This window comes from Streptomyces sp. NPDC051211 (genome assembly GCF_040689505.1).
In the GTDB taxonomy this organism is placed as follows: Bacteria; Actinomycetota; Actinomycetes; order Streptomycetales; family Streptomycetaceae; genus Streptomyces.
Genome location: NZ_JBFBAV010000021.1, coordinates 1 through 114,364, shown reverse-complemented (window position 1 = coordinate 114,364; position 114,364 = coordinate 1). Strand labels below are relative to the sequence as shown.

92 protein-coding genes, 1 tRNA gene and 1 riboswitch are annotated in these 114,364 nt (G+C 72.4%); of the genes, 36 read left to right on the top strand and 57 right to left on the bottom strand.

Annotated elements, in window-relative coordinates; genetic code table 11:
* Positions 1-556 precede the first annotated feature (556 nt).
* Positions 557-1,921 (bottom strand): phosphomannomutase/phosphoglucomutase, encoded by a 1,365-nt coding sequence (locus tag AB0447_RS21500; RefSeq protein ID WP_366478296.1) that lies wholly within the window; start codon positions 1,919-1,921, stop codon positions 557-559.
* A 77-nt stretch (positions 1,922-1,998) separates the two neighbouring features.
* Positions 1,999-2,373, bottom strand: coding sequence for a DUF3499 domain-containing protein (locus AB0447_RS21495; protein WP_366478295.1), 375 nt, complete (start codon positions 2,371-2,373; stop codon positions 1,999-2,001).
* Between the two features lie 232 nt (positions 2,374-2,605).
* Here AB0447_RS21495 and AB0447_RS21490 point away from each other — a divergent pair, with 232 nt between their 5' ends.
* On the top strand, positions 2,606-3,124 hold the full coding sequence (locus AB0447_RS21490) for a metallopeptidase family protein (protein ID WP_366478303.1): 519 nt from the start codon (positions 2,606-2,608) through the stop codon (positions 3,122-3,124).
* Here AB0447_RS21490 and AB0447_RS21485 read toward each other — a convergent pair.
* The 3 genes from AB0447_RS21485 to AB0447_RS21475 form a co-directional block, all read right to left on the bottom strand.
* Entirely contained in the window at positions 3,121-4,596 is a 1,476-nt protein-coding gene (locus AB0447_RS21485; protein ID WP_366478294.1) for a DUF5719 family protein, read from the bottom strand. The two genes, AB0447_RS21490 and AB0447_RS21485, sit on opposite strands and share 4 nt — an antisense overlap.
* Positions 4,593-8,207 carry a glycosyltransferase family 2 protein gene (locus AB0447_RS21480; RefSeq protein ID WP_366478293.1) on the bottom strand — a complete coding sequence of 1,205 codons (3,615 nt, stop codon included), beginning with the start codon at positions 8,205-8,207 and terminating at the stop codon, positions 4,593-4,595. The genes AB0447_RS21485 and AB0447_RS21480 overlap by 4 nt, the downstream gene beginning before the upstream one ends.
* A gap of 161 nt (positions 8,208-8,368) precedes the next feature.
* On the bottom strand, positions 8,369-8,632 hold the full coding sequence (locus tag AB0447_RS21475; protein ID WP_119102212.1) for a WhiB family transcriptional regulator: 264 nt from the start codon (positions 8,630-8,632) through the stop codon (positions 8,369-8,371).
* Positions 8,633-9,236: 604 nt separating this feature from the next.
* Between AB0447_RS21475 and AB0447_RS21470 the strand changes: the two genes are divergently transcribed.
* Genes AB0447_RS21470 through AB0447_RS21460 form a run of 3 tightly spaced genes read left to right on the top strand, consistent with a single transcriptional unit; the run spans position 9,237 to position 12,067 of the window.
* On the top strand, positions 9,237-9,731 hold the full coding sequence (locus tag AB0447_RS21470) for a cysteine dioxygenase family protein (RefSeq protein ID WP_366478292.1): 495 nt from the start codon (positions 9,237-9,239) through the stop codon (positions 9,729-9,731).
* Positions 9,732-9,764: 33 nt separating this feature from the next.
* Positions 9,765-10,718 carry a 2-phospho-L-lactate transferase gene (gene cofD / locus AB0447_RS21465; RefSeq protein ID WP_366478291.1) on the top strand — a complete coding sequence of 318 codons (954 nt, stop codon included), beginning with the start codon at positions 9,765-9,767 and terminating at the stop codon, positions 10,716-10,718.
* Entirely contained in the window at positions 10,715-12,067 is a 1,353-nt protein-coding gene (locus tag AB0447_RS21460; RefSeq protein WP_366478290.1) for a coenzyme F420-0:L-glutamate ligase, read from the top strand. The genes cofD and AB0447_RS21460 overlap by 4 nt, the downstream gene beginning before the upstream one ends.
* A gap of 33 nt (positions 12,068-12,100) precedes the next feature.
* On the opposite strand, the gene AB0447_RS21455 is transcribed toward AB0447_RS21460, so the two are convergent.
* Both AB0447_RS21455 and AB0447_RS21450 read right to left on the bottom strand, forming a co-directional pair.
* Positions 12,101-13,120 carry a DNA-3-methyladenine glycosylase 2 family protein gene (locus AB0447_RS21455; protein ID WP_366478289.1) on the bottom strand — a complete coding sequence of 340 codons (1,020 nt, stop codon included), beginning with the start codon at positions 13,118-13,120 and terminating at the stop codon, positions 12,101-12,103.
* Positions 13,121-13,308: 188 nt separating this feature from the next.
* Entirely contained in the window at positions 13,309-14,718 is a 1,410-nt protein-coding gene (locus tag AB0447_RS21450) for a peptidoglycan recognition protein (RefSeq protein ID WP_366478288.1), read from the bottom strand.
* A gap of 140 nt (positions 14,719-14,858) precedes the next feature.
* Here AB0447_RS21450 and AB0447_RS21445 point away from each other — a divergent pair, with 140 nt between their 5' ends.
* From AB0447_RS21445 to AB0447_RS21430, 4 genes are all read left to right on the top strand, one after another.
* Entirely contained in the window at positions 14,859-15,608 is a 750-nt protein-coding gene (locus AB0447_RS21445; protein WP_366478287.1) for a TIGR03089 family protein, read from the top strand.
* 220 nt (positions 15,609-15,828) lie between these two features.
* Positions 15,829-17,016: an LCP family protein gene (locus AB0447_RS21440; RefSeq protein WP_366478286.1), complete on the top strand. Its 1,188-nt coding sequence runs from the start codon at positions 15,829-15,831 to the stop codon at positions 17,014-17,016.
* A gap of 161 nt (positions 17,017-17,177) precedes the next feature.
* Positions 17,178-18,899 carry an LCP family protein gene (locus AB0447_RS21435; protein WP_366478285.1) on the top strand — a complete coding sequence of 574 codons (1,722 nt, stop codon included), beginning with the start codon at positions 17,178-17,180 and terminating at the stop codon, positions 18,897-18,899.
* Between the two features lie 63 nt (positions 18,900-18,962).
* Positions 18,963-20,627, top strand: coding sequence for an LCP family protein (locus tag AB0447_RS21430; protein ID WP_366478284.1), 1,665 nt, complete (start codon positions 18,963-18,965; stop codon positions 20,625-20,627).
* Positions 20,628-20,720: 93 nt separating this feature from the next.
* Here the strand turns inward: AB0447_RS21430 and AB0447_RS21425 are convergent, their stop codons facing one another.
* A complete protein-coding gene (locus AB0447_RS21425; protein WP_366478283.1) occupies positions 20,721-21,767 on the bottom strand; it encodes a glycosyltransferase family 2 protein in 1,047 nt (348 codons plus the stop codon).
* Positions 21,768-21,916: 149 nt separating this feature from the next.
* Between AB0447_RS21425 and AB0447_RS21420 the strand changes: the two genes are divergently transcribed.
* Positions 21,917-23,392, top strand: a complete 1,476-nt coding sequence (locus AB0447_RS21420) for an LCP family protein (protein ID WP_366478282.1) — start codon at positions 21,917-21,919, stop codon at positions 23,390-23,392.
* Positions 23,393-23,437: 45 nt separating this feature from the next.
* Here the strand turns inward: AB0447_RS21420 and AB0447_RS21415 are convergent, their stop codons facing one another.
* The gene (locus tag AB0447_RS21415) at positions 23,438-23,974 is read right to left on the bottom strand and encodes an acyl-CoA thioesterase (protein WP_366478281.1); all 537 of its coding nucleotides are present in this window, start codon (positions 23,972-23,974) and stop codon (positions 23,438-23,440) included.
* A gap of 105 nt (positions 23,975-24,079) precedes the next feature.
* Here AB0447_RS21415 and AB0447_RS21410 point away from each other — a divergent pair, with 105 nt between their 5' ends.
* Positions 24,080-25,399: an LCP family protein gene (locus AB0447_RS21410; protein ID WP_366478280.1), complete on the top strand. Its 1,320-nt coding sequence runs from the start codon at positions 24,080-24,082 to the stop codon at positions 25,397-25,399.
* A gap of 202 nt (positions 25,400-25,601) precedes the next feature.
* Positions 25,602-26,777 (top strand): acyltransferase, encoded by a 1,176-nt coding sequence (locus AB0447_RS21405; RefSeq protein WP_366478279.1) that lies wholly within the window; start codon positions 25,602-25,604, stop codon positions 26,775-26,777.
* An 82-nt stretch (positions 26,778-26,859) separates the two neighbouring features.
* On the opposite strand, the gene AB0447_RS21400 is transcribed toward AB0447_RS21405, so the two are convergent.
* From AB0447_RS21400 to AB0447_RS21385, 4 genes are all read right to left on the bottom strand, one after another.
* Positions 26,860-28,449: a hypothetical protein gene (locus AB0447_RS21400; RefSeq protein ID WP_366478278.1), complete on the bottom strand. Its 1,590-nt coding sequence runs from the start codon at positions 28,447-28,449 to the stop codon at positions 26,860-26,862.
* Positions 28,450-28,621: 172 nt separating this feature from the next.
* Complete coding sequence (locus tag AB0447_RS21395) at positions 28,622-29,344, bottom strand: polyprenol monophosphomannose synthase (protein ID WP_366478302.1); 723 nt, start codon at positions 29,342-29,344, stop codon at positions 28,622-28,624.
* Between the two features lie 111 nt (positions 29,345-29,455).
* The gene (locus AB0447_RS21390) at positions 29,456-30,538 is read right to left on the bottom strand and encodes an NDP-sugar synthase (protein WP_366478277.1); all 1,083 of its coding nucleotides are present in this window, start codon (positions 30,536-30,538) and stop codon (positions 29,456-29,458) included.
* Positions 30,539-30,781: 243 nt separating this feature from the next.
* Positions 30,782-31,939: an acyl-CoA dehydrogenase family protein gene (locus tag AB0447_RS21385; protein ID WP_366478276.1), complete on the bottom strand. Its 1,158-nt coding sequence runs from the start codon at positions 31,937-31,939 to the stop codon at positions 30,782-30,784.
* 151 nt (positions 31,940-32,090) lie between these two features.
* Here AB0447_RS21385 and AB0447_RS21380 point away from each other — a divergent pair, with 151 nt between their 5' ends.
* Both AB0447_RS21380 and AB0447_RS21375 read left to right on the top strand, forming a co-directional pair.
* Positions 32,091-33,431, top strand: a complete 1,341-nt coding sequence (locus tag AB0447_RS21380; RefSeq protein WP_366478275.1) for a UDP-glucose/GDP-mannose dehydrogenase family protein — start codon at positions 32,091-32,093, stop codon at positions 33,429-33,431.
* Positions 33,432-33,545: 114 nt separating this feature from the next.
* Positions 33,546-33,920, top strand: a complete 375-nt coding sequence (locus AB0447_RS21375) for a hypothetical protein (protein WP_366478274.1) — start codon at positions 33,546-33,548, stop codon at positions 33,918-33,920.
* Between the two features lie 10 nt (positions 33,921-33,930).
* On the opposite strand, the gene AB0447_RS21370 is transcribed toward AB0447_RS21375, so the two are convergent.
* The gene (locus AB0447_RS21370; RefSeq protein ID WP_366478273.1) at positions 33,931-34,422 is read right to left on the bottom strand and encodes a CGNR zinc finger domain-containing protein; all 492 of its coding nucleotides are present in this window, start codon (positions 34,420-34,422) and stop codon (positions 33,931-33,933) included.
* 101 nt (positions 34,423-34,523) lie between these two features.
* On the opposite strand from AB0447_RS21370, the gene AB0447_RS21365 reads away from it, so the two are divergent.
* On the top strand, positions 34,524-34,889 hold the full coding sequence (locus AB0447_RS21365) for a VOC family protein (RefSeq protein ID WP_366478272.1): 366 nt from the start codon (positions 34,524-34,526) through the stop codon (positions 34,887-34,889).
* Between the two features lie 92 nt (positions 34,890-34,981).
* On the opposite strand, the gene AB0447_RS21360 is transcribed toward AB0447_RS21365, so the two are convergent.
* The 4 genes from AB0447_RS21360 to AB0447_RS21345 form a co-directional block, all read right to left on the bottom strand.
* Positions 34,982-36,061 (bottom strand): dipeptidase, encoded by a 1,080-nt coding sequence (locus AB0447_RS21360; protein ID WP_366478271.1) that lies wholly within the window; start codon positions 36,059-36,061, stop codon positions 34,982-34,984.
* A gap of 168 nt (positions 36,062-36,229) precedes the next feature.
* Entirely contained in the window at positions 36,230-37,402 is a 1,173-nt protein-coding gene (locus tag AB0447_RS21355; RefSeq protein WP_366478270.1) for a dipeptidase, read from the bottom strand.
* The gene (gene purE / locus AB0447_RS21350; protein ID WP_366478269.1) at positions 37,399-37,914 is read right to left on the bottom strand and encodes a 5-(carboxyamino)imidazole ribonucleotide mutase; all 516 of its coding nucleotides are present in this window, start codon (positions 37,912-37,914) and stop codon (positions 37,399-37,401) included. Before purE ends, AB0447_RS21355 begins: the two co-directional genes overlap by 4 nt.
* The gene (locus AB0447_RS21345) at positions 37,911-39,029 is read right to left on the bottom strand and encodes a 5-(carboxyamino)imidazole ribonucleotide synthase (RefSeq protein ID WP_366478301.1); all 1,119 of its coding nucleotides are present in this window, start codon (positions 39,027-39,029) and stop codon (positions 37,911-37,913) included. The genes purE and AB0447_RS21345 overlap by 4 nt, the downstream gene beginning before the upstream one ends.
* Before the next feature lie 202 nt (positions 39,030-39,231).
* Between AB0447_RS21345 and AB0447_RS21340 the strand changes: the two genes are divergently transcribed.
* Positions 39,232-39,762, top strand: a complete 531-nt coding sequence (locus AB0447_RS21340) for a GtrA family protein (protein ID WP_366478268.1) — start codon at positions 39,232-39,234, stop codon at positions 39,760-39,762.
* Between the two features lie 24 nt (positions 39,763-39,786).
* On the opposite strand, the gene AB0447_RS21335 is transcribed toward AB0447_RS21340, so the two are convergent.
* On the bottom strand, positions 39,787-41,052 hold the full coding sequence (locus AB0447_RS21335; protein ID WP_366478267.1) for an ATP-binding protein: 1,266 nt from the start codon (positions 41,050-41,052) through the stop codon (positions 39,787-39,789).
* Positions 41,053-41,065: 13 nt separating this feature from the next.
* Positions 41,066-41,743 (bottom strand): response regulator transcription factor, encoded by a 678-nt coding sequence (locus tag AB0447_RS21330; protein WP_366478266.1) that lies wholly within the window; start codon positions 41,741-41,743, stop codon positions 41,066-41,068.
* A 396-nt stretch (positions 41,744-42,139) separates the two neighbouring features.
* Here AB0447_RS21330 and AB0447_RS21325 point away from each other — a divergent pair, with 396 nt between their 5' ends.
* Complete coding sequence (locus tag AB0447_RS21325) at positions 42,140-43,633, top strand: oligopeptide:H+ symporter (protein WP_366478265.1); 1,494 nt, start codon at positions 42,140-42,142, stop codon at positions 43,631-43,633.
* 83 nt (positions 43,634-43,716) lie between these two features.
* Here AB0447_RS21325 and AB0447_RS21320 read toward each other — a convergent pair whose 3' ends face one another.
* The 8 genes from AB0447_RS21320 to hutU all read right to left on the bottom strand — a co-directional run bounded on the left by AB0447_RS21320 (position 43,717) and on the right by hutU (position 53,616).
* On the bottom strand, positions 43,717-45,021 hold the full coding sequence (locus tag AB0447_RS21320; protein WP_366478264.1) for a hypothetical protein: 1,305 nt from the start codon (positions 45,019-45,021) through the stop codon (positions 43,717-43,719).
* Positions 45,022-45,035: 14 nt separating this feature from the next.
* The gene (locus AB0447_RS21315; RefSeq protein WP_366478263.1) at positions 45,036-46,247 is read right to left on the bottom strand and encodes a hypothetical protein; all 1,212 of its coding nucleotides are present in this window, start codon (positions 46,245-46,247) and stop codon (positions 45,036-45,038) included.
* Entirely contained in the window at positions 46,244-47,224 is a 981-nt protein-coding gene (locus tag AB0447_RS21310) for a hypothetical protein (RefSeq protein WP_366478262.1), read from the bottom strand. Before AB0447_RS21310 ends, AB0447_RS21315 begins: the two co-directional genes overlap by 4 nt.
* A gap of 14 nt (positions 47,225-47,238) precedes the next feature.
* Entirely contained in the window at positions 47,239-47,928 is a 690-nt protein-coding gene (locus tag AB0447_RS21305) for an LPXTG cell wall anchor domain-containing protein (RefSeq protein ID WP_366478261.1), read from the bottom strand.
* A gap of 113 nt (positions 47,929-48,041) precedes the next feature.
* Positions 48,042-49,220, bottom strand: coding sequence for an imidazolonepropionase (hutI, locus tag AB0447_RS21300; RefSeq protein ID WP_366478260.1), 1,179 nt, complete (start codon positions 49,218-49,220; stop codon positions 48,042-48,044).
* 177 nt (positions 49,221-49,397) lie between these two features.
* Positions 49,398-50,738 carry a formimidoylglutamate deiminase gene (locus tag AB0447_RS21295; RefSeq protein WP_366478259.1) on the bottom strand — a complete coding sequence of 447 codons (1,341 nt, stop codon included), beginning with the start codon at positions 50,736-50,738 and terminating at the stop codon, positions 49,398-49,400.
* The gene (locus AB0447_RS21290; RefSeq protein ID WP_366478300.1) at positions 50,729-51,919 is read right to left on the bottom strand and encodes an allantoate amidohydrolase; all 1,191 of its coding nucleotides are present in this window, start codon (positions 51,917-51,919) and stop codon (positions 50,729-50,731) included. Before AB0447_RS21290 ends, AB0447_RS21295 begins: the two co-directional genes overlap by 10 nt.
* 32 nt (positions 51,920-51,951) lie before the next feature.
* A complete protein-coding gene (gene hutU / locus AB0447_RS21285) occupies positions 51,952-53,616 on the bottom strand; it encodes a urocanate hydratase (RefSeq protein ID WP_366478258.1) in 1,665 nt (554 codons plus the stop codon).
* Positions 53,617-53,721: 105 nt separating this feature from the next.
* Between hutU and AB0447_RS21280 the strand changes: the two genes are divergently transcribed.
* Positions 53,722-55,074, top strand: a complete 1,353-nt coding sequence (locus tag AB0447_RS21280) for a diaminopimelate decarboxylase (protein ID WP_366478257.1) — start codon at positions 53,722-53,724, stop codon at positions 55,072-55,074.
* Between the two features lie 15 nt (positions 55,075-55,089).
* Here the strand turns inward: AB0447_RS21280 and AB0447_RS21275 are convergent, their stop codons facing one another.
* Positions 55,090-55,779, bottom strand: a complete 690-nt coding sequence (locus tag AB0447_RS21275) for a TetR family transcriptional regulator (protein WP_366478256.1) — start codon at positions 55,777-55,779, stop codon at positions 55,090-55,092.
* 106 nt (positions 55,780-55,885) lie between these two features.
* On the opposite strand from AB0447_RS21275, the gene AB0447_RS21270 reads away from it, so the two are divergent.
* A complete protein-coding gene (locus AB0447_RS21270) occupies positions 55,886-57,067 on the top strand; it encodes an FAD-dependent monooxygenase (RefSeq protein ID WP_366478255.1) in 1,182 nt (393 codons plus the stop codon).
* Positions 57,068-57,098: 31 nt separating this feature from the next.
* Here the strand turns inward: AB0447_RS21270 and AB0447_RS21265 are convergent, their stop codons facing one another.
* Complete coding sequence (locus AB0447_RS21265; protein ID WP_366478254.1) at positions 57,099-57,941, bottom strand: MurR/RpiR family transcriptional regulator; 843 nt, start codon at positions 57,939-57,941, stop codon at positions 57,099-57,101.
* Between the two features lie 140 nt (positions 57,942-58,081).
* Between AB0447_RS21265 and AB0447_RS21260 the strand changes: the two genes are divergently transcribed.
* Entirely contained in the window at positions 58,082-58,465 is a 384-nt protein-coding gene (locus AB0447_RS21260) for a hypothetical protein (RefSeq protein ID WP_366478253.1), read from the top strand.
* A gap of 421 nt (positions 58,466-58,886) precedes the next feature.
* Here AB0447_RS21260 and AB0447_RS21255 read toward each other — a convergent pair whose 3' ends face one another.
* Positions 58,887-60,269, bottom strand: a complete 1,383-nt coding sequence (locus tag AB0447_RS21255) for a cystathionine beta-synthase (protein WP_366478299.1) — start codon at positions 60,267-60,269, stop codon at positions 58,887-58,889.
* 147 nt (positions 60,270-60,416) lie between these two features.
* Here AB0447_RS21255 and AB0447_RS21250 point away from each other — a divergent pair, with 147 nt between their 5' ends.
* The 3 genes from AB0447_RS21250 (at position 60,417) to AB0447_RS21240 (ending at position 64,046) form a co-directional block, all read left to right on the top strand.
* Entirely contained in the window at positions 60,417-61,436 is a 1,020-nt protein-coding gene (locus tag AB0447_RS21250) for an SGNH/GDSL hydrolase family protein (protein WP_366478252.1), read from the top strand.
* Between the two features lie 254 nt (positions 61,437-61,690).
* Positions 61,691-62,911: an acetyl-CoA C-acetyltransferase gene (locus AB0447_RS21245; protein ID WP_366478251.1), complete on the top strand. Its 1,221-nt coding sequence runs from the start codon at positions 61,691-61,693 to the stop codon at positions 62,909-62,911.
* Positions 62,912-63,227: 316 nt separating this feature from the next.
* Positions 63,228-64,046 (top strand): hypothetical protein, encoded by an 819-nt coding sequence (locus AB0447_RS21240; RefSeq protein WP_366478298.1) that lies wholly within the window; start codon positions 63,228-63,230, stop codon positions 64,044-64,046.
* Here AB0447_RS21240 and AB0447_RS21235 read toward each other — a convergent pair.
* The gene (locus AB0447_RS21235) at positions 64,030-64,365 is read right to left on the bottom strand and encodes a hypothetical protein (protein WP_366478250.1); all 336 of its coding nucleotides are present in this window, start codon (positions 64,363-64,365) and stop codon (positions 64,030-64,032) included. The two genes, AB0447_RS21240 and AB0447_RS21235, sit on opposite strands and share 17 nt — an antisense overlap.
* A gap of 104 nt (positions 64,366-64,469) precedes the next feature.
* Here AB0447_RS21235 and AB0447_RS21230 point away from each other — a divergent pair, with 104 nt between their 5' ends.
* Positions 64,470-64,700 (top strand): DUF4287 domain-containing protein, encoded by a 231-nt coding sequence (locus AB0447_RS21230; protein WP_366478249.1) that lies wholly within the window; start codon positions 64,470-64,472, stop codon positions 64,698-64,700.
* A gap of 88 nt (positions 64,701-64,788) precedes the next feature.
* Here the strand turns inward: AB0447_RS21230 and AB0447_RS21225 are convergent, their stop codons facing one another.
* On the bottom strand, positions 64,789-65,646 hold the full coding sequence (locus tag AB0447_RS21225; RefSeq protein WP_366478248.1) for a Bax inhibitor-1/YccA family protein: 858 nt from the start codon (positions 65,644-65,646) through the stop codon (positions 64,789-64,791).
* 146 nt (positions 65,647-65,792) lie between these two features.
* Positions 65,793-65,874, bottom strand: a tRNA-Leu gene (locus AB0447_RS21220).
* A 408-nt stretch (positions 65,875-66,282) separates the two neighbouring features.
* Between AB0447_RS21220 and AB0447_RS21215 the strand changes: the two genes are divergently transcribed.
* Positions 66,283-67,056: an ABC transporter ATP-binding protein gene (locus AB0447_RS21215; RefSeq protein WP_366478247.1), complete on the top strand. Its 774-nt coding sequence runs from the start codon at positions 66,283-66,285 to the stop codon at positions 67,054-67,056.
* 156 nt (positions 67,057-67,212) lie between these two features.
* The gene (locus AB0447_RS21210) at positions 67,213-69,759 is read left to right on the top strand and encodes an FtsX-like permease family protein (RefSeq protein WP_366478246.1); all 2,547 of its coding nucleotides are present in this window, start codon (positions 67,213-67,215) and stop codon (positions 69,757-69,759) included.
* Positions 69,760-69,878: 119 nt separating this feature from the next.
* Here the strand turns inward: AB0447_RS21210 and AB0447_RS21205 are convergent, their stop codons facing one another.
* From AB0447_RS21205 to AB0447_RS21160, 10 genes are all read right to left on the bottom strand, one after another.
* Positions 69,879-71,252: a cyclopropane-fatty-acyl-phospholipid synthase family protein gene (locus AB0447_RS21205; protein WP_366478245.1), complete on the bottom strand. Its 1,374-nt coding sequence runs from the start codon at positions 71,250-71,252 to the stop codon at positions 69,879-69,881.
* Positions 71,253-71,391: 139 nt separating this feature from the next.
* Positions 71,392-72,774 (bottom strand): NAD(P)/FAD-dependent oxidoreductase, encoded by a 1,383-nt coding sequence (locus AB0447_RS21200; protein WP_366478244.1) that lies wholly within the window; start codon positions 72,772-72,774, stop codon positions 71,392-71,394.
* A 416-nt stretch (positions 72,775-73,190) separates the two neighbouring features.
* A complete protein-coding gene (locus tag AB0447_RS21195; RefSeq protein ID WP_366478243.1) occupies positions 73,191-73,589 on the bottom strand; it encodes a VOC family protein in 399 nt (132 codons plus the stop codon).
* An 88-nt stretch (positions 73,590-73,677) separates the two neighbouring features.
* Entirely contained in the window at positions 73,678-74,631 is a 954-nt protein-coding gene (locus AB0447_RS21190) for a Ppx/GppA phosphatase family protein (protein ID WP_366478242.1), read from the bottom strand.
* Positions 74,628-75,173 (bottom strand): DUF501 domain-containing protein, encoded by a 546-nt coding sequence (locus AB0447_RS21185; protein WP_366478241.1) that lies wholly within the window; start codon positions 75,171-75,173, stop codon positions 74,628-74,630. Before AB0447_RS21185 ends, AB0447_RS21190 begins: the two co-directional genes overlap by 4 nt.
* 31 nt (positions 75,174-75,204) lie before the next feature.
* Complete coding sequence (locus tag AB0447_RS21180) at positions 75,205-75,687, bottom strand: septum formation initiator family protein (RefSeq protein ID WP_366478240.1); 483 nt, start codon at positions 75,685-75,687, stop codon at positions 75,205-75,207.
* Positions 75,688-75,785: 98 nt separating this feature from the next.
* Complete coding sequence (eno, locus tag AB0447_RS21175; RefSeq protein ID WP_366478239.1) at positions 75,786-77,072, bottom strand: phosphopyruvate hydratase; 1,287 nt, start codon at positions 77,070-77,072, stop codon at positions 75,786-75,788.
* Positions 77,073-77,381: 309 nt separating this feature from the next.
* Positions 77,382-78,110 (bottom strand): transglycosylase family protein, encoded by a 729-nt coding sequence (locus AB0447_RS21170; RefSeq protein ID WP_366478238.1) that lies wholly within the window; start codon positions 78,108-78,110, stop codon positions 77,382-77,384.
* Positions 78,111-78,113: 3 nt separating this feature from the next.
* A riboswitch (cyclic di-AMP (ydaO/yuaA leader) is annotated at positions 78,114-78,285 on the bottom strand.
* Between the two features lie 276 nt (positions 78,286-78,561).
* Positions 78,562-79,737, bottom strand: coding sequence for a transglycosylase family protein (locus tag AB0447_RS21165; protein ID WP_366478237.1), 1,176 nt, complete (start codon positions 79,735-79,737; stop codon positions 78,562-78,564).
* A 145-nt stretch (positions 79,738-79,882) separates the two neighbouring features.
* Positions 79,883-81,139 carry a cytochrome P450 gene (locus tag AB0447_RS21160; RefSeq protein ID WP_366478236.1) on the bottom strand — a complete coding sequence of 419 codons (1,257 nt, stop codon included), beginning with the start codon at positions 81,137-81,139 and terminating at the stop codon, positions 79,883-79,885.
* A 148-nt stretch (positions 81,140-81,287) separates the two neighbouring features.
* Here AB0447_RS21160 and AB0447_RS21155 point away from each other — a divergent pair, with 148 nt between their 5' ends.
* On the top strand, positions 81,288-82,463 hold the full coding sequence (locus AB0447_RS21155) for a globin domain-containing protein (protein ID WP_366478235.1): 1,176 nt from the start codon (positions 81,288-81,290) through the stop codon (positions 82,461-82,463).
* A 29-nt stretch (positions 82,464-82,492) separates the two neighbouring features.
* On the opposite strand, the gene AB0447_RS21150 is transcribed toward AB0447_RS21155, so the two are convergent.
* Positions 82,493-83,434 (bottom strand): nucleoside triphosphate pyrophosphohydrolase, encoded by a 942-nt coding sequence (locus tag AB0447_RS21150; protein WP_366478297.1) that lies wholly within the window; start codon positions 83,432-83,434, stop codon positions 82,493-82,495.
* Between the two features lie 111 nt (positions 83,435-83,545).
* Entirely contained in the window at positions 83,546-84,169 is a 624-nt protein-coding gene (locus tag AB0447_RS21145; protein ID WP_366478234.1) for a SurA N-terminal domain-containing protein, read from the bottom strand.
* Positions 84,170-84,399: 230 nt separating this feature from the next.
* Here AB0447_RS21145 and AB0447_RS21140 point away from each other — a divergent pair, with 230 nt between their 5' ends.
* Positions 84,400-86,772 (top strand): YfhO family protein, encoded by a 2,373-nt coding sequence (locus AB0447_RS21140; RefSeq protein ID WP_366478233.1) that lies wholly within the window; start codon positions 84,400-84,402, stop codon positions 86,770-86,772.
* A gap of 1 nt (position 86,773) precedes the next feature.
* On the opposite strand, the gene AB0447_RS21135 is transcribed toward AB0447_RS21140, so the two are convergent.
* From AB0447_RS21135 to AB0447_RS21125, 3 genes are all read right to left on the bottom strand, one after another.
* Positions 86,774-88,303, bottom strand: coding sequence for a serine/threonine-protein kinase (locus AB0447_RS21135; RefSeq protein WP_366478232.1), 1,530 nt, complete (start codon positions 88,301-88,303; stop codon positions 86,774-86,776).
* Positions 88,300-88,896 carry a hypothetical protein gene (locus tag AB0447_RS21130; protein ID WP_366478231.1) on the bottom strand — a complete coding sequence of 199 codons (597 nt, stop codon included), beginning with the start codon at positions 88,894-88,896 and terminating at the stop codon, positions 88,300-88,302. Before AB0447_RS21130 ends, AB0447_RS21135 begins: the two co-directional genes overlap by 4 nt.
* A gap of 145 nt (positions 88,897-89,041) precedes the next feature.
* A complete protein-coding gene (locus tag AB0447_RS21125; protein WP_366478230.1) occupies positions 89,042-91,141 on the bottom strand; it encodes an N-6 DNA methylase in 2,100 nt (699 codons plus the stop codon).
* A gap of 152 nt (positions 91,142-91,293) precedes the next feature.
* On the opposite strand from AB0447_RS21125, the gene AB0447_RS21120 reads away from it, so the two are divergent.
* Both AB0447_RS21120 and AB0447_RS21115 read left to right on the top strand, forming a co-directional pair.
* Positions 91,294-91,992 (top strand): hypothetical protein, encoded by a 699-nt coding sequence (locus AB0447_RS21120; protein ID WP_366478229.1) that lies wholly within the window; start codon positions 91,294-91,296, stop codon positions 91,990-91,992.
* 157 nt (positions 91,993-92,149) lie between these two features.
* Positions 92,150-92,959: a hypothetical protein gene (locus AB0447_RS21115; protein WP_366478228.1), complete on the top strand. Its 810-nt coding sequence runs from the start codon at positions 92,150-92,152 to the stop codon at positions 92,957-92,959.
* 136 nt (positions 92,960-93,095) lie between these two features.
* On the opposite strand, the gene AB0447_RS21110 is transcribed toward AB0447_RS21115, so the two are convergent.
* Complete coding sequence (locus tag AB0447_RS21110; protein WP_366478227.1) at positions 93,096-93,833, bottom strand: HNH endonuclease family protein; 738 nt, start codon at positions 93,831-93,833, stop codon at positions 93,096-93,098.
* Between the two features lie 88 nt (positions 93,834-93,921).
* On the opposite strand from AB0447_RS21110, the gene AB0447_RS21105 reads away from it, so the two are divergent.
* Complete coding sequence (locus AB0447_RS21105; RefSeq protein WP_366478226.1) at positions 93,922-94,101, top strand: antitoxin; 180 nt, start codon at positions 93,922-93,924, stop codon at positions 94,099-94,101.
* A 119-nt stretch (positions 94,102-94,220) separates the two neighbouring features.
* Here the strand turns inward: AB0447_RS21105 and mfd are convergent, their stop codons facing one another.
* From mfd to AB0447_RS21090, 3 genes are all read right to left on the bottom strand, one after another.
* On the bottom strand, positions 94,221-97,760 hold the full coding sequence (gene mfd / locus AB0447_RS21100; protein ID WP_366478225.1) for a transcription-repair coupling factor: 3,540 nt from the start codon (positions 97,758-97,760) through the stop codon (positions 94,221-94,223).
* 291 nt (positions 97,761-98,051) lie between these two features.
* Positions 98,052-100,625, bottom strand: coding sequence for an FtsX-like permease family protein (locus tag AB0447_RS21095; RefSeq protein WP_366478224.1), 2,574 nt, complete (start codon positions 100,623-100,625; stop codon positions 98,052-98,054).
* The gene (locus AB0447_RS21090; RefSeq protein ID WP_366478223.1) at positions 100,622-101,410 is read right to left on the bottom strand and encodes an ABC transporter ATP-binding protein; all 789 of its coding nucleotides are present in this window, start codon (positions 101,408-101,410) and stop codon (positions 100,622-100,624) included. Before AB0447_RS21090 ends, AB0447_RS21095 begins: the two co-directional genes overlap by 4 nt.
* Before the next feature lie 357 nt (positions 101,411-101,767).
* On the opposite strand from AB0447_RS21090, the gene AB0447_RS21085 reads away from it, so the two are divergent.
* Both AB0447_RS21085 and AB0447_RS21080 read left to right on the top strand, forming a co-directional pair.
* A complete protein-coding gene (locus AB0447_RS21085) occupies positions 101,768-103,474 on the top strand; it encodes an MFS transporter (protein ID WP_366478222.1) in 1,707 nt (568 codons plus the stop codon).
* 129 nt (positions 103,475-103,603) lie between these two features.
* Positions 103,604-104,614: a hypothetical protein gene (locus AB0447_RS21080; protein WP_366478221.1), complete on the top strand. Its 1,011-nt coding sequence runs from the start codon at positions 103,604-103,606 to the stop codon at positions 104,612-104,614.
* Here the strand turns inward: AB0447_RS21080 and AB0447_RS21075 are convergent.
* The gene (locus AB0447_RS21075; protein ID WP_366478220.1) at positions 104,611-105,195 is read right to left on the bottom strand and encodes a CGNR zinc finger domain-containing protein; all 585 of its coding nucleotides are present in this window, start codon (positions 105,193-105,195) and stop codon (positions 104,611-104,613) included. The two genes, AB0447_RS21080 and AB0447_RS21075, sit on opposite strands and share 4 nt — an antisense overlap.
* An 81-nt stretch (positions 105,196-105,276) precedes the next feature.
* Between AB0447_RS21075 and AB0447_RS21070 the strand changes: the two genes are divergently transcribed.
* The gene (locus AB0447_RS21070; RefSeq protein ID WP_366478219.1) at positions 105,277-106,137 is read left to right on the top strand and encodes an alpha/beta hydrolase; all 861 of its coding nucleotides are present in this window, start codon (positions 105,277-105,279) and stop codon (positions 106,135-106,137) included.
* 186 nt (positions 106,138-106,323) lie between these two features.
* Positions 106,324-107,997 (top strand): VCBS repeat-containing protein, encoded by a 1,674-nt coding sequence (locus AB0447_RS21065; protein ID WP_366478218.1) that lies wholly within the window; start codon positions 106,324-106,326, stop codon positions 107,995-107,997.
* 117 nt (positions 107,998-108,114) lie between these two features.
* Here AB0447_RS21065 and AB0447_RS21060 read toward each other — a convergent pair whose 3' ends face one another.
* The 3 genes from AB0447_RS21060 to AB0447_RS21050 all read right to left on the bottom strand — a co-directional run bounded on the left by AB0447_RS21060 (position 108,115) and on the right by AB0447_RS21050 (position 112,819).
* Positions 108,115-109,002 carry a cellulose-binding protein gene (locus AB0447_RS21060; protein WP_366478217.1) on the bottom strand — a complete coding sequence of 296 codons (888 nt, stop codon included), beginning with the start codon at positions 109,000-109,002 and terminating at the stop codon, positions 108,115-108,117.
* 144 nt (positions 109,003-109,146) lie between these two features.
* Positions 109,147-111,819, bottom strand: coding sequence for an SUKH-4 family immunity protein (locus tag AB0447_RS21055; RefSeq protein WP_366478216.1), 2,673 nt, complete (start codon positions 111,817-111,819; stop codon positions 109,147-109,149).
* Positions 111,820-111,826: 7 nt separating this feature from the next.
* Positions 111,827-112,819 (bottom strand): SMI1/KNR4 family protein, encoded by a 993-nt coding sequence (locus AB0447_RS21050; RefSeq protein ID WP_366478215.1) that lies wholly within the window; start codon positions 112,817-112,819, stop codon positions 111,827-111,829.
* Between the two features lie 226 nt (positions 112,820-113,045).
* Between AB0447_RS21050 and AB0447_RS21045 the strand changes: the two genes are divergently transcribed.
* A complete protein-coding gene (locus AB0447_RS21045; RefSeq protein ID WP_366478214.1) occupies positions 113,046-113,576 on the top strand; it encodes a YwqJ-related putative deaminase in 531 nt (176 codons plus the stop codon).
* On the top strand, positions 113,573-114,091 hold the full coding sequence (locus tag AB0447_RS21040) for an SUKH-3 domain-containing protein (RefSeq protein ID WP_366478213.1): 519 nt from the start codon (positions 113,573-113,575) through the stop codon (positions 114,089-114,091). The genes AB0447_RS21045 and AB0447_RS21040 overlap by 4 nt, the downstream gene beginning before the upstream one ends.
* The last annotated feature ends 273 nt before the right edge of the window (positions 114,092-114,364 follow it).

The window sequence follows — 114,364 nt, the reverse complement described above, 5'->3', positions numbered from 1 at the left end:
GGGGCTGGAGGGGGGCTCCAGCCCCGCCGGCGTTTGAGGCGCGGGGGTCCGGGGGCCGGCCCCCGGCAACGGCGCCGCACCCGACCGGGCACCTCCAGCCCCGCCGGGCACCTCCCCCGCCGTGCCCTTACGGCTGGGTTGCCGCAGGCAACTCCAGCCCCGCCGGCGATTGAGGCGCGGGGGCCCGGGGGCTGGCCCCCGGCAACGACGCCGCACCAGGACCCGCTGCGAAGCCGAGGCGGGGGTGGGGGGCCGCTGCGCGGAGCCTTTCCCCTACCCGCCCCTTCCCGAACTGGGGCTCCGCCCCAGACCCCGCTCCTCAAACGCCGGAGGGGCTGGAAATGCCAAACCCCGGCGGGGCTGGGGTGGGCGCCCGGCGGAGCCCGGACCCCGTGCCTCAAACGCGGCGGGGCTGGAAATGCCAAGCCTCGGCGAGGCTGGGGTGGGCAGGGGCTGGGGTGGTACCGCCCGGCGGGAGTGGGTGGGTGCACGTCCCGCGGAGCTGGAAGGAGCCGGCGGGGCTGGGAATGCTGCGTGGCATCCCAGCCCGGCCGGGTTATGCGCGGATCAGGGTGAGGATTTCGTCGCGGATGGTGGCGAGGGTGGCGGGGTCGCGGGCCTCGACGTTCAGGCGGAGGAGGGGTTCCGTGTTGGAGGCGCGGACGTTGAACCACCAGTCCTCGGCGGTCACCGTCAGGCCGTCCAGCTCGTCCAGGGTGACGTCCGCACGCGCTCCGTACGTCTCCTTGACCGCGGCCAGGCGGCCGGCCTGGTCGGCGACCGTGGAGTTGATCTCGCCGGAGCCGGTGTAGCGCTCGTAGGAGGAGACCAGGGAGGAGAGGGGGCCGGGCTGGGAGCCGAGGGCCGCCAGGACGTGGAGCGCGGCCAGCATGCCGGTGTCCGCGTTCCAGAAGTCCTTGAAGTAGTAGTGCGCCGAGTGCTCGCCGCCGAAGATCGCCCCGGTCTTCGCCATCTCCTCCTTGATGAAGGAGTGGCCGACCCGGGTGCGGACCGGGGTCCCGCCGTGTTCGCGGACCACCTCGGGGACGGACCAGGAGGTGATCAGGTTGTGGATGACGGTGCCGGTGCCGCCGTGGCGGGCCAGTTCTCGGGCCGCGACCAGGGCGGTGATCGCGGACGGGGAGACGCCCTCGCCGCGCTCGTCGACGATGAAGCAGCGGTCGGCGTCGCCGTCGAAGGCGATGCCCAGGTCGGCTCCCTCGGCCCGGACCCGGGCCTGGAGGTCCACGATGTTCTTCGGGTCGAGGGGGTTCGCCTCGTGGTTCGGGAAGGTGCCGTCCAGCTCGAAGTACATGGGGGTGAGGGAGAGCGGGAGGCCGTCGAAGACCGTGGGGACGGTGTGGCCGCCCATGCCGTTGCCCGCGTCCACGACCACCTTCAGCGGGCGGATGCCGGTCAGGTCGACCAGGCCGCGCAGGTGGGCCGCGTAGTCGGCGAGGGTGTCCCGCTCGGTGACGGTGCCGGGGGTGGCGGCCGCGGCGGGGCCGCCGGTCTCCGACCACTTCTCCACCAGGGTGCGGATCTCGGAGAGGCCGGTGTCCTGGCCGACCGGGGCCGCGCCGGCCCGGCACAGCTTGATGCCGTTGTACTGGGCCGGGTTGTGCGAGGCGGTGAACATCGCGCCCGGCAGGTTCAGCGAGCCGGAGGCGAAGTACAGCTGGTCCGTGGAGCAGAGCCCGATGAGGGTGACGTCCGCCCCGCGGGCCGCGGCGCCGCGCGCGAAGGCGGCGGACAGGCCGGGCGAGGAGGGGCGCATGTCATGGCCGATGACGATCGCGGTGGCGTCGGTGACCTCGACGAAGGCCGCGCCGAACAGCTCCGCCAAGGTCTCGTCCCATTGGTCCGGGACGACTCCGCGTACGTCGTAGGCCTTGACGATGTTCGAAAGATCAGCAGCCACTGCCTGCCCTCCTTAGGTCCTGTGCGGTCGGAACAACCTACCTTGCGCGGGCGGAAGGGTTCAGCGGCGCGAAAGCGTCAGGAATCAGGCGAGCGCAGTACGCGCAAGTGGCCGCGGCGTGTCTCGTTGCCTCCGCCGCCGGTTCCCTTGCCGCCGCCCGCCCGGGCCGCGCGGTCCTGCGGCCGGGCGGCCTCGCGCACGGCGTTGGCCAGGGCTTCGAGGTCGTCCCCGCTGGGACGGGACGGCGCGGAACCGTCGGACAGGCGTACGACTTCCCAGCCGCGCGGGGCGGTCAGGCGCTCCGAGTGCTCGGCGCACAGGTCGTAGCAGTGGGGTTCGGCGTAGGTGGCGAGCGGGCCGAGAACTGCGGTCGAGTCGGCGTAGACGTACGTCAGTGTTGCGACGGCAGGGCGGCCGCACGCGGTGCGCGAACAGCGACGTACAAGGCTCACGACGTTGGACGGTACCTCACTCTTGACCGGGCCGCGACGACTCTCCGGCAGCTCACTCCCCCGTGTCGTGGCGTGATCTCGACCATAGTCGGCAAGGATCCCGCCAATCGGCGTGACGGAGCCGGTCGATTCCCTGGCCCGAACGTTCAGGCAGCGTTCAGGCTGTGACATCCCGCCGGGTCGGGACGGGCACCGGGCCGGGGGGTCCGGTGAGGGCTACCCTGCCTGGGTGATGGACAGTTCTGTGCCGCCGCCCAGCCCTCCCGGTCCGCCCGGTCCGCCCAGCCCTCCCGGTCCGCCCGCTCCGCCGAGCGCCTCCGGCCCGCAGGAGCCCCGGACCCGCCGCCGCGACCGGCACGGCCGGGGGATGCGGGGGCCGGTGGCCCCGCCGCAGGTCCCGCTGTCGGCCAGCCGCGCGGAGCTCTTCGGGGACCTCGTGCAGGACTCGGTCGAGCGGCTGGAGCGGCGCTGGCCGCAGCTGACCGAGGTGGAGTTCGTGGTCGCGGAGGTGCCGGGGGCGCCGGGCGGCGCCGACACCGGGTGGAACGACGAGGCCGTGCCGCTGGGCGGGTACGTGGAGCCCCGCGAGGGCCGGCCGGCCCGGATCCTGGTGTACCGGCGGCCGGTGGAGATCCGTACGAAGAACCGCGACGAGCGGGCCCTGCTGGTGCACGAGATCGTGGTGGAGCAGGTGGCGGAGCTGCTCGGGCTGTCCCCCGAGACGGTGGATCCCCGGTACGGGCAGGACTAGTCCGAGAGGACGCGCAGGTCCTGGACCGCCTTCGGGACCGGGACCGTGCCGTGGTCGTCGGTGAGGGGCTGGACCGTGAAGAACGGCAGGCCCTCGTGCGGCAGCGACAGGGTGCGGGCCGCGTGCACCGGTCCGCCGGACAGGGTTTCCACGGTCAGCGCGTACGAGCCCTTGCCGCCCGCGCCGGGCACCGGCGGCGGGGCCACCGCCAGGGTGGTGCCCGCCTTCACCGTGTACTCCTGGCTTGCGGGTTCGCCGCCCTGGGTGCCGGGCGAGGCGGTGACCTTGACCTTGGCGTCCGCGCCGACGGCGGTGAGGGAGAGGGTGGTGGCGCCCTGGTCGGTGCGGTTGTCCGCGTTGGTCGCCCGCGCGCCCACCGGGCCGGCCGCCGGGATGAAGCCCAGTTCCTGCTTGGCGCCACTGCCGCGGACCACCCGCAGCGCGGCCACCACCGGTACGGCCTTCTTGGGTTCGGCGGGGGTCAGCACCAGGGAGCCGGGTTCGCCCCGGGTCAGGTCCTTCAGGTCGAGGGAGGCGGTCATCCCCGCCTTCACGTGCAGCTGTTCGTTGCCGGCCGGGGTGATGGAGCCGCCGGGTCCGGCGAGCTGGAGGCGGAGGTCGGCGTCCTCCTCGCCGGGGGCGTGCGCGACCAGCCGGACGGAGGTGGCGTCGGCGGGGATGCCGGGCAGCACGAGGGAGCCGGCGGGGATGGTGGAGGCGGGCAGCCAGTCGGATCCGACCCCGTCCTCCAGGACCTGCACGGAGGCCCCGATCCGGCCCGAACGGGTCGTCACATGGGCGGTGGTGTCGGCCAGCTGCTCCGAGCTCAGCGTGTTCAGCAGGACCGGTACCGAGGACTTGGGGCCGATCTTGATGTTCTCGCCGGTGCCCGGGTCCGACTTGGCCCGGCCTTCCGGTCCGAACAGCTCGATGTCCACCACGGCCGGGGTGTCGTCGGCGTTGGTGAGGTGGACGTAGTCCTGCCGGCCCTTGGCGGTGCTGGTGCCCGGGAACCAGAACTCGGTGCCGGGCGCGGTGCAGGCGAGGCCGAGCAGGCCGCGTGCCTGGCCCACCGACACCTTGGTGGTCTGCTGGGCGGTCCAGCCGGGGGCGAGTGCCCCGTCGGCCGTGCCGGTCAGCGCCGGGCCCGCGCCGGAGGCGGTGGCCCCGGCCGGTTTGCCCGGCTCCTTCAGCTCCAGGACCTGCTTCTGGTCCTTGCCGGCGCCGGCAAGGCGGGCGGTGCCCTGGCCGGAGGTGCCGCCGGCCGGGGTGAGGGAGGTGTAGGCGGTCTCGGCGATGTCCGAGGAGGACGGTGCCGGGCACACTAGGACGGACCGTTCCACGGGCTGCCGGGCCGCGGCCGTCTGCGGGCCCACGGCGGCCGGGGCGTCGGGCGCGGTGACGGTGGCGACGCCGGTGAGGGCGGCGAGCGCGGCGACCGCGGCCGCGAGGGTCAGGGGTGCGCGCTTCACTGCTGGGGGCTCCCGTCCGGACGCGGCTGCGGGTGGCCGACCGGCTGTCCGTAGGCGTCGTACTGCTGCTCGTACTGCTGGGTGTACTGCTGGTCGTACTGCTGCGGGTACGGGTACGGCTGCTGCGGGTAGGCCTCGTAGGGCTGCTGCGCGGGCTGCTGCGGGTACTGCTCGTACGGGTATCCCTGCTCGTCGTAGGCGGGCTGCTCCCGGTACCCGTACGCGAGGTCGTCCGCCGGGTAGGGCACCTGGGCCGGGATCTCCGCGTACGGATCGGCCTGGACCGGGGCGGTGTGCTCGGACTCCTTCTCCGGCTCGGTCTCCGCCGCGGCCCGCAGGCGGCGGGCGCGGCGGCCCTCGCCGGCCTCGGCGGCGCCTGCCTGGGCGGGTACGGCGGCCTCCTCGTCGGGGAGGTCGTCGTCGAGCCGACGGCGGCGGCCCGGGAGGGCCATCACCAGCAGCAGCACGGCGATCAGGGCCTGGGCCCACAGCCAGCCGGTGCGGGCGGCGGAGTCGGCGTGCACGAGGTCGAGGCGGCCGCCCGCGGCGGGGAGTTCGAAGCCCTGGGCCCAGCCGTCGAGGGTCTTGGCCTTGAGCGGCTTGCCGTCCAGGGTGGCCTGCCAGCCGGGGGCGGCCCGGTCGGCGATGCGCAGGGTCCGGCCGGGCTCGCCCGCCGGGATCTTCGTATGGACTTCGACGGGCCCGGAGGCGACCGGGACGGGGGCCTCGCCGGGCTTGCCGGAGAGGATCACGGCGCGGGCCACCTGCCGGTCGAGCCGCCAGAGGGCGCTGCCGTCGAGCTGGCTGAGCCGGCTCAGGCCGGGGGTGGCGTCGAGGACCTGCCGCATCTGCTGGGGGGCGCCGTCGCGGACCAGGACGTAGCGGATGGCGAAGGCGCCGAGCTGGTCGGTCTGGTCGGCGCCGGAGCCGGCGACCAGGCTGGAGACCACCTTGTCGAGGCGGCTGTCGCTGCCGGCCGAGGCGGCGAGTTCGGCGTCGCCGAGGCGGCCGCCGGAGCCGCGGACCAGGGTGTAGGAGACGGTGGCGGGCGAGCTGCCGCCGAGGACCAGGGTGCGGGCCTGGTCGCGGGTGCCGCTCTCCTCGGCGACGAAGGCGGGGACCTGGACGGGGTCGCGGCGTTCCAGCGGGCCGTCGGCGCCGGCGAGCATCCAGCCGGCCGCGCCGAGCAGCGGGCCCGCGGCGGCGGCGAGGGCGATGAGCGCGGCGAGCGGCTGGCGCCAGCCGAAGCCGTGGGAGGCGAGCCGGTCCTTGGCGCCGTCCGCGCCGACCGCGGCGGCGGCGAGGAGCGCGAGGCCGTAGACGAGGGTGGCGGGGCCGGCCCAGCCGGTGCGGTTGGTGAGGACCGCGAGGACGAGTCCGGCCAGGGCGGTGGCCCAGGCGGCGCGGACGGCGAAGGTGCGTTCGGACCGCAGCAGCGCGGCGAGGGCGGCGAGGACGATGCCGAGGAGGAGCAGCCCGCCGGCGGTCCTGGGGCCGCCGGGGCTGATGCCGAGCAGGTCGAGACCGGTGGCGGCGCCGCTGCCGTACGGGAGTCCGGCTTCGCGGAGGAAGCGGCCGGGGTGCGTGAGCAGGGTCAGCGACCAGGGCGCGAGGGCCACCAGGGGGGTGGCGAGGGTGGCGGCGTACCGGAGGGCGTACGTCTTCCAAGCCGCCCGGCGCAGGACCAGCGCGGCCGCGCCGAGGCCGGCGGCGAGCGGCCAGACGGCCGGGGTGAAGGCGGTGGCCAGGGTGAGGAGGAGGGTGTAGGTCCAGACGGCCCGCCAGCTGCCGCGGTCCCCGTCGGTGTCGCGGCCGGCGCCGAGGCCGTACGCGGCGACGCCGGCCCGGGCGAGGAGGGGCAGCAGGACCGCGAGGACGGCGGTGCCGAGCCGGCCGCCGGCCAGGGCGCCGGTGACGGCGGGCAGGAAGGCGTAGGCGACGGCGGCCCAGGCGCGCAGCAGCCGGGACTCGACCAGGGGCCGGGAGGCGAAGTAGGCGGTGAGTCCGGCGAGCGGGACGGAGCAGACCAGCAGCAGGGTGAGGGCGGCCTGGGTGGAGCCGAACAGGAGGGCGGAGAGGGCTCCGAGGACGGCGAGGTAGGGGGGTGCGCCGGTGGTGGATCCGGTGCCGACGGGATGCCAGCCGTCGGCATAGGTGTGCCAGAGGGCGCCGGCTCCGTCGGGGGCGGGGAGCAGGGCGCCGCCCATCAGGGTGCCGCCGGCGAGGAGGGCGCGGCAGGCGGCCAGGGAGACGAGGAGGAGCAGGGCGAACAGGACCGGGGCGGGGTTGCGGGCGATCCGCTTGAGCCGGGAGAACTGCTCGATGTGGAGGTAGTCGGCGTCGTCGCCGCCGGGGCCGGACTCGAGGCCGCCGCCGTGCCGGCCGGCGTTGCCGGTGTCGGTGTCGCGGTCGGCGCCGATGTATCCGGCGAGTTGTTCGAGGTTGGCGCGGAGGGTGGCGCCGGGCGGCGGGAAGAGTGCCCTGAGTTCTTTGGCGGCCACGGGTGTTCCGGTACCGCGGCCTCGACGTCTGCGGCCGGTGAGGATCCGGCCGGGGCGGAGCAGGGTGCGCAGCAGTCCGGTGAACTCGTCGACGGCCTGGCCGGGGGCCTTGCCGACGAGGTAGCCGAGGGTGCGGAGCAGGGTGCCGAGGACCAGCCGGATCAGCACCCAGGGGAGGACGGCTGCCGGGGTGTTGACGAGGATGGTGTAGGCGGCGCCGGCCTTGTCGACGCGGTGCGGGCTGGCCGTCGTACGGCCGGCGCAGTCGACGGTGCGGCGTTCGCGGGCGGCGGCCTCGGCGTGCCGGAGGACGGCGTCGGGGGCGACGAGGACGGGGTGGCCGGCCCGGTGGGCGCGCCAGCACAGGTCGACGTCGTCGCGCATGAGGGGCAGCCGGCGGTCGAAGCCGCCGAGGCTCTCGTAGACGTCGCGGCGGATGAGCATGCCGGCGGTGGAGACGGAGAGGACGGGGCGGACCTGGTCGTGCTGGCCCTGGTCCTGTTCGCGGCGGTCCAGGCCGGTCCAGCGGCGGCCGCTGTGGGCGATGGTGACGCCCGCTTCGAGGAGCTGCTTGCGGTCGTACCAGCCGCGGAGTTTGGGGCCGATGACTCCGGCCTCGGGGTTCTCCTCGGCCACCCTCAGGAGTTCGCCCAGGGCGTCGGGCTCGGGCGCGCAGTCGTCGTGCAGCAGCCAGAGCCACTGGACGGGCTCTCCGTACGGCAGCTCGGGGAGGTCGTAGGTGTCGTCGCGCCAGGTGCGGCTGACGGGGTCCCAGCCGCTGGGGCGCTTGAGGTAGGGGAGGTCCTCGGGGGTGAGGGTGCCGGCGGTGCGGTTGGCCTCGTCGACGGCGGCGCCGAAGGAGGTGCGGCGGGCCAGGTGGAGGACGCGGTCGTCGCCGAGGGCCTCGGTGAGGAGGCGGGCGGAGTCGTCGGCGCTGCCGGTGTCGGCGGCGACCCAGTTCTGCACGGGGCGTTCCTGGCCGAGGAGTCCGGAGAGGGCCTGCGGGAGCCAGCGGGCGCCGTCGTGGGCGACCAGGACCGCGGTGACGACGTGCCGGGGAAACGCCGGGGCGGCTGTGGGGGCGGCTGCCTGGTGGCTGTGCAAGGACATCGCGGTACGGGCCCTCCGGCGGGGGTCCGGGGGTGGTGTGCCCTCGGAGGCGGCTGGACAGCGCCCCACACTAGCCCTTGTAACGCACCGGTCCGCCTCCAGCGGGGAAGGTGCAGGAGGCGGACCGTTTGCTCTGTTCGCTATGTGGTTGTGGGTGCCGTTCAGACCGCGGCCTTTTTCAGACGGCGGCGCTCGCGCTCGGAGAGGCCGCCCCAGATGCCGAAGCGCTCGTCGTTGGCGAGGGCGTATTCGAGGCACTCGGAGCGGACTTCACAGGCGAGGCAGACCTTCTTGGCCTCGCGGGTGGAGCCGCCCTTCTCGGGAAAGAACGACTCGGGGTCGGTCTGGGCGCACAGAGCGCGCTCCTGCCATCCGAGCTCCTCGTCCGCCTCGTCGACCAGCAGTTCCTGAAACAGCTCGGTCATGTGCGCCCCTCGCTCTGTCTGTGCGTCCCCGTCGTTGCCGTTGCCGGATTTGACCGGAACGACACGAGTGAAATTACAAGTGCGTGGATCCGGGGCAGTCAAGCCGAGATCTGCTATTGGGCCCCTTATTCACTCTGCGGAACCAAGCCTATGCAGAAAGTGTTCATATCGCCAAAAATCGTGACACTAGCCACACGCATGGCCTGATTGCCCACCTACCCCTGGCGACGCGTCACTCTCCGGCGTGGTTGTGATTCGGCCACAGAAGCGGCCTAGATCACATTCCGGTCACGAGGCGACACGGACGTTTACGGGCTCGGCTGGTGCGCCACATCCCCGGGCCGGCGCTGCACAAACCTTTCTCCGCGCACGGTAACCGGATGAGGTGAATCTTTTCTCGCATAGCGGACATTGAGTTGACAGTCCGGCTGCCCAGCCGGTCTCCTTGTCCCCATGTCAGTGACCGCAGCCGCCACCCGGACCCCCATTCGTGGGTTCCTGCGTGCTGCCCAGGTTCGCTGTTGCTGTTGCAGCTGTTGAAGCCTCCGCACCTGCCCAGCACCCCCCGCGCACCCCGCGCACTGACATCGTCGAGGACCTCCCGATGAACAACGACAGCGACCTGCAGATCGCCGGCGACATCCTTGAAGTCACCCACCTCCTGCAGCCCGCCCGTGAACACCCCGCCACCGTCGCCGACTTCGCCGGCCTCGCCCGCGAGATCGCCGCGAACCGCGCCGAATGGCAACACCTCGTCGAGTACGACGCCACCAGCCGCTGGTACCACCGGCTGCGCACCGGCCCCGGCTACGAGGTCTGGCTGCTCAGCTGGGTCCCCGGCCAGGGCAGCGGCCGGCACGACCACGGCCCGTCCTCCGGCGTCCTGACCGTCCTCGACGGCGAACTCACCGAACACGGCACCCGCGGCACCCTCGCCCTCGGCACCGGCAGCCAGCGGGTCTTCGCCCCCGGCTACGCGCACGAGGTCGTCAACGACTCCCTCGACGGAGCCGTCAGCCTGCACATCTACTTCCCCGGCCTGACCGAGATGCCCATGCACCGGTGCACCCCCGCCCAGCCGGAATCCGTACCCGTCTGACCCGCCCCGCGCCCGCCTGACAGACTTCGGTGCATGCGCATTGTTGTTCTGGCCGGCGGTATCGGCGGCGCCCGCTTCCTCCGCGGGCTGAAGTCGGCGGTCCCCGACGCGGAGATCACGGTCATCGGCAACACCGGTGACGACATCCACCTGTTCGGGCTGAAGGTCTGCCCCGACCTGGACACCGTGATGTACACCCTCGGCGGTGGCATCAACGAGGAGCAGGGCTGGGGCCGCACCGACGAATCCTTCACGGTCAAGGAAGAGCTCGCGGCGTACGGGGTCGGACCGGGCTGGTTCGGCCTCGGCGACCGCGACTTCGCCACCCACATCGTCCGCACCCAGATGCTCGCCGCCGGCTTCCCGCTCAGCGCCGTCACCGAGGCGCTCTGCGACCGCTGGCAGCCCGGCGTACGACTGCTGCCGATGTCCGACGACCGGGTGGAAACCCATGTCGCCGTCACCCTCGACGGGGAGAGGCGGGTCATCCACTTCCAGGAGTACTGGGTACGGCTGCGCGCCTCGGTGGACGCGGAGGCCGTCGTACCCGTGGGCGCGGAGCAGTCGAAGCCGGCGCCCGGCGTCCTGGAAGCCATCGCGGCCGCCGACGTCATCGTGCTGCCGCCGTCCAACCCGGTGGTCTCGGTCGGCACCATCCTGGCCGTCCCCGGCATCCGGGAGGCCGTCGCCTCCGCTGCCGCGCCCGTGGTCGGCCTCTCCCCCATCGTCGGCGGCGCGCCCGTGCGCGGCATGGCCGACAAGGTGCTCGCCGCGGTGGGCGTCGAGTCCACCGCCGGGGCCGTGGCCCTGCACTACGGAGCCGACCTGCTGGACGGCTGGCTGGTCGACACCGCCGACGCGGCCGCCGTCCCCGAGGTCGCCGCGGCCGGCATCCGCTGCCGGGCGGTACCGCTGATGATGACCGACCCGGCCGCCACCGAAGCGATGGCCCTGGCCGCGCTGGACCTCGCGGAGACCTGCCGGTGACCACGACCTCCCCCGCGCCGGCCCCCGCGGCCTCGCCCACGGCCTCGCCCGCGTCCGCGTCCGCTCCCTCGTACGAAGTGACGGCCGTCCCCGGCATCGGGGAGGTCCGCCCCGGCGACGACCTGGCCGGGCTGATCGCGGCCGCCGCGCCCGGCCTGCGCGACGGGGACGTCCTGCTGGTCACCTCGAAGATCGTCTCCAAGGCGGAGGGCCGGATCGTGGCGGCCGATTCGCGGGAGGCCGCGATAGACGCCGAGACGGTACGGGTGGTGGCCCGGCGGGGCACCCTGCGGATCGTCCAGAACCGGCAGGGACTGGTCATGGCGGCAGCCGGGGTGGACGCCTCCAACACGGCCGCCGGCACCGTCCTGCTGCTGCCGCAGGACCCCGACGCCTCGGCGGCCGCGATCCGCACCGGACTGCGCACCCTCCTTTCGGTGGACGTCGGCGTGGTCGTGACCGACACCTTCGGGCGACCCTGGCGCAGCGGGCTGACCGACGTCGCCATCGGCGCGGCCGGCGTACGGGTCCTGGACGACCTGCGCGGCGGCACCGACGCGCACGGCAACCCGCTCAGCGCGACCGTGGTCGCGACCGCGGACGAACTGGCCGCCGCCGGCGACCTGGTGAAGGGCAAGGCCGACGGCTACCCGGTGGCCGTCGTCCGCGGCCTGCCGCACCTGCTCGGCGAGGGCTCCGGCCGCGATCTGGTCCGGGCCCCGGCCGACGACATGTTCCGGCTGGGCACCTCCGAAGCCGTACGGGAGGCCGTGACCCAGCGCCGCACGGTCCGGGCGTTCACGGACGAGCCGGTGGACCCGGGCGCGGTCCGCCGCGCGGTGGCCGCCGCGGTCACCGCCCCGGCCCCGCACCACACCACGCCGTGGCGGTTCGTCCTGCTGGAGTCGGCGGAGTCCCGGACCCGGCTGCTGGACGCGATGCGGGACGCCTGGATCGCGGACCTGCGGCGGGACGGCAAGTCCGAGGAGTCCATCGCGAAGCGGGTCCGCCGCGGCGATGTGCTGCGCAACGCCCCCTACCTGGTGGTGCCGTGCCTGGTGATGGACGGCTCCCACCACTACGGGGACGAGCGGCGGGACACGGCCGAACGCGAGATGTTCGTGGTCGCCGCCGGCGCCGGCGTGCAGAACTTCCTGGTGGCCCTGGCCGGCGAACGGCTGGGCTCGGCCTGGGTGTCCTCCACCATGTTCTGCCGCGACGTGGTCCGCGAGGTGCTGGACCTGCCGGCGGACTGGGACCCGATGGGCGCGGTGGCCGTCGGGCACGCGGCGGAACCGCCGCGGGAGCGGCCGGCCCGGGAGGCCGGGGCCTTCATCGAAGTGCGCTGAGCGGTCCTGCGCCGGGCCCGGGCCCGGGCCCGGTCACAGCTTGCCGATGTCGCCCCGCGGCATGCGGGGGGTGCGGCGGGGTGGGGTGCGGCCCGTCAGCAGGATCAGGCGGGCCGCGCGGTGCCGCTGGCCGGCGTACGGGGCGAGGAGCTCCAGCATCTCGGCGTCGTCGGCGTCCGGGTTGCCGGCCAGGGCGAAGCCGATGATGCCCGGCAGGTGCAGGTCGCCGGTGGTGACTGCGTCGGGGGCGCCGTTGCTGCGCTGGAGGGTTTCCGCGGAGGTCCACGGGCCGATGCCGGGTACGAGTTCCAGGCGGCGGGCGGCATCGGCGGGGGGCATCGCGGCGGCCTCTTCGAGGCGGGGGGCGACGCGGACGGCCCGCAGGATCGTTCCGGAGCGCTTCTGGTCCACGCCGGCGGTGTGCCAGTCCCAGGACGGGATGCGGCGCCAGGTCTCGGGCGCGGGCATCACGTACAGGCCCTCCGGCACGGCGGCGGCCGGGCCGGGCGCGGGCTCCCCGTACTGGCGGACCAGACGGCGCCAGGCGCGGTAGGCCTCCTCGACGGTGACCTTCTGCTCCAGGATCACCGGGATCAGCGACTCCATCACCAGCCCGGTGCGGGTCAGCCGCAGGCCGGGGCGGCGGCGGTGGCTGGCGTGCACCAGGCGGTGGCGGGGGGTGAAGGCGGCGGGGTCGTCGTCGGCGCCGAGCAGTGCGGGCAGGGTGTCCAGCACCCAGTCCGCGCCCGGTCCCCACGCCTCGGCGTCGACCCGGCCGTCGCGGGCGGACACCCGGAGGGTGGCGGGGCCGGTGGGGGTGAGGGTGGCGCGCCAGACGGAGCCGTCGGGGGTGGTGCGGAAGGTGGGGTCGGTGGGGCCGCGGCGGAGGGGGCCGAGGGTGAGGCCCAGGTCTACCGGGCCGTCTGGCTGCCAGGCCCTTGCCTTGGCGGCCGGGGCGGCCGGGGCCGCAGCCGCCGGGCGGCCTGGCGCGGGTACGGCGATGCGGCCACCTCGGGAGGTGGTGCGGGTCAGGGGATCGAAGCGGCCGGCCACTCCTTGAGCGTAGCCGCCGGCCGTGTGGGGGCGGGCCCGTAGCGGGGGTGGGGGCCGCTGCGCGGGGCCTTTTCCCCTACCCGCCCCTTCCCGAACTGGGGGCGAGCCCCCAGACCCCCGTACGTGCGCTTCGCGCCCGTACGCTCAAACGCCGCGCGGGCTGGATTGCGCAGCAATCCCAGGCCCGGCTAGGGGACCGGGCGGCCCTGGAGGCGGGCTGAGGTGGTGCGGGTGGTGGGGAGTTTGCCGTAGAGCTGTCTGCCCGGGCATTCCGTTGCGAAGCCGTCCCGGTGGCCCGAGATCACGTTCATCGAGACGTTCCTGCCCTTGGGGTACTTGTTGCCGCCACCCGATTTGAGGGTGGTCTTCCCCCGCGGGTCCGCGTTGAACAGCCCCAGCTTCCACGCCGTCAGCTTGGCGACCGCGTTCACCGCCGCCGCCGGCGCGGCCGTCTTCGAGTACGAGCCGAGTACCACCACGCCCATGCTGTTGCTGTTGAAGCCCATCGTGTGCGCGCCCAGCACCGGCCTGGAGACGCCCCCGGCCCGCCCCTCGTACACGTTGCCGCACTTGTCGACGGCGAAGTTGTAGCCGAAGTCCCGCCAGCCGCTGCTCACCACGTGGTAGCGGTACAGGCTGCGGAGCACCGCGGGGGCGTCCTTGCAGGCGTAGTTGTTGCCGGAGGCGCTGTGGTGGACGAACGCCGCCTTCACCGTGCTGGTGTAGACGAAGCCGGGCTCGCGCAGGGATTCGTTGGCGCCCCACCCCTTCCGGGTGATGATCTTCGGGCGGGGGCCGATGAACGGGGCGGCCGCCGCGTCCAGTGCGCCGTCGCTCGCGAACACCGCGTCGGCGGTGGCGTCCGCCTTGTTGAGCTCCTTGATCTCGTTGGCGCCGAGCGGGGCCAACGGGACGTTCGCCATGGAGGATTCCGCCATCTCCATGGTCATGCCGGGCACGGCTCCTACTTCTCCCTTGTCGTCCCCGTCGCCGTCTCCCTCGCCCGACCCGTTCTTGTCGTCCGCCTGGCCGCTGCTCCGGCCCCCCGGGTCGATGAGTTCGATCCGCATGCCCGAGGGGAGGCTGGACAGGGTGTGGGTGACCGGGTCGGCACCCGGTTCCGCCTGGACCCGGACCTCCACCCCGTCGGATTCCCCCACCCACAGCGGGGCGGTGCTCCCGCGGACCCGGCCCGAGCTGCGCTCGGCGGCGTCGGGGTCGGCGGCGTGTTCGCGGTTGTGGGTCTCGACGTCCTGCCAGTCGGACCAGCGGGCGGTGGCGACCGAGCGGGTACGGACCTGGACCCGGCCGAACAGTTCCGTGCCCGCGTCGTCCCAGACGACGCCGACCAGCGAGAACGTCTTGACGTCACGGGCCGTCAGGCCCTGCGTGGCAGGGAGGCGGGGTGAGGTGCTCATGCCGGGAACGCCGGTGGCCCGGCCCTGCTCCGGCCCCAGCGGGACCAGGGGCAGCGACTGGGTCGACCCGGCTGGGGTCACGGGGGTGGACTCGGCCAGGGCTGGGGTGGGCAGCGCGAGCGGGAGGGCCAGTGCGGCCGCGGTCGCGACACCGATCGAGGAAGCAAGGAATCCACGCATGTGAGAGATCGTGAGCGCAGTCGGCAGCGGCTGCCAGCGGGAGCTGACGGCCCGTCGGCGCGCCGCGCTGTGCCCCTCCCCCGGACGGGGGACGCGTGTACCCGCCGTCCGGCCGAAGGCCCCCGCGTACCCTGTGCCGGGTGAATGCCACTGACCGCACCCCTGCCGACCTGCTGCGATCCGCGCTCGCCGCGGACCCGGGCCGCCCGCTCGTCACCTTCTACGACGACGCCACCGGCGAGCGCGTCGAATTGTCCGTCGCCACCTTCGCCAATTGGGTGGCCAAGACCGCGAATCTGCTCCAGGGCGATCTGAGTGCCGGGCCCGGTGACCGGCTGGCGCTGCTGCTGCCCGCGCACTGGCAGACGGCCGTGTGGGTGTTCGCCGCCGCCTCGGTCGGCGTGGTGGTGGAGGTCGGCGGGGATCCGGCCGGTGCGGACCTGGTGGTGAGCGGCCCGGACACGCTGGACGCGGCGGCCGGCTGCTCGGGTGAGCGGGTGGCGCTGGCGCTGCGGCCCCTGGGCGGGCGGTTCCCGCAGCCGCCGGCCGGGTTCCTGGACTACGCGGTGGAGGTGCCGGGGCAGGGCGACCGGTTCGCGCCGTTCGTGCCGGTGGACGCGGAGGGCGCCGGGCTGTCCGTGGCGGGCGCCGAGCTGTCGTACGTCCAGCTGGTCGAGCGGGCTCGGCAGGACGCGGCGGAGCTCGGGCTCGGCGAGGGCTCGCGGGTGCTGTCCGGGCTTCCGTACGACAGCTGGGAGGGACTGTCGGCGGGGCTGTTCGCGCCGCTCGCGGCGGGCGGCTCGGTGGTGCTGTGCCGGAACCTGGACCGGCTGTCCGCCGAGGGCCTGGCCCAGCGGGTGGAAGCGGAGCGCGTCACCCACACTGTGTAGCAGGGGTCGCCCGGGCCGCGGGAGGCCGTCACCCACTTGCCTGACCTGCGGCCCCAGCCGATTTGTCACCCACATGGCGCAGTACGGCGCCTGCCCCCGGGCCGCTCCGGCGCCCCGGGGTCATGATCGGCTGAGGGCACGGCTCCGGCTTGGTCCGGAGCCACCCCTGGCCGTACTCACCCGTACGGCCGTCGCCGACGCGGTGAGGGGACGGACGCGAGTGACCGGTGCGGGCATACCCGGCGGGACCGAAGCGGCCGGAGGCGGTTCGAAGCCTCCGCGGAGCCGTCGGCGCCGGCTGCTGCGCTGGGTCGGCCTCGGGATGGCCCTGCTGGTCCTGGCGGGGGCGGCGACCGGTTGGTGGATGTACAACAAGCTCGACGGGAACATCACCGAGGACACCTCCGCGGCCTCCGAGCTGGAGCGGTACGAGCAGGAGCGGCCGGCGCACTTCGGGGGCGGCGCCCGGAACATCCTGCTGATCGGCTCGGACTCGCGCTCGGGCCGGGACAACGCCCGGTACGGGCAGGACGAGGGCGGCCAGCGCTCGGACACCACGATCCTGCTGCACGTGGCGGCGGACCGGAAGAGCGCCACGGCGGTGTCGATCCCCCGGGACCTGATGGCCGAGATACCGAGCTGCCTGCGGGCCGACGGGAGCCGCACCGGCGACCGGTTCGCGCAGTTCAACTGGGCCTTCGAGTGGGGCGGGGCGGCCTGCACGATCCGGACCGTGGAGAAGCTGACCGGGATCCGGCTCGACCACCACATGGTGGTGGACTTCCGTGGCTTCAAGAAGATGGTGGACGCCGTCGGCGGGGTGGAGATCTGCCTGAAGGAGCCGGTGAACGACGACGAGGCCAGGCTGAAGCTGCCGGCCGGGCGGCAGACCCTGCACGGGGAGCAGGCCCTGGGGTTCGTCCGGGCCCGCTACAGCCTGGGGAACGGCAGCGACACCGAACGGATGGAGCGGCAGCAGCAGTTCCTGGGCGCGCTGGTGCGGAAGGTGCAGAGCAACGGGGTGCTGCTGAATCCCGGGCGGCTGTATCCGCTGCTGGACGCGGCGACTTCGTCGATCACCACCGACCCGGGTCTGGCCTCGCTGCGCGGCCTGTACGAACTCGTACGCGGCATGCGAGACATCCCGACTGGAAAGGTGCAGTTCCTTACGGTTCCCCGGAAGCCGTATGCAGTCGACCCCAATCGGGACGAGCTGGTGAAACCGGACGCGGCACGGCTGTTCCAGCAGTTGCGGATGGACCGGCCGCTGACCATCGCGCCGGCGAAGCCCGACGCCGGGACCGGGCAGCACCGGCAGCGGAGCGCGGCGACGCCGGGAACCGCTGCTACCCCGTCGCCCGTCCCCACTTTCACGGGCACCACGGCGGACACCGTCCCTTGCAGGTGACCCGCCGGTAAAGCAATCCCAAAAGCCGTCGCCGGAACCGAGCGGGTTGGCCGGATTGCCCAGTTATAAGGGGAGTGGAATTTGTCACCAGCATGGTTTGCAGCTGAACTGGCCGGATAGGGTGAGCGATCCGGTGCCACCGACGGAGGATTCGAGCGACCGTGGATGCACAAGGCCGTGGGCGGGCGGACGAAATCGATCCCGCAGACCAGTGGGTCCTCAACCCCCGCACCGGCAACTACGAATTGCGACTGGACCGTTCCGCACCGCAGCAGCGGGCGTCCGTCACCCCCCCGCGCAGAGCCCCCGCGGCTCCCGGCGGCGCCCCGACCGCACCCTCCCCCGGCGTCCCGGGCCCCCGGCGCGGTGACGTCCCGCCCGGCGGCGGGCGGCGCGGAGGCCGCAAACGCGGCAAGGGCGGCAAACCGGGCGGCAATGGCAAGAAGAAGGCCCTCGCCATCACCGGCGGCACCCTGGCCCTCCTGCTGGTCGGCGGCTCCGTGGCGGGCTACCTGTACTACCGGCACCTGAACGGCAACCTCGATGTCATCGACACCGCAGGCGCCGGCACCGGCGGTTTCAAGAAGGACCAGCCGATCAACATCCTGGTGATCGGCACCGACAAGCGCACGGGTGCCGGCAACGAGGGCTACGGCGACAAGAACAGCAAGGGCCACGCCGACACCACGATCCTCTTCCACGTCTCCAAGGACCGGACGAACGCGACCGCGGTGTCCATCCCGCGCGACCTGATCACCGACATCCCGGACTGCCCCACCAAGCAGGCGGACGGTTCGACGCAGACGATCCCCGGCGAGAAGGGGGTCCGCTTCAACACCAGCCTGGGGCAGGCGGGCCGCGACCCGGGCTGCACGATGCGTACGGTCAAGGAGCTCACCGGCATCGAGGTCGACCACTTCATGATGGCCGACTTCAACGCGGTCAAGACGCTGAGCACGGCGGTCGGCGGCGTCCCGGTCTGCCTGGGCAAGGCGATCGACGACGACAAGTCGAAGCTGAAGCTGTCGGAGGGCGAGCACCGGCTGTCGGGCGAGCAGGCGCTGGCCTTCGTACGCACCCGGCACGCCTTCGGCAATGAGAGCGACCTGGACCGGATCAAGACCCAGCAGCAGTTCCTGGGTTCGATGATGCGCGAGATGAAGTCCAAGGACACTCTGTCCAGTCCGAAGAAGTTCTTCTCCCTCGCGGAGGCGGCGACCAAGGCGCTGAGCGTGGACTCGGGCATAGGGTCGATCGCCAAACTCACCAACCTCGCCGGTGAGCTGAAGGGCGTGAACCCGAAGAACGTCACCTTCACCACCCTGCCGGTGGACGACAACCCGGCCGAGAAGGTCAAGGCGACGGTCGTGGTCAGCAAGGCCAGGGCCGAGGCGCTGCTCCAGATGATCCGCGAGGACGTCTCGCTCACCGAGGTCGAGCAGCAGGAGAAGGCGGCCAAGGACGCGGCCAAGGCCCAGCAGGACGCGCTGCTCCAGGGCAACCGCGCGCAGCCGGCGGACGTACGCGTGCAGGTGTTCAACGGCGGCGGCCCGCAGGGTTCGGCGTCGACCACGCTGGTCTGGCTCCAGAACAGCAAGGGCGTGCAGCGGGCCAGCAACGAGGGCAACGCGCCGGCGAAGCTGGAGAAGACGACGCTGGAGTACGCGCCCAACCAGGCCGACCAGGCCCGGGCGCTGGCGGACATGATGGGCCTGCCGGCCACCGCGCTGAAGATCGGCACGGCGGACGCTGCCCCGAAGAGCCCCATGAAGCTCACGCTGGGCGCGGACTTCAAGGGTGCGGGCGTCTCGATGACGGCACCGGAGACGCTTCCCAAGGACGTACAGCGCACCGAGGCGGACAAGGCCGTCTGCGTCAAGTAATGGTTCATCATGTGATGAACCGGCAGAATCCCTGACGCGTCAGGGCCTTTAGGGGGGTATTGCGTGAGGCACAGCAAGGTGCGGGGGGAGGGTGCGCCCTCCCGGACCGCCGAGGGCATAGCCGGCGGCGGTTCCGGCGCGGAGGGTTCGATACCCGCCCAGCGCCGCAGCCGCCGTTCGGGCCGCGGCGGCCCGGCCCAGCGGGGCGGGCGGGGCCGGCGCGTGCTGCGCTGGGGCGCTTCCGGGCTCGCCTTCCTCATACTCGGCACGGCAGGCGCCGGCTACCTCTACTACCGCCACCTCAACGGCAGCATCCAGACGGACGCGCTGAACCTCGGCGACACCAAGCTGGGCGGGTCCAAGCCCAACGCCTTCGGGCAGACCCCGCTCAACATCCTCCTCATCGGTTCCGACGCCCGTGACGGCGACGAGAACAAGGCCCTCGGCGGGGGCCGGGACACCTTCGACGGACCGCCGCTCGCGGACGTGCAGATGCTGCTGCACCTGTCCGCCGACCGCAGCAACATGTCGGTCGTCTCCATGCCGCGCGACACCCTCCTCAAGATGCCCAAGTGCACCGAGAAGGACGGCACGGTGCACCCGGCCAGCAAGGGTCTCGTGCAGACCAACGCGTCGCTCAGCCGGGGCGGTCCGGGCTGCACGGTCGCCGCCTGGCAGGAACTCACCAAGATCCCCATCGATCACTTCATGATGATCGACTTCAAGGGTGTGGTGTCGATGGCGGACGCCATCGGCGGCGTCCCGGTCTGTGTCGAGCAGAACGTGCACTCGCGCAACAGGGAAGGCAAGGGCTCCGGCCTGAAGCTGCCGAAGGGCGACAACATCATCCAGGGCGAGGTGGCCCTGCAATGGCTGCGCACCCGCTACGGGTTCGAGGACGGCACCGACATCGGCCGCACCCGCGCCCAGCACATGTACATGAACGCGCTGGCCCGTGAGTTCCGCAAGAACGCCAAGCTCAGCAACCCGGTGAAGCTCAACAGCCTGGCCCAGGCGGCCATCAAGGCGATGATCGTGGACCCGGGCCTGAACAAGATCGACAAGCTGTACGACCTGAGCATGGAGCTCAAGAAGGTCCCCACCGGCCGGATCACCATGACCACCATGCCGTGGATCCAGAGCCCACAGGACAGAAACCGGGTGGAGCCCAAGGCCGGCGAGGCCGAGGCCCTGTTCCGGATGGTCCGCGAGGACATCCCGCTCGACGGCCAGGGCACCCAGCCGGGCGCCCCCGCCGCCTCGCCGGCCCCGTCCGCGCCGGCGACGCCGCCGGTCACCGACCCGGCCGCGGCGCCCGACCGGATCCCGGTCATGGTCCGCAACGCCACCGGCGGCAAGACCGACCCCGAGGCCAAGGTCAAGGGACGGGCGAGCGATGTGGTCGTGCTGCTGGCCAAGAAGGGCTTCACCAGGGCGATGGCGGACAGGCAGACGGCCGCCGAGGACTCCACCGTGGTCCGGTACGCCGGACTGGACCAGGCCGGGGACGCACTGGCCGTGGCCACCGCGCTCGGGCTGCCGCCGGGTGCGGTGCAGCGGTCCACGGACGTCTCCGGAGTGACCCTGTTCGTGGGCAAGGACTGGCGCAGCGGCGGCGCGGTCACCCCGCCGCCGCCGGCCCCCACCAAGGCTCCGGACTCGGCCCGCCCGCTGAACGGCGACGACGAGAAGGCCTGCATGCGGATCCAGGAGGGCTTCACCTGGTAGCCGTACGCGGCGGCCGGCACGGGCACGGCGAAGGGGCCCGGCGGAGTGATCTCCGCCGGGCCCCTTCGCGTACGGACGGGGTGCCGGGTGGGGCTACCGGGCCGCGGTCCGGTCCTCCGCCTGCACGGACGGGCGGCGGGAGGCGATGACCTTGCGCGCGAGCGAACGCGGGCTGGTCAGGAAGCCCCAGCCCCAGGACATGTGCATGGTCGCCAGCGCCACCGGGATCTGCAGCCGGGCCTTGAGCGGGAGTCCCTTGCCGGCCGGCACGGAGCCCGCGGTGATCGCGGCGAGGTAGCCGCCCGGGACCACGAAGGCCCACGGGGTGAGCAGGGCACCCGCGACCAGGCCGGCCGCGATCGCGCACACGGCGACCGGCGGGGCGAGGTAGCGCAGGTTGATCGAGCCGGAGTGGTAGCGGGCCACCACGTGCCGCCAGCGGCCGTAGTCCTTGTACTGCTTGGCGAGCGCCCGGACGGACGGCCGCGGCCGGTACTGGACCTTCAGCTCGGGCGAGAACCAGATCAGGCCGCCGGCCTCACGGATCCGGAAGTTCAGCTCCCAGTCCTGGGCGCGGATGAACTCCACGTTGTAGCCGCCCTGCTGCTCCAGCGCCTCGCGCCGGAACACGCCCAGGTAGACGGTCTCGGCGGGACCGGCCTGGCCACCCGTGTGGAAGGCCGCGTTGCCCACGCCGATCTTCGAGGTCATCGCGGCGGCGACGGCGTCCTCCCAGGCGTTCTCGCCCTCGGCGTGCATGATGCCGCCGACGTTCTGCGCGCCGGTCTCGGCGAGCAGCCGGACGGCGGTGGCGATGTAGTTCGGGGAGAGCATGCCGTGCCCGTCGACACGTACCACGATCGGGTGGCGCGACGCCTTGATGGCCGCGTTGAGCGCGGCCGGTGTACGGCCGGTCGGGTTGGGGACGGTGCGGACGCGCGCTCGTTCGCTGGATGCGGTCTCGCTTACGAGCTCGGCGGCGATTTCGTCGGTACGGTCCGAGGACGGGCCGAGCGCGATCACCACCTCCATCTCGCCGTCGTACTCCTGACCCAGGATGTGCCGGACGGAGTCGCGGAGGTAACGCTCCTCGTTGAGCACCGGCATGATCACCGAGACTGCGGGCTGCTGGGTGGGCATGTGGTCCTTCAAAGGGGGTCGGGTTCGGTGTCACGTTACCGCGTACGGGGGAAACCGGTGCGCGCCGGACCGGCCATGACGGCTGCTGCTGATCGTATGGACCTACTGTTCAGGCGAATTTCCCTGCTCCCCCCGCGGAGGTGTCCCTCGTGCCCCAGCCGCCGCACCGTCCCCGCCGCCCTGCCCCGCTGCCCGCCGCCCGTGCACGGAGCGGCCGGCGCGGGCACCGGCCCCGCTGGGGGCTGCGGCTGGCCGGAGCGCTGTCCGTCGCGGTGCTGGGCTCGGGGGCCATCGGGCACGCGGTGATGACCGGGCTGGACACCGGGATCGAGCGGGTGGACCCCTTCAAGGACATGAAGAACCGCCCGCAGGCCGGGCACGGGATGAACGTACTGCTGGTGGGCACCGACGGCCGGGAGAAGATCAGCCGCGACGAGCGGCAGGAGTACCGGCTGGGCGGAGCACCCTGCCACTGCACCGACACGATCATGCTGGTGCACATCTCGGCCGACCGGGAGCGGGCGAGCGTGGTCAGCCTGCCCCGGGACAGTTACGCGGAGGTGCCCGCGCACCGGGACCTGGTCACCGGGAAGGCGCACAAGGCGCATCCGGTGAAACTCAACGCGGCGTACGCGGAGGGCGGGCCGCAGCTGACCGTGCGGACCGTGGAGAACATGACCCGGGTGAAGATCGACCACTACCTGGAGGTCGACTTCACCAGTTTCATGAAGACGGTGGACGCGATGGGCGGGGTGGACATCTGCACCGCCAAGACCATGCGGGACCCCAACACCGGGCTGGACCTGCCGCCCGGCACGCACCGCCTGAGCGGCGGGCAGGCGCTGCAGTACGTACGGTCCCGCCATGTCGACGGGGCCTCGGACCTGGGGCGGATGCAGCGGCAGCAGCGGTTCGTCGCCGCCCTGATCAAACAGGCGACCAGCGGCGGGATGCTGCTCAATCCGGTGAAGTTCAAACAGGTCAGCTCGACGCTGCTGGGCTCGGTGCGGGCCGACCGGGGCTTCGGCTCGCAGCAGATGCTGGCCCTGGGGCAGGCGATGCGGGACTTCACCCCCTCCTCGTCGGAGTTCGCCTCGGTGCCGGTCGGGAACCCCTCGTACAAGGTGAAGGGGATCGGCTCCACGGTGAAGTGGGACGAGTCGAAGGCCGCCAAGCTGTTCCAGGCGCTGCGGGACGACCGGCCGCTGGCCCCGGCCCGGCCGGGCGGCGACCGCGGCCGCCGGCCGGCCGCGGTCCCGGTGGACGTGGCCCCGCAGCAGGTCCGGGTCCAGGTGGAGAACGGGACCCGGATCGACGGCCTGGGCGGCCGGGTGGACCAGGCCCTGCGGGCCACCGGCTTCGACACCACCCGGGCCCCGGGGAACGCGGCCAGCCGTGACGTCAAGCGGACGGTGGTGGCGTACGACCCGCGCTGGGACCGCTCGGCCCGCAGCCTGGCGGCGGCGCTGCCGGGCTGTGAGCTGCGGGCGGTCCGCGGGCAGGGCCGGACCCTGCTGGTCACGGCCGGATCCGACTACCGCAAGGTGGTCCCGGTCCGGGCCGAGGACCCGTACCAGGGCGCGTTCGGGGTGGTCACCGGGGACCAGGTGGTGTGCGGGGACTAGGTACGGGACCCGGTACCGGAACCCGGTGCGTGGGAACGGGCCGAACTAGTCGTCGAGGCCCTCGGCGGTGCGGCGCTCGCGCAGTTCCCTGATCGCCTGCCGACGGGCGAGGCGGTGCGTACGGCGGATCTGCGCCTCCTGGTAGCGGCGCTTGTCCTGCTCGGTCTCCGGCAGCACCGGCGGCACCGTGCGGGGCTTGCCCTCCGCGTCGACGGCGGCGAAGACGAGGTAGGCGGTGCCGACCTGGGTGGGAGGGGTGGACTCGTTCCAGCGCTCGGCGAGGACGCGTACGCCGATCTCCATGGAGCTGCGGCCGGTCCAGTTGCACTGCGCGCGGACGTGGACGAGGTCGCCCACCCGGACCGGGGCGAGGAAGACCATCTCGTCCATGGAGGCGGTCACGGCGGGCCCGCCGGAGTGCCGGCCCGCCACGGCTCCGGCGGCGTCGTCGACCAGCTTCATGATCACACCGCCGTGCACGGTGCCGAGCAGGTTGGTGTCGTTCGCCGTCATGATGTGGCTCAGCGTCGTGCGCGAGGCGGAGGTCGCCTTGCCCGTCGGCTCACCAGGTATTTCTGTCATACGGCCACCATAAGTTGGTCGAGATGCATCAGCTGTGCAACAGCACCGGTACGAAGGGCCCCCCGCCCTGTCGGGCGACACGCCCTGCCAGGCATTCTTGTCCGCATGAATGACTGGCCCAGCGGGAACGACGGTCGCGGCGGCGGCCGCGACGACCGGTACGGATACGGCAGCGCCCAGGCACAGCCCGAAGGCGTCCGCCGGATGCCGCACGTGCAGCGGCAGCCGGGGCAGCAGCCCCCGCGTCCCGCCGCCCCGCCGGCCGCCCCCGCCTACGGGGTCCCGCCGCAGCAGGCCCAGACGCACGACACCTTCGCCGGCTACGACAGCGGCTACAACACCGGACAGGTGTACGGCACCCCCGCGGGCGGCGGCCCCGGCGGGCCCTCCGGCCCGGGCGGCCCCGGCGGCCCGGCCGCACCGCGGCGCCGGCCCGGCGCCCCCGCCCCGGACTGGCGCAAGCGCATCAAGATCGGCTCGATCGTGCTGGTCTCGGCGCTGGTCGTCACCACCGTCGGCACCTACTTCTGGGCGGACTCCAAGGTGCGCCGCGACGTGGACCTCTCCAAGGTCATCGAGCGGCCCAAGGACGACGACTGCACCACCTACCTGATCGTCGGCTCCGACAGCCGCGAGGGCATGTCCTCCGAGGACAAGAAGCGCCTCCACACGGGCTCGGCCGACGGCAAGCGGACCGACTCGATGATGATCCTGGCGGCGTGCTCCGGCGGGAACTCGATGATCTCGCTGCCGCGCGACTCGGACGTGGAGATCCCCTCCTTCGTGGGCTCGGAGTCCGGCAAGAAGTTCCCCGCCCAGGGCCGCCGGGTCAAGCTGAACGCGGCGTACGCGGAGGACGGCCCGGAGCTGCTGGTGCGCACCGTGGAGCACAACACCGGGCTGCGCATCGACCACTACGCGGAGATCGGCTTCGCCGGCTTCGCGAACATCGTGGACGCGCTCGGCGGTGTCGAGATGGACATCGAGAAGGGCTTCAAGGACGAGAAGTCGGGCGCCGACTTCCAGGCCGGCAAGCAGACCCTCAACGGCGAGCAGGCCCTGGCCTTCGTCCGTACCCGGTACGCCTTCGCCGAGTCCGACCTGGCCCGCACGAAGAACCAGCAGAAGTTCCTGTCGGCGCTGGCGAGCCAGGCGGCGACGCCGGGCACGATCATCAACCCGTTCCGGCTCTACCCGACGCTGGGCGCGGGCCTGGACACGCTGATCGTGGACAAGGACATGTCCCTGTTCGACCTGGGCGAGATGTTCTTCGCGATGAAGGGCGTCAGCGGCGGCGGGGGCACCTCGATGAACATGCCGATCTCGGGCAGCCGCGGCGGCAACCTCGTCTGGGACAAGCCGAAGGTGCAGCAGCTGGTGAAGCAGATACAGAACGACGAGAAGGTCACCCCACCCGCCTCGTAGCCGTTCCCGACCCAAACGTGAGATACCGCACTTCGCGCAGCAACGGTTGGACAGTCCGGGGCCCCCTCACAAAAACTGGGGCTTCTGTAAAAGAGGGGGTTCCCCAGTCATGACCGACCGCAGTCGCGGTACAGGGCTGCGGTGGTCGTCGCACGGCACCGTCGCTGAGCTCTTCACCGGCCGTCACAACAGCCTGGGATTCATGAGGTTGTTCCTGGCCTGCGGCGTGGTGCTCTCCCACGCCGCCAGTCTCGGGTTCAACACCACCGAGTTCGGCCACGGTTTCAGCCGCGGCCAGACCGACATCGGAAAGCTGTCGGTCTACGCGTTCTTCATCCTGTCCGGCATCCTCGTCACCCGCAGCGGTGTCCGGCTCGGACTCGGCCGGTTCCTGTGGCACCGCGCGCTGCGCCTGCTGCCCGGTCTGTGGGTGTGCATCCTGGTCTGCGCGTTCGTCCTGGCTCCGTTCCTGTACTGGCACCTGCACGGCAACCTGAACGGGTTCACCGACCACGCGCAGGGCCCGTTCCAGTACGTCTGGCACAACGCGCACATCATCATCGTGCAGAAGGACGTCTCGGGGGTGATGTCCTTCGGCAAGTCCCTGGGCCTGGGCACCTCGGACACCTTCAACGGGCCCGTGTGGACCCTGCACTACGAGGTGATGTGCTACCTCGCGGTGGGCGTGCTCGCGGTCACCGGGGCGCTGAAGAAGTCCCGCCGGCTGATCCTGCTGATCACCGTCTTCCTGGGCTGGCGGGTGATCCGCGAGGCCATCGAGCACCGCTACTACACCGGCGCCGGCCAGGCCTCCTTCTTCCGCGACTTCACCGTGCCGATCCTCGGGTACACCAGCACGAACTGGTACCTGTACCTGGGCTTCGCCTTCGCCCTCGGCACCGTCATCGAGCTCTACAAGGACCGCATCCCGGTCAACGACGTGCTCGGCATCGGCTCCATCGTGGTGCTGCTGCTCAGCCTGCGGTTCGGCTACCTGTTCGTGGTCGGCATCCCGGCGATGGCGTACGGACTGACGTACCTGGCGATCCGGCTGCCGAAGCCGTTCCAGAAGATCGGAGCCCGCAACGACTACTCGTACGGGATCTACATCTACGGCTGGGCCATGCAGATGACGCTGATCCTGCTCGGCCTGACCCGCTGGGGCTTCTGGCCGTTCCTGTTGCTCTCGTACGTGGCCGCCGGGCTGATGGCGTACCTGTCGTGGCACCTGGTGGAGAAGCGGGCCATGCGCTTCAAGGACGTGGGCAAGGACTGGACCCTGGGCCGCCGCCGCCAGGACGGGACCGGGGCCGAAGCCGCGCCGCCGGCTCCCGCCGCCGCGGAACCGGTGCCCGAACGGGCCGGCGCCACTTCCTGACCCGGATCTGACACCGGATACGACAGGACCCCGACTGCGTGGAGCGGTCGGGGTCCTGTCGTATCGGGGTCCGGGGCCGGGGTCAGCCGACCACCTTGTACAGCACCATCCCGTTCGGGCCCGTCTTCACCTTGCGCAGCGCCGGATCGCCGGGCGGCAGCCCCTGGTCCGGCCAGCCCAGCACCCACTGCGCCCCGAAGCGGTGCAGCGCGTCGAGCTTCTCCTGGCGGGGGGTGGACCGGTCGAAGTACCGCCGGGTGGCCTCGATGCGCTCGGGTTCGTCCGGCAGGAAGAAGTCCGGGTAGCCCGGTGCCACGGTGTAGAAGCCGTAGCCGGGTATCTGCTGGCCGGTGTTCTGGTCGACCATCACCACGTCGCCGTACCGGGCGTACTTGGTCATCCACTGGTAGCCGGGGATCGGCAGCCAGGCCTTCTCGGTCAGCGTCTCCGGCATGGCCTCGTTGCGTACGACGAAGCTGAGCGACGGCGCCTGCGCCCAGGAGCCGGCCAGCAGACCGGCCGCCAGCACCACCGCGAAGCAGCGGCGGAGGAACCGGCCGCCGCCCTCGACCACGGCCAGCGCCGCCGCCAGCTGGGCCGGGATGATGGCACCGGGCAGCGCCCGGCCCCAGGAGTAGTGCCCGGTCAGCCCGCCGGCCGTGATCATCAGCGTGGCCAGCAGGAACCACCACACGAGCGGGTCGCGGCGGTCGCGGGCGAACCGGAAGGCGAGCGCGGCCACGCCGATCGGCACGTAGCCGAAGCGCATCCACCACTCCTCGTAGAGCCCCCTGTGGATGTCTTCGAGGCCGCCGATGGTGAGCAGCGAGAAGAACGAGTAGTACGGCCAGACGGCGAGCAGGGCCACCGCCACGGCGAGCGCTGTGCCCAGCCGCAGCCAGGTCTGCCGCGCCGGCCACGGCCGGGCGGAGACCAGGACGCCCAGGGCGCCGAAGGTCATGACCACGCCGGTGAACTGGTGGCTGAGCATGATCAGCGCCCACAGTGCGCCGAGGGCGGTCCAGGCCGGCCAGGAGGTGGCCGTACCGCGGCGCAGCGACTTGGCCAGCAGGGCCAGGAAGTGGAAGCCGAGGCCGGTGGCGAAGGTGCTCGGGTACGAGACGTTCAGCGAGATGGAGGTGAAGCCGAGGAAGCCGCTCCAGATGAAGAAGGTCGGGCCCCAGAGCAGGATCAGGGTGAGCACGGCGAGCGGCGGCGCGGCCCGGTGCCGGCTCAGGGTCCGGGTGAGGTGCCAGATGCCGGTCAGCAGCAGGGTGAGGCCGACGAGCGCGGCGAACCGCAGCACGGTGAACCCGGTCAGGCCGCTCGCCTTGGCGAGGAGTCCGAGGAGCACCATCCACGGCGAGTTGTACGGGCTGGGGGTGTCCGCGTCGACCTGGGTGTTGCCGGGGTCGAGCAGATCGTGCCGCAGCCGTTCGATGGTGGCGAGGTGCACGCCCATGTCGCCGATCCAGGGCAGCCGGAGCACCATCAGCAGCAGGACCGCGGTGAGCAGCAGTACGGCGCCGTTGAGCGCGGGGACCAGGCGGTCGGCGGGGCGCGGGGGCCGCGTCGCCGGGTTCGGGGCGGCGGGTTCCGGGGCCGGGGCCGGGCTCCGGCCGGCCGGGGCCCGGTCCACCGGGCGGGCGGAGGGGTCGAGGGCGCTGGTCATTTTTGGAATACCCAAGTCCGGTATACGAGGAAGCGGAAGGCGAGGCGGGTCCGCCGGGCGGGCGCGGTCGCGGCCGGGGCGGCGGTCTCCGGGGCAAGGGTGTCCGGGGCGCGGCCGGTTTCGGGCAGCGTGGTCATGGCGGTGCAGACGTCCCGTCTCGGTCGGGAAGGCGTCAGCGGCGGCCGCGGGAGCGGCTGCGCAGCTTCCACGGCATGACGACGGACTCCAGCTGCACGGCGAGGTTCATCTTGGACTCGCCCAGGGTGCGGTCCTCGAAGTGGATCGGGACCTCCAGCACGCTGAAGTCCCGGCGCAGCGCCGCGTACTTCATCTCCACCTGGAAGCTGTAGCCGGCGCTGCCGACGGAGCCGAGGTCGATGGCGCGCAGGGCGTCGGCGCTCCAGAGGTTGAAGCCGCCGGTGATGTCGCGGATGCGGGTGCCGAGGATGGTGCTCGCGTAGGCGTTCGCCCAGCGGGAGAGGAGCTTGCGGTGGGCGCCCCAGGCGTCGGAGAGGGTGCCGCCGGGGACGTAGCGGCTGCCGACGACGAGGCCGGCGCGGGCGGCGAGGGCCACCCCCAGCATCTCGGTGATCTTGTCGGCGGGGTGGCTGCCGTCGGCGTCCATCTGCAGGACGTACTCGGCGCCCTGCTCGACGGCCAGGCTCATGCCGGCCGCGTAGGCGCGGCCGAGGCCGTTCTTCTCGGTGCGGTGCAGCACCCGGATGCGGGGGTCCGCCCCGTCCTCGTTGTAGCGCTCGGCGAGTTTCTCGGCGAGCTCCCCCGTGCCGTCCGGGCTGGAGTCGTCCACCACGAGGAGCGTCAGGCCCGGCAGGTCGAGATCCATCAGGGTCTCGGCCATGCCGGGCAGATTGGCCGCCTCGTTGTACGTCGGCATCACGACGCAGAGCCGGGTGGCCGCCCAGCAGTCGGGCAGCCGGGCCGGTATGCCAGTCACAGGTATTCCTCTTGCAGAAGTCGTTCGGTTGCCGGGGCTCCCGGACCGTGGTCAGCGGTCCGAGGAGAAGCGGATGGACGCGTCGGGCAGCACTGCCCCGCACCAGACCCGCACCCCGTCGCGAAGTTCGTTGTGGGCGCCCACCTGCGCGCCGTCGCCGATGACGGCGGCGTCCACCACCGTGTGCCGGCCCACCTGGGCGCCGGCTCCGATGAGACTGGCGGTGATGCGGGCGTCCGCGCCGACGGTCGCGCCGTCGAGAACCGTCGATCCGTGGACGACTGCGCCCGCTTCGATGCGGGCTCCGGCGCCCACCACGGTACCGCCCGAAACTGTGGCCCCGTCAGCTACCTGGGCCCCGGGGAGCAGCAGGGCTTCACCGCGGGGGCCGGGCACGGCGGCGGAGTCGACGACTCCGCGGACCAGGTCGGCCGATGCCCGGACGAAGGCCTCGGGCTTGCCGAGGTCGAGCCAGTAGGTGTCCTCGACCTGGCCGTGCAGGCGCGCGCCGTCGGCCAGCAGGCCCGGGAAGGTCTCCCGTTCGACGGAGACGGGCCGGCCGGCCGGGATGGTGTCGATGACGGAGCGGCGGAACACGTAGCAGCCCGCGTTGATCTGGTCGGTGACGATCTCCTCGGGCGTCTGCGGCTTCTCGGTGAAGGCCAGCACCCGCCCGTCGGGGCCCGTCGGCACCAGGCCGAAGGCCCGCGGGTCGGCCACCCGTACCAGGTGGAGCGAGACGTCGGCCCCGGCCTGCCCGTGGGCGTCCACCAGCCCGTTGATGTCGAGGCCGCTGAGGATGTCGCCGTTGAGGACGAGGACGGGCTCGTCGGGGCCGCAGGTGAGCCGCTCGGCCGCGTTGCGGATGGCTCCGCCCGTTCCCAGGGGCTCGTCCTCGACCACGTATTCGAGGTGGACGCCGAAGGCGGAGCCGTCGCCGAAGTAGGGCTCGAACACCTCGGCCAGGTAACAGGTGGCCAGCACGATGTGTTTGACGCCGGCCGCGGCGAGGCGGGCCATCTGGTGGGCCAGGAAGGGCACGCCCGCGGCGGGCACCATCGGCTTCGGCGTGTTCACCGTCACCGGGCGCAGCCGTGTCCCCTGCCCGCCGACGAGCAGGATCGCTTCCTTCATCTCTCTCCCCAACATGGCCGTCCTGATGCGCGGAGTCATCTTATGGTTCGAAAAAGTCGGCTCCTTGCCGCCCTGCGGCACCGCCATGCGCGGAGGAAGAGGGTGAAAGCGCTCGAAAGGTTCCGTGCGCCCCCCGACTTCCTTTGCGCCCGGGTGAACCGAGGGTGACCGGACGCACCAGTGGGCACCCCCGTCGTGACCGGGGGTGCCCACTGGGTCTTCCGCCGTTGCCGACCTGCCGGGTTACGCGGGCAGGTTGCGGGCCATGACGATGCGCTGGACCTGGTTCGTGCCTTCGTAGATCTGGGTGATCTTCGCGTCGCGCATCATGCGCTCGACCGGGTAGTCGCGGGTGTAGCCGTAGCCGCCCAGCAGCTGGACCGCGTCCGTGGTGACCTCCATGGCCACGTCGGAGGCGAAGCACTTGGCGGCGGCGCCGAAGAAGGTGAGGTCGCCGTCGACGCGCTCCGACTTGGCGGCGGCCGCGTAGGTGAGCTGGCGGGCGGCCTCGAGCTTCATGGCCATGTCGGCGAGCATGAACTGGACGCCCTGGAAGTCGGCGATCGGCTTGCCGAACTGCTTGCGCTCCTGGACGTAGCCCTTGGCGTAGTCGAGGGCGCCCTGGGCGATGCCGAGCGCCTGGGCCGCGATAGTGATGCGGGTGTGGTCCAGGGTCTTCATGGCGGTGGCGAAGCCGGTGCCCTCGGCGCCGATCATGCGGTCGGCGGGGATCCGCACGTTGTCGAGGTAGACCTCGCGGGTCGGGGAGCCCTTGATGCCGAGCTTCTTCTCCGGGGCGCCGAAGGAGACGCCCTCGTCGCCCTTCTCCACGACGAAGGCGGAGATGCCCTTCGAGCGCTTCTCGGGGTCGGTGACGGCCATGACCGTGTAGTACTCGGAGACGCCGGCGTTGGTGATCCAGCGCTTGACGCCGTTGAGGACCCAGAAGTCGCCGTCGCGGACCGCGCGGGTCTTCATGCCGGCCGCGTCGGAGCCCGCGTCGGGCTCGGAGAGGCAGTACGAGAACATCGCGTCGCCCTTGGCGAGCGGGCCCAGGTACTTCTTCTTCAGGTCCTCGGAGCCGGAGAGGATGACCGGGAGCGAGCCGAGCTTGTTCACGGCCGGGATCAGGGAGGAGGAGGCGCAAACGCGGGCCACCTCCTCGATCACGATCACGGTGGCGAGGGCGTCGGCGCCGGCGCCGCCGTAGGACTCGGGTACGTGGACGGCGTGCAGGTCGTTGGCGACCAGGGCGTCCAGGGCCTCCTGCGGGAACCGCGCCTCTTCGTCGACTGCGGCCGCGAACGGGGCGATCTTCGCCTCGCACAGCGCGCGAACCGAGTCGCGGAGCATGTCGTGCTCCTCGGCAGGGCGGTAGAGGTCGAAGTCGGAACCTGCCAAAGCACTCACTCCCCATGCTAACTACCGTTAAGTAACCCAAGCCTAGGGCCGACTCACGAGTAGGGGTACGGGCCGCGCGCGTGAGCTTGGTGACAACGGGCGCGACTATGCTCGGTGGCCGCACACCGCACGCCACCCCTATGGAGTACCCATGGCCCCCAAGATCACTGTGATCGGCACTGGATACCTCGGCGCGACCCACGCCGCGGCCATGGCCGAGCTGGGCTTCGAGGTGCTGGGCCTGGACGTCGTACCGGAGAAGATCGAGATGCTGGCCGCCGGCCGGGTCCCGATGTACGAGCCGGGGCTGGAGGAGCTGCTGGCCCGGCACGTGGCCGGGCTGCCGGGGTCGACCGGGCGGCTGCGCTTCACCCTGGACTGGGCGGAGGCCGGAGCCTTCGGCGATGTGCACTTCGTCTGCGTGAACACTCCGCAGAAGCACGGCGAGTACGCCTGCGACATGAGTTACGTCGACTCGGCCGTCGAATCGCTGGCCCCGCACCTGACCCGGCCGGCCCTGGTGGTCGGCAAGTCCACCGTTCCGGTGGGCTCGGCGGAGCGGCTGGCGCGGCGGCTGGCCGAGCTGGCCCCGGCCGGCGCGGACGTGGAGCTGGCCTGGAACCCCGAGTTCCTGCGGGAGGGCTTCGCGGTCCAGGACACCCTGCACCCCGACCGGATCGTGATCGGGGTGGCCGGCGACCGCGCGGAGAAGGTGCTGCGCGAGGTGTACGCGACGCCGATGGGGGAGGGCTCGCCGCTGGTGGTGACCGACTTCCCGACGGCGGAACTGGTCAAGACGGCCGCGAACTCCTTCCTCGCCACGAAGATCTCCTTCATCAACGCGATGGCCGAGGTCTGCGAGGCGGCGGGCGGCGACGTGGTGAAGCTGGCGGAGGCGATCGGGTACGACGAGCGGATCGGCTCGAAGTTCCTGCGGGCCGGCATCGGCTTCGGCGGCGGCTGCCTGCCCAAGGACATCCGGGCCTTCATGGCCCGGGCCGGCGAGCTGGGCGCGGACCAGGCGCTGACCTTCCTGCGCGAGGTCGACTCGATCAACATGCGGCGCCGCGGGCACATGGTGGAGCTGGCGCGGGAGGCGGTCGGCGGCTCGTTCCTGGGCAAGCGGGTGGCGGTGCTGGGCGCGACCTTCAAGCCGGATTCGGACGACGTACGGGACTCCCCGGCGCTGAACGTGGCCGGGCAGATCCACCTCCAGGGCGGACAGGTCACGGTCTACGACCCCAAGGGCATGGACAACGCGCGGCGGCTCTTCCCGACCCTGGCGTACGCGCCGACCGCCGAGGCGGCGGTGCAGGGCGCGGAGGTGGTCCTGCACCTCACGGAGTGGCGCGAGTTCCGCGAGCTGGACCCGGCGGCGCTGGGCAAGGCGGTCACCGACCGGCTGATCCTGGACGGCCGCAACGCCCTCGACCCGGAGCACTGGCGGGCGGCGGGCTGGACGTACCGTGCGATGGGCCGCCCGCGCGCCTGACGGGGCCGACCGCGACGGCAGGAGGCGTAACGCAGCGCGACTCCGGTCACCCTCTGTTTCGCTGCCTGTGATCGGGAATCCAACCGGGCAGGTACGAAGGACGCCCGGGCCGGGGTGGCCGATGATGCGGTGATCGGCCAGTTCGCCGTCCTGTTCATCGTGGACGCCGCGGGCATCACGGCCGGACCGGGATGCGATCAGGTCGACGCCACGACCGTGCGCTGCGGCGCGCCCGGGCAGGTGACGAACGTCGTCGCCAACCTCGGGGACGGCACGGACAGGCTCGAGGTCCTCAACTCCCTTCACGCCGTGGTCGACGGTGGGAGCGGCAGCGACACCATCACCACCGCCGGCGGCAACGACCGGATCACCGTCCGGGACGGTGCGCCCGGCGACGTCGTCCAGTCGTGCGGTGCCGGTTTCGATGTCGTCCGCGCCGATGCGGGCGACACCGTCGCCTCGAACTGCGAGCTCCGCTCGCCGTTCTAGCCGCCGGCCGCTAGCCGCGGGCGCGGTACGTGCGCATCTTGGCGCGGCTGCCGCAGACCGACATCGTGCACCAGCGGCCGCGGGCGGCGGGGCTGCGGTCGTAGTACGCCCACTGGCAGTCCTCGGCCGCGCAGGCCTTGAGGCGGGTCCAGGTGCCGGCGGTGACGGCCTCGGCGATGGCCGCGGCGATCCGGGTGACCAGGGCGTCCCCGGGGGGCGGGTCCAGGGCGGCCGAGCCCGCCGGGTCGACGCGGACGGTCAGCGGGGCCGTCGCCAGGAACCGGTTCAGGGTGGCCAGGGAGCCGGCCGGGGCGGAATGGCCGGCGTGGGCCAGCAGGGCCGCGCGCAGGGCTTCGCGGAGCTCGGCGGCCTCGGCGAGGGCGGGGCCGGACAGGCCGAACTGCACCGCCAGCCGGTCCTCGCCGGTGTCCACGCTCAGCGTGTTGACGAGATCCTCCACCAGCGCGAGGCCCCCGGGGGCCGGTGCGCGTCCGCCACTCATGTCTGCGACGTTACCTCTTGGATCCGTGAAGCGGTAACGCGTAGGGTGGTGGTTACCGGCAAGGCCCGCTTACCGGTAACCATTCAAGGGAGTAGTGCGTCATGGCCGTCGCCAAGCTCGGCACCGTCGTCCTCGACTGTCCCGACCCGCTCGCCCTCGCCACCTTCTACGCCGGCCTGCTCGGCGGCACGCCGTCCCTGGACGAGGACGGCACCTGGGCGGACCTCCAGGGCCACGAGGGAACCCCGCTCGCCTTCCAGAAGGCCCCTGGCCACGTCCCGCCGGAGTGGCCCTCCGCCGAGGCCTCGCAGCAGTTCCACCTGGACCTGGTGGTCGGGGACCTGGACGCCGCGGAGGAACGGATCCTCGCGCTGGGCGCGAAGCCCCTGGACGCCGCGGACCCGTCCCGCTCCTGGCGGGTCTACGCCGACCCGGCGGGACACCCGGTCTGCCTCTGCGCCAGCTAGCGCGCCCGTCGACGGCGGGTGCAGCCGAGGACGGGCCCCATGCGTGGGGCCCGTCCGAGGACGGGCCCCACGAGGTATGGGTACGGGTGCGGTCAGTGGCCGGCGCGGTAGTGGGCCGCGCGGCCCGTGAATTCCGCGTCGCGGAGGACCCGCTGGGCGTTGCCCCAGGTCAGGAGGGCCACGTCCGCTTCGGGCCAGCCGCGGTCGAGGAGTTCCGCGATCAGCCGGGGGTAGCCGGAGGGGTCCGTCAGGCCGGCCGGGCGCGGGGTGCCGCCTTCGGAGCCGAAGGCGGCGCCGAGGCCCACGCACTCCGGGCCCGCGACCGCCCGTACGTGGTCGAGGTGGTCGGCCACCGCGTGCAGCGAATCGCCGGTGCGGTCGGCGGAGAAGGTGACCATGCACAGGCCGTTGGCCGCGCGCAGGGCGGTGAGGACCTCGTCCGGGACGTTGTCCGGGTGCCGGGTCAGTGCCGCCGCCGCGGTGTGCGAGACGATCACCGGCGCCTTGGAGGCGCCCGCGAGCTGGCAGGCGACGGCCGGCGCGCAGCCGGTCAGGTCCACCAGCATCGCCAGACGGTTCATCTCCTGGACGACCTCGTGGCCGAAGGCCGTCAGGCCGTGATCGGCCCATGGCGCGCCCGCCGGGGCCAGGCTGCGGACCCCCAGTTGGTGGAAGGCGCGCAGGGTGCCCAGGGAATCGGTGACGGTGGCGCCCGGTACGGGGCCGAGGAAGGACGCGATCCGGCCCCGGTTCCGCGCGTCGACGAGGTCGTCGGCGCTCAGGGCGAGGCTCAGCTTGTCCGGGTAGCGGCTGATCAGGGTGTGCGCGATGTCGATCTGTTCGAGCGTGTCCCTCACGGTGCATTCGCCGGGGGTGAGCAGCGACCAGAACTGGGCGCCCACTCCCCCGCCGCGCAGCCGCGGGATGTCGGTGTCCACGCCGGTGTCGGGTGTGGCTATGTCGTGGTACGGGCTCTGGCGCAGCGTCCAGAGGAACGTGTTGTGCCCGTCCGCCACGGGATGTACGGCCAGCAGCGCGGCGGCCCGGTCGAGGGAGCCCGGCGTGTGGGTGCCCGGGGTCTGCTCGGCTCCGAGGGCGGCGGGTCCGGCCGGTGGGCCGGTGACGGTGTCGGCTGTGCGGCCCGTCTCGGGTTCGTCCTGCAGGTCGGCCATGGGATTCGCTCCGGTCTCGGCGGCAGCTGGGACAGCAGGTTGATGCCACCGTGACATGTGGGGCTGATGGGGTCTCGGCGGGTGTGGCGTTCGGGTGGCATCCGCTCGATGCCGGGCCCGAAAGCCACACCCCGAAAGCCACACCCCGCGAGAACTCCGGCGGCAGCCTCAGATCACCGCGTTCGACGGGCCGCGCTCCGCCGACAGGCCGCGCGCGACCTCTTCCGCGTCCCGCAGCACGCGGACCGCGTTCGACCAGGTCAGCTTCGCCAGGTCGGACCGCGACCAGCCGCGGCCGATGAGCTCCGCGACCAGGTTCGGGTAGCCGGCGACATCGTCCAGGCCGGTGGGGGTGAAGGCGGTGCCGTCGTAGTCCCCGCCGATGCCGATGTGGTCGATGCCGGCGGTCTCCCGCATGTGGTCGAGGTGGTCGGCGACGGTGGCGGCGGTGGCCACCGGGCGCGGGTTGGCCGCCTCGAAGTCCCGGTGCAGGGCCATCGCCTCGGGGGTGGTGTCGAGGTGGTGGAGGCCGTGCGCCCGCAGGTTCTCGTCGGCGGCCAGGGTCCACTCGACGGCCGCCGGGAGGATGAACTTCGGCACGAAGGTGGCCATGGCCACGCCGCCGTTGGCGGGCAGCCGCTCCAGCACGTCGTCGGGGATGTTGCGCGGGTGGTCGCAGACCGCCCGGGCCGAGGAGTGCGAGAAGATCACCGGCGCGGCCGAGGTGTCGAGCGCGTCCCGCATGGTGCTGGCGGCCACGTGCGAGAGGTCGACGAGCATGCCGATGCGGTTCATCTCGCGGACGACCTCGCGGCCGAAGGAGGTGAGGCCGCCGTGGCGCGGCTCGTCGGTCGCCGAGTCCGCCCAGTCCACGTTGTCGTTGTGGGTGAGGGTCAGATAGCGGACGCCCAGCCGGTGCAGGGCGCGCAGGGTGGCCAGCGAGTTGTTGATGGAGTGGCCGCCCTCGGCACCCATCAGCGAGGCGATCCGCCCGCTCGCCCGGGCCGCTTCCATGTCGTCGGCCGTCAGGGCCCGCACCAGGTCGGCCGGGTAACGGTCGATCAGCTGGGCGACCGCGTCGATCTGCTCCAGGGTCGCGCTGACCGCCTCGTCACCGGCGAAGGAGGAGCGGACGTACACGGACCAGAACTGGGCGCCGACCCCGCCGGCCCGCAGCCGCGGGATGTCGGTGTGCAGGCGGCCGGTCTGGTCGGCGGCGATGTCGCGCCGGTCGAGGTCGTAGCGGACCTGTTCGCGCAGCGCCCAGGGCAGGTCGTTGTGCCCGTCGACCACCGGGTGCTCGGCGAGCAGCTCCCGGGCGGCCGCGAGGTGCTCGCTCATCCGTTGGCCACCTTGGTGCGCAGCCGCTTGCCCTTCTCGGTGGCCTGGTCGTTGAGCTCCTGCTGGAATTCGCGCATCCGGGCCATCAGCTCCGGGTCCTGGGTGGCCAGGATCCGGGCCGCGAGCAGGCCGGCGTTGCGGGCGCCGCCGACCGAGACGGTGGCGACGGGGACGCCGGCGGGCATCTGGACGATCGACAGCAGGGAGTCCATGCCGTCGAGGTACTTCAGCGGGACCGGTACGCCGATCACCGGCAGCGGGGTGACGGAGGCGAGCATGCCGGGCAGGTGGGCGGCTCCGCCCGCGCCCGCGATGACCGCCTTCAGGCCGCGGTCGGCGGCCTGCTCGCCGTACGCGATCATCTCGCGCGGCATCCGGTGGGCGGAGACGACGTCGACCTCGTAGGGGATCTCGAACTCGTCCAGGGCCTGGGCGGCGGCCTCCATGACCGGCCAGTCCGAGTCCGATCCCATGACAATGCCGATGACGGGGGCGATGACGGGGGCGCTCATTCGGTGATCGTTCCTCGCAGGTAGCCGGCAGCGTGACGTGCGCGCTCCAGCACATCGTCCAGATCGTCGCCGTAGGTGTTGACGTGGCCGACCTTGCGACCGTGTTTCACGTCCTTGCCGTACATGTGGATCTTCAGCTGCGGGTCGTGGGCCATGCAGTGCAGGTACGCCGCGTACATGTCGGGGTAGTCCCCGCCCAGCACATTGGCCATGACCGTCCAGCGCGCGCGGGGCCTCGGGTCGCCGAGCGGGAGGTCGAGGACCGCCCGTACGTGGTTGGCGAACTGGGAGGTGATGGCGCCGTCCTGGGTCCAGTGGCCCGAGTTGTGCGGGCGCATGGCGAGCTCGTTGACCAGGATGCGGCCGTCGGCCGTCTCGAAGAGCTCGACGGCCAGGTGGCCGGTCACGCCGAGTTCGGCGGCGATCCGCAGGGCCAGGGCCTGGGCCTCGCCGGCCAGCTCCTCGGAGAGGTTCGGGGCCGGGGCGATCACCGTGTCGCAGACCCCGTCGACCTGGATGGACTCCACGACGGGGTAGGCCACGGCCTGGCCGTGCGGGGAGCGGACGATGTTCGCCGCGAGCTCGCGGACGTACTCGACCTTCTCCTCCGCCAGGACCGGGACGCCCGCTTTGAAGGGGGCCTCCGCGTCCTCCACGGACCGCACGAACCACACGCCCTTGCCGTCGTAGCCGCCGCGCACGGTCTTGAGGATCACGGGGAAGCCCGTGCCCTCCTCCGCGAAGGCGGCCACGTCCGCCGGATCGGACACGATCCGGTGGCGGGGGCTGGGCGCGCCGATCTCGTCGAGCCGGGCGCGCATCACCCCCTTGTCCTGGGCGTGCACCAACGCGTCGGGCCCCGGGCGGACGGGAACTCCGTCTGCTTCCAGGGCCCGCAGGTGCTCCGTGGGGACATGCTCGTGGTCGAAGGTGATCACGTCGCAGCCGCGCGCGAAGGCGCGCAGGGTGTCCAGGTCGCGATAGTCGCCGATGACGACGTCGCTCACCACCTGGGCCGCCGAGTCCTGCGGACTGTCACTGAGGATCTTGAATCTGATGCCGAGGGGGATACCCGCCTCGTGGGTCATGCGGGCGAGCTGACCGCCGCCGACCATGCCGACTACCGGGAACGTCACTCCTCCAGGGTATCCGCCGGTATTCCGCCATCCGGACGGGGGCCGTGGCCGGAAGACTTCCTGCCACGGGCCGGGAGACGACCTCGTCACATCTGCTCCGGAAGGCGCAGACGTACCAACCGGACGACACTTAACATGGCTGGATTGACCAGAAGGACGACCGACAGGGGCGAATGACCGTATGAGCGCGACGAAGCAGGCGGCCCTGGTGGACCGGGCGCGCGGCCTCGCACGGGAGGTCGTGAAGTTCGGCGCCGTCGGCGGTCTGGGCGTTCTCGTCAACCTCGGCGTCTTCAACCTGCTGCGGAACACCACCGACCTGCAGGTCGGCCGGGCCAATGTCATAGCCATCACGGTCGCCATCGTCTGCAACTACATAGGGTTCCGGTACTTCACCTACCGCGACCGCGACAAGTCCGGCCGCAAGCGCGAGATGACGCTGTTCCTGGCGTTCAGCGTGATCGGCATGGTCATCGAGACCGGGATCCTCTACGCCGCCACCTACGGCGGCGGCTGGGACAGCCCGCTCCAGAACAACGTCTTCAAGCTGATCGGCATCGGCGTGGCCACCCTCTTCCGCTTCTGGTCCTACCGGACCTGGGTGTTCCGTACGCTGCCCGCGCCTGCTCCGACGGCGGTCGCCGCGCCCCGGACCGTGGCCGCTCCCGAGGCGTCCGCCCCGGCCCGCCCGGTGGTCTCCGCCGACCGCTGACGCCCGCCCCCTCGTGTCGGCCCGCTAGCGGACCGTCTTCTGGGGTTCCGCGCGTTCCGGCGCGGTCCGGCTCAGGAACAGCGCGAACACCGGCGGATGTGCCTGGAGCAGCTCCAGCCGCCCGCCGTCGGCCTCCGCCAGGTCACGGGCCACCGCCAGTCCGATGCCGGTGGAATTGCGCCCGCTGATGGCCCGCTCGAAGATCCGGTTGCCCAGGTCTGCCGGGACTCCCGGCCCCTCGTCGGTGACCTCGATGACCGCCTGGTTGCCGGTCACGCGGGTGCGCAGGGCGACGGTGCCGCCTCCGTGCATGAGCGAGTTCTCGATCAGGGCGGCCAGGACCTGGGCCACCGCGCCGGGCGTGCCCACGGCCCGCAGGCCCTGCTTCCCGGAGCGCACCATCGCCCGCCCGGCACTGCGGTAGGCGGGCCGCCACTCCTCGACCTGCTGTTTGACGACCTCGTCGAGGTCGAAGGGGACGGCGGAGCCGGTCCGCGGGTCCCGGGAGTTCGTCAGCAGCCGCTCGACCACGTCGGTGAGCCGCTCCACCTGGGCGAGGGCGATGGAGGCCTCTTCCCGGACGGTCTCCAGGTCCTCGGTGACCGTGATCTCCTCCAGCCGCATGGACAGGGCCGTCAGCGGGGTGCGGAGCTGGTGCGAGGCGTCCGCGGCGAGCCTCCGCTCGGCGGTCAGCATGCGTCCGATCCGCTCGTTGCTGGCGTCGAGCACGTCGGCGACCCGGTCCAGCTCGGGCACCCCGTACCGGCGGTGCCGGGGGCGCGGGTCGCCGGAGCCGAGCCGCTCGGCCGTCTCCGCGAGGTCGGTCAGCGGGGACCCCAGCCGGTTGGCCTGGCGTACGGCGAGCAGGACGGCCGCCACCACGGCGAGCAGGGCGACCGCGCCCACCACGGCGAGGGTCCGGCCGACCTCGCGGGTGACGGCGGACCGGGGCTCCTCCACGGTCACGGTCTCGCCGCGGTCGCCGGAGGCGCTGCCCCGGATGACGCCGCCGTCGATCGGGCGTCCGAGTGCGACGTCGGGCCGCCCGGGGACCTGGATGAGGGCGTAACGGCCGGGCTCGATCCGGTCGGCGAGCGCGTCCGCGTCGACCGGCTCCTGCTCCAGGACGCTGGCTTCGACGCTCCCGAGCAGGCTGAGCGCCTCGGTCTCGACGCTCTCCTGCGCGCTGTTGGTGATCGTCCGGGTTTCCACGATGACCAGGGAGACCCCGAACACGGCGATCACGACGAGCACCACGGCGAGCGTGGAGTTGATCAGGCGGCGGCGCATGGTGGGGCGGTGCTCAGCTCTTCTCGAAGCGGAAGCCGACTCCGCGGACGGTGGCGATGTAGCGCGGGTTGGCGGCGTCGTCGCCCAGCTTCTTGCGGAGCCAGGAGATGTGCATGTCGAGGGTCTTGGTGGAGGACCACCAGGTGGTGTCCCAGACCTCGCGCATCAGCTGGTCGCGGGTGACGACCCGGCCGGCGTCCCGGACCAGGACCCGGAGGAGGTCGAACTCCTTGGCGGTGAGCTGGAGCTCCTCCTCCCCCATCCAGGCGCGGTGCGACTCCACGTCGATGCGCACGCCGTGGGTGGCGGGGGGCTGGGTGGGCTCGGCCGCGCCGCGCCGGAGCAGGGCCCGGACCCGGGCCAGCAGTTCGGCGAGGCGGAACGGCTTGGTGACGTAGTCGTCGGCGCCGGCGTCCAGGCCGACCACCGTGTCGACCTCGTCGGCCCGGGCGGTGAGCACCAGGATCGGGAAGCCGTGCCCTTCGGCGCGCAGCCGCCGGGCCACTTCCAGGCCGTCCATGCCGGGCAGCCCCAGGTCGAGTACGACCAGATCGACGCCGCCCTGCAGTCCCGCGTCCAGCGCGGTGGGTCCGTCCTCGCGGACCTCGACCTCGTAGCCCTCCCGGCGCAGGGCGCGGGCCAGGGGTTCCGAGATGGATGCGTCGTCCTCGGCGAGCAGTACACGCGTCATGTGGGTGATGGTAATGCGCGGCGGCTGTCGGCCGGGGCCTGCCGGAGCACCCCCATCGACTGGCCTTATTACCTACTACCAGCCTTCGAATATGACGAATCGGTTCCCCGATTACCTGTGATCCATATCTCAAGACCTTTCATATGCGGCACTGTCGTGTCGTATGGTGGCGAGACGCCTGATGCACTACCTCAGGGACCTTTGTGTCGAAAAACGGCCGAAGGTCTCTATTTCTGTCTCAGATGGGCTGCCAGTCTTGACGGACTGTCCGCCCCTCCCCGGCAGTGAACGAATCTGTGGGCCGGGCCTGCGCGCGAAGGTGCGTGGCGGGCCGCCCCCTCCCCGGGCGCTGATCCGCTCACGAAGCGCAGCGTCCCGAGCAAGCAAGGATCGACCATGGCTTCCAGCCTGACGAAGGATTCGGCCGGTACCGGCGAGAAGACCTTCCTCGGCCACCCCAGCGGCCTCGCCTTCCTCTTCATGACCGAGATGTGGGAGCGCTACAGCTTCTACGGCATGCGCGCGCTGCTCGTGCTCTACCTGGCCACCAACGTGGCCGACGGTGGTCTCGGGATGAACGACGCGACCGCGGTCGCGATCTACTCCGTCTACAACGCGATGGTCTACCTGCTCGCCCTGCCGGGCGGCTGGCTCGGTGACCGCGTGTGGGGTGCCCGCAAGGCCGTGGCCGTCGCGGGTGTCGTCATCATGACGGGCCACTTCCTGCTGGCGGTGCCCTCGTCCGTCTCGTTCTTCATCGGTCTGGCGCTGATCGCGGCCGGTTCCGGTGTGCTGAAGGCCAACATCTCCACGATGGTCGGCCACCTGTACCGGGACAAGAACGACCCGCGCCGTGACGGCGGCTTCACGATCTTCTACATGGGCATCAACCTCGGTGCCTTCGCCGCCCCGCTGACCATCGGCTGGGTCGGCCAGGAGGTCAACTGGCACCTCGGCTTCGCCATGGCCGGTGTCGGCATGGCGCTGGGTCTCGGCTTCTACTTCTTCGGCTTCCGCCACCTGAACCCGGTCTCGAACTCGGTTCCGAGCCCGCTGACCGCCGAGGAGAAGTCCTCCGTCGTCAGGAAGGGCCTGATCTGGCTCGGTGTCGCCGCCGCCGCGTACGCGATCATCGGCCTGGCCGGCATCTTCACGATCAACTACGCCCTGTGGCCGCTGACCATCGCCGGCCTGGTCCTCCCCGCCTGGGCGATCCTGCGCATCAAGCGCGACAAGGACCTCTCGGCGGTCGAGCGCTCGCGCATGTCGGCGTACGTGTGGTTCTTCGCCGCCGCCGCGATCTTCTGGGCGATCTACGACCAGACCGGCTCCACGCTGGCCCTGTTCGCGAAGGACAGCACGGACAGCACGCTGTTCGGCTTCAACTTCCCGGAGAGCTGGTTCCAGTCGCTGAACCCGCTGTTCGTGATGGCGCTCGCCCCGCTCTTCGCCATGCTGTGGGTGGCCCTCGCCCGCCGCTCCAAGGAGCCGACCACCCTCGCGAAGTTCTCCTTCGCGCTGGTCATGATCGGTGCCTCCTTCGGCGTCATGATGGTCGCCCAGGGCCTGGCCGGCGGCGACACGAAGGTCAGCCCGATGTGGCTGGTCGGTGTCTACTTCATCCAGACCGTCGGCGAGCTCACCCTCTCCCCGGTCGGCCTGTCGCTGACCACCAAGCTGGCGCCGCAGAAGTACGCCTCCCAGATGATGGGCGTCTTCTTCCTCGCGGTCACCGCCGGTGACTCGACCATCGCGCTGCTCCAGCTGCTGGGCGCCCCGACGGACACCCAGGGCTGGTTCGCCAGCCAGGGCGCGCTCGCCGTGCTCGCGGGCATCGCGATCTACATGTACCGCAAGAAGGTCCAGCCGCTCATGGGCGGCGTGCACTGACGCACGTCACGCTCTGACGCGGGGAACGGCCCGGCACACCTGGTGGTGTGCCGGGCCGTTCCGTTTCCGGGTACGGGTACGGGTTACCGGGCGCCGCCGCGCAGGCGCCGCCAGGGGGTGAAGGTGAACACCGCGCCGCCGAGCAGGATCACCGTGCCGGCGATCAGGGCGAGCGCCTTGATGCCGCCCTCGTCCTCCGCGCCGGTCTCGGCCAGGTTGCCGCCCGAGGCGGTGGTGTTGCCGGCACTGGGGCTGCCGGAGGTCGGGCTGCCGGAGCCGCCCTGCTGGGCGGTCGCGTCCAGCTCCAGCGAGACGCCGGTGCTCAGCGCCTTGCAGGGCACGGTGAGCGGCTGGCCGCCCGCGACCATGGTGACGTCGATCGACATGTCGGCCGGGCTCAGCGTGACCTTGCCGGTCTTGCCGGGCTTGTAGGTGCCGGTCATATCGCTCAGGCTGACCCCGCCCTGGGCCGGGATGGCCTCGGCGTTGGCCGGTCCGGTGACCTTGACGGTGCCGCTGTCGGCACCGCCCAGCTTGATGTTCATCGACGGCTTCAGGGCGCCCTTGGGCAGCGGCACCGGGGCCTTCATGGCGTCCTTGGCGGTCTTGACCGTCAGGTCGAAGCTGCCGCCGTTCTTCTTCGCGTTGACCGTGACGGGGGTGGTGATGCCGCCGGGGACGGTGTCGCCGCAGTCGAACTTCACGTCGACGGCCTTGCCCGGGAAGTCGGTCTGCCCGCCGCCGCCACCGGTGGCGCCGCCGTTGGTCGTGCCGCCGTTGGTGGTCCCGCCGTTGGTCGTGCCTCCGTTGGTCGTGCCTCCGTTCGTGGTCCCGCCGTTGGTGGTGCCGCCGTTGCCCGAACCGCCGCCGACCTTGATGGTCGCGCCCGCCTTCACGGTCTCCTTGGGCGCGCACTTGGTCTCGGTCTTCATGATCTGGTGGACCGTGATCACGTACTTGTCGGGCGTGAGCGTGATGTCGCCGGGCTTCTCGATCTTGAGCTTGCCGGTCATGGTGGACAGCTTCATCTCGCCGCCCTTGGGGATGGGCGGGTTCTCCCGCGGCCCCTGCATCTTGACCACGCCGGACTGCGCGCCGCCCACCTTGAGGTCACCGCTGGGCTCGACCATGTTCTTGTCCAGGTCGATCACGTCCGGGTTCTTCGACGCCGCCTTGACCGTCTTCCAGGTGACGTCGACGGTGTCCCCCACCTTGGCCGTCGCCGGTGCCGTGATCTCCACGGTGGTCTCGCCCTGGATCGGCGGCAGCCCGGAGATCGGCGGCGGAATGCACTCCGTCTTGAACGTGACCGAGGCGGCCTGGGCGGGACTCGCCGCCAGCAGGATCCCCGCCCCGCCGAGCATCAACGCGACCCCGGCCGCGCTCATCCTCCGTTGGGTTCTCACGGATGTCCCTTCGTTGTCGGATGGTCTTCTGACGGTGCGGATTGCCGTGCGGATGGCTGTGCTGTTCCCGGTGCGCTGTCCGGGGTGAACCACGGCAGGACCGCCGTGGTCGTCTGCGGGGGCGCCGCGGGCCCGGGCCGGCGTACGGCCGGGATGCGCGGCAGCCGGGCGGTGACGGCCGCGGCCGCCTCGGGCAGCCGGGCCGCGGCCACGCGGTGCCGACCGCCGGCGGCGCTGCCGTCCGTACGGGGGCGGACCCGGTCGACGACCGCCATGCCGATGCGGAAGACCGCGGCCGGGATCACGACGCACAGCAGGACCCAGAAGAGGAGCACGCCGTACGGGCGGTCGACGCCCCAGGGCTGTGCGGCGAGCACCTTGTCGCCGTACTTGAGGGAGACGGTGTAGTCGCCGTACGCGCCGGCCGTCAGGGTCGCGGTCAGCTCGATGCGGGCCTTCTGGCCGGGCGGGATGGTGCCCTTCCACTGCTGTTCCTCCCACAGCGGGGCGAACACGCCGTGGGCGGTGCCGACCTGGAAGACCGGATCCTTGACCGGGGCGGAGCCGAGGTTGCCGACGGTCACCGTGATCTTCCGGCTGGGCGGGGCCCCGAACCAGGTCAGCACCCCGTCCTCGCCCTTCAGCTGCACCCCGGTGAGCACGGCGAGCCGGGCCCGGCCCGACTCCGCGGGCAGCTCGGCCACCGGATGGTCGGTGATCTTGATGGGCAGGGTGAGGGTGGACCGGTCCCCGTTGACGGAGGTCACGTTGACCACGCAGGGGCACGGCTTGGGCGGCGCCACCACGGCCAGGCCCTTGCGGAAGCTCCCGTCGGCGCCGACCGAGGCGGCCTGGCCGGCGTCGTTGGCGCAGCTGTTGGTCCCGCCGATCATGTTCTGCCCGCAGAGCAGCAGCATCACGATGGTCCCGCCGGGCCAGCCCCGCCCGGTCACGGTGACCTCGGTCCCCTTGGCGGCCTCTTTGAGAGACAGCTCGGCGGCCGGTTTACCGTCGGCGGCGGGGGCGGCGGGCACCGCCGGGGCAGCGGGCACGGCCGGGGCAGCGGGCGCGGCTGCCGGCGCGGCCCAGGCCGGGGCGCCGGTCAGGGCCGCGGCCAGCACCAGCGCGACCGCCCAGTGCCGGGCCGCCACCCGTCGGTGGGCACGCGGGTGCGGGGTCCCCCGCCGGGGGCTGGGCTTGCCGCTCACTTCGACGCTCCCGTCAGCTCGGGTTCCCGTACGGATGGCTCGGCCGCCCCGGCCCCGGCTTCGCCCGGCGTGCCGCGGCGGCCGCGGCGGCCGCGGACCAGCAGCCAGGCGGTGGCGGCAGCGGCCGACAGGGCCAGCAGCCCGGCCCCGGTCCGGCCCGCCACCGACCAGGGCACGAAGCGCGCCGAAGCCCGCGCGGTGGCGCGGGCCCCGCCGGGCGCGGTGACGGTGAGGGTGAGGTCCACCGCGTCCAGTACCGGCGCCCCCGGCCAGGGCTCGGTCAGCTCCACCCGCTGGCCGGGCAGCAGTTCCACCGGCAGCCGGTGCCCGGGGCGGCCGGTCACCTCGCCGAACAGGCCGTCCGCGCGCAGCGCGAGTTCCGGGACCAGCGCCACGTTGCCGCGGTTGACCAGGGTGTAGCGGACCTCGGCCGCAGCTCCCCGGCCGGCCACCGACACGTCCTCGACGGTGAGCGCGGCCAGTGTGGGGCCGCTGACCCGCAGGTGGACCCGTACGCCCGCCTCGTGGCCGCTCTCGGCGGCGACCAGCGCGACCGGGTGGTCGCCGGGCACCGCGTCGGCCGGCAGGGTGACGGTGAAGGGGACCACCGCCCGGTTGCGCGGCGGGATCTTCACGGTGGTGTGGCCGCCGAAGCTGATCCAGGCCCCGGCCCGGGCGGGTTGGCCGGCCGGGCGGACCGCGAAGGCTCCGTCCGCGGTGTTGTAGGCGTCCGCGCCGCGCAGGGTGACGGTGCGTTCCCGGTCGGTGGGGTTGGCGAGGGCCAGCCGGTCCTCCAGCACGGTGCCGGGGATTCCTTCCAGGTAGAAGAACGGGCGGGCGGCGGCCGCCCCGGGCGGGGACGCGGGTGCGGCCGTCCACCCGGGCTCGGCCGCCCGCGCAGCGCCGGGCGCGGCGAGGTGGAACCCGAGGACCAACAGGGCGGTCAGGGGGACCCGGGCGAGGCGGCGCACACGCATGGGGCCGGGACCCCTCAGGACCGGGCCCGCTGGCCGCGCCGGGTCAGCCAGAGCACGCCTGCGGCGCCGGAGAGCAGGACGGTGCCGCCGAGGGTGCCGAGGGCGAGGGCCGAGTCGGCGGGTCCGGTCTGCGGCAGGGAGCCGGAGGCGGTGCCGGTGTTCTCCTTGCCGGTGTTCTCCTTGCCGGCGGATGCGGCCGCGGTAACTTCCAGCTCCAGGGAGGGCTTCGGCGCGTTGCCCGGCGTACAGGTGGTGACCGTCCCCATGGCCTTGATGGTCAGCACGCCGGGCGTGAAGGTCACCTTGCCGCTCTTCTTCGGGGTGTAGGTGCCCGAGAGGTCGGTGATCTTGATGGGCGTGTTGGCGGGCGCGGCCTCGGGGTTGGGCGGGCCGGAGACCGGCACCCCGGCCTCCTCCGCACCCTTGACCATGATGAGCGCGCTGGGGCTCATGGCGCCCTTGCCGAGCTCGATGGGGCTGGAGGAGACGCCCTTCTGGAAGGACATGGTCAGCTTGACGGCCTCGCCGTCCTTGACCGCCTTGATGTCGATGGGCGAGACGGCCGACTTGTCGCCGATGGGCGTCTTGCAGTCGTACTGGACGTCGACGACTTCGGCGTGGGCGGCGGGGGCGGCCAGCAGCAGGGCCGGCCCGGCCAACGCGGAGGCGATCAGGAGCGTGGTGGAGCGTTTCCGGTTGGACACCTTCGTCTTCCCCTCGAACCACAAGTTACTGACGGCACATCAGATCAGTGGCTCAAGGTACGCCCGGGACCCTACGGAGGGAAGACAAAGGACGGGCCCGGATTGACCGTGCGTCAGTGCACCTGCTCGCCCCGCTGCCACACCGCCGAGACCAGCGGAACCCCGGGCCGGTAGGCCAGGTGGACATGGCTCGGGGCGTCCAGCAGCGCCAGGTCCGCGCGGGCCCCCGGGGTGAGGGTGCCGATGTCGGTACGGCGCAGGGCGCGGGCCCCGCCGGCCGTCGCGGACCACACCGCCTCGTCCGGGGTCATGCCCATGTCCCGGACCGCGAGGGCGATGCAGAACGGCATGGAACTCGTGTAGGAGGAGCCGGGGTTGCAGTCGGTGGACAGCGCGACGGTGGCCCCGGCGGCCAGCAGCCGGCGCGCATCCGGCCACTGGGCGCGGGTGGAGAACTCGGCGCCGGGCAGGAGGGTGGCGACGGTGGTCCCGGCCGCCTGGCCGAGGGCGTCGACGTCCGCGTCGGTGAGGTGGGTGCAGTGGTCGGCGGAGGCCGCCTCCAGCTCGACGGCGAGCTGGACGCCGGGGCCGTGGGTGAGCTGGTTGGCGTGGATGCGGGGGATCAGGCCGGCGGCGGCGCCCGCGGTGAGGATCGCGCGGGCCTGGTCGCCGTCGAAGGCGCCCTTCTCGCAGAACACGTCCACCCAGCGGGCGTACGGCGCACAGGCCGCGAGCATCTCGCCGGTGACGAGGTCGACGTAGGCGGCGGGGTCGTCGGCGTAGTCGGGGCTGACGATGTGGGCGCCGAGGTAGGTGACCTCGTCGGTGTGCGCGGCGGCGATCCGCAGGGCGCGGGCCTCGTCGGCGACGGTCAGGCCGTAGCCGGACTTGGTCTCGAAGGTGGTGGTGCCCTGGCGGCGGGCCTCGTGGAGGTGGCGCAGCAGGTTGGCTTCGAGCTCGGCGTCGGTGGCGGCGCGGGTGGCGGCGACGGTGGTGCGGATGCCGCCGGCGGAGTAGCTGCGGCCGGACATGCGGGCGTTGAACTCGGCGGTGCGGTCGCCGGCGAAGACGAGGTGGGAGTGGGAGTCGACGAAGCCGGGGATGGCGGCGCGGCCCTGCGCGTCGTACGTCCCGTCCGCCGCCGGGGCCGCTTCGTTCGGGCCGACCCAGGCGATGCGGTCGCCGTCGATGACCACGGCCGCGTTCTCGATCAGGCCGAGGGGGGTGCCGTCGCCGAGGGCGGGGTCGTTGGTGACGAGGCTGCCGATGTTGGTGATTGCGGTGGTGGTCATGGTTCCTCGTGGTGGTCGATTGGTTGTTCCCCCTCCCCGCCCCTTCCCGAACCATTCCAGCCCCGCCGGCGTTTGAGGCGCGGGGTCTGGGGCGGAGCCCCCCACGCGGCGGAGCCGCATATCCGGCACGGCGGGAAGGGGCGGGGTGGGGAAACGGCCCGCCGCAGGCGTTCCCGGTCAGGAGCGGAGGGCGGCGATGGCTGAGGTCAGGTCGGAGGGGACGTCCGCGACCAAGGTGTGGTGGCCGTCGCGGACGATGTGGCGGCCGCCTACCACCGTGTGGCGGACGTCGGCCGACGAGGCCGCGAAGACTGCGGTCTCGGCGGCGAGCCGGGGGAGCGGACCCGCCGTGCGGACGGAGTCCAGGGCGATCGTGGTGAAGTCGGCGAGGGCGCCCGCCTCCAGGCGGCCCGCGTCCGGCCGGCCCAGGGCGGCGTGACCGTCGGCGGTGGCCGCGCGCAGCAGGGCCGCCGCGGTCCAGTGGCCGCGCGTACGGCTGGCGAGCCGTTCGTTCAGCTCCATCGCCCGGGCCTCTTCGAGCAGGTCGATCACGGCGTGGCTGTCACTGCCCAGGGAGAGCGGGCTGCCCGCACGCTGGAGCCGGCTCGCCGGGCCGATCCCGTCGGCGAGGTCCCGTTCGGTGGTGGGGCACATGCAGGTGCCGGTGGTGCTGCCGCCGAGCAGGGCGATGTCCGCGTCGGTGAGGTGGGTGTTGTGGACGCCGGTGGTGCGCGGGCCCAGCACGCCGTGGTCGGCCAGGAGTCGGGTGGGGGTGCACCCGTGGGCGGCCTGGCAGGCGTCGTTCTCGGCGGTCTGCTCCGAGAGGTGGACGTGGAGAGGAGCCTGCCGGTCGGCCGCCCAGCCGGCGACCGTGGAGAGCTGGGCCGCCGGGACGGCGCGGACCGAGTGGATCGCGGCGCCGATGACGGCGTGGTCGCGCGGCTTGAGGGCGGAGACCCGCTCGGCCCAGGCGTCCGCCGTGCCGTCGGAGAAGCGCAGTTGGTGCGGGTTGGGGGCCTCGCCGAAGCCCGCCGAGAGGTAGGCCGTGTCGAGGAGGGTGATCCGGATGCCGGCCTCCGCGGCGGCCTCGATCAGGGCCTCGCCCATCGCGTTGGGGTCGGCGTACGGGGTGCCGCCCGGCGCGTGGTGGACGTAGTGGAACTCGCCGACGTTCGTGATGCCGGCCAGCGCCATCTCCGCGTACACGGCGCGGGCCAGCGCGAAGTACGTGTCCGGGGTGAGGTTCTGGGCGACCTGGTACATGATCTCGCGCCAGGTCCAGAAGGTGCCGGAGCCGACCTGGACGGTGCCGCGCAGCGCCCGGTGGAAGGCGTGGCTGTGCGCATTGGCCAGGCCGGGGACGGTCAGGCCGCGCAGGATCTCCGCGCCGGGCGGCGGGGCCTCCACCCCGGTGCGGACGGCTGCGATCCGGCCGTCCGCGCCGGCCTCGAGGGCGACGCCCGGCTCGACATGGGTGCCGAGCCAGGCGTGCTCCAGCCAAAACGTCTTCACCTGCACGCGAGACCTTCCAGTACGTCGGCAAGGGCGAGGACTCCGGCGACGCAGTCGTCCTCGGCGGCGAACTCCGCCGGCGAGTGGGAGACGCCGGTGGGGTTGCGCACGAACAGCATCGCGGTCGGGACGGCCGCGGAGAGGATTCCGGCGTCGTGTCCCGCACCCGTGCCCAGGACGGGCACGGTTCCGCCGAGGAGCCGGTTGAGCTCGTCGCGCAGGGCGTGCTCGAACTCGACGACGGGGGTGAAGGACTCCCGGACGATCCGCAGGTCGATGCCGTCCTGTTCGGCGCGCTCCCGGGCGGCCTTCTCGATGGCCGTGACGACCGTGTCGAGGGTGGCCTGGTCGGCGGCCCGGGAGTCGAGCCAGCCGCGCACCAGCGAAGGGATGGCGTTCACCCCGTTGGGTTCGACCGCGATCTTCCCGAAGGTGGCGACGGCCCCGGCGAGCCGGGCCTCCTCGCGGGCCGCGAGGACGGTCTGCGCGTACGTGAGCATCGGGTCGCGGCGGTCCACCAGGCGGGTGGTGCCCGCGTGGTTGGCCTCGCCGTGGAAGTCGAACCGCCAACGGCCGTGCGGCCAGATCGCGGAGGCGATGCCGACCCGGTCCCCGGACAGGTCGAGGGCGCGGCCCTGTTCGACGTGGAGTTCGACGAACGCGCCGATCCGGGCCAGGCGTTCGGGGTCGGCGCCGATGGCCTCGGGGTCGTACCCGGCGGCCTCCATCGCCCGGGGCAGGCTGATGCCCTCCCCGTCCCGGAGCTCGTACGCCTTCTCCTTGGTCAGCTGTCCGGCGGCGAGCCGGGAGCCGACGCAGGCCAGCCCGAAGCGGGCGCCCTCCTCGTCACCGAAGTTGGTGATGGCCAGGGGCCTGGCGAACTCCGCCCCCCTCTGGCGGAGTTCGTCCAGGGCCGCGAAGGCGGACACCACCCCGAGCGGGCCGTCGAAGGCGCCGCCGTCGGGGACGGAGTCCAGGTGCGAGCCGGTGACCACGGCGTCCCCGGCGAGGGGGTCGCCGAGCCAGGCCCACTGGTTGCCGTTCCGGTCGGTCTCGTACGTCAGCCCGCGCGCTTCCGCCTGGGTGCGGAACCATGCACGGCACTCCTGGTCCGCGCCGGTCCAGGCGTAGCGGCGGTAGCCGCCGCTGTCGGCGTTGCGGCCGATGGGGCGCAGCTCGTTCCACATCCCGTGGAACGAGCTGCCGGAGGAACTCTCGCTCACGCGGAGTCACCCTCACGCATGGGGACGCGGACACCGCGCTCGGCCGCCACCGACTCGGCGATGTCGTACCCGGCGTCCACGTGCCGGATGACGCCCATGCCGGGGTCGTTGGTGAGCACGCGGCGGATCTTCTCGCCCGCGAGCGGGGTGCCGTCCGCGACGGTGACCTGGCCGGCGTGGATGGAGCGGCCCATGCCGACGCCGCCGCCGTGGTGCAGGGACACCCAGGACGCGCCGGAGGCGACGTTGACCATGGCGTTGAGCAGCGGCCAGTCGGCGATGGCGTCGGAGCCGTCGAGCATGGCCTCGGTCTCGCGGTACGGGGAGGCCACCGAGCCGCAGTCCAGGTGGTCGCGGCCGATGGCGAGCGGGGCGGCCAGCTCACCGGAGGCGACCATGTCGTTGAAGCGCTCGCCGGCCTTGTCGCGCTCGCCGTAGCCGAGCCAGCAGATCCGGGCGGGCAGGCCCTGGAAGTGGACGCGCTCGCCGGCCATCTTGATCCAGCGGTGCAGGGACTCGTTCTCCGGGAAGAGTTCGAGGATCGCCTTGTCGGTCTTGTGGATGTCGGACGCCTCGCCGGACAGGGCGGCCCAGCGGAAGGGGCCCTTGCCCTCGCAGAAGAGGGGGCGGATGTAGGCGGGGACGAAGCCGGGGAAGGCGAAGGCGCGGTCGTAGCCGGCCAGCTGGGCCTCGCCGCGGATGGAGTTGCCGTAGTCGAAGACCTCGGCGCCGGCGTCCATGAAGCCGACCATGGCCTCGACGTGCCTGGCCATCGACTCGCGGGCGCGGGTGGTGAATCCGGCCGGGTCCTTCGCGGCGTACGAGGCCATGTCGTCGAAGTCGACGCCGGTCGGGAGGTAGGCGAGCGGGTCGTGGGCCGAGGTCTGGTCCGTCACGATGTCGATCGGGGCGCCCTCGGCGAGCATCTGCGGGAGCAGGTCGGCGGCGTTGCCGAGCAGGCCGATGGAGAGCGGCTTGCGGGCGTCGCGGGCCTCGGTGGCCAGCTGGAGCGCGTGCTGGAGGCTGTCGGCCTTCACGTCCAGGTAGCGGTGCTCGATGCGGCGCTCGATGGCGCGCGGGTCGCAGTCGATGCAGATCGCGACGCCGTCGTTCATGGTCACGGCGAGCGGCTGGGCGCCGCCCATGCCGCCGAGGCCGGCGGTGAGGGTGATGGTGCCGGCGAGGGTCCCGTTGAACTTCTTCGCGGCGACGGCCGCGAAGGTCTCGTAGGTGCCCTGCAGGATGCCCTGGGTGCCGATGTAGATCCACGAACCGGCGGTCATCTGGCCGTACATGGTCAGGCCCAGCTGCTCCAGGCGGCGGAACTCCTCCCAGTTGGCCCAGTCGCCGACCAGGTTGGAGTTGGCGATCAGGACGCGCGGGGCCCACTCGTGGGTCTGCATCACGCCGACCGGGCGGCCGGACTGGACGAGCATCGTCTCGTCCTGCTTGAGGGTCTGCAGGGTGCGGACCATCGCGTCGAAGGAGCGCCAGTCGCGGGCGGCCTTGCCGGTGCCGCCGTAGACGACCAGCTTGTCGGGGTGTTCGGCGACCTCGGGGTCGAGGTTGTTCTGGAGCATCCGCAGGGCGGCTTCCTGCTGCCATCCCAGGGCACTGAGCTCGGTACCGCGCGGGGCACGTACGGGGCGGGGTCCTGACATGGCTGAGCCTCCTGGAGATGTTGGTCAATCCATTCACATACTTGCGCTCTGAATAGATTCAGTCAACAGCTGCGGGCGGACCCGCCGGGTGATTGGCTGGCGGACATGGCTGCTGACATGGGTACGACCGGCGCCGCCGCGCGACGCGACCTGGCCGTACGGGCCGCGGTGGAGCAGGGTCTGGTGGGGGGCGGGGATGGCGGGGACCCTCTGGTCTGCCTGCTCGACGTCGCCGGGATCCGCGCCTCGGCCGCTGCGCTGACGGCCGCGTTCGCGGCCGCGCTCCCGCCCGGCACGCCCGTCCTGCACGCCTTCGCGGTCAAGGCCGCCCCGCTGGTCCCGGTGCTGCGGCTGCTCGCGGACGCGGGCCTGGGCTGCGAGGTGGCCAGCCCCGGCGAGCTGGCGCTGGCCCGGGCGGCCGGGGTGCCGCCGGAGCGGACGGTGCTGGACTCCCCCGCCAAGACCCCGGCGGAGCTGCGCGAGGCCCTCTCGCGGGGGATCGCCGTCAACGCGGACAACCGGCAGGAGCTGGAGCGCCTCGACGCCCTGGTCGCGTCGGCCCCGACCGGGTCCCCGCTGGGGATGCGGGTCAACACGCAGCTCGGCGCGGGCACCATCCGGTCGACGTCCACGGCGATGTCCACGTCCAAGTTCGGGGTCGCGCTGCGCGACGAGGGGGCGCGGGAGTGGCTCGTACGGGCCTACGTGCAACGCCCGTGGCTGACCCGGCTGCACACCCACTCGGGCTCGCAGGGCGTCGCGCTGGAGCTGATCGCGGACGGGGTGCGGGAGCTGTACGGGCTGGCGGAGGAGATCAACGAGGCGGTGGGGCGGCGGCAGGTCGACACGCTCGACATCGGGGGCGGGCTGCCGGTGGACTTCGCGTCGGACGCGGACGCCCCGACGTACGCGGAGTACGTCGCCGCCCTGCAGGCTGCGGCCCCCGGGCTGTTCTCCGGGCGGTACGGGCTGGTGACGGAGTTCGGGCGGTCGCTGCTAGCCAAGCACGGCGTGGTGGTGGCGCGGGTGGAGTACACCAAGACCTCCGGCGGGCGGCCGATCGTGCTGACGCACGCGGGGGTGCAGATCGCCACGCGGACGGTGTACGCGCCGGCGTTCTGGCCGCTCCGGGTGCTCGCGTACGACGCGAAGGGGTCCCCCAAGGCGGGGGTGCCGGTGGCCCAGGACATCGCGGGACCGGCCTGCTTCTCCGGCGACCTCCTCGCCGAGAACCGCCCCCTGCCGGAGCTGGTGCCGGGCGACCTGATCGTCCTGCCGGACACGGGGGCGTACTTCTTCACCGCCCACTACGGCTACAACAGCCTGCCCCGCCCGGCGATCCACGGCTTCACGGTCTCCCCCGCCGCCGAGGTCCGCTTCGCCCTGGCCCGGCCGGCCCAGTCGCCCGCATCCCTGGTGGAGGAGGCGGGCGGCCCCTTCCGCGACGCCCTCCTGTGACCGGCCGACCGGCCCTCACAGCTCGGCGTTGAGGACGGCGGCCAGGGCGGGGGCGTAGGCGGCGGTCAGGGCGGCGCGGTCGAGGGTGGTGACCGCGGGGAGGCGCAGCAGGTAGCGGGTCAGGGCCAGGCCCAGGAGCTGGGAGGCGACCAGGCCCGCGCAGCGGGCCGCGCGCTCGGGGCCGAGGGCCGCGGCCAGCGCCGGGGCGACCTGGGCGGCGAAGGTCTCGCGCATGCGGGCGGCCGCCTGCTCGTTGGTCACCGCCGAGCGGAGCAGGACCAGCAGGGCGTCGTCCGCCGGGTCCCCCTCCCAGCGGTCCAGGAAGTGCCCGACCAGGGCGGCGGCCAGCTCCCCGGCCGATACGCCGGCCAGATCCGGCAGCAGCAGGTCCACGGCCGGCGCGGCGTTGGCCGCCCCGGCCGCCGCGGGCCGCCCGGCCCCCCGGAGGCCCCCGGCCGCCGCGGGCTGCCCGGACGGCCCCGCCTCGCCGGTGGCGAGCACCGCGTCGAAGAGGCGCTGCTTGCTGCCGAAGTAGCGCATGACCATCGACGGGTCGATGGCGGCGTCCGCCGCGACCGCCCGGATCGTCGTGCGCTCGTACCCCTGCGCGGCGAAGCGCTCCCGCGCCGCCCGCAGGATCGAGGCCTTGGTCCGGTCCGAGGACCGCCTCGCGGATTCACTGGCCGCGGCCTTCTCTCCCGACATGCCAACGAGTGTAGGCCAACAAGTGTTGACAACGCAGCCGTACAGGCGCACCGTAATGTCAACGCCCGTTGGCCAACACTCGTTGGCACAGCTGAGGAGGCCCGCCGTGACCAGCACCGCCCCCGCCGCCCTGCCGGCCCGCACCGACGTCGCCATCGTCGGCGCCGGCCCCACCGGACTCGCCCTCGCCGTCACCCTGGCCGGCGCCGGCATCGACTTCGTCCTGCTCGACCGGCAGGCCGAGGGCGCCAACACCTCCCGCGCCGCCGTCGTCCACGCCCGGACCCTGGAGGTGCTCGACGAGCTCGACCCCACGGGCGCACTCTCCGCCGAGCTGGCCGGCCGCGGCCTGCCCGTCACCCGCTTCGCGCTCCGCGACGGCGCCCGGCCCGCCCGGCCGCTCGCCACCCTCTCCTTCGACGCCCTGCCCACCGCCCACCCGTACGCGCTGATGGTTCCGCAGTACGAGACCGAGGCCGTCCTCCTCGGCCGGCTCCGCGCGCTCGGCGGCGACGTGCACCGCCCGTACGAGGTCCGGAGCGTCACCCAGGACCCCGACGGCGTCACCCTCACCATGGCCTCCGGCGAGACCCTGCGCGCCGCCCACGCGGTCGGCGCCGACGGCATGCACAGCACCGTCCGCGAGGCCGCCGGCATCGGCTTCACCGGCAGCGCCTACGAGGAGTCCTTCGTCCTCGCCGACGTGGTCATGGACTGGGCCCCCGGCAACACCGAGGTCTCGCTCACCTTCGCCGCCGCCGGACTCACGGTGGTCGCCCCGCTGCCCGGCGAGGGCGGCCGGCGCTACCGGGTCGTGGCCACCGTCCCCGAGGCCCCGGCCGAGCCCGGCCTCGACTTCGTCCGGGCACTGCTGGAGGCCCGCGCGCCCGGCCAGGCCACGGTCCACGCACTCGTCTGGTCCTCCCGCTTCCGGGTGCACCACCGGGTCGCCGGGCACTACCGGGCCGGCCGGCTGCTGCTCGCGGGCGACGCCGCCCACGTCCACAGCCCGGCCGGCGGCCAGGGCATGAACACCGGCATCCAGGACGGCTACGCTCTCGGCCGGGCGCTGGCGGAGGGCCGCCCCGACAGCCTCGACGCCTACGAGGCCAGGCGCCGCCCGGTCGCCCTGCGCGTCGTCGCCCTCACCGACCGGATGACCCGCATCGCGACCGCCCGCGCCCCGCTGGCCCGCGGCGTACGCAACACCCTGCTGCGGCTGCTCGGCCGCATCCCGGCCCTGCGCACCCGCCTGGCGACCGAACTGGCCGAGCTCACCTACCGCTGACCGGCACCGTCGATCACGCGGGCCCCGCGGGCTACTCCACGAACAGGCCGCGGGCCGCGGCCTTGGTGTCGAAGGACTCCAGCCTTGCCTGCGCATCCGGCAGCGCATCCGCCATCGCCTCCAGCAGCACCCGCCCCAGCAGCATCGGCGCGCACGCCGTGTCGAAGGCCAGCCCCGTCCCCACCGGGGCCGGGATCAGCAGGTCCGAGTGCCGGGCCACGGGTGCGAACGCCGAGTCGGCGACCGTGACCACGGTCAGGCCGACGGACCGCGCGTACTCCAGCGCCTCCAGCACCTCCCTCGGATGCCGCGGCAGCGCGAAGCACAACAGCGCCGAGGCCCCGGCCTCCGCAGCCGCGTCGATGCGGTCGGCCAGCATCGAGCCGCCCTCGTCGAGCAGCCGTACGTCCGGATGCACCTTGCCCGCGAAGTACGCGAAGCCCCGCGCCTGCGAGGACGCGGCGCGCAGCCCCAGCACCGGCAGCGGCACCGACCCGGCCAGCAGCCGGCCCGCCTCCTCGGCCGGTCCGGGGTCGGCGAGCATCGCCGCGAGATGCCGCAGGTTGTCGATCTCCGCGTGGACGGCCTGCTGGTACGCGTTGTACTCCGCCCCCTCCCCCGCCTCCGGCCGCTCCGCCGGTGCCACCTCGCGCAGGTACTTGCGCAGCGCCGGATACCCGTCGAACCCGAGCGCCACCGCGAAGCGGGTCACCGACGGCTGGCTGACCCCCGCCAGCTCGGCGAGCTCCACGCTCGACAGGAACGGCACCTCGGCGGCCCCCCGCACCATGCAGTGCGCGATCCGGCGCTGCGTCGGCGTCAGCCGGTGCCCCTCGAACAGCTTTTGCAGCCGCGCAGCCGGGCTGTCGCTCATCCCGTCCCACCCTCCGTCCAGCTTTTATTCACTCACGCAGCACTCTGCATGCAGCTATGCAGGACGGCAAGCCGCGACCGGCCCGCGAGACGGGGGCTAGCACCAGTGCGGGCCCCGCCCGGCGTTCCTACGGTGGGGCCATGGAAGCCCATGCCCAAGAGTTGAAGAAGGAACTCGACGCCACGCTCAAGGCCCGGCGGGAACTGGGACCCGAGTACGAGGCGGCGCTGGTCGACTCGTTCGTCGAGAAGGTCGACACCCAGGTGCGGCGGCGGCTGGCGGAACAGCGCCTCTCCGCCGAACGCGGCGGCCGCGCACCCGCCCCGGCCGAAGGCAACTTCGGCGAGCGCTTCGGCTTCGCCATCATCACCCTGATCCTGGCGATCCCGCTCTCCGCGATCGGCCAGGCGCAGGCGGGGCTGGAAGGCCTGCTGGTGGCCTGGGGCGGCATCCTCGGCGTGAGCTTCATCCACGCGTCCAAGTCCTGGCTCCCCCGGCGGCGCCGAACCGCCGACTCCGACTGAGCCGCCCCCGGCCGGAAAGCGCCGGGAAAACGGCACGAGCCCGACACGTGGCGGCAGCACCGGCTTAACACGACCCCGGCACAGTGGTGTTGTCGGCAGGACCCGGACACCCAGGGCCCCCGCCGACACCACCGAACGGCGTTCGCGCACCTCCGGAGCGGCTCCCGGAACGCGTGGACGCCACGGACGCGGACGACCGGCCCTGACCCGGCCCGTGTCCTCAGCGGGAACCGCCGTCGTCCCGCCCCCCGGGCCCTCCCGGGGGTGCGGCGGTTCCCGCTGACACCCTTTTCCGCAGGGCCGGCCGTGCAGGGCCGGCCGTGCAGTGCCGACCGTGCAGGGCCGGCCGTCCTGTGCCGGCCGTGCAGGGCCTACCGCGCCGGGCCGGCGGAGCCGGAAGGGGTCCCGCCGGCTCCTGCGGCTACTTGGCGTCGCGGGCCAGGAACGACAGCAGGTCCTGGCGGCTCACCACACCGGTCGGCTTGCCTTCCACCAGGACGATCGCCGCATCCGCGTTCCCCAGCACCTTCATCAGGTCGCCCACCGGCTCCCCGGAGCCGACCTGCGGGAGCGGCGCGCTCATGTGCTTCTCCAGCGGGTCGGAGAGCGACGCCCGCTGCGTGAACAGCGCGTCCAGCAGCTCGCGCTCCACCACCGAGCCGATGACCTCGGCGGCCATCACGTCCGGGTGCCCCGCCCCCGGCTTGACGATCGGCATCTGCGAGACGCCGTACTCGCGCAGCACCTCGATCGCCTGACCGACCGTCTCCTCCGGGTGCATGTGCACCAGCGACGGCAGCGTGCCCTGCTTGTCGGCGAGGACCTCCCCGATGCGCGCCGACGGGCCCGCCTCCTCCAGGAAGCCGTGGCCGGCCATCCACTCGTCGCTGAAGATCTTGCTCAGGTAGCCGCGGCCGCTGTCCGGCAGCAGGACGACGACGACGTCGTCCGGGCCGAGGCCCTCCGCGGCGCGCAGCGCGGCGACGACCGCCATGCCGCAGGAGCCGCCGACCAGCAGGCCCTCCTCCTTGGCGAGGCGGCGGGTCATCTGGAAGGAGTCCTTGTCGGACACCGCGATGATCTCGTCGGTGACGTCGGGGTCGTAGGCGGTCGGCCAGAAGTCCTCGCCGACGCCCTCGACGAGGTACGGGCGGCCCGAGCCGCCGGAGTACACCGAGCCCTCGGGGTCGGCGCCGATGACCTTGACCTTCCCGCCGCTGACCTCCTTGAGGTAGTTGCCGGTGCCGGAGATCGTGCCGCCGGTGCCGACACCCGCGACGAAGTGGGTGATCTTCCCGTCCGTCTGCTCCCACAGCTCGGGGCCGGTGGTCTCGTAGTGCGAACGGGGGTTGTTCGGGTTGCTGTACTGGTCGGGCTTCCAGGCGCCGGGCTCGCGCGCGAGGCGGTCGGACACGTTGTAGTACGAGTCCGGGTGCTCGGGGTCGACGGCGGTCGGGCAGACCACGACCTCGGCGCCGTACGCGCGCATGACGTTGATCTTGTCCATCGACACCTTGTCAGGGCAGACGAAGATGCACTTGTAACCCTTCTGCTGGGCCACGATGGCGAGTCCTACACCCGTGTTGCCGCTGGTGGGCTCCACGATGGTGCCACCGGGCTTGAGGGCTCCGCTCTGTTCGGCGGCCTCGATCATCCGTACGGCGATCCGGTCCTTCACGGATCCGCCGGGATTGAAGTACTCGACCTTGGCCAGGACGGTGGCCTGGAGGCCTTCGGTCACACGGTTGAGCTTCACCAGCGGGGTGTTGCCGACGAGGCTGATCATCGAGTCGTGGAATTGCACCATGTTCTCCAAGGACGGGACTCCACGGGTTCTCCGGGAGACACCGCCAGAGTATGCGGAAAGGGATTGGCCGAGCGTCGTTAACGGGCAGGAACGGGTCAGGCAGTCCGGCACCCGTCCGGCAGCGACGAGGAGGTGGCTCAAAGGGTGTCCAGAGCGAGGACGGCTCGCCGCATCGCGGCGGGGGCGGCGTACGGCGGGGGCGGGCTCGGCCTGCTCGGTGCGGCAGCGGTGGGAGTGTTCCTGGCGGAGGTCCAGCTGGCGAAGCGGACGGTGGGCACGGGCCTGCCCGATCCGCCCCGTGCGGACGGGCAGTACGGGACGGAGTTCGGCGGCCCCGAGCTCAGCCCGGGCCCGCTGCGGCTGGCCATGCTGGGCGATTCCACGGCGGCCGGGCTGGGCGTGCGGCGGGCCCGCCAGACGCCCGCGGCGCTGCTGGCGTCCGGACTGGCGGCGGTCTCGGAGCGGCCGGTGGAGCTGCGGAACGTGGCACTGTCCGGGGCGATGTCCGACGACCTGGAACGTCAGGTCTCGCTGCTGCTGGACGGCGACGGGCCGCCCCCCGACGTCTCCGTGATCATGATCGGGGCGAACGACGTGACCCGCCGGATGCCGCCCACCCAGTCGGTGCGGCTGCTCACCGAGGCGGTCCGGCGGCTGCGGCTGGCCGGCTCCGAGGTCGTCGTCGGCACCTGCCCGGACCTGGGCACCATCGAGCCGGTGTACCAGCCGCTGCGGTGGCTGGCCCGGCGGGTGTCCCGGCAGCTGGCCGCCGCGCAGACCATCGGGGTGGTCGCCCAGGGCGGCCGGACGGTGTCGATGGGGGACCTGCTGGGGCCGGAGTTCGCGGCGAACCCGCGCGAGATGTTCGGCCCGGACTCGTACCATCCCTCGGCGGAGGGCTACGCGACCGCGGCGATGGCCGTGCTGCCGACGCTGTGCGCGGCACTGGGGGTCTGGCCGGAGTCCGACCGGCTCGACGTGTCGCGGGACGAGGACATGCTGCCGGTCGCCAAGGCGGCGTCCGCGGCGGCGGGGCAGGCGGGCACGGAGGTCACGGGGACGCCGACCCCGACGACGCGCGCGCCGTGGGCCATCCTCAAGCACCGGCGCCGCCGCCGGCTCCCGGCCACGGAACCGGTCACCGAAGCCCCCGTCGCCCAGTAGGTCCGGCCCCGGGCCCCCGGCGGCCCGCCGCGGCCCCGCGGGGCTGCACGGAGCTGCGCGGAGCCGGCCATCGGCCGCGCAGCGGCGTCGCAGCCCGGCCGGGGTTTGCGCCGCGGGGTGCGGGGCAGAGCCCCGGCGACGGCGGCGCGCCCGAAAAAGGGGCCCGCATCACACCGCCGAGGCGGTGACCTCGACCGTACGGGCCGGTAACTTCGCATGCGGTCCGCACACCGCCGCAACCCCTTGGAGCCCCGATGCCCGAAGCCGTCATCGTTTCCACCGCCCGCTCGCCCATCGGGCGCGCCTTCAAGGGGTCCCTGAAGGACGTCCGGCCGGACGACCTGACCGCCACGATCATCCAGGCCGCGCTGGCGAAGGTCCCGGAGCTGGACCCGCGCGAGATCGACGACCTGATGCTCGGCTGCGGCCTGCCGGGCGGCGAGCAGGGCCACAACCTCGCCCGCATCGTCGCGGTGCAGATGGGCATGGACTACCTGCCCGGCGCCACGATCACCCGTTACTGCTCCTCCTCGCTCCAGACGTCCCGCATGGCCCTGCACGCCATCAAGGCGGGCGAGGGCGACGTCTTCATCTCCGCGGGCGTGGAGATGGTGTCGCGGTCCGTGAAGGGCAGCAGCGACGGCCTGCCGGACACCCACAACCCGCTCTTCGCCGACGCCGAGGCCCGCACGGCCGCCGTCGCGCAGAGCGAGGGCGCCTCCTGGCACGACCCGCGCGAGGACGGCCTGATCCCGGACGCGTACATCGCGATGGGGCAGACCGCCGAGAACCTGGCCCGCCTCAAGGGTGTGACCCGCCGGGACATGGACGAGTTCGGCGTCCGCTCGCAGAACCTCGCCGAGGCCGCGATCAAGAACGGTTTCTGGGAGCGCGAGATCACCCCGGTCACCACCCCGGACGGCACGGTCGTCTCCACCGACGACGGCCCGCGCGCCGGGGTCACCCTGGAGGGCGTGGAGGGCCTCAAGCCGGTCTTCCGTCCCGACGGCCTGGTCACGGCCGGCAACTGCTGCCCGCTCAACGACGGCGCCGCCGCGCTCGTCATCATGAGCGACACCAAGGCGCGCGAGCTGGGCCTGACCCCGCTGGCCCGGATCGTCTCCACCGGCGTCACCGGCCTGTCCCCCGAGATCATGGGCCTGGGCCCGGTCGAGGCCAGCAAGCAGGCCCTGAAGCGGGCCGGGCTGACGGTGGGCGACATCGACCTGTTCGAGATCAACGAGGCGTTCGCGGCGCAGGTGATCCCGTCCTACCGGGACCTGGAGATCCCGCTGGACAAGCTGAACGTCAACGGCGGGGCCATCGCCGTCGGTCACCCGTTCGGGATGACCGGCGCGCGGATCACCGGCACGCTGATCAACAGCCTCCAGTTCCACGACAAGCAGTTCGGCCTGGAGACGATGTGCGTCGGCGGCGGTCAGGGCATGGCCATGGTGATCGAGCGCCTCAGCTGAGCCCGGTCCGCGTCTGAGGCGACCGCTCCGTGGACACGGCCCAGGCCCCCCAAGGGGCCTGGGAGATCATTCCGTCCCTGCTGACGCCGATTCCAATCCCGTCGCGGCCGACCTGTGACCGAATCTCCCCCAGGATGTGACCTTTGTCCTGGGGGATCGGTATTTACCCAGGTCAACCTGGGTGCGGGGGTGGCTGGTGTGACGAAAGGCCTGTCCAGTTCGTGACGTAATGCACTGCATGCCATTCCCAGGTCAGGTCAAGCTGATGTAGGAAGTCGGGGGATCGAATCACTTCAGGAGTTAGTCAGTGAGCGCCATGTCTCTTGCCCTGCTGCTGACCACGGCCGCTGCCACGGCCGTGGGCGCTGCTGCGCTGCACGCCGTCCACGGCCTCCGTAAGCAGGTCACGGCCCTGCGCGGTGAGCTCGCGTCGTCGGTCCACCCCCGCGGTGCGACCGTCCCGCACGCCCGCAGCGCCGTCGAAACCCCTGCCGCCGAGATACGAGCCGCCGTGGCCGAGGCCCTGGCCGAGGAGCGCGAGCGCGAGCTGGCCGAGGCGCGGGCCTTCTGGGCCGCGCAGGAGGCCCGTGACGCCGCCGACGCGCCGTCCCTGCTCGGCGGCCTGCCCGGCCTGGGCGAGGACAACCCGGTCTTCCTGCCCCGGCAGGCGGACATGGTGGGCCTGGACCCGCGTCCGGGCGACGACTCCGCCTTCGAGGACGAGTACCCGGAGCACGCCGCGGACTCCGCCGAGCTGGCGGCCGCCCGCCGCCGGCACCCCTCGCACCCGGACTTCGTGCCGGTGCAGTCGAACCCGGGTGCCGACCACGAGCGCACGGTCAGCCGCCTGGAGGAGCTCGCAGAGGCCCGTACGGCCCTCGCCGACGTCCGTCCCGGCCCGCTCGGCACCCTGGACGTGTACGTGTTCACCGACGGCACCACGCTCTGCATGACCCCGGGGCACCGGGAGACCGCCGAGCGGCTCGCCGAGGCGCTCCGCTCGGGTACCGCGCCGGTCCTGCTGGGCGGTTCCGGGATCTCCGGCGCCTACGCGCTGACCTTCTCCTGCGGGGACTCCGAGAACCCCGACAACAACGTCTACATCCTCGCGGACCGCGTCATCGCATCGCTCTGAGTTCCGCCTGCTCCACCAGCCGCACGGCCTCGTCCAGTCCCCCGGACGGGGCCGTCGTGGCATCCGCGGGCAGGGCGCGCAGGGCCTCGGCCAGGTCCCGACCGGCGACCGCCACCTGGTCCCCCACCGCGAAGATCCCGGCGTCCGGCATCTCGCGCGGCCGGGCAGCCCCCTCCAGCCGCTGCGCCCGCGCGGAGAGCTCCCGCGCCAGCGCCAGCCCCTCGGCCGCCGCACCCCGCTGCAGCCGGCTCTGCGGCGCGGCCCTCAACCGGTCGGCGAAACGTTCCACAACGGCGTCCAGGGGTGAAGTATCAAGCACCCGGCCGACCTTACGCGCCGTCCCGGCACCATTGCCAACGGGCGAACACTGCGGCACGGTGGCGTGAAGAGAACAGCACGACGGCGATACCCCCGGAGGCGCCCATGTCCGTAGAGTTCTCCGAGCAGACCCACCGCAACATGATCGACCGAATCCCCCAGACCACCGGTCGTGATCTGTCCGACTGGCTCCGCGCCGTCGACGAGGGCCCCTCCCTCGTCCGGTTCGAAGAGAAGATCAGCTGGCTGCGCGGGGCGTACGAGCTCTCGTACGGCCAGGCCAAAGCCATCCTCCACGAGTACGACCTGCGCCGGGCCGCCAGAAAGTTCGGCTGATCCCCCCTCCGTCCCAGACGAGGGAAGGCCCCGCGAGCGGTGCTCGCGGGGCCTTCCCCATGCCGGAGGCAGACGTCTGCCGGTCCGGCTAGTCGTCGCCGGACAGGATCGAGAACAGGCGCAGCAGCTCCAGGTAGATCCACACCAGGGTCAGGGTGAGGCCGAAGGCCGCCAGCCAGGACTCCTCGCGCGGGGCGCCGTAGGTCACGCCGTCCTCGACCTGCTTGAAGTCCAGGGCGAGGAAGCAGGCGCCGAGGATGACGCCGATGACGCCGAACAGGATGCCCAGGCCGCCGGAACGGAAGCCGAGGCCGTCGCCGCCGCCGAACACCGAGAACAGCAGGTTCGCGACCATGAGCAGCATGAAGCCCATGGTGGCGGCCATCACGAAGCCGTAGAAGCGGCGGGTGACGCGGATCCAGCGCATCTTGTACGCGAACAGCACGCCGGCGAACACGCACATCGTGCCGAGCACGGCCTGGACGACCACACCGGGGCTGATGTACGTGCTGGTCGCAGAGCTGATGACGCCGAGGAAGACACCCTCGAAGGCGGCGTAGCCCAGGATCAGCGCGGGCACCGGCTTGCGCTTGAAGGCCTGGACGAGCGCCAGGACCATGGCGATGAGCGCCGCGCCGATGGCGATGCCGTAGGACTTGCCGACGTTGGCGGGGTCGACCGGAAGGGCGATCCAGGAGATGACGGCCGTCAGCACGACCGTGCCCAGCGTCATGGCCGTACGGCTCACGACGTCGTCGATGGTCATCGCGTTGGCGGTGACCGGGGCCTGCGGCATCCCCGTGGTCGGGTCGGTCGCGTAGGGGTTGGTCGCGTACGGGTTGGCCGCGGTACCGGCCTGCATCTGCGGCTGCGCGTCAAAGCCCGCGTAGCCCCCGTTGTCGCGGCTGAACCCCCGTCGCGAGAAGACCGGGTTGCTGCTCCTCATCTCACTCCTCCATGGCCACCGTGCGCGGCCTTGCAACAAGAGTAATGCGCTCGCAAAAAAAGCACCCTACTGCTGGAGGAGGATCTTAGGAGAAGGCAGGGCGAAGCGCAGGAGATAAAGAGGGCGGCACCGGGAGGAGGCGGAAGTGCCCGGAGCCGGACTTGAACCGGCACGGCCCGAAGGCCAGCGAGGTTTAAGCTCGCCGTGTCTGCATTCCACCATCCGGGCAAGGCCGTGCCGCTCGTACATAAAGCCTTGAACGCAATGGTGAGCCTATCCGGAACTCCGCTCACTCCACGTGACGGTCATTCCGATGTTGTCTGATTTTATTGGCGCTTGAGGGGTCGTCAGGGAGCAGAACCCGGGGTCGGCCCCCTGTCGGTGTCGATCACGCCCAGTCCGGGAATGACGGGATTTCGATGCCCGCCGCCACCCTGTACGCCACCCCGGGCCACCCCGGCGGTCAGGGGGCGGTCCGGGCGGCCGTCATACCAGAGGAGGACCCCCGGCCCCCGGCGGTCAGACTCCGGTCGCCCTGCGAACGGGCACGGCGGCTGATCCGGGGCGGGGGTGGCCGCGGCGAGGATGGAAAGGTCCCGCAGACCGCGTCCCGGCCCCCCGACAGGAGCACCCGAAGTGACCACGATGAACTACGCCCAGCGCACCACCCAGGCCGTGGCCGCCCGCGCCACCGGCCTCTCCAAGGTGTACGGCCAGGGCGAGACCCAGGTGGTCGCCCTCGACAACGTCTCCGTCGACTTCGGGCAGGGCCAGTTCACCGCGATCATGGGCCCCTCGGGCTCCGGCAAGTCCACCCTGATGCACTGCGTGGCCGGGCTGGACACCTTCTCCTCCGGCTCCGTCCGGATCGGCGAGACCGAGCTGGGCTCCCTGAAGGACAAGCAGCTCACGCAGCTGCGCCGGGACAAGATCGGCTTCATCTTCCAGGCGTTCAACCTGCTGCCCACCCTGACCGCCCTGGAGAACATCACCCTTCCCATGGACATCGCCGGCCGCAAGGCCGACAAGCAGTGGCTGGAGACCGTGATCCGGATGGTCGGCCTCTCCGACCGCCTCGGCCACCGCCCCACCCAGCTCTCCGGCGGCCAGCAGCAGCGCGTGGCCGTGGCCCGTGCCCTGGCCTCCCGCCCCGAGATCATCTTCGGTGACGAGCCCACCGGAAACCTCGACTCCCGCTCCGGCGCCGAAGTCCTCGGCTTCCTGCGCAACTCCGTCCGCGAACTCGGCCAGACCGTCGTGATGGTCACCCACGACCCGGTCGCCGCCTCCTACGCCGACCGCGTCATCTTCCTCGCCGACGGCCGCATCGTCGACGAGGTGCACAGCCCCACCGCCGACGGCGTGCTCGACCGGATGAAGGCCTTCGACGCCAAGGGCCGCACCAGCTGAGGCCCCCGCCCCTGCCCGCGCGGCCCGCGTTCGGGTCGCGCTGAACCTCGCCACCGCTGCGGGCAGGTGCCGCCCTCGTGCCTCGGGCGACCCCTACCCTCCGCTCCGGCTCGGCCCAGCCGCTCGCCGACCCACTGACCTCTGGACTCCTCCACCATGTTCCGTACCGCCCTGCGCAACGTCCTCGCGCACAAGGCCCGGCTGCTGATGACGGTGCTCGCCGTCACCCTCGGCGTCGCCTTCGTCTCCGGCACCCTCGTCTTCACCGACACCCTCAGCAAGGCCCTCTCCAGCCAGTCCGCCAAGAGCTACGACGGCGTCGCCGTCTCCGTCACCTCCCACGGCCCCGGCCTCAACGACCAGGGCGTCCGGGAGGGCGACCCGGGCATCAGCCAGAAGACCCTCGACAAGGTCAAGGCGCTGCCCGGCGTCGACTCCGTCTCCGGCCGGGTCTTCGGCTTCGCCGGCGTCGGTGACGAGAACGGCAAGCTGATCGGCACCGGCTGGGCCAACCAGGGCTCCAACTACGCCCCCGTCAAGGACGGCAAGGACCCGCGCTACGCCTTCACCCACGGCACCGGCCCGGCCGCGGCCGACCAGATCGCCCTGGACAAGGAGACCGCGAACAAGGGCAAGTACACGGTCGGCGACCGGGTCCGGGTCGCCACCAACGGCCCGGTGAAGGAGTACACCCTCGCCGGCGTCTTCACCACCGACGACGGCCAGGTCAACGCGGGCGGCAGCCTGGTGCTCTTCGACACCCCCGTGGCCCAGCAGCTGTACCTGAAGCCCGGCTTCTACGGGGAGCTGTCGGTCGGCGCCAAGGCCGGCACCTCCGCCACCACCCTGCTCGCCGAGATCAAGCCGCTGCTGGGCGAGAACAGCACCGCCAAGACCGGCGCCGAGCTCGCCGACGAGCAGGCCAAGGCCATCGAGCGCGAGATGGCCGGCATGAGCACCGGACTCCTGATCTTCGCGGGCATCTCCCTCTTCGTCGGCATCTTCCTCATCTACAACACCTTCACCATGCTGGTCGCCCAGCGCACCAAGGAGCTCGCCCTGCTCCGCGCGGTCGGCGCCAAGCGCGGCCAGGTCATGCGCTCCGTCCTCGCCGAAGCCGGCGTGGTCGGCATCGTCTCCGCCACCATCGGCCTGGTCAGCGGTGTCGGCCTGGCGATCGGCATCCGCTCCCTGATGGACTCGCTCGGCGCCAAGATCCCGGCCGGCGACCTGATCATCGCCCCGGCCACGATCGTCATCGCCCTGGTCATCGGCGTGGTCATCACCACCCTGGCGGCCCTCGTGCCGGCCTGGCGCACCGGCCGGATCCCCCCGGTCGCCGCCATGGGCAGCGCCCACCTTCCGGCCACCGCCAAGTCGCTGGTGCTGCGCAACGTCATCGGCTGCCTGCTCGGTCTGCTCGGCGTCGGCGTCGTCTTCCTCGGCGTCTCCATGGGCAAGGACGGCAAGGAGACCGTCGCGGCCGGCGGCTTCTTCCTGATGCTCGGCCTGATCGTGCTGCTGCCGCTGCTGTCCCGGCCGGTCATCGGGGCCGTCCGCCCGCTGCTGGAGCGCGTGTTCGGCGTGCCCGGCAAGCTGGCCGCGCAGAACGCGGTGCGCAACCCGCGCCGCACCGCCGTCACCGCCGCCTCCCTCGCCATCGGCCTCACCCTGGTCACCTCCATGTCGGTGATGGGCATCACCATGGGCAAGGCCGTGGACCGGATGAGCACCGACAAGCTCAAGGCCGACTACAAGGTCTCCATGTCCGGCGGCATGGGCAGCCTCGACACGTCCGTCGCCGAGACCCTGGCGAAGGCCCCCGGCATCAAGGCGGTCTCCCAGCAGGCCGAGTACTACCTGAAGATCAACGGCGAGCACCGCTCCACCTCCGGGGTCAACGCGGCCGCCATCGGCGAGCTGCTCAACGTCGAGGTGGTCAGCGGACAGCTGAGCAGCCTCGCCCAGGGCCAGGTCGCGGTCGCCGAGAAGACCGCCGAGTCGAACAAGCTGTCCGTCGGCTCCCCGCTCCAGGTCCAGTACGAGGACGGCACCAAGGCCCAGCTGAAGGTCGGCGCCGTCTACAAGGACATGGAAGGGCTGCTCTCCCCGTACGTCGTCGACGACAAGGCGGTGGGCGCGCACAGCGAGGACCCGTACATCCGCGAGGTGTACGTGAACACCTCCGCCGGCGAGTCGAAGGCCGGCGAGAAGGCCGTCATCGACGCCCTCGGCAACAACCCGGCGATCACCGTCGCCACCCAGCAGGACATGCGCAACGAGATGGGCGGCATGGTCAACCTGGCGCTGAACATCATGTACGGCCTGCTCGGCATGGCGCTGATCATCTCGGTGCTCGGCGTGGTCAACACCCTGGCGATGTCCGTCTTCGAGCGGACCCAGGAGATCGGCATGCTGCGGGCGATCGGCCTGGACCGCGGCCGGGTCAAGAACATGATCCGCCTGGAGTCCGTGGTGATCTCGCTGTTCGGTGCGGCCCTGGGCGTCGTGGTCGGCATCTTCCTCGCCTGGGCCGGCGGCACCACCTTCTCGGCCTCCGTACCCGGCTACCAGCTGGTCCTCCCGTGGGACCGGATCGGCCTGTTCCTGCTGCTCGCGGCGCTGGTGGGCGTGATGGCCGCGATGTGGCCGGCGCGCAGCGCGGCGCGGCTGAACATGCTGACCGCCATCAAGACCGAGTAACCGGCCCGGCAGGACACCCCCTTGGGACAGGGACACGGAGGGGCCCCGCGACCACACGGTCGCGGGGCCCCTCCGCTTTCGGCCTTCCGCGCCCGGGCGGCCGCGCTCGGCCGACCGGGTCAGACCGCCGGCCAGCTACGGGTCCGCAGCGGCAGGCCCGAGGTGCCCGGCGGGGAAGTACGGACCGCCAGCACCTGGTTGACGCCCAGCCGGGCGTGCTCGAAGCCCAGCGCGGACGCGGCCATGTACAGCTGCCAGACCCGGGCCCGGCCCGGGGAGGTGAGGCGGACCGCCTCGTCCCAGGCGGCCTCCAGGCGGGTCACCCAGGCCCGTAGGGTCAGCGCATAGTGCTCCCGGAGGGATTCCACGTCCCGGACCTCGAAACCGGCCCGCTCCAGCTCGCCGACCGTGCTGCCGACCGGAGAGAGCTCCCCGTCCGGGAAGACGTACGCGTCGATGAACTCGTCGATCCGGTACGCCGCTTCGTCCGGATCGGGGCGCCGGGCGATCTGGTGGTTCAGCAGCCGGCCGCCCGGCCGCAGCAGCGCGTGCAGGGCGCCGGCGTACTCGCGGTACCGGACCGAGCCGACGTGCTCGGCCATCCCGATGGAGGAAATCGCGTCGTACGGCCCGTCCCTGACGTCCCGGTAGTCCTGGATCCGGATCTCGATCCGGTCCGCCAGACCCTCCTCCGCGACCCGTTTGCGGGCGTACGCGGCCTGTTCACGGGAGAGCGTGACCCCGGTGACCCGGGCCCCGTACGCGCGGGCCGCGTGCAGCGCCATGGAGCCCCAGCCGCAGCCGACGTCCAGCAGCCGGTCCCCCTCCGTGAGGCCCAGCTTGCGGCAGACCAGGTCGAGCTTGTCGTGCTGGGCCTCCTCCAGGGTGCCGCCGGGCCGCCAGTAGGCGCAGGAGTACACCATGGACGGACCGAGCACGAGGGCGTAGAACTCGTTGCCCACGTCGTAGTGGTGACGGACCGCCTGACGGTCCCGCCCCCGGCTGTGCGCCGTGCCGGACCGCCGGACCGCCTCCTCGGGGGGCGGTGCGGGCGCCGGGAGCGGCCGGGCGAGCCCGATCAGCCCGCGTACGGCGGCCCGCGCGGCCGGGTCACGGGCCAGCGCCAGGGCCCCGGCTCCGCGGGACCGGGCCGTCTTCGCGGCCGGCCGGGCGCCCGTGGCGGGCTCGGCGGCCGGGTCCACCAGGTCGGCCGGGTCGGCCCGCGGCCGCTCCCAGAGCAGGCCGGACAGCAGGGTGAGGGCCTCGTACAGGTCGCCCTCGACGGTCAGTTCGCCCGCCACCCAGGCCCGGGCCAGGCCCAGCTCGCCCGGTTTCCACATCAATCGGCGCAGGGCCCGGCGGTGACGGATGACCAGCACGGGCGCGCCGGGCGGGCCGGCCTCGCTGCCGTCCCAGGCACGGACGCGTAGGGGCAGCGGTGCACCCAGCAGGGTCTCGGCAAGAGCGGCCAGCCGCGGCGCGGCGTCGGTCATGGCGAACACCTCCACAAAGGCTCGACATTTCCGACTACCCAGCGCGGGCCCCGGGTACGCCGAAGGGGCCGCCCGCACCACGGATGGCAGGCAGCCCCTTCGGGGATGGAACAGGACCGGGCCGGTCGGCCCGGCGGCGTCAGGACGCCTTGGCCTTCTCGGCCGGAGCCGACGCGGGAGCGGCCGGGGCCGGCTTCGCGGCCTCGTAGAACTCCTCGCGGGGGCTCTCCAGCGCGCCGAGGGAGACGACCTCGCGCTTGAGGAACATGCCGAGGGTCCAGTCGGCGAAGACGCGGATCTTGCGGTTCCAGGTCGGCATGGCCATGCCGTGGTAGCCACGGTGCATGTACCAGGCCAGCCGGCCCTTCAGCTTGATCTTCATCTTGCCCATGACGATCATCGCGACGCCCTTGTGGACGCCGAGACCCGCCACCGCACCCTTGTTGGAGTGCGCGTACTCCTTCTGCGGGAAGCCCCGCATGCCGGAGATGACGTTGTCGCCGAGGACCTTGGCCTGCCGCAGCGCGTGCTGCGCGTTCGGCGGGCACCAGGCGTTCTCCACGCCGGCCTTGCGGGCGGCGAGGTCCGGAACCTGGGCGTTGTCGCCCGCGGTCCAGATGTAGTCGGTGCCGGTGACCTGGAGGGTCGGGGCGGCGTCGACGTGGCCGCGCGGGCCCAGCGGCAGGCCGTAGCGGGCCAGCACCGGGTTCGGCTTGACGCCGGCGGTCCAGACGATGGTGCTGGAGTCGACCTCGAGGCCGTTCTTCAGCACCACGTGGCCGTCCACACAGGAGTCCATCGAGGTGTTGAGGTAGATCTCGATGCCGCGGGACTCGAGGTGCTCCTTGCCCCAGGTGCCCAGCTTGGGGCCGACCTCGGGAAGGATCTTGTCGGCCGCGTCCACCAGGATGAAGCGCATGTCCTCGCGCTTGATCGTGGTGTAGTACTTCGCGGCGTCGCGGGCCATGTCCTCGACCTCGCCGATGGTCTCCGCGCCGGCGAAGCCGCCGCCGACGAAGACGAAGGTGAGGGCCTTGCGGCGGACGTTCTCGTCCGTCGTGGACTCGGCCTTGTCGAGCTGCTCGAGGACGTGGTTGCGCAGGCCGATGCCCTCCTCGACGCCCTTCATGCCGATGCCCTGCTCTGCGAGGCCGGGGATCGGGAAGGTGCGGGAGACGGCGCCGAGCGCGATCACCAGGTAGTCGAAGGGCAGCTCGTACGCCTCGCCGACCAGCGGCGTGACGACGGCGACCTTGCGGTCCTGGTCGATGCTGGTGACCCGGCCGGTGAGAACCTCAGCCTTGGGCAGCACGCGTCGCAGCGGGACGACGACGTGCCGAGGCGAGATGCTGCCTGCGGCCACTTCGGGGAGGAAGGGCTGGTAGGTCATGTACGACCGCGGGTCGACGACCGTGACGGTCGCCTCGCCGTAGCGCATCTTCTTCATGATGCGCTTGGCTGCGTACAGGCCTACGTACCCACCTCCTACTACGAGGATCCTGGGACGCTCCGTGGTGCTCATGGAACGAGTATCCAGCACCCGGTAGAGGGACGCTCGTGAGCCCCTTCACAAGGTGCTGTGAACCCTCTGCTACACTGCGCCGCCCACGTGACCCAGGTCATGGCGCGCAACGGGAACCAGGGTGTAACGGAAGTCGTTGAAGACCAGGCCTGAACTGGGCTGCAGGCCCTCAAGAGGACTGGACCACCAGCTTCGTCCTTACCTCTGATACGAAACCCGCAGCACCTGCGATTCGCACAAACACACCCATGAAAGAGGCCTGCGGGCCCCCGGAGGGGCCCGGAAGGGCCTTCCACCGCCCCAGCAGGCCAGTTTTCCTTGTGAAGAACTTCACGAACTTTCTGTCGATCACGGGACCAAGGTCCCGATCAGGCCCCGCCGAACCCCCACTTGGACGCCGGAAACGTCAGTCCGGGTCAGTCCTGCGCGGCCGGGCAGAAGAACTCGAGGGCGATGTTGTCCGGGTCCTTGAAGCTGAGATGGAACCCGTACGCGTCCTCGACGATGCCGGAGTGCCCCACTCCCTGCTCGTCCAGCCGGGACGCCCACGCGTCCAGCTGAGCCCGGTCGGCGACATGGAAGGCGCAGTGGTCGAGCCCCACCCTCGCCGGGTCGAAGAGCTGCGATTCCTCCGTCGACGCGTGCCGGCGGAAACCGAGGACGAACGACGGGGAGGCACTGACCGCGAACGGGCCGAACTCGTCCTCCACGTCGAGAACCGTCTGCGTGTCGAGCAGCCGGTTGTAGAACTCCGCGCTGCGCTTCACGTCGCTCACGGTCAGGGCGACGTGCCCGATTCCGAGGGCCTCGGGCATGGACGACACCTCCTTGCGGTGATGCGCTGCCTCTCGTTCGATGCTACGCCGCCCGGAGGCCACGCCTCCGGGCGGCGCCGCACCGGCGTCACTCGGCGTCGGCTGCCGCACTCCAGGCGATGCCGTCCAGGATGTCGTGTTCCGAGACCACGACCTCGGCGGCCCCGATCCGCTCCATGATGGCCAGCAGGACGAGCGCACCGGCGCCGATCACGTCCACCCGGCCCGGGTGCATCACGCCGATCGCCGCACGCTCCGCGTGGGTTGCCGTCAGCATCCGCTCGCTGATCTCGCGGACCTTCTCGTACGGGATCCGGGCGTGGTGGATCGCCACCGAGTCGTACTCCGCGAGGCCGAGCGCGATCCCGGCGACCGTGGTCACCGAGCCGGCCAGGCCGACCAGGGTGCGGGCCTCGTCCAGCGGGACGCTCTGGGCCGCCAGGTCCAGGGCCGCCTCGATGTCCGCCCGCATGGCGGCGATCTGGGCCTCGGCCGGCGGGTCGGTGACGACGCCGTCCACGACCAGGTGCCGCTCGGTCATCCGTACGCAGCCCACGTCGACCGAGCGGGCGGCCCGGACGTGCTCCTCGCCGACCACGAACTCGGTGGAGCCGCCGCCGATGTCCACCACCAGGAACGGCCGCTCCAGGTGGTCGTGCGCGACGAGCTCCTTGGTGGCGCCGGTGAAGGAGAACTCCGCCTCCTCCTCGCCGGAGATCACCTCGGGCTCCACGCCCAGGATGTCCAGCACGCCCCGGACGAACTCGTCCCGGTTCTCCGCGTCCCGGGAGGCCGAGGTGGCCACGAAGCGGATCCGCTCGGCCCCCAGCTCCTTGATGACGGCCGCGTACTCACGGCAGGCCGCGAAGGTCCGCTCCAGCGCCTCCGGGGCGAGCCGGCCGGTCTTGTCGACCCCCTGGCCCAGCCGGACGATGACCATCCGGCGGTCCAGCTCGACCAGTTCACCCGTGGCGGGGTCGCAGTCCGCCACCAGCAGGCGGATGGAGTTCGTACCGCAGTCGACGGCGGCAACCCGGGTCACGCGTCCTCCTCGGTCGTCTTCTGCTCCCCGCACGGGGTGACGCAGGCGCCCTTGGCCCACCATTCCGGCAGCATCGCCAGGGCCTCGTCGCCGAACGGGTTCACACCGGGACCGGCGGCCAGCGAGTGGCCGACGAGCACGTGCAGGCACTTCACCCGGTCGGGCATGCCGCCCGCGCTCGGGAAGCCCTGGAGCACCTCGATGGCGTCCCGGCGCCGGATGTAGTCCTCGTGCGCGGCCCGGTAGGCGGCGGCCAGCTCGGGGTCCTCGGCGAGCCGGGCCTGCATCTCCTTCATCACGCCGTTGGCCTCCAGCGTGCCGATCGCGGAGGCGGCGCGCGGGCAGGTCAGGTAGTAGAGCGTGGGGAACGGGGTGCCGTCGGGGAGGCGGGGGGCCGTCTCGACCACGTCCGGCTGCCCGCAAGGGCAGCGGTGCGCGATGGCGCGCAGCCCGCGCGGCGGGCGGCCGAGCTGCTGCTGGAACGCCTCGATGTCGGCGTCGGTCGGCTCGGTCCGTTCGGTCTGGGGCGGGGGCGTCTGCATGCCTGGAGGAGTCTCTTCGTTCGCGGTTGATTCAGTTGGGGTCGGGGCGGTCGGCCTTGTCGACGCCGTCCCAGACGTTCGAGTACCAGGGGCGGTCGGCCGCTCCGTGTTCGGTGCGGTTCCGCTCCTCGGCCTCGGCAGTCGGATCGATCATGGTGTAGCCGATCTCCCCGGGCTGTACGAAGTGCAGGTGCTTGCGCGCCTGCTGCTTCACATAGGCCGGGTCCTGCCAGCGGGCCTTCTCGTCGCGCAGTTCCTCGAGGCGCTGGCGCGCCTCGTCCGCGGTCCGCTGCTGCTCCCCGATCTCCGAGCGCTGGGAGACGTACTGGCGCATCGGATACGCGAGGGCGACGATCAGCGTACAGAGGACGAGCACCAGCAGCGCGGCCCGGCCGGTGAGCCGGCTGCGGCGCACCTGGCGGCGCGACTGCGAGCGGTAGACGTGGGCGGCGGTCCGCTCGCCGAGCTGCTTGAGCCTGGTCGCGGTGGAGAACCGGTCCCGGTTCCCGGCCATGTCGCGCCTCCCCTTTACTACGCGCCTGTACGACGCAGAACGTCCCCGCCCACGGTACGGGACCGTGGGCGGGGACGTAGGGAGGCTCTAGAGCTATCTCAGCCCTTGAAGCGCGGGAACGCGCTGCGGCCGGCGTACACCGCGGCGTCGTCGAGGATCTCCTCGATGCGCAGCAGCTGGTTGTACTTGGCGACGCGCTCGGAGCGGGCCGGGGCGCCGGTCTTGATCTGGCCGCAGTTGGTGGCGACGGCGAGGTCGGCGATGGTGACGTCCTCGGTCTCGCCGGAGCGGTGCGACATCATGCACTTGAAGCCGTTGCGCTGGGCCATCTCGACGGCGTCGAGGGTCTCGGTCAGCGAACCGATCTGGTTCACCTTCACGAGCAGGGCGTTCGCGGTGCCCTCCTCGATACCGCGGGCCAGGCGCTCCGGGTTGGTGACGAACAGGTCGTCGCCGACGAGCTGGACGCGGGCGCCGAGCTTCTCGGTGATGACCTTCCAGCCGGCCCAGTCGTCCTCGAACAGCGGGTCCTCGATGGAGACGAGCGGGTACGCGTCGACGAGGCCCTCGTAGTACTCGGTCATCTCGGCGGCCGAGCGGGACTGGCCCTCGAACTCGTACTTGCCGTCCTTGTAGAACTCGGACGCGGCGACGTCGAGCGCGAGCGCGATGTCCTTGCCGGGGGTGTAGCCGGCCTGCTTGATGGCCTCGACGATGAGGTCGAGGGCCTCGCGGTTGGAGCCGAGATTCGGCGCGAAGCCGCCCTCGTCGCCCAGACCGGTGGACAGGCCCTTGCCCTTCAGCACGGACTTGAGGGTGTGGTAGACCTCGGTGCCCCAGCGCAGCGCCTCGGAGAAGGACTCCGCGCCGATCGGGGCGATCATGAACTCCTGGATGTCCACGTTGGAGTCGGCGTGCGACCCACCGTTGAGGATGTTCATCATCGGAACGGGCAGCAGGTGCGCGTTCGGGCCGCCGAGGTAGCGGAACAGCGGCAGGTCCGAGGCCTCGGACGCGGCGTGGGCGACGGCCAGGGAGACGCCGAGGATCGCGTTGGCGCCGAGCGAGCCCTTGTTGTCGGTGGCGTCCAGGTCGAACATGGCCTGGTCGATCAGGCGCTGCTCGGTGGCGTCGTAGCCGACCAGCTCGGGGCCGATCTGCTCGATGACGGCGAGGACGGCCTTCTCGACGCCCTTGCCCATGTAACGGTTGGGGTCACCGTCACGGAGCTCAATGGCCTCGAAGGCGCCGGTGGAGGCGCCGGAGGGAACTGCAGCACGGCCGGTGCTGCCGTCGTCGAGGCCAACCTCGACCTCGACCGTGGGGTTGCCTCGGGAGTCCAGGATTTCCCGGGCTACGACGACGTCGATGGACGGCACGAGCATCTCCTTCTGGGATGTGACGCTGGGTGTGCGGTGGCGCGTGGGCCGTGGGACGGCCCTGCCGGTCTAGAGCCTAACCGGCTCCGGGCGGTCGGCCGGCCGACCGCCCGGCTCCTGGGACGAAAAAGGGCCCGAATACCCGCCTTCCGGGACATAGAGCCCCGGATTTGGCGCCGCATCGAGGCCGTACCGACGCCGCACCGGGGCCGTACCGACGCCGGCGGCGGCGCCGCATCGACACCGGAAGCAGCGCCGCCCGGCGCGTCGGTGACGCGCCGGGCGGATGTGCCGTGCCAGGAGTTCGACCGGGGGTCAGGAAAGCTTCAGCTTCTGGCCCGGGAAGATCAGATCGGCGTCCTGGACGATGTCCTTGTTCAGCTCGTGCAGCTGCTGCCAGCCGCCGTTGACGTCGTGGGCGTCGGCGATCGCACCGAGGGTGTCACCGGACTTGACCTCGTACGAGCCGTTGCCGGTCAGCGGGGCGGCCGGGGCGGCGGGCTTCGCGGCCGGCTTGGAGGCGGGCTTCGACGGGGCCGGGGCCTGCGAGCGCTCGGACCGGGTGGTGGTCTCGGTGCGCTTCGTCTCCTTCTTCGGCTCGGTCTTCTTCGTCTCGCTCTTGGCCTTGGAGCCGGAGCCGTTCGAGGTGCCGGTGGAGCCGCCGCCGTACGCGGCGTTGGTCAGGCCCTTGCCGCAGTGCGGCCAGGCACCCTTGCCCTGGCCCTTGAGGACCTTCTCGGCGATGGCTATCTGCTGGGCCTTGGAGGCCTTGTTGGCGGTGGAGGCGTACGCCTTGCCGCCGTACGCGGCCCAGGTGGAGGCGGAGAACTGCAGGCCGCCGTAGTAGCCGTTGCCGGTGTTGATCGACCAGTTGCCGCCGGACTCGCACTGAGCGACGGCGTCCCACTGCGAGGCGGTGGCGGCGTTCGCGGTGCCCGCGGCCATCAGCGGAGCGGCCGCAGCGGCGCCGACGACACCGGCGAGCGCGACGACACGGGTGGCCTTGGAGGCGCGGCGGTGCTTGCCCTTGCCGGAAAGCAGCATGGAACTTCTCCTCACCGACGCCTACGAGGTGAGCTGTCGGGTTCGGGCGAGTGAGTTGCCCGGCCTCGCGACCTAGCGCGTGGCTTAACCCCCAGCCGTTCCGTGACCATCTCTCAATGGCCGGGCCCGGCACTTACCTTGGTTCCCCCGCTCCTGCCTTCGGCGCTTGACGCGACGACTGTTCCCTCCGTCCGCCGGCAGGATTCGGCGATGCGGTCGAAGGAGCCCGCGGTGGCGAGCGATTCAGAAGGTAGACAGGTCTGCCCCGGATCTTCAACGAGCGTTTCGGACGCGAAACCGCCCCTACTTGCGCTCCCCGAACGGGTGTTTGCGCAGGTGAGGGGCGGATTTGCGGAAGGTCACGGGTGGGACACGCCAGTTGACCGGAAGAGACACATGTCTCACTTGCACGAAAGGGACATTGAGCGCTTTCCGGCCGCCCGAACTAGCCCTATTTCGGGCTTACATCCAGATTCTGTCCCGGCTTGATGAGGTCGGCGTCATCCCCGATGACCTGCTCGTTGGCGGCGTAGAGGGCGTTCCAGCCGCCCTCGACCCCCTTGGCATCCGCGATGGCCGTCAGGCTGTCGCCGGGTTGGACGGTGTACGTCGGCCCGGACGCGGCGTCGGATGTGACGGGCGCCTCGACGGCGGGCGCTCCGCGGTGCCGTCCGGTCCCGGACTCCGTGCCCGCCGTGGGAGTGGCGCCCGACTCGGCGGTGGGGGCGGTCGGGTCGGCGGCGGGGGCGGTCGGGTCGGCGGTCACGCCGGGGCCGGCCGGGGTGGAGGGCGCCGTGGGGAAGCTCGGAACAACCGGGGTCGTCGGGTCGGCCGTCGGACCGCCCGGAGTGTCCGGAGTGCTGGGAGTGCCCGGAGTGCCCGGAGTTGTGGGGTCGGCCGGCGGGGTGGTCGGGTCCGCCGGGGTGCCCGGAGTCCCGGGCGTGGTGGGGGTGCCGGGAGTGCCCGGGGTGCCCGGAGTGGCGGGAGCGGTCGGGTCGCCCGGCACCGGCAGCGGGCTGACCGGAGCGGTCGGCAGGCCCGGCGCGGTGGGCGCGGTCGGCTGCGCGGGCGCGGTCGGCTCGGTGGGCGGCAGCGGCGCGGGCATCACCGGCACACCGGGGGTGAACACCCCGCCCGGGGCGGCCTGGTCGTAGTCCGCGGCGGCGTCCGGGGTTTCCTCCGGGCGGACCGGGGCGAGGGCCTCCGGCTCGGGAGCCCCCGGCTGGCCGGGGTCCACGGCGGCGGCCGGGCCGTCCTGGGTCAGCCCGGCCGACTCGGCGCACATCGCCCACGCCTGGGGTCCCTGCGCGGCCAGCACCCGCTCGGCGACGGCGATCTGCTGCGAGCGGCTGGCCAGGTCGGCGCGCGGGGCGTAGTCGAGTCCGCCCGCGTTCTTCCACTGCTCCTGGGTGAACTGGAGCCCGCCGTACGCTCCGCTGCCGTAGTCGGCGCTCCAGGTGCCGCCGCTCTCGCACTCGGCGACCTTGTCCCAGGTTGCGGTGTCCGCGGCGGTCGCGCTGGTGGCGGCGAGCAGCGGCAACGCCAGGGCGGAGCCGGTCACTCCGGCCGTGACGACGATCGCGGGGACCTGACGGGGCCGACGATGGCGGCCGTTCCCGGAACGCATGAGGGTGGACCTTTCGCGTGACAGCGGGGAGGTCACGGAACCTAGCGCTCCTCGAACGCTTGTCACAAGTCGATGCAGCGCAGATCACGTAAAGGTCACATTGGGCGTCCCGGCGGATCCGCAGCGCTGACCTGCGGTCAGTTAATTAGCGGGGTGTGAAGACAACCGGAAGGGTGCGCAGCCCACGCATGATGAGCCCGCCGCGCCAGCGCAAGGCCTCCGGCTCCACCGCGAGCTGTAGATCCGGAATCCGCGTCAGCAAAGTCGCCAGCGCCGTCTGGCCTTCCAGGCGGGCGAGCGGAGCGCCCAGGCAGTAGTGGATTCCGTGGCCGTATCCGAGGTGCTGGTTGTCGGTGCGGGAGAGGTCCAGGGTGTCCGGGGAGGCGAAGCGTTCGGGGTCGCGGTCGGCGGCGGCGAGGACGACGAGGACCGGGTCGCCGGCGGCGATGTCCTGTCCGCCGAGCGTCAGCGGGCGGGTGGCGAACCGCCAGGTGGCCAGCTCGACCGGGCCGTCGTAGCGGAGCAGTTCCTCCACTCCGGTGGCGAGCAGTCCCCTCTCGCCGGCCGCGAGGGAGGTCTGGAGGCGGGCGCGCTGGTCCGGGTTCATGAAGAGGGAGTGGACGCCGTTGCCGATCAGGTTCACCGTGGTCTCGAATCCGGCGAACAGCAGGATGAAGGCCATCGCGGCGGCCTCGTTCTCCGTCAGGTGCTCACCGTGGTCGCTCGCCCGGATCAGACCGGAAATCAAGTCTTCGCCCAGATCATCCCTTTTACGGTGAATCAGCTCGACGAGGTAGTTCCGCATCTGCTTCACCGAGCGGGCCACCCCGCCCCGCGGCCCGCCGCCGTGCCGGATCATCATCCCGGCCCAGTCGCGGAAGTCGTCCTGGTCCTCCCGCGGTACGCCGAGCAGCTCGCAGATGGCGTAGATGGGGAGCGGGAACGCGAACTCGTGGATGAGGTCCGCCTCCCCCTTCCCCGCGAACTTGTCGATCAGGTGGTCGGTGAGCTCCTGCACCCGCGGGGTGAACTCGGCGACCCGGCGCGGCGTGAACGCCTTCGACACCAGCCGCCGCAGCCGCGTGTGGTCCGGCGGGTCGATGTTGAGCAGATGGGTCATCAGCTCCGCCTTGCGCTCCCCCGGGATGCCGGTCTTGCCCTTGGCGTGCGCGGGCTCCGCGTGGTGCGCCGGGTTCTTGCTGAGCCGCTGGTCGGCGAGGGCCTGGCGGGCATCGGCGTACCGGGTCACCAGCCAGGCCTCGACCCCGCTGGGCAGCTTGGTGCGGTGCACCGGGGAGTGCTCGCGCAGCCAGGCGTAGGCCGGGTACGGGTCGGTCGCGAATTCCCAGTCGAAGAGCGTGGGCGCGGCGGGGATCTCGGAGGCGGCGGGGTCATCGTGCACCACCCGACCGTATCCCGGCGCCCACCCCGCACCCCTTATGGGTGGTTCGCCGCGGCTGTCCGTAGATCGGAGGGAGCTTGACCTGACCTTCCCCCGCATTCCTACTTTCGGTTTTGTGGATGTGAGGATCTTGAAAAGCAGTTTTGCGGTGGTGGAGAGACGGGCCGAACACGCGGTCAAGTTCTTCTACTCCCACCTGTTCTGGCACAACCCGCACCTGCGCGATCTGTTCCCGTCCTCCCTCGAGGACATGGAACGCCAGCGGGACCGGCTGTTCGCCGCGCTCACCCACGTGATCGCCCACCTCGACGACGAGAGCGTCGTCCCCTATCTACGGGACCTCGGCCGCGACCACCGCAAGTTCCGGGCGGGCCCCGAGCACTACGCGGCCGTCGGCACCAGCCTGCTCGCCGCGCTCGCCGAGGCCTCCGGCGAGGCCTGGACCCCGGCCGTGGAGAAGGCCTGGTCCGAGGCCTACCAGGTGATCGCCGACGCGATGACGGCCGGAGCGGCCCAGAGCACGGACCCGCCGTGGTGGGACGCGGAGATCGTGCGCCACCTCCAGTACGGGGAGGACATCGGGGTGCTGACGCTCCGGCCCCACCAGCCGCTGCCCTACCGGCCCGGCCAGTACGTCAGCGTGAGCAGCGAACGGGTGCCGACCACCTGGCGCACCTATTCCATAGGCAATGCGCCCCGCGCCGACCACACCATCGACCTGCACGTCAGCCGGATCGAGCGCGGCCGGCTCAGCACCGCGCTGGTCCGCGAGGTCCAGCCCGGCGAGCGGCTGCGGCTGGGCGCGGCCGGCGGGCACATGACGCTGCGCCGGGACGGCCGGCCGATCAGCCTGATCGCGGCCGGCACCGGCTGGGCTCCGGTGCTGGCCATGCTGGAGGAGCTGGTGGCCGACCCTCCCGATCAGGACGTGCGGCTGTTCGTGTGCGCCCGCGACCAGACGTACCTGTACGACCGGCCGCTCATCGACGCGTACGCGGCGGAGTGCGGCTGGCTGAGCGTCAGCTACCTCACCCCGGCTCCCGGGCAGCACCGCAACCAGGCCACCGACCGGCTGGCCACCGCGCTCGGCAACCGCGGCCTGTGGCCCGACCAGGACGTCTACCTCAGCGGCCCGGCGGAGTTCATCGACGAGACCGCGTACCTGCTGGAGGACCTGGGCGCCCGCCCCGCCCGGATCTTCCACGACTCGGTGCCCGCCGCCGGGCCGGGCCGGGGCCGGCCGCTGGGCTTCGGCGAGTGGTTCCTGAACCGCCCGTCCCCGCACTGGCACAACCCTTCGGGCCGGGCCCCGCGCGAGCGCTGAGATCAGGGGCGCATGCCCGCTGCCGGGGGCTACTCGCCGACACCCTCGGCGGCACGGATCGCGTCCCGGTAGGTGCGGGCCGCCGCGCGCAGCGCGGTCTCCGGGTCCACCCCCGCCGCCTCGGCGCGCGCCGCGAGCGCCAGCAGTTCGTAACCGATCCCCTCGCCCTCCGGCAGTGCCACGGGCACGCCGCCCGCCCGCGCGCGGCCGGCCAGTTTCGCCGCGAGCGCCAGACCGGGCTGTCCCATCGGAATGCCGTCGGTCACCGATTCGCGCTGCTTCTCCACGGCCTTGGTGCGCTGCCAGTGCTCCTGGACGTCCTCGGGGGTCTCGGCCTTCGCGTCGCCGAACACGTGCGGGTGCCGGTGGATGAGCTTCTCCACGAGGGCGCCGGCCACGTCGTCGATGGAGAACGGCTCCGTCTCGTCCTCCTCGGCGATCCGCGCGTGGAAGACCACCTGGAGCAGGACGTCGCCCAGCTCCTCCCGGAGCTCCTCGCGGTCCCCGTCCTCGATGGCCTCGACCAGCTCGTACGCCTCCTCGATGGCGTACTTCGCGAGGCCCCGGTGGGTCTTGCGGGAGGTCCAGGGGCAGTCCCGGCGGACCCGGTCCATGACCTGGACGAGGTCGAGGAGCCGGGCGCCGGGCAGGTCGTAGGAGCCGGGCAGCAGCTCCAGGTCGGGCATGCTGTGCCGGCCGGAGCCGGCCAGCCGGGCCAGGCCGTCGGTGAGCCGCCGGTCGCCCTCCCCGCTGGGCATGACCACGACGGTCCGGCCGCCGGCACACTCCTCGACCAGCTCGTGCGCGTCCGGGCTCTCCCGCACGACCTCGATGCCCGCCTCCCGCAGATAGGGCAGCTGCGGGTGGTCCGGGTCGGCGCACAGCACCCGGTCCGCCGCGTGCAGGGTCTGCCACGCGGACCAGGACAGCAGGCCGGGCGCGACCCGGTGGCTGGTGGTCAGCAGGACGATGCGGCCGGTGGGCCCGGCGGAGGCGTCGGTGCGGTCGGGGTGGTCGGTGTCGCCGGCGTGGTTGGTCACCCTTCGAACCTACCCCGGGCGGGGCCCGGCCCCGCCCGGGGGTCACGCTCCGGCGGGGGCCTCGTCGGGCCGGGTCTTCTGGGTGATCCACGGGGTCTGGTACTCGCCGACGGCGATCTGCTTGGTGTCCCAGGAGCCGTAGCGCGGGTTGACCTCGATGTGCAGCTGCCGGGCTGCCTTGGCGAGCGGCTCCAGGACCTTCTGCTCGCCGTAGCGGTCGGTGAGCTTGGCGAAGAGCAGCTGGAAGCGGATCTCGTCCTCGACCTGGCCGGGCGCGAGCGGCACCCGCTGGGCCAGCATGATCTCTTCCATCTTCTCGGCGCCGCCGGTCTGCTGGAGCTGGCTCTTGAGGACCTCTTCGATCTCCTTGGTGGAGACGGTGATCCCGTCGGCCGCGGCGGCCTTCTCCAGCACCCGCAGCTGGATCATCTTGCTGAGCTTGATCCGCTCCAGCTTCGACGAGTTCGCCACCAGCTGGGCGGCGTTGTCCGAGCGGCTCTGTGCGTCCCGGACGTCCTTCACCTGGGCCTGGAGCGCTGAGGTCGTGATCCGTTCACCGCCGACGACGGCCGCGGTGCCGGGGCGTGCCTCGCCCGAGCAGGCCGAGAGGAGCGGGGCCGCGACGAGCAGGGCGGCGGAGACGGAGAGCGCAGTGCGACGGTGCAAAGGAGCCTCCAGGCATGGCCTGCGGCGCGGAGCGCCACGATGAGGGGTGGTGGTCGGGCGACGGGCGGGATGAGATTGTGCGTCAGTGCACAAGGGCCTTGCGGTGATCGATGGTATGAGCTCAGGTTGATCCGAGCCACCGGTTCGACCAACGATTCCCGCTGTGTTGGGGTACGTGTTCACCCGGTGGCCATCCTTCTGTCGTCCGCTGCTGCCAAGGTCACCCCACCATGTCGACACCGCACCGCTCCGCACGCCGCCCCAGCCTCTACGGATCGGCGCTCGCGGCGCTGATCGCCACGGCGGCGGTGTGTGCCGGGGACGCGGTCGCGCGGGTGTTCCCGTACGGCCCCCGGCACCGCAGCATCAACGACCTCGGCAACCAGTTCGTCCCGTTCCACGCGCATCTGTGGGACCTGCTGCACGGGCGGGCGGCCGGCGGCATACTCCTCAACTGGCAGTCCGGGTACGGGACGAGCTTCCTGCCGGACCTGGGCACCTACCTGACCAGCCCGTTCGCGCTGCTCGTCGCCTTCTTCCCGCGCGAGGACATCGACCTCGCCGTGTACGTGGTCACGGTCCTGAAGATCGGGGCGGCCGGGGCGGCGATGGCCTGGCTGCTGCGGACGATGCGGCCGGGACCCTGGTGGGGCGCGGCCCTGCTCGGCGCCTCGTACGCGCTGTGCGGCTGGTCGGTGATCGAGGCCTCCTACAACCCGATGTGGCTGGACGGCCTGATCGCCTTCCCGATGCTGTGCCTGACCGGCGAGTGGGCGCTGCGGGGCCGCCGGCCGGTGCTGGCCCCGCTGGTCGTCGCGGTGTGCTGGACGGCGAACTTCTACACCGCCTACATGGCCACTCTGGGCGCGGTGCTGGTGCTGCTGGTGCGGGCGGTGCTGGTCCGGGAGGACGTACGGGACCGGGTGCGGGTGGTGCTGCGGGCGGCGGGCAGCACCCTGCTGGGCATCGCGCTGGCCACGCCGGTGCTGGTCCCGGTGTTCCTGGGGTCGCGGCACGCCTATCCGGGCCTGGTCCGCGAGTTCACCCCGGTGGACTGGACGGACCTGTTCGCGCGGCTGCTGCCGGCCACCTACAGCTTCTCCTCCCCCGCGGTGTTCGTCGGCACCGGCACGCTGCTGCTGGCCGCCGCCCTGCCCTTCCACCGGGCGGTTCCGCTGCGGCCCCGGCTGTGGTGGACGGGCCTGGTCCTGGCCGTCCTGCTGTCCTTCCAGTGGAAGCCCACCCATCTGGCCTGGCACGTGTTCGCGACCCCGAACGGCAGCGCGTACCGGCAGACGTTCGTGCTGGCCGGGGTGATCGTGATCGCCGCCTGGACCGGGCTGGCGGCGGGCCGGCCGGGGATCCGGCCGCTCGCCGGGGGCGCGGCCGTGCTGGCGGCGGCGGTGCTGTGGGCGACCCGCAGCGCCCTGCCCACCGCCTGGGCGTACTCCTTGTTCCTGGGCGGGCTGCTGGTGGCGGGGCTCGCCTGGTGGCTGCTGCACCACCGGCGGTTCGCCGTCCCGGCGGCGGGACTGCTCGCCCTGGTGCTGGCCGGGCAGGCCGCGGCGACCACGGCCTGGGGCCACCAGGGCAAGCTGGGCGGGCTGGACGACTACCCGTCGTGGGGCGCGGAGCACTCGGCGCGGGCCGGGGCGGTGGCCGCCGCCGAGGGCTGGCCGGCGTACCGGACGGACCCGAGCCGGCCGGCGCTCACCGGCAACGACCCGATGCTGCTGGGCGGGGAGGGCGGCGCGTACTACAGCAGCCACACCCCGGACGTGTTCACCCGCACCATGGTGGCGCTGGGCGCGGGCTGGACCTCGCGCGGCCGCAACGTACAAAGCATCGACAACCCGGTGACGGACGCGCTGTTCTCGGTGGGCGCGCGGCTGCAGCCCGACGGCTCGGTGGTGCGCCGGGACACCCTGCCGCTGGTCACCGTCCGCCCGCCGGCCGCGGCCCGGCCCCGCTACGGCGATTCGCCGTTCCGCAACCAGGAACTCCTGCTGGGCGCACGGGTGTACGAGGACCCGGTCGCGCCGAAGGTGTGCGCGGCCGGCACGGACGCGTACCTGTGGGCGCCGGAGTACAACGCCAAGGCGAGGCTGGCGGACGGCCGGTCCTTCCTGCTGCACGGCAACGCGCCCCGCAACCGGGCCGCCCTGCAGCCGCTGGGCCGCTCCCACGGGGCCGCCTCGGCGCTGGTCTTCGAGAAGAAGCAGCCGCGGCGCTGGACCCTGGCCTGTCTGAACCCGTCCCGGCTGGACGCGGCCGTCGCCCGGCTGCGTGCGACGGCGGCCACCTCGGTGCGGGTCGGCTCCCGGGGCATCCGGGCCGAGCTGCCGGCCGGCGCGACGGGCACGGCGGTCCTGGCGGCCCCCCGGATCGCGGGCTGGTCCTGCAACGGCCGCCCGGCGGATTCCCATCTGGGCCTGGTCGCCGTCCCCCTGGACGGCCGGACCACGGCCGTCTCCTGCTCGTTCCGGCCGCCGGGCCTGCTGGGCGGCCTCCTTGTGGGAGGGGCCGCCCTGCTCGCCCTGGCGGCGGTGGCCGCCGTTCCGCGACTGCGTCGCAGGCGGCCGGGCACCCGCTGGTCCAGCTAGGTCAGCGGACCTGGCCCAGCCACTGGAGGGTGCGGCGGACCTCGGCCGGGAACGGGTGGGCCGGGCCGTGGAGGCGTTCCGCGTCGAAGAGGAGGCGGGCCAGGGTGTCGTGGGCCGCCTGGCGGTCGCCGAGGGAGAGCAGCAGGTGCGCTATCCGGCGGCGGACCTCCAGGGGGAGCTCCGGGTCCGGGTTGGCGTAGTGGTTCTCGAACAGCGGGAGCAGGGACCGGTATTCGGCGAGGGCCGCGGCCGGTTCGCCGAGCTGGTCCAGGCACTGGGCGGCCTCGTAGCGGAAGCGGAGGGCCTGGGGGTCGCCGGGCGGGAGTTCGTCGGCGAGGCGGCGGAGTTCGGGCAGGGCGCGGCGGTACTGGCCGTCGTCCATGAGGGTGGCCGCGTACTGCTTGCGCAGGGAGCGGACCACCGGGGACTTCTCGCCGTGCTGGGCGGCGGCGGCCGGCAGCAGTGAGCCGAGGATGTCCACGGCCTGGGTGAGGCGGCCCTGGTCGAGGAGACGTTTGACCTCGTCCACCGAGGAGGCGATGTCCGGGCGCGGCGGGGCCGCCGGGCGGGGCGGGACGGCCGGCGCGGCCGCCCGGTCCGGCCAGGGGGCCTGCGGGCGCAGGAAGGGCCGGGTGGGGTCCATCGGGCCGGCCGGGGTGCCGTGCGAGGGCAGCAGCGGGGCGAGGGACTCGTACACCTCCTGCGCGGAGGAGGGCCGGTCCTGCGGGTCCTTCGCGAGGAGGTGCAGGAGGACGGCTTCCAGCTGGTGCGGGATCTCCGGGCGCAGCTGGCGGACCGGGAGCGGCGGCTCGTACAGGTGCCGGTGGAGCACGCCGAGGGCGGTGGAGCCGGCGAACGGGACGCTGCCGCTGAGGAGTTCGTACATGAGCACGCCGAGGGCGTACAGGTCGGTGCGCGGGCCGACGGCGCCGCCCATGGCCTGTTCGGGGGCCATGTAGGCGGGGCTGCCGATCGGCGAGCCGGTGTGGGTGAGCCGGGTGGTGTCGGTGTCCATGACGGAGGCGACGCCGAGGTCGAGGACGAGGATGGAGCCGTCGGGGCGGACCATCACGTTCCGCGGCTTGAGGTCGCGGTGGACGATGGGCACCGCGTGGACGGCGGAGAGCACCGAGCACAGCTGGGCGGCGACCGAGACGGCCCACGGCCACGGGTAGGGCTCGTGCTCGGCGAGGTGGTCGGCGAGGTCGGCGCCCTCGACGTACTGCATGACCAGGTAGAGGTCGTCGCCGTCGCTGCCCGCGTCGTGGACGGTGACCAGGCCGGGGTGGTCGACCTGCGCGGTGACCCGGCATTCGCGGACGAACCGGCGGCGCAGCTCCTCGGCCACGGTGCCGGGCCCGGCGACCTTGTCCGGGCGCAGCAGTTTGACCGCGACGCGGCGGTCGAGCCGCCGGTCGTACGCCGTCCAGACCTGGCCCATGCCGCCCTGTCCGAGGATGGTGGCGAGCTGGTACCGGTCCGCGATGACGCGCTCGGTGGTGGCGGCGGCAGCGGGGGCGGGCGCGCTCACTGGTCTCGTTCCCGGCCTTCCTGCTTGCGCAGCAGTTCGCTCAGCTCGTCGAGTTCGGCGCGGACCTGGCCGATGCGGGGAGCCGGCGTCGGGGTGTGGCCGGGCACGGGCGGCGGGGTCTGGGCGGGGACCTGCGGGTGGGTCTGGGCGGGAGCCTGCGGCGGGGTCGGGTCCACGGGCGGGTAGCCGTACTGCGGCACGACCGGGGGCGTCGGCGGGTACCAGCCGGCGGGCGGCGCGACGGGGCGGTTCTCGTAGTGCTTGATGTCGGAGTACAGGAAGTAGCCGACGACGGCGACGGCCATGCTCAGCATGGTGATCATGCCGGTGTTGCCCATCCAGGTGCTGGCGTCCTCCGTGGGGTCCTCGCCGACCAGGGCGAGGCAGACCACGGTCAGCACGAAGTTGGCCCCGCACAGGGCCCAGTCGCGCGGGCGGCGGGTGACGATCGCGAGCCGGATCAGCGTGCCGAACGCGAGCATGCCGCAGCTGAGCACGGGCAGCAGGGCGAACAGCACGCGCATGGTCACCAGGAACCCGCTGTTGGGCTGGTGTTCCCGGTGCTGCGGCGGCGGGTAGCCGGGGCCGTGCATCGCTGCTCCTGACGGGCCGTACGGACGAGGTGTTTTCGGTCAGAGCGTATACACGGAAACGGACACCCGGTCAGGGGATGGACCCGATCCGGCGCAGCTGGTGCTCAACTGGTGCCCAACCGTTGCGCGGAACCCGGGATTCGGCTCATTCGGGGGTGACGGAGCCGTCGGTGAGGCCGTCGTACAGACCCTGGACGAGCTGCTCCCCGAGGCGGCCGGCGAGCCGCAGTGCGTCCTCGAACTCGGCGAGCGCGCGGAACCGGTCGCCGTACCTTCGCTGGTCGGCGAGCGGCAGCCGGGGCAGTTGGAGCCTGCGGACGTCGAGCCGGGTGGCGGTGGAGGCGTAGCTGCTGGCCTGCCGGTTGTTGGCGGTGCCGCGCAGGAAGCCGGCCAGGAACCAGGGGTCGAGGGCGGCCGGGTCGGGGCGCAGCAGCTGGAGGTTGCGGCCGAGGGCCGCGCCCGCGGAGTCCGGGCCGATGACGCGGGCGACGGCGGTGGCGCCGACGACGGGGACGACCACGTCGCCGGGCTCGGTGAGGACCGGCTCGTCGGCGGTGTCGGCGAGGCTGCCGGAGGGGCTGGTGCCGGTGTACACGTCCTGTTCGGTGAGGACGGGTGCGCTGCCGGTGCCGCTGCCGGTGCCGGTGCGGAGCAGCAGGGCGCCGGCCCGGGCGAGTTCGCCGATGGTGGTGAGGGGCGGCCGGGCCGGACCGCCGCCGGCCGCGGCGGGTTGGGCGGGCGGCGGGGTGAGCCGGGTGGCGAGGGTGAGGGTTTCGTCGAGGCGGTCCCGTACGGCGGTCAGTTCGGCGAGTCCGGCTCCGCCGGGGGGCGGCGGCAGGTGCCGGGCGGGGGTGAGGTCGACGTCGTCGTCGAGGAGTTCGAGGACGGGGACCACCCGGCTGACGCCGGGCACTTCCTCGGTGCTGCCGGTGCGGTCGTACGCCTCCCAGGCGTCCAGTACGGCGGTGTGGACGGCGGGCCAGGCGGCCCGTTCCCGCGCGTCGGAGACGAGGGGGGCGGTGTCGACGACCAGCAGGCCGGGGGCGGCCGGGGCGTGTGCGGCGGGCCGGCGCAGCACCCACAGGTGGAGCGGGATGCCGTAGGGCGGCGCGGCGCCGGCCGGGAGGGCGGCGACGGCCCGGAGCGCGCCGCGGCGCAGCAGGTCGGCGCGGATCCGGCGGCCGGAGCGGCGGGCGGCGACTGCGGGGGGCATGAGGAGCACGGCGGTGCCGCCCTCGCGGAGGTGGGCGAGGGCGTGCTGGACCCAGGCGAGTTCGGATTCGGTGCGGGCGGGGAAGCCGTACTCCCAGCGCGGGTCGTAGGCGAGTTCCTCGTGGCCCCAGTTGCGCTCGTTGAACGGCGGGTGGCAGAGCACGGCGTCGGCGGCCAGGCCGGGGAACCCGTCGGCGCGCAGGCTGTCGGCGGCGGCGGTGCGGACTGCGGCGTCGCCGTGGAGGGCCAGCCGGAGCGCGGTCAGCGCGGCCGCCTCGGGGCTGCTGTCCTGGGCGTGCAGGGCGACGCCGGCGGGGGCGCCGAGGGCGCCGACGGCGCGCAGCAGGCCGCCGGTGCCGCAGGCCGGGTCGAGGACCTTGAAGGGCGCGGCGCCGGCGCCGGCGCCGGCCGCTCCGGTGGCGCCGGTGCCTGCACCGGGGGCAGGGCCGGCCAGTGCGGCCATCAGCTCGGCGAGGCCGGGCGGGGTCAGCGTGTACTGGCGGGGGCTGGCGTCGAGGTGGCGGCCGAGGAGGAACTCGAAGGCGTTGCGGGCGCCGAGTTCGGCGGCCAGCTCGCCGGCCGCGCGCAGCAGCGGTACCGAGGCGAAGCCCGTCGCGGTCCCGGCCAGGGGGTGGTCCGGCCCGAGGCGCTCGGTGAGCACCTGGTCCAGGACGGGGCGCAGCAGCTGGGCCATCCGCTGGTCGGAGACGGCGGTCAGCTCCAGCCAGTCGGTGGGGCGGTCGCGTACGACGAGCAGGGCGCAGCCGGCGTCGAGGAGTCCGGCGACGGCTCCGCCGGGGTGGCCGGCGAGCTGCTGCCACACCCGTTCGCGCAGCGGGACTTCCGCGAGCTTGCCCTGGGCGCGCAGCCACTCCTCGATCTGGGGCAGGGCGAAGGAGGGGCTGGTCTCGGTGCCGCCGACGGGCTTGGGGAAGTCGGGGTGACGGCGGCGCCAGTTGCTGACGGCGGCGCGGCCGACCCCGGCGAGGCGGGCGATCTCGGCTGCGGTGACCTCTGCGGTGTTCTCCGGCATGCGCCGAGCATAGCGGTACACACGAAAGAGCCCTCTTCACAGCGTGAACTGACAGTTTTCTGTGAATCCTGTTGACTCGGTTCACAAGCTTCTGCTGTGATGACTCCCGTCGCACCAACCCGTCGCACGACCGGATCGAAGGAAGGCACGTCATGTCGCACGCCTCGAAGCTCGCCCGCACGGTCCTCACCGGCACCGGAGTCGCCCTCGCCCTGATCACGCTCGGCGCCTGCTCCGACACCGACACCGACGCCTCCAAGGACAAGGGCAGCGCCAAGCCCGCCGCCTCGGCCGGGGCGAGCCAGAAGCCCGCCGCGCAGCAGGAGCAGCCGAAGGAGCAGAAGAAGACCGCGTTCAAGGGCAACGGCACCTTCGAGGTCGGCAAGGACCTCAAGCCCGGCACCTACCGCACCACCGGCAACGGCGGCGCGGGCTGCTACTGGGAGCTGGCCAAGGACTCCTCCGGAGAGCTCGACTCGATCATCGCGAACGACAACGTGACCGGCAGCAGCTACGTGACCGTCACGACCGCGGCCAAGACCCTCAAGACCAACGACTGCAAGGACTGGGAGGCCGTGGACGCGAAGCCGTCCGGCACCCCGAAGACCGAGATCAAGGGCGACGGCGGCATGTTCCGGGTGGGCGCGGACATCGCACCCGGCACCTACAAGTCGGGCGGCCCGGCCGAGGGCAGCGCCGGCTGCTACTGGGAGCGCGCCAAGGACGCCGAGCACGGCCTCGACTCCATCGCCGCCAACGACAACCCGACCGGCCCGGCCGTGGTGACGGTCTCCGCGAAGGACGGCTACTTCAAGACCACCGGCTGCACCGACTGGAAGAAGACCGGCTGATCCGCGGCCCCGGGGGGCGTCCCCACGCCGCCCCCTTGCCGGTCTCCCCCCAACTCCCCCTCCACCCCTCCCCCGCACCCCGCCCACAGCTTGGCTTTACCTGCCCCCTACACTCCCCCCACGCCCGGCAAAACCCTCTGCACAGGAAGTTCCTCGCATGCGATCTGCCCGTGTGACCGCCACCGCCGCCTTGGCTTCGGCCGCCCTTCTCGGCCTCACCGCCTGCAACGGCTCCGGCTCCGACTCCGCGGGCGGCGCCTCCGGCAAGGCGAGCACCTCTGCAGCGCCGGCGCCGAGCCCGAGCCCGAGCAAGCACCCCTTCACCGACCTCTCCGGCCCGGACATAGCCGAGAAGTCCCTGGCCGCCACCCGCGGCGCCCAGTCGCTGCGGGTCAAGGGCCAGGTGCTGGAACAGGGCAAGCCGATGAGCGTCGACCTGGGCATCACCAAGACCGGTGACTGCGCGGGCTCCGTGGCGATGGCCAAGGAGGGCTCGATGCAGATCATCAAGAACCCCTCGTACTTCTACTTCAAGGCCGACGCGCAGTTCTACCGGACCTCCATGAAGGGCGAGTCCAAGGCGACCAAGGATGCGGTCGTCAAGCAGCTCGCCGACCGCTGGGTAAAGAAGAAGGCCACCGCCAAGGAGGTCAAGGAGATGTCGGCCATGTGCGACCTCGACGAGCTGCTCGGCGAGTTCGGCGGCGCCGAACTCGCCCGCAAGGGCGAGGAGACCCAGCTGCCCGTCGGCCCGGCGTTCACGCTCACCAACAGCACCCCGGACGGCGAGGAGACGTACTGGATCGCCATGCAGGGCGAGCCCTTCATGCTCAAGGCCGCGGTCCGGGGCAAGGAGCAGGGCGAGTTGACCTTCTCCGACTTCAACAAGCCGGTGAACAGCGCCGCCCCGACGGACAAGGACGTCGTCGACGGCGACAAGCTGGGCGGCCCCACCGAGAGCGCCTGATCCCGCGCCGGCCGGGCCCGGGGAGCCGCCCCGCGAGGGGAGGGCGGCTCGCCGGGCCCGGCCGTCTCCGCGTGCACCTACGGCGCGGCACCTACGGCGGCCGGCGGGGCGGCGCGGGCGCGCGACCGGACGGGCTCTAACGAACCAGGCGGGCCGGGGGCGCGGTCGGGTTGCCGCCGGTCGGTAGCCGCTGCTCCGGGCAGTCGGACAGCACCCGCTTCATCGCGTCCCGTTCGCCGGCCGTGACCCACAGCCGGTACTTCTGCTTCACCGCGACCTGGGCCGCGACATAGGTGCAGCGGTAGGACCGGTCCGGCGGGAGCCAGGTCGCCGCGTCCCCGTCGCCCTTCTTCCGGTTGGCCGCGGCTTCCACGGCGAGCAGGTTCAGCGGATCGTTGGCGAAGGCGATCCGCTTGCCCTTGTCCCAGGAGCCGGCGCCCTTCTGCCAGGCGTCGGACAGCGCGACGACGTGGTCGATGTCCACGCCCCCGCCCGGCTTGCCGCGTTCGTACTCGATCCGGCCGCCGGTGTACGGGTCCTTCTCCAGCACTCCGGAAGCCACCTTGCAGGCCCCGTCCTTGAAGGCGGCACCCGCCAGATCCCGATTGAGTATGTCGTCCCGGGTCCCGCAGCCGTTGGAGTCGGTGTCCAGCCAGGCCGCGCCGAACTGCTCCCGCTCGTAGCCCGTCTTCGGGGCCCGTCCCTTGACGGTGAGGCCGTCGACGGCACCGAGCGCGTTGGCGCCGTTGGCCGGGCCGGGGCCGCGCGCGCCGCCGGGGGCTCCGGAGTTGCCGGACGCGGAGTCGTCGGCCGTACAGCCGGTGACCGCGAGGACGAGCAGGGCGGCGGCGGGGAGCAGCAGGCGTGGGCGCATGGAGCGAGATCCTAAACCGCCCCTCGGCGAGCGAACTGATCAGAACGGGCGTACCGTCGCAAAGGGGATACGGAAGGGAGCCTTCAGCATGGGGATCTTCGACAGGTTCAAGGACCAGGAGAAGGCCAAGGCCAAGGCCAAGGAAATGTCCGACAAGGCCGAGCAACAGGCCAACGAGCGCACCGGCGGCAAGCACTCCGAGCAGATCGACAAGCTCCAGCAGCAGGCGGAAGACCGGATGGGAATCGACGACGATCCCAACAAGTAGCCGCGAGAAGCAGCCGCACAGCCGCGCGGGAACGGCCGCGGCCGGGGACCGGCAAGGTCCCGGCCGCGGCCGAGCACGTCTTTCGGCCGAGCTACGTACGCGGACGCCCTACGGACGCCCTACGAGCCGAGGATCGTGGTGAGGAACTCGCCCGTCCAGCCCAGCAGTTCCCGCCCGACCAGCGGCTTGCCGCCGATCTTGCCGGTCTTCGGCCGCGGGATCAGCACCTGCGAGGTGGCCGGCTTGATGACCGCCCCCGGGTACAGCCGCTTCAGCCGCAGCTCCTGTGACTCGCGCAGCTCCACCGGACCGAAGCGGATGTTGGTGCCCTGAAGGGTGATGTCGCCGACCCCGCAGGCCCGCGCCAGCATCCGCAGTCCGGCCACCAGCAGCAGGTTCTCCACCGGCTCCGGCAACTTGCCGTAGCGGTCGGTGAGTTCCTCCCGCACCGCCTTGATGTCGGCTTCCGAGTTCGCCGCGGCGATCGACCGGTAGGCCTGCAGGCGAAGCCGCTCGCCCGGCGCGTAGTCGTGCGGGACGTGCGCGTCGACCGGCAGCTCGATCTTGACCTCCAGCGGCGGCTCCTCCTCCGGCCCGCCCTCCAGGGAGGCCCGGTAGTCGGCCACCGCCTCGCCGACCATCCGTACGTACAGGTCGAACCCGACGCCCGCGATGTGGCCGGACTGCTCGCCGCCGAGCAGGTTGCCCGCGCCGCGGATCTCCAGGTCCTTCATCGCCACGTACATGCCCGCGCCCATCTCGGTGTGCTGGGCGATGGTCGCCAGCCGCTCGTGCGCGGTCTCGGTCAGCGGCTTCTCCGGCGGGTACAGGAAGTACGCGTACCCGCGCTCGCGGCCGCGGCCGACGCGGCCGCGCAGCTGGTGCAGCTGGCTGAGGCCGAAGTTGTCGCCGCGCTCCACGATCAGGGTGTTGGCGTTGGAGATGTCGATGCCGGACTCCACGATCGTGGTCGACACCAGCACGTCGAACTTCTTCTCCCAGAAGTCGACCACGACCTGTTCCAGGGCGGTCTCCGACATCTGCCCGTGCGCGGTCGCGATCCGCGCCTCCGGCACGATCTCGCGCAGCTTGGCGGCCGCCCGGTCGATGGACTCGACCCGGTTGTGGATGTAGAAGACCTGGCCCTCGCGCAGCAGTTCGCGGCGGATCGCCGCGCCGATCTGCTTCTGCTCGTACGGGCCGACGAAGGTCAGCACCGGGTGCCGCTCCTCCGGCGGGGTGGTGATCGTGGACATCTCGCGGATGCCGGTGACCGCCATCTCCAGGGTGCGCGGGATCGGGGTCGCGGACATGGTCAGCACGTCCACGTTGGCGCGCAGCTTCTTCAGCTGCTCCTTGTGCTCGACGCCGAACCGCTGCTCCTCGTCGACGATGACCAGGCCCAGGTCCTTGAACTTCGTCTCCTGCGAGAACAGCCGGTGGGTGCCGATGACCACGTCCACCGAGCCTTCCTTGAGGCCTTCGAGGGTGGTCTTGGACTCGGTGTCGGTCTGGAACCGGGACAGCGCCTTCACATTGACCGGGAACTGGGCGTACCGCTCGGAGAAGGTGCCGAAGTGCTGCTGCACCAGCAGGGTGGTCGGGACGAGGACGGCGACCTGCTTGCCGTCCTGGACGGCCTTGAAGGCCGCGCGGACGGCGATCTCGGTCTTTCCGTAGCCGACGTCGCCGCAGATCAGCCGGTCCATCGGGACCGACTTCTCCATGTCCTCCTTGACCTCGGCGATGGTGGTGAGCTGGTCGGGCGTCTCCGCGTACGGGAAGGCGTCCTCCAGCTCCCGCTGCCAGGGGGTGTCCGGGCCGAAGACGTGGCCGGGGGCGGCCATGCGCGCGCTGTACAGCTTGATGAGGTCGGCGGCGATCTCCTTGACCGCCTTCTTCGCCTTCTGCTTGGTCTTGGTCCAGTCGGCGCCGCCGAGCCGGTGCAGGGTCGGGGCCTCGCCGCCGACGTACTTGGTGACCTGTTCCAGCTGGTCGGTGGGGATGTACAGGCGGTCGCCGGGCTGGCCGCGCTTGGCCGGGGCGTACTCGACGAGCAGGTACTCGCGGGTCGCCCCCTGCACGGTCCGCTGCACCATCTCGATGTAGCGGCCGACGCCGTGCTGTTCGTGCACGATGTAGTCGCCGACCTCCAGGGTCAGCGGGTCGATGGTCTTGCGGCGCCGGGTCGGCATCCGGCCGAGGTCCTTGCTGGCGGTGCGCTGCCCGGTCAGGTCGGTCTCGGTCAGTACGGCGATCTTCAGCGCGGGGTCGGTGAAACCGCTGTCGAGGGAGCCGCAGGCGACGTGCACCAGCGAGGGCTCCAGGGTGCCGAGGTCGGCCTCCAGCCGGGCCGGCAGGCCCTCTCCGCCGAGCACCTCCACGGTGCGGGCGGCGGGGCCGTGGCCCTCGGTGACGTAGACGGTGCGCCAGCCGTCGGCGAGCCGGCCCTTGGTGTCGGCGAGGGCGCGCGCGGTGTCGCCCCGGTAGGCCTCGGCGGCGTGCATGCCCAGGGTGAGGGTGTCGTTGCCGACTTCCTCGTCGGCGGCGAACGGCGAGACCGACCACCACATCATGCCGAGCTCGCGGGCTCGGTCCCGGACGTCCGCGATGCCCCACAGGCTGGCCGCGCCGACGTCGATGGGTGCCTCTCCTCCGCCGGCCGTGGCCGCCCAGGAGGCCTGGAGGAACTCCTGGCTGGTGGCGACGAGGTCGGCGGCCCGGGTCCGGACCCGCTCGGGGTCGCAGACCACCGCCATGGATCCGGCGGGCAGCACGTCGAGCAGCAGCTCCATGTCGTCGACGAGGACCGGGGCGAGGGATTCCATGCCCTCGACGGCGATCCCCTCGGCGATCTTGTTGAGGAGTTCGCCGAGCTCGGGGTGGGCCTCGGCCAGGGCGGCGGCCCGCTCCCGCACCTCGGCGGTCAGCAGCAGCTCCCGGCAGGGCGGGGCCCACAGCCCGTGTTCGGCGACCTCCAGGGACCGCTGGTCGGCGACCTTGAAGTAACGGATCTCCTCGACCTCGTCGCCCCAGAACTCGATCCGGAGGGGGTGCTCCTCGGTGGGCGGGAACACATCGAGGATGCCGCCGCGTACGGCGAACTCGCCGCGCTTCTCGACCAGTTCGACCCGGGCGTAGGCGGCGGCCGCAAGGGCCTCGGTGACCTCGCCGAGGTCGGCGCTGCCGCCCTGCCGCAGGGACACCGGGACCAGCTCGCCGAGCCCCTCGACCTGCGGCTGGAGCACGGACCGGATGGGGGCGACGACCACGCTGACGGGGCCGGCGGCCGGGTCGTCCTTGCTGGGGTGGGAGAGCCGGCGCAGCACGGCCAGGCGCCGGCCGACGGTGTCGGAGCGGGGGGACAGCCGCTCGTGCGGCAGGGTCTCCCAGGACGGGTAGTCGACGACGGTGTTCTGCTGGTCCGGCGGCATGAGCGAGCGCAGGGCGGCCGCCAGGTCCTCGGCCTCCCGGCCGGTGGCGGTGACGGCGAGCACGGTCCGCTCGGTACGCCGGGCCAGCGCGGCGATCGCGAACGGCCGGGCAGCGGGCGGACCGACCAGGTCCACATGCATCCGATTCCCGTCGGCGGCCGCCTGGACCGCCTCGGTGAGGGCGGGGTCCCGGATGACGGCGTCGAGCAGTCCGTGCAGGCTCATGAAGGGCTTTCCGTCCGGAGGATTCGTTGGGTGTCGGGGCAACGCGAGTGACCCGACACGTCTCACGGGCCGGGGGTTCCCAGCGTACGACGCGGGCGCACCGGCCGCGCGAGTGAATACGGCCACCCGCCGGAGTGACGGAGCCGGCCGGGGCCGGGCCGGGGCCGGGCCGGTGTGGGGCCGGGGCCGGGCCGGTGTGGGGCCGTTCCCGCCACGCCGAGCGCCCCGGGAAACGCCGGTGGCCCCGGTCCCTCCCCCGTGGAGGACCGGAGCCACCTGGGCCGCTTCGCCCTACTCGCTGGCGATGGCGTTCAGGACGTTCATCCGGCCGGCCCGGAAGGCCGGGACCAGGGCCGCGAGCAGGCCCACGAAGGCCGATCCGACGAACACCCCGAGGATCGTGCCCCACGGGATCTCCAGCACCTTCAGGCCTTCCAGCGCCAGCAGCTGCTGCGCGGTGGCGCCCCAGCCCATGCCCAGGCCGAGGCCCAGCAGGGCACCGAAGAGGGCGATGACCACCGACTCCAGGCGGATCATGCGGCGCAGCTGGCGGCGGGAGAGGCCGATGGCGCGCATCAGGCCGATCTCCCGCGTCCGCTCGACCACCGACAGGGCCAGGGTGTTCACCACACCGAGGATCGCGACGATGATCGCGAGGGCCAGCAGGCCGTAGACCATGTTGAGCAGGGTGCCGACCTGGTCCTTGAGCGCCTGCTTGTAGTCGGTCTGGTCGAGGACCTTGTACTGCGGATACGCGGCCATGGCCGTCTTGAGCGTTCCGTACGCGGCCTCGGACTGCCCGTCCTTCGCCTTGCCCAGCATCATGAACGGGCGCGGCAGCCGGTCGGCCGGCACGTTCGCCTCGGCGGTGGCGGTGCTGATGTACTTCACGCCCTTGTCGAGGTTGCCCTCGTCGAGGGTGATCGCGGCGACCTTCAGCTTCACGGTCTTGCCGCCGGTGAAGGCGACCGTCATCGTGTCGCCGATCTTGACGTGGTGCTCGTCGGCGTAGATCGAACCCACCGACATGGAGCCCGGCCCGTACGCGTCCTTGTGCTCCCCGGCCCGCATCTTGCGGCGTACGTCCTGGGGGTACGTCGGGTCGGTGGCGCTCAGGCCGACCTCGCTGGTGGTGCCGTCCGGAGCGGTGATCTTGGCGTCGACCTCGCGGTAGGCGGTGACGTGGTCGAGGTCCTTCGCGTTGCGCATGACCTGCTCGGCCTGCGGCAGCACCGGCTGGCCGGTCTGCGAGCTGACGATGAAGTCCGCGCCCACCGACTTGTCGAGCTCGTCGGTGGCGGAGGCCACCATCGAGGAACCGACCACCGACAGGCAGGCGACCAGCGCCAGTCCGATCATCAGCGCGGCGGCCGTGGCGCCGGTACGGCGCGGGTTGCGCAGCGCGTTGCGCTCGGCGAGCCGGCCGACCGAGCCGAAGGGCCTCAGGACGATACCGGAGAGCACCTTGACCACGGCGCCCGCGAGCAGCGGGCCGATCACGATGAAGCCGATCAGGCTGAGCACGATGCCCAGTCCGAGCCACAGCGAACCGTCCTTGGCCCGCTCGGCGTCGGCGGCGAGCAGCAGCGCGGCGGCACCGGTGCCGGTCAGCACCAGCCCGATGACGGCGCGGACGATACCGGCCTTGCGGTCGCCGGGGGTGCCGGCGTCGCGGAGGGCGGCCATCGGGGAGATCCGGGACGCCCGGCGGGCCGGGATGTAGGCGGCGATCACGGTGACGACCACGCCGAGGATCAGGCCGATGACGGGAGTGGTCCACAGGACGGTCAGGTCGTCCGTGGACAGGTTCATCCCCATCTGGCCCATCAGCTTCATCAGGCCGATGGCCAGGCCCACGCCCGCGCCGACCCCGAGGACCGAGCCCACCACGCCGAGCAGGAAGGCCTCGGTGAGGACGGAGCGGTTGATCTGGGAGCGGTCGGAGCCGATGGCGCGCATCAGGCCGATCTCGCGGGTGCGCTGGGCGACCAGCATGGAGAAGGTGTTGAAGATCAGGAAGATGCCGACCAGGAAGGCGATGCCGGCGAAGCCGAGCATCACGTACTTCATGATGTCGAGGAAGGAGCCGACGTCCTTGCGGCCCTCGTCGGCGGCCTCGGCGGCGGTCTGCAGCTTGTAGGTGTCGGCGCCGACGGCGGCCGCGACACCGCTCTTGAGCTCGTCGTCACTGACGCCGGGCGCGGCCGTGACGTTGATGTTGGTGAACAGGCCGGTAGAGCCGAGCAGTTCACGCTGGGCGGTGGCGGTCTCGTAGTAGACCACGGTTGCGCCGGGGTTGGTCACCTTGAACTCGGCGATACCGGAGATCTTGGCCCGGAGGTCACCGATGATGGAGATGGTGCGCAGCTCGTCGCCGAGCTTCAGTTTGTGCTTCTTGGCCGTGTCCGCGTCGATCATCACCTCGGTGGGGCCGCGCGGCGCATGACCGGAGGTCACCTTCATCGACTTGAGCTCGTTGTCGTTCCAGCTGGCGGCGATGGTGGGCCCGCCGTTGGTGGGGCCGAGGTTCTTGTTCTTCGCGTCGACGACCGTGACGGACAGCGAGATGACACTGCCCTGGACGCTCTCGGCGCCCTTCGCCCGGGCGACCTTCGTGACGGCGTCGGCCGGGAGGGTCTCGGGGCGCCCGCGCTGCGGATTCTCGACGTCCTCCGCGGACTTGGCGCTGACCGTGACATCGGCCGCGGTGGTCGCGAAGAGCTTGTCGAACGTGGTGTTCATGGTGTCGGTGAACACCAGGGTGCCGCAGACGAAGGCGACGGAGAGCAGGACGGCGACCGCGGACAGCGCCATCCGCCCCTTGTGCGCGAGGAAGTTGCGCATCGAGGTCTTGAGGACGGTCATGAGGTCCGCCCGCGCGCGTCGAAGTCCTTCATGCGGTCGAGCACCTGGTCGGCGGTCGGGTTGAACATCTCGTCCACGATCCGGCCGTCGGCGAGGTAGAGGACGCGGTCGGCGTAGGAGGCGGCGACCGGGTCGTGGGTGACCATCACGATGGTCTGGCCCAGCTCGTCGACGGAGCGGCGGAGGAAGCCGAGCACCTCGGCGCCGGCCCGGGAGTCCAGGTTTCCGGTCGGCTCGTCACCGAAGATGATCTCGGGGCGGGCGGCGAGGGCGCGGGCGACCGCGACGCGCTGCTGCTGGCCGCCGGAGAGCTGGGTGGGGCGGTGCTTGAGCCGGCCGGCCAGACCGACCGTCTCCACGACCCGGTTCAGCCACTCCGCGTCGGGCTTGCGGCCCGCTATGTCCATGGGCAGCGTGATGTTCTCCAGCGCATTGAGCGTCGGAAGCAGGTTGAAGGCCTGGAAGATGAAGCCGATCCGGTCCCGGCGCAGCCGGGTGAGCTTCTTGTCCTTCAGCCCGGTGATCTCGGTGTCGTCCAGGTGGATCTGGCCGCCGGTCACCGTGTCGAGTCCGGCCAGGCAGTGCATCAGCGTGGACTTGCCGGAGCCGGAGGGGCCCATGATCGCGGTGAACTGCCCGCGGTGGATGTCCACGTCGACGTGGTCGAGCGCGACCACGCGGGTCTCGCCGGCGCCGTAGGCCTTGACGACCTGCCGCGCTCGCGCCGCGACGGCCGTACGCCCTCCAGTACCCCCGTGCCTGGTTTCGGTCACAGCCGTTGTCACGGTCATTCTCCTCGTTCGATTCCGTCGTCGTGCCGCACGCCATCGGCCGGTGCCTCTCGGTACCGCCCGGTGCCGCCGGTGTCGCTTCGCAAGTCTGCGCCGCGGGAGGTGTCCGGCACGCTGGTGCCGATCTCCGTATCCGCAGGGGGGTTAACCCCACCCCCGGGAGTCCCCCCTACGCCCCGCTCGTATGAACCAGTTAAGAACCGGCCCGGTCATTCCTCGTCCTCCGCCGGGACGAAAGACCCCTGGCCCCTTGTGAGGACCAACCCCTAGGGGTCCTCCCCCTTCCGGGGGAGGCGCTCTGGGGGATACCGCCACTCGAGGACCGGGTGAGAAGGTGTTCCGGGCGGATACGTGCACGGTGAAGGGATCAAGGTGGCAGCGGGGGAGAACGCGGAGGCGGGCGCCGCGGCGGACCGGTCCGGCTCCGGCCGGGCCGTGCCGGGCGGGGCCGTGCCGAGCGGATCCGGACCGGGCAAGGCCGCGCCGAGCGGAGCCGCACCGGGCGGGGCCGCACCGGGCGGGGCCGCGGCCGGTGGGACCGGGCGGCCGCCCGGGGCGCTGGTGGCCGCGCTCATGCTCGGCATGGCACTGGTCGCCCTCGAGGGCACCATCGTGTCCACCGCCGTCCCCCAGATCGTCGCCGACCTCGGCGGATTCTCCGTCTTCTCCTGGCTGTTCTCCGGCTACCTGCTCGCCGTGACCGTCACCCTTCCCGTGTACGGCAAGCTCTCCGACACCTTCGGCCGCAAGCCCGTCCTGCTGGCCGGCACCGCCCTGTTCCTCCTCGGCGCCCTGCTGTGCGCGGCCGCCTGGAACATGGCCGCGCTGATCGCCTTCCGGATCGTCCAGGGCCTCGGCGGCGGCGCCATCCAGGGCACCGTCCAGACCCTGGCCGCCGACCTGTACCCGCTCAAGGACCGCCCCAAGATCCAGGCCCGGATGTCCACCGTGTGGGCCACCTCCTCGGTGGCCGGCCCGGCGCTCGGCGGCCTGCTCGCCGCCTACGCGGACTGGCGCTGGATCTTCCTGCTCAACCTGCCCGTCGGGGCCCTCGCCCTCTGGCTGACCGCCCGCCACCTGCGCGAACCGGCCCGGGCCCCCGCCGGTCCCGGCCGCCTCGCCCGGATCGACTGGGCGGGCGCGGTCAGCGTGTTCGCGTGCGGCGGGCTGCTGCTGTTCGCCCTGGTGCAGGGCGGGGTGGCCTGGCCCTGGCTGTCGGCCCCCTCCCTCGGCCTGTTCGCTGCGACCGCGCTCCTCGCCGGCCTCGTCGTGTACGTCGAACGACGAGCCGCAGAACCGATTCTGCCGGGCTGGGTCTGGCGCCGCCGCACCATCGCCGCGGTCAACCTGGCCATGGCCGCGCTCGGCCTGCTGATGGTCGCGCCGATGGTCTTCCTGCCCACCTACGCCCAGTCCGCGCTCGGCCTCGACCCCATGGCGGCGGGGTTCGTGATGTCCGCGATGACCCTGAGCTGGCCGATCTCGGCCGCGTTCAGCCAGCACGTCTACCGGCGCATCGGCTTCCGCAACACCGCCGTCCTCGGCGTCGGCCTGGCCTTCCTCTGCCTCGCCGCCTTCCCGCTGCTCCCCCACCCCGCACAACCCTGGCAGCCGGCCCTGCTGATGCTGGCCCTGGGTGGCGCCCTGGGCCTGTTCCAGCTGCCGCTGGTCGTCGGGGTCCAGTCCACGGTGGGCTGGGCGGAGCGCGGAGTGACCACCGCCTCCGTGCTGTTCTGCCGTCAGGTGGGGCAGAGCGTGGGCGCCGCCGTCTTCGGCGCCATCGCCAACGCCACCATCGCGGCGCGGCTGGCGGACGCACCGATGCCGGGGCTGCCGGCCCACCTCGACGAGGTCTCCCGGGCCCTGGAACACCCGGCGGCCCTCACCGGGGCGGCCGCCGACTACCTGCGGGCCGCCGTCACCAGCGCGGTGGAACACGTCTACGCGGGAGCGGCCGCGGCGGCGGTGGCCGCCCTGCTGATCCTGCTGCTGGTGGCCCCCCGCCGGTTCCCGGTCCTCCCCGAACAACGGGACGACCAGGAGGCGTCCGCACCGTAACGAGTACGGGACGGTCGCCCTCCGGCAGCCCTTCCGGCAGTCCTTCCGGCACCCGGCCCGGCGGGTCGCCCTTGTCATGGCCCCAGCGAAGCGGTACACCACTGGCGGGTACCTAACGGGGGGACGACCATGCTTTCCGCCTTCTTCGCTCTGCTGACGCTGGCCGCGCTGGCCGGACCGGTGGCCCTACGGCTGCGCAGGCGGCCCGCGTTCATCACCGGCCGGGACGGGCGGCTCTCCACCTCCACCACGATGGCCCTGGCCTGGACGCTGATCCTGGTCTGGCTGCTGCTGGTCATCCTGGGCTTCGGAATCTTCGCCGGCGACGGGATCGCGTACTTCCACGGCGAGGACGGCCCGCTGTCCACGCTCACCACCGTCTACCTGCCGCTGCTGGGCGGACCGTACGTGGCGCTGATCGCCGCGAAGGCGGTCGTGGGCACCCGGGTGCAGCACGGCACCCTGGCCAAGCCCGGCCCGGGGCCGACGCCCGGCGGCGCCCGGCCGGTCCGCGACCTGATCGCGAACGACAGCGGCCGCACCGACCTGGTCGACCTCCAGTACGTCGCCCTCAGCGCGGTCACCATGGCCTACGTGGCGGCCTTCTTCCTGAGCGACGTCGGCGGCGGCCTCCCCCGGCTTCCGGAACAGATCTGGGCCCTGACCGGCGCCCCGGCCGGCGCCTACCTGCTCAACAAGATGGCCGCCCGCGCCAACCCGGTGATCACCGGCGTCCGCCAGGACACCCCGGGCGGCCCCGTCACCCTGACCGGCGGCGGCTTCCACCCGGGGCCGGGGGCGGCGGTCAGCGTGTCCTTCAACGAGGCCGAGACGGAGGCCCGGTCCGGCGAGGCCGGCCGGCTGGTCGTCGAACTCCCCGGCACGCTGACCGGCGGACAGGCGGTGGTGGTCACCGCCAACGGCCTGCGCAGCGACCCGTACCCCTTCACCCCGCCCACCGCCGCACCGGCACCGGCACCGGCCGCACCCGCGCAGACACCGGCACCGGCCGCACCCGCACCCGCACCCGCACCGACTGCGCCCGTACCGGCCACGCCCGCACCGGCCGCCGCGGAGCCCCCGGCCGCGGCCGAGCCCCCGGCCGTCGTCCCCCAGCGCCCCGCCGGGCCGGCCTCCTAGGAAGGGTCCGCGTCCGCCTTGTGACGGGCGTAGTACCGGGCCACCCGGGTGCGGTTGCCGCAGGCCGAGGCCACGCACCAGCGCCGCCGCGGGTGGGCCGGCAGGAACAGCAGGACGCAGTCCTCCGCCTCGCAGGCGCGCACCGAGGTGACCCGCGGGTCCGTCAGCAGGCCGGCCGCCGCTTCCGCCAGTTCGGCCGCCAGGCGTGCGGCCGGGCCCGCGGTCCGTCGCCGGGCCACGGAGAGCCCGTCGGCCTCGGTCCAGGCCAGCTCCTGATGGGCGGGCGCCCCGGCCATGGCCGCGTTCAGCGCGTCCAGCGCCGCCACCGGCGGGCGTTCACCCGCCGCGGCGGCCCGTAGCGCTGCATCCGCGGCCTCCCGTACGGCGTGTACGGCGGCCAGCTCGGCCGTGCCCACCTCCGCGACCGGCGTCAGCCGGCCCTCCTGGGTGCCCAGCCAGGCGGTGAGGCCGGCCGGGCCGGCGATCAGGTCCCCGGCGGGGGGCCGGGTGTTCACCAGGTCCAGCGCGAGCGGCTCGCCGGTGAGCGGGAACGTCACGCCCGAAGTCGGAGTCTCATCCACACAGCTAATGCTACCGGAGCCACTTGACCCGTTAGCCATGATCGGCGAAGCTAATGCCACCTAAGCCCTAGGAGGCATGTGATGAACGCGTCCCGCATCCGGCACCACCACATCGACGTCGCCGGCGTCCGCGTCTTCTACCGCGAGACCGGCCCCGCCGACGCCCCGGTCCTCCTGCTGCTCCACGGATTCCCCACCGGCTCCCACCAGTTCCGCCGCCTCATGGACACCCTCGGCCACCGGTACCGGCTCATCGCCCCCGACTACCCCGGCTTCGGCCACACCGAGGCCCCCGACGGGTTCACGTACACCTTCGACCGGCTCGCAGACACCGTCGAGGCCTTCACCGACGCCCTCGGCCTCGACCGGTTCGCCCTCTACCTCTTCGACTTCGGCGCCCCCGTCGGTTTCCGCTTGGCCACCCGCCGCCCCGAGCGGATCACCGGCCTGATCGTGCAGAACGGCAACGCCTACGAGGACGGCCTCTCCGACGGTGCACGGGAGTTCATCGCCCGGCGCCGCGAGGTGCCCGGCGACGAGGCGGCCGTGCGCACCCTGTTCACCCTCGACGGGACCCGCTTCCAGTACGAGGCCGGCCTCGCCGACCCCACCCGCCTCGACCCCGCCGCGCCCGCCCTGGACCAGTACTTCCTCGACCTGCCCGGACGCGCCGACGCCCAGACCGACCTGGCCTTCGACTACCGCTCCAACCTGCAGCTCTACCCCACCTGGCAGTCCTGGCTGCGCACCCACCGCCCGCCCGCCCTGATCCTGTGGGGCGCGGGCGACCCCTTCTTCACCCCGGCCGGCGCCAAGGCCTACCTGCGCGACCTGCCCGACGCCGAACTCCACCTCTTCGACGACGCCGGACACTTCGCCCTGGAGACCCACCTCCCGGAGATCGCCCCGCTGATCGACGCCTTCCTCGACCGGATCCGCTAGGGGGCGTCCGGCCGACCAACAGGCGCGCGAAAGGTTGCACGGCAAACCACTTCTGCATTCCGTTTTCCCCCCAGTAGTCTCCGATCGCTTCCCTGGGGGACCACCGTTCCGCACGCACCGCCGCATCCGGCCCGGCGTGCCGTCGCATCCCCCCTCTGCCCCACCCACACGATTCGGGGGAATCCGTTGTCCTCTTCCGCGCGCCGCCGGCACCTGCGCCGGCTCGCGGGCTGTACCGCCCTCGCCCTGTCCGCAGCCGCTCTCGCCACCGCCACCCCGGCCGCCGCCGCGGACCCGTCCGCCGGCCGTTCCACGTACGCCACCGCCCCCGCCAAGCCGCGCCTCGACATCGACGGCGACGGGCGGAGCGACTTCCTGGAGCGGAGCCCCTTGGGGCACGCCAATTGGTGGTCGAGCAAGCAGATGGTGATGGCGGACTACCGATTCCACGGGGAACCCCACACGCGGCCCATGGACATCATCAAGCTGGGCAACGTACGCGGTGACGCGCGGCCCGAGGTGCTCCAGCTGTCCAACGACGGACGCCTCTCGCTGCACCAGGCCAACACCACCGGCACCGCCGCCCCGACCTGGACCGGCTCCGGCTGGTACATCTACAACCGCGTCCTCGGCGCCGGGGACCTGACCGGCGACGGCCGTCCCGACCTCCTCGCCCGTACCCACGGCGGCGACCTGTACCTGTACCGCGCCACCGGCAACGCGACCGGCGAGCCGTTCGCGGGCCGGGTCAAGGTCGGCGGCGGCTGGCAGATCTACGACCAGCTCGTCGGCGCCGGCGACCTGGACCGCGACGGGCGCGGAGACCTGCTGGGCCGCGACCGCAAGGGCAACCTCTACTACTACAAGGGGACCGGCTCTGCCTCCGCGCCCTTCAAGAGCCGCTCCTGGGTCGGCGGCGGCTGGAACGTCTACAGCCGGATCATCGCCGAAGACGACCAGACCTTCGACGGGAAGGCCGACCTGCTGGCGGTCACCAACAACGGCCAACTGTACGAGTACACGTCCTACGGCAACGGCTCCTTCAGCCCCCGCAGCGGTATCAGCTCCTGGGGCGTCGGCGGCTGGCCCGGCATCTCCGTGGGCCAGGGCAACACCCCCCTGTACGGCAAGGGCGGCTTCACCGGCATCGACGCGGCCGGCCGGGCCTGGGTCCACGAGAACAAGAACGACGGCCACTACCCGTCGTACGACCCGGTCGCCTTCCCCCAGAATTCCCGCCTGGTCATGGCCGCCGGAGTCGACGGATCGGCCCGACCCGCCGTGCTCGCCTTCCGCACCGGGAGCCTGACCAACGTCACCAAGGGCGTCACCGTCCCCGGCGACTACGCCAACACCGACCTGGTGGTGGGCCCCGGCGACCTCACCGGCGACGGCAAGGGCGACCTGCTGACCCGCGACATCTGGGGCAACCTCTACCTGAAGGCCGGCAAGAACAACGGCGTCGACTTCGGGACGCCGACCTGGATCGGCCCCTACTGGAACACCTACAAGGCGGTCGTCGGCGCCGGCGACATCAACGGTGACAGCCGCACCGACATCGTCGGCCACGACTGGAACGGCAACCTCTACATCCACCCCGGCACCGGCAACGCCAAGGCACCCTTCGGCGAACGCCAGTGGATCGGCTCCGGCTGGAACGGCTACAACGCCATCGCCGCGACGGGCGACCAGGACGGCGACGGCCGCGCCGACATCGTCGCCCGCACCGCCAAGGGCGACATGTACGTCTACCGGGGCACCGGCGGGTCGGGCACGTCCACCTTCGCCGGCCGCCAGTACATCGGCCGAGGCTGGAACGCCTACGGCGAAGCCTTCCCCACCTACACCCAGATCGGCTGACCCGCACCGGGGCCGCCCATCCGGGCGGCCCCGGCCGGGCACCGGCCCCGGCCCTGGCCAGGCGGTCCTCTCCGGCCCGCGGCTCCGCGGGCCGGTCCTCGAAGACCCGGACAGGGCCTAGCCGACGTCCTCCGCAGGAGCCCGGCCCGTGAGCGCCGCCAGGCTGGCACGCACATGGTTCATGTGCGCCCGCATCTCCTCCTGCGCCTCCGCGTGCTCCCGCAGCACCCGCTCCGTCTCCCGCCCGATCCGCTCCTCCCGCACCCGCGCAGCCGCGAGCAGCTCGGCGCCACGCGCCTCCGCGTCCTCCTGGCCGTGCCGCGCCGCCTCCTCGGCCTCCGCGAACGCCCGCCGCGCCTCCGCCAGCCGGGCCTGCGCGTACTCCTCCAGCTCGGCATGGCGCGCCTGGAGCTCATCACCGCGGTCCGCCAGCTCCCGCCCCGCCGCGTCCCAGCGCTCCACCTGCTCCGCCTCGCGGTCCGCGAGCAGCGCGTCCGACCGCCGGCGCATCTCCACCAGCGCGGCCTGCGCCTCCGCCCGCCACTCCTCGGCGTCCGCACGGGCCGCCGCCAGCAGCTCCTCCGCCTCCCGCTGATCCCGCATCAGCCCCTGCCGGGCCCGCACCTCGGTCTGGTCGCGGACCGCCTCCGCATCCGCCCGGGCCAGCTCCGCAACCCGCTCCGCATGGGCCTCCGCCGCACCCAGCGCCGCCGACGCGTCCGCCCGCGCGTCCCGCCGCAGCACGTCCGCCTCCTCCTCGGCGAGGGACAGGATCCGGCGGGCCCGCTCGCTCAGGTCCTCGTACGTCTGCGGAGCCAGCCGGTCCACCGCCTCCCGCAGCCGCTCCGCCTCCGCCTCCATCCGCTTGGCGAGCACGGTCAGCCGCGCCACCCGTTCCCAGGCCTCGTCCCGGCTCCCGGACAACCGGGCGAGATACCGGTCCACCTCCGCCGTGCGGTAGCCGCGCCCCCGCACGATCGCGAAGCCGTGCGGTTGAGGTGACATGGGTGCACTCATCCTGGAAGCGCCTCTCTCGCGGGGATTCCAGTCAAGGATGCTCCATTTGCGGGCAGAAGCCGGAATGGCCGGGCCGGGACCCCCTTCGAGGGTCCCGGCCCGGCCATTCCGATCAGTGCTGAAATCGCCCGATCAGAGCAGTCCGTCCCACATCTGCTCCAGCAGCACCGACCACCAGCTCTCCGGCGAGGCCAGCGCGGCACTGTCCAGCCCCGCCAGATTCGCCTGGAAATCGACGGTCCAGCGGCCCGCCTGCTCCGGCGTCAGATGCTGCCTCAGCCGCCACATGTGACCCAGCATCGCGATGCACCGGACGAACTGCGGCAGGCTCGAGTTCACGAACTGCGGAGGCACCGGAGCACCACCGGGCCCGCCCTCGACCGGCACCGCCACGATGTTCGCGGTCCCGTACTGGACACACAGCGCCTTGCCGAAGTCACTGCCGACGACCAGGTACGAGCCGGCATCCGACGCCGGCTGCACCTGGCGCTGCGCGGCCAGCTCGGCCAGCGTCGGCACCGGCTGACCCGGCACCGCCTGCGCCCAGAAGAACGGCCCGAAGTCCACCGGCAGACCCGCCCACACCAGGGTCTGCGCCACGATCTCCGGCACACCCTGACGGGACACGGCCCGCTGCTCGAACCGGAACACGCCCTGCGGACCGAACGCCCCCGCCAGCTCCTGCGCGATGGCCTCCATCGGAATGGCCGGCTGCAACGGGACCTGCGGCAACGGCGCCCGAACCGGAGCCGGACGCGCCGGACCGTCGGCGACCTGGTGCAACTCCCCCTGGTGGGTGAGCAGATGCCGCATGCCCTGCTGGCGGCCCGCGTGGTCCTGACCGTACGGGGCCACGCTGGTGATCCGCACCTGCGGCCAGGTCTCCCGGATCATCCGGGCGCAGTAACCGCCGGGCAGCTCACAGGACTCCAGCTCGGTGTGCAGCTCCAGCACCTGCTGCGGCGGCACGTTCATGGCGCGCAGCTCGTGCAGGATCTGCCACTCCGGGTGCGGGGTACCGGGCGCGGAGCGGCGGATGATCTGCTGCTCCGAACCGTCGGGCGCGCGGTAGCGCAGCACGGCCTGGTAGCCGGGACCCACGGTGGGCACCCCGGCGGGCCCGGGCTGCGGCACACCACCGGGCGGCGTCCCGGGCACACCGGGCGGACCGGGCTGGTGCGGCTGCGGCGGACCGACGGGGGGGCCGGCCAGCATGGTCGCGGCGTGGTGCGCGTCCCCACCCGGCACCCCGGGGGGAGCAGGCGGACCGGGCGGCTGCCCCATCCCGGGCGCACCGGGCGGCCCGGGCGGCGCAGGCTGACCCGCCGGCGGCGCGGCAAGCATGGTCGCGGCATGGTGAGCATCCCCACCCGGCACCCCGGGCGGACCGGGCGGCCCGGGCGGCTGACCGACGCCCGGCGCACCGGGCGCACCGGGCGGACCGGGCGGACCGGGCGGCGCAGGCTGACCCGCCGGCGGCGCGGCGAGCATGGTCGCGGCATGGTGAGCGTCCCCACCCGGCGCACCAGGGGGACCGGGAGGGCCGGGAGGCGCAGGCTGCTGCCCCATACCCGGCACACCGGGCGGCCCGGGCGGCGCAGGCGGCTGACCCACACCGGGCGCACCGGGCGGACCGGGGGGCCCGGGCTGACCCACGGCCGGCCCGGCCAACATCGTCGCGGCGTGGTGCGCATCCCCACCCGGCACCCCGGGCGGACCGGGAGGCGAGGGCGGCTGACCGACGCCAGGCGCACCAGGTGCACCGGGCACACCAGGTGCACCGGGCAGACCGGGCGCACCGGGCAGACCGGGCGGCGCGGGCTGACCCGGCCCCGCCAGCATCGTCGCCGCGTGCGCCGCGTCCCCACCGGCCGGCGCAGGCCGCCTCGGCACCTGCGCCTTGCTGGTCGGCGCATCGGCGATGTCGTCGGCGCCCGAAGCGTCCGGACCACTCCGGCTCAGGTCGATGGCCGGCGCCACAGCGGTCCGGGGCAGCTGGCTGCCCCCCGCCATCAGCGTGGTCCTGGCCTCCGGCTCCACACCGGACGGCGGCAGATCGTCCATGTCGGACCCGGACAGCGGCGGCGCGAACACGGTCGCGGGCAGCGGCACGGACACGTCCTCCGCCCCCGGATTCACATCCGTCCCGGCCCACGGCGTCGCCCCGGCCGGCACGCCGTCCGAAGCGGCGGGCTCATGGCCCACCCCTCCACCGGCGGACCCGGCCGCACCAGCGGCGGAAGACGCCCCCGGCGCCGAAGACTCCCCAGGCGCGGAAGACGCCACGGACCCGGCAGAAGCAACAGGCTCCGAAGAGCCCCCCGGCCCTGAAGAATCGACCGGCGCGGAAGAAGCAACAGGTGACACCGGGGAAGCCACAGACGACGCCGGAGAAACAACAGGCGCCGAAGAAGAAGAGGTGGCCATCGGCACCGAAGACGCCCCCGCCTCCAACAGCCACTCCGGCGGACTCAACATGAACGAGGTCTGCTCCGAATCGATCCGCGGCGGCGGAACCGAAGCCTCCTGCCCGCCACCGGACCCGGCCGCCCCGTACTCCTCCTCGTACCGGCGAATCACCTCACCCACCGGCAGCCCCGGCCAGAGCGTCACCTCACCGCTGTCCCGCGCGATGACCAGCCGCTGCCGGCCACCCCCCGACACCGGACCCGCCGGACGGTCCTCCGCCCACACCACGAAACCGAGGCCGAACTCCCGCACCCGCACCTCCCGGTGCTGGTACGCGGGCACATCCCCGTTGATCCATTCCTCGGCGCGCTCCTGCGCCTGCGCGAACGTCACCACGACGCAATCACCCCTCCACCGACGGACCAGACACCGGAACCGAACGTGCGAAACCGCCGTCCACCATCAGACCGGCCACCGTCTCCAACTCCGGCGGATTCCCCGCCAGCCGCTCCAGGAAGGAGTCGAAATCCGCACCGCACGGCAGCAACAGCCGCTCCACCCGCTCCTGGACCGACCACCCGTCCCGGTCGCGCGCATCGTCGTACGGCGAGAACCACACCGAACCCGGCGCCTCGCCCTTCACCTTCACCGCGAGCAGCCCGCCCTGCACGAAACCCACGCACAGGTAGTCCTTCGTCAGGTGGTCCCGCAGGCACTTGTTGACGTACACGAGGTCATTGACCGCCGCCTCCTCACGCACCGTGAAGAACGGCTGGTCCACGAGCAGGCCCAGGTCCACATCCAGCCCGGCCCCGGCCGGCGCACAACCGCCCGCCGCCTTCAGGAACGACCGGTACGCCTCCGGCAGCCGGTAGCCGAGATCCTCCTCGACCCCCTGCACCTGCTGCTCCGACACCGAAACCACCGACTTCGGCAGCTCCAGATGCACCGGACGCACCTCCTGCAACGGCCGCGTCCCACGCTTCTCGTGGTCCACCGGCGCCGTCGCCAGACCCGCATGGTGCCGCAGCAACGCCTTCACCTCGACCGGAACCAGCTCCAGCCGCCGCGACCCCGACACGTGGTGCCAGGTCCAGCCGTGCGGAGTCGCCACCGCACCCACCGTGTCCCACAGCTCATGGCCCGCCGCATGCATCGCCGCGTTCGCGGACACGTAGTCCGTCAGCCGCAGCTCGTCCACGCCGAAACCCTCCGGCGGCTCGGCGATCTCCACCGCCGCCCGCGCGTACGGCGCGAAATCCGGATGTCCGTTCTCGTCCATCCGGACACCCTGGGGATGCCGGGCAGCCCGGACGGGGTCCGGGAAGTGCACGACCTGCCCGGAGTACGCGGCGTTGGGTGGCGCGGCCTGCTGCCCGAGCCGACCTGTCGTCATGGCGGTAGCCCCCTGCTGGATCTGGCTGGTTCCGCACAGCCTATGCGCTACGGCAAGAGCCCCACCCTCCCCCGAGCCCCACCCCCGACCACCGCCCCGGAACATCCGAATTGATACGAATATTCGACCCCGCTTCCGCACCCATGAGGACATTTGGCAGGCTGTCCCCGCAGCACGGGGGCGTGCGCGACAGCGGCCACCACCGCCGCCACGGGAGGGAAACGACATGCAGAACACGGCAACACGGACCGGACCGTCAGAAACCACCGCACCGGCCGGCGACCCGCGCCTGCGCTGGAGCAGCACCGACGGCCACACCGCCCCGACCCTCCGGTTCCGCCGCGACGGCATCCTCCCCACCATCGCCGCAGCCCTCTCCGTCCGCGGCGAAACACTCACCAGCACCGCCGGAAAAGGCGACCTGCCGCCCGCACTCCACCCACTCGTCCAGGACTTCCTCGACACCCTCACCAGCAACCAGCGGGAACGCTTCACCGGCCGCTGCCCCGAAGCGATCCTCCTCTCCCGCCACCTCACCACCGTCGAAGGCGCCCGCAGCAAACGCGCCTCACGCAAACCCCTCACCGCAAGCGAAGCCCGCCGCGCCCTCAAACACGCCCGCATCACCGCACGCCGCATCCGCGAGGACGGCGACCCCCTGCACGGCAGCTACGCCCCGCCCTGCCGCTCCTGCGACGCACTCCTCGCCCACTTCGGCGTCCGCCCCGTCGACCTGACCACCCCCGAGAAGCCATGACCGCCACCTCAGCCTCCTACGACCGCTCGTCGGCCACCCGCTTCCCGGTCTCCGTCGACTCCGCGCTGCGCACCGCCGGCTGGCAGCCCGGCCGCTGGGACATCAAGCAGGCCGAATACTGGGCCGACGCCCTCCGCGACCACACCACCCCGGCCGGCCACCAGCACACCGTCTTCCCCGCCGCCGTCGAAGCCTGGGCCGAATTCGGCGGCCTCACCATCACCGCCCCCGGGCCCGGCCGCCAGATAGCCCCCACGCCCATCCGGCTGGACCCCCTCACCGGCCTCCACCTGGCCCGCACCTTCGCCGACCTGGGCCGCGCCCTGTCCACCAGCCTCTGCCCCCTCGGCGTCGAGGCCGACGGCGCCTCCCACCTCGCCCTCGACGCCGAGGGCCGCGTCTACTCCATCGACCACACCGGCGACTGGTACCTCGGCCCCACCATCGACGAAGCCCTCACCACCCTCCTCACCGGCCTCCAACCCACCCGCCTCACCACGTCACCTCCCCACTGACCCACCCCAAGGCCGCGGCACCCGCGCCGCTGCACGAGGCCCACGCCGCGAGCCCACGTCTTTCGCCGCGACCCCGCTCAACCGCTGGACGGCGACTGGCCGGGCGGGCTCGGCCGGGCCGGGCCGGTCTGCTGGGCGGGGCCAAGGGATGGCCGGGGCTTCGCCTGGGCGGAATCGAAGGAGCAGGCGGGGGGCCTTCCCGGCAGTCCCAGTGTCGTTCCGTGTCCGTCCGCCCGGTCAAGGGCGCTCCTTCGTCGCGTCGCTTCGCGATGT

Coding starts and splice junctions, on each gene's coding strand:
- AB0447_RS21125 (WP_366478230.1), bottom strand. CDS start 91,141: ATGCCGGAGAACACCGCAGAGGTCACCGCAGCCGAGATCGCCCGCCTC.
- AB0447_RS21180 (WP_366478240.1), bottom strand. CDS start 75,687: ATGGCCGGGAACCGGGACCGGTTCTCCACCGCGACCAGGCTCAAGCAG.
- AB0447_RS21210 (WP_366478246.1), top strand. CDS start 67,213: ATGTTCCGTACCGCCCTGCGCAACGTCCTCGCGCACAAGGCCCGGCTG.
- purE (WP_366478269.1), bottom strand. CDS start 37,914: ATGAGCGCCCCCGTCATCGCCCCCGTCATCGGCATTGTCATGGGATCG.
- AB0447_RS21290 (WP_366478300.1), bottom strand. CDS start 51,919: ATGTGGAACGAGCTGCGCCCCATCGGCCGCAACGCCGACAGCGGCGGC.
- AB0447_RS21390 (WP_366478277.1), bottom strand. CDS start 30,538: ATGAAGGAAGCGATCCTGCTCGTCGGCGGGCAGGGGACACGGCTGCGC.
- cofD (WP_366478291.1), top strand. CDS start 9,765: ATGCGCATTGTTGTTCTGGCCGGCGGTATCGGCGGCGCCCGCTTCCTC.
- AB0447_RS21365 (WP_366478272.1), top strand. CDS start 34,524: ATGGCCGTCGCCAAGCTCGGCACCGTCGTCCTCGACTGTCCCGACCCG.
- mfd (WP_366478225.1), bottom strand. CDS start 97,760: ATGAGCCTGCACGGACTGCTCGACGCCGTCATCCGGGACCCCGCCCTC.
- AB0447_RS21395 (WP_366478302.1), bottom strand. CDS start 29,344: ATGCCGACGTACAACGAGGCGGCCAATCTGCCCGGCATGGCCGAGACC.
- AB0447_RS21045 (WP_366478214.1), top strand. CDS start 113,046: ATGCAGAACACGGCAACACGGACCGGACCGTCAGAAACCACCGCACCG.
- AB0447_RS21110 (WP_366478227.1), bottom strand. CDS start 93,833: ATGCGCCCACGCCTGCTGCTCCCCGCCGCCGCCCTGCTCGTCCTCGCG.
- AB0447_RS21325 (WP_366478265.1), top strand. CDS start 42,140: ATGGCTTCCAGCCTGACGAAGGATTCGGCCGGTACCGGCGAGAAGACC.
- hutI (WP_366478260.1), bottom strand. CDS start 49,220: ATGACCACCACCGCAATCACCAACATCGGCAGCCTCGTCACCAACGAC.
- AB0447_RS21050 (WP_366478215.1), bottom strand. CDS start 112,819: ATGACGACAGGTCGGCTCGGGCAGCAGGCCGCGCCACCCAACGCCGCG.
- AB0447_RS21185 (WP_366478241.1), bottom strand. CDS start 75,173: ATGCAGACGCCCCCGCCCCAGACCGAACGGACCGAGCCGACCGACGCC.
- AB0447_RS21095 (WP_366478224.1), bottom strand. CDS start 100,625: ATGACCGTCCTCAAGACCTCGATGCGCAACTTCCTCGCGCACAAGGGG.
- AB0447_RS21130 (WP_366478231.1), bottom strand. CDS start 88,896: ATGCACGGCCCCGGCTACCCGCCGCCGCAGCACCGGGAACACCAGCCC.
- AB0447_RS21165 (WP_366478237.1), bottom strand. CDS start 79,737: ATGCGTTCCGGGAACGGCCGCCATCGTCGGCCCCGTCAGGTCCCCGCG.
- AB0447_RS21260 (WP_366478253.1), top strand. CDS start 58,082: ATGGAAGCCCATGCCCAAGAGTTGAAGAAGGAACTCGACGCCACGCTC.
- AB0447_RS21335 (WP_366478267.1), bottom strand. CDS start 41,052: ATGCGCCGCCGCCTGATCAACTCCACGCTCGCCGTGGTGCTCGTCGTG.
- AB0447_RS21140 (WP_366478233.1), top strand. CDS start 84,400: ATGTCGACACCGCACCGCTCCGCACGCCGCCCCAGCCTCTACGGATCG.
- AB0447_RS21040 (WP_366478213.1), top strand. CDS start 113,573: ATGACCGCCACCTCAGCCTCCTACGACCGCTCGTCGGCCACCCGCTTC.
- AB0447_RS21240 (WP_366478298.1), top strand. CDS start 63,228: ATGTCTCTTGCCCTGCTGCTGACCACGGCCGCTGCCACGGCCGTGGGC.
- AB0447_RS21205 (WP_366478245.1), bottom strand. CDS start 71,252: ATGACCGACGCCGCGCCGCGGCTGGCCGCTCTTGCCGAGACCCTGCTG.
- hutU (WP_366478258.1), bottom strand. CDS start 53,616: ATGTCAGGACCCCGCCCCGTACGTGCCCCGCGCGGTACCGAGCTCAGT.
- AB0447_RS21245 (WP_366478251.1), top strand. CDS start 61,691: ATGCCCGAAGCCGTCATCGTTTCCACCGCCCGCTCGCCCATCGGGCGC.
- AB0447_RS21120 (WP_366478229.1), top strand. CDS start 91,294: ATGTCGCACGCCTCGAAGCTCGCCCGCACGGTCCTCACCGGCACCGGA.
- AB0447_RS21115 (WP_366478228.1), top strand. CDS start 92,150: ATGCGATCTGCCCGTGTGACCGCCACCGCCGCCTTGGCTTCGGCCGCC.
- AB0447_RS21340 (WP_366478268.1), top strand. CDS start 39,232: ATGAGCGCGACGAAGCAGGCGGCCCTGGTGGACCGGGCGCGCGGCCTC.
- AB0447_RS21070 (WP_366478219.1), top strand. CDS start 105,277: ATGAACGCGTCCCGCATCCGGCACCACCACATCGACGTCGCCGGCGTC.
- AB0447_RS21370 (WP_366478273.1), bottom strand. CDS start 34,422: ATGAGTGGCGGACGCGCACCGGCCCCCGGGGGCCTCGCGCTGGTGGAG.
- AB0447_RS21280 (WP_366478257.1), top strand. CDS start 53,722: ATGGCTGCTGACATGGGTACGACCGGCGCCGCCGCGCGACGCGACCTG.
- AB0447_RS21060 (WP_366478217.1), bottom strand. CDS start 109,002: ATGTCACCTCAACCGCACGGCTTCGCGATCGTGCGGGGGCGCGGCTAC.
- AB0447_RS21195 (WP_366478243.1), bottom strand. CDS start 73,589: ATGCCCGAGGCCCTCGGAATCGGGCACGTCGCCCTGACCGTGAGCGAC.
- eno (WP_366478239.1), bottom strand. CDS start 77,072: ATGCTCGTGCCGTCCATCGACGTCGTCGTAGCCCGGGAAATCCTGGAC.
- AB0447_RS21380 (WP_366478275.1), top strand. CDS start 32,091: ATGGCCCCCAAGATCACTGTGATCGGCACTGGATACCTCGGCGCGACC.
- AB0447_RS21230 (WP_366478249.1), top strand. CDS start 64,470: ATGTCCGTAGAGTTCTCCGAGCAGACCCACCGCAACATGATCGACCGA.
- AB0447_RS21415 (WP_366478281.1), bottom strand. CDS start 23,974: ATGACAGAAATACCTGGTGAGCCGACGGGCAAGGCGACCTCCGCCTCG.
- AB0447_RS21200 (WP_366478244.1), bottom strand. CDS start 72,774: ATGAGCACCACGGAGCGTCCCAGGATCCTCGTAGTAGGAGGTGGGTAC.
- AB0447_RS21400 (WP_366478278.1), bottom strand. CDS start 28,449: ATGACCAGCGCCCTCGACCCCTCCGCCCGCCCGGTGGACCGGGCCCCG.
- AB0447_RS21320 (WP_366478264.1), bottom strand. CDS start 45,021: ATGAGCGCGGCCGGGGTCGCGTTGATGCTCGGCGGGGCGGGGATCCTG.
- AB0447_RS21275 (WP_366478256.1), bottom strand. CDS start 55,779: ATGTCGGGAGAGAAGGCCGCGGCCAGTGAATCCGCGAGGCGGTCCTCG.
- AB0447_RS21105 (WP_366478226.1), top strand. CDS start 93,922: ATGGGGATCTTCGACAGGTTCAAGGACCAGGAGAAGGCCAAGGCCAAG.
- AB0447_RS21345 (WP_366478301.1), bottom strand. CDS start 39,029: ATGGTCGGCGGCGGTCAGCTCGCCCGCATGACCCACGAGGCGGGTATC.
- AB0447_RS21475 (WP_119102212.1), bottom strand. CDS start 8,632: ATGACCGAGCTGTTTCAGGAACTGCTGGTCGACGAGGCGGACGAGGAG.
- AB0447_RS21355 (WP_366478270.1), bottom strand. CDS start 37,402: ATGAGCGAGCACCTCGCGGCCGCCCGGGAGCTGCTCGCCGAGCACCCG.
- AB0447_RS21450 (WP_366478288.1), bottom strand. CDS start 14,718: ATGCGTGGATTCCTTGCTTCCTCGATCGGTGTCGCGACCGCGGCCGCA.
- AB0447_RS21225 (WP_366478248.1), bottom strand. CDS start 65,646: ATGAGGAGCAGCAACCCGGTCTTCTCGCGACGGGGGTTCAGCCGCGAC.
- AB0447_RS21490 (WP_366478303.1), top strand. CDS start 2,606: ATGGACAGTTCTGTGCCGCCGCCCAGCCCTCCCGGTCCGCCCGGTCCG.
- AB0447_RS21330 (WP_366478266.1), bottom strand. CDS start 41,743: ATGACGCGTGTACTGCTCGCCGAGGACGACGCATCCATCTCGGAACCC.
- AB0447_RS21080 (WP_366478221.1), top strand. CDS start 103,604: ATGCTTTCCGCCTTCTTCGCTCTGCTGACGCTGGCCGCGCTGGCCGGA.
- AB0447_RS21410 (WP_366478280.1), top strand. CDS start 24,080: ATGAATGACTGGCCCAGCGGGAACGACGGTCGCGGCGGCGGCCGCGAC.
- AB0447_RS21170 (WP_366478238.1), bottom strand. CDS start 78,110: ATGCTGCTTTCCGGCAAGGGCAAGCACCGCCGCGCCTCCAAGGCCACC.
- AB0447_RS21360 (WP_366478271.1), bottom strand. CDS start 36,061: ATGGCCGACCTGCAGGACGAACCCGAGACGGGCCGCACAGCCGACACC.
- AB0447_RS21405 (WP_366478279.1), top strand. CDS start 25,602: ATGAGGTTGTTCCTGGCCTGCGGCGTGGTGCTCTCCCACGCCGCCAGT.
- AB0447_RS21310 (WP_366478262.1), bottom strand. CDS start 47,224: ATGCGTGTGCGCCGCCTCGCCCGGGTCCCCCTGACCGCCCTGTTGGTC.
- AB0447_RS21470 (WP_366478292.1), top strand. CDS start 9,237: ATGAACAACGACAGCGACCTGCAGATCGCCGGCGACATCCTTGAAGTC.
- AB0447_RS21265 (WP_366478254.1), bottom strand. CDS start 57,941: ATGAGCGACAGCCCGGCTGCGCGGCTGCAAAAGCTGTTCGAGGGGCAC.
- AB0447_RS21480 (WP_366478293.1), bottom strand. CDS start 8,207: ATGTCCTTGCACAGCCACCAGGCAGCCGCCCCCACAGCCGCCCCGGCG.
- AB0447_RS21425 (WP_366478283.1), bottom strand. CDS start 21,767: ATGCCCACCCAGCAGCCCGCAGTCTCGGTGATCATGCCGGTGCTCAAC.